This window comes from Streptomyces sp. NPDC038200 (assembly GCF_055600785.1).
The window spans coordinates 113,311-224,737 of the sequence record NZ_JBVJYH010000003.1; the positions used below are offsets into that span (position 1 = coordinate 113,311).

The 111,427-nt window shown below is 72.1% G+C and carries 103 protein-coding genes, 2 tRNA genes, 1 pseudogene and 1 riboswitch (1 of these 107 cut by a window edge); of the genes and pseudogenes, 39 read left to right on the top strand and 67 right to left on the bottom strand.

All coding sequences use genetic code 11. From position 1 onward, the window contains the following. Positions 1-626: the 3' portion of an SDR family oxidoreductase gene (locus tag ACZ7KF_RS07880; protein WP_471070171.1), read on the top strand. 151 nt of this gene lie to the left of the window's left edge; only the last 626 of its 777 coding nucleotides appear in the window; the start codon falls outside the window, past its left edge; it ends in the stop codon at positions 624-626. A 32-nt stretch (positions 627-658) separates the two neighbouring features. Further along, entirely contained in the window at positions 659-1,663 is a 1,005-nt protein-coding gene (locus tag ACZ7KF_RS07885; RefSeq protein ID WP_471070173.1) for a Gfo/Idh/MocA family protein, read from the top strand. 54 nt (positions 1,664-1,717) lie between these two features. Here ACZ7KF_RS07885 and ACZ7KF_RS07890 read toward each other — a convergent pair whose 3' ends face one another. The 5 genes from ACZ7KF_RS07890 to ACZ7KF_RS07910 all read right to left on the bottom strand — a co-directional run bounded on the left by ACZ7KF_RS07890 (position 1,718) and on the right by ACZ7KF_RS07910 (position 5,977). Then, entirely contained in the window at positions 1,718-1,912 is a 195-nt protein-coding gene (locus ACZ7KF_RS07890) for a hypothetical protein (protein WP_471070175.1), read from the bottom strand. A 143-nt stretch (positions 1,913-2,055) separates the two neighbouring features. Continuing rightward, a complete protein-coding gene (locus tag ACZ7KF_RS07895; RefSeq protein ID WP_471070177.1) occupies positions 2,056-2,964 on the bottom strand; it encodes a sugar phosphate isomerase/epimerase family protein in 909 nt (302 codons plus the stop codon). Between the two features lie 2 nt (positions 2,965-2,966). After that, the gene (locus tag ACZ7KF_RS07900) at positions 2,967-3,878 is read right to left on the bottom strand and encodes an ATP-binding cassette domain-containing protein (protein ID WP_471070179.1); all 912 of its coding nucleotides are present in this window, start codon (positions 3,876-3,878) and stop codon (positions 2,967-2,969) included. 3 nt (positions 3,879-3,881) lie between these two features. Next, positions 3,882-4,958 carry an ABC transporter permease gene (locus ACZ7KF_RS07905; RefSeq protein WP_471070180.1) on the bottom strand — a complete coding sequence of 359 codons (1,077 nt, stop codon included), beginning with the start codon at positions 4,956-4,958 and terminating at the stop codon, positions 3,882-3,884. After that, positions 4,958-5,977, bottom strand: a complete 1,020-nt coding sequence (locus ACZ7KF_RS07910) for a sugar ABC transporter substrate-binding protein (protein WP_471070182.1) — start codon at positions 5,975-5,977, stop codon at positions 4,958-4,960. The genes ACZ7KF_RS07905 and ACZ7KF_RS07910 overlap by 1 nt, the downstream gene beginning before the upstream one ends. Before the next feature lie 622 nt (positions 5,978-6,599). Here ACZ7KF_RS07910 and ACZ7KF_RS07915 point away from each other — a divergent pair. Genes ACZ7KF_RS07915 through ACZ7KF_RS07925 form a run of 3 tightly spaced genes read left to right on the top strand, consistent with a single transcriptional unit; the run spans position 6,600 to position 9,786 of the window. Further along, positions 6,600-7,913, top strand: a complete 1,314-nt coding sequence (locus ACZ7KF_RS07915; protein ID WP_471070184.1) for an ABC transporter substrate-binding protein — start codon at positions 6,600-6,602, stop codon at positions 7,911-7,913. Between the two features lie 8 nt (positions 7,914-7,921). Next, complete coding sequence (locus tag ACZ7KF_RS07920; protein WP_471070186.1) at positions 7,922-8,902, top strand: carbohydrate ABC transporter permease; 981 nt, start codon at positions 7,922-7,924, stop codon at positions 8,900-8,902. Beyond that, positions 8,899-9,786 carry a carbohydrate ABC transporter permease gene (locus ACZ7KF_RS07925; protein WP_471070187.1) on the top strand — a complete coding sequence of 296 codons (888 nt, stop codon included), beginning with the start codon at positions 8,899-8,901 and terminating at the stop codon, positions 9,784-9,786. Before ACZ7KF_RS07920 ends, ACZ7KF_RS07925 begins: the two co-directional genes overlap by 4 nt. 49 nt (positions 9,787-9,835) lie before the next feature. On the opposite strand, the gene ACZ7KF_RS07930 is transcribed toward ACZ7KF_RS07925, so the two are convergent. Next, positions 9,836-10,822 carry an aldo/keto reductase gene (locus ACZ7KF_RS07930; protein ID WP_471070189.1) on the bottom strand — a complete coding sequence of 329 codons (987 nt, stop codon included), beginning with the start codon at positions 10,820-10,822 and terminating at the stop codon, positions 9,836-9,838. A gap of 135 nt (positions 10,823-10,957) precedes the next feature. On the opposite strand from ACZ7KF_RS07930, the gene ACZ7KF_RS07935 reads away from it, so the two are divergent. Then, the gene (locus ACZ7KF_RS07935) at positions 10,958-12,325 is read left to right on the top strand and encodes a cellulase family glycosylhydrolase (RefSeq protein ID WP_471070191.1); all 1,368 of its coding nucleotides are present in this window, start codon (positions 10,958-10,960) and stop codon (positions 12,323-12,325) included. Positions 12,326-12,397: 72 nt separating this feature from the next. Here the strand turns inward: ACZ7KF_RS07935 and ACZ7KF_RS07940 are convergent, their stop codons facing one another. From ACZ7KF_RS07940 to ACZ7KF_RS07955, 4 genes are read right to left on the bottom strand one after another with little or no spacing between them, the layout of a single operon-like run. Next, positions 12,398-14,791: a beta-xylosidase/alpha-l-arabinosidase gene (locus ACZ7KF_RS07940; RefSeq protein WP_471070193.1), complete on the bottom strand. Its 2,394-nt coding sequence runs from the start codon at positions 14,789-14,791 to the stop codon at positions 12,398-12,400. Next, positions 14,788-15,606 carry a carbohydrate ABC transporter permease gene (locus tag ACZ7KF_RS07945; protein WP_471070195.1) on the bottom strand — a complete coding sequence of 273 codons (819 nt, stop codon included), beginning with the start codon at positions 15,604-15,606 and terminating at the stop codon, positions 14,788-14,790. Before ACZ7KF_RS07945 ends, ACZ7KF_RS07940 begins: the two co-directional genes overlap by 4 nt. Continuing rightward, positions 15,603-16,559: a carbohydrate ABC transporter permease gene (locus ACZ7KF_RS07950; protein WP_471070197.1), complete on the bottom strand. Its 957-nt coding sequence runs from the start codon at positions 16,557-16,559 to the stop codon at positions 15,603-15,605. Before ACZ7KF_RS07950 ends, ACZ7KF_RS07945 begins: the two co-directional genes overlap by 4 nt. Positions 16,560-16,566: 7 nt before the next feature. Beyond that, on the bottom strand, positions 16,567-17,871 hold the full coding sequence (locus ACZ7KF_RS07955) for an ABC transporter substrate-binding protein (protein WP_471070199.1): 1,305 nt from the start codon (positions 17,869-17,871) through the stop codon (positions 16,567-16,569). 134 nt (positions 17,872-18,005) lie between these two features. Here ACZ7KF_RS07955 and ACZ7KF_RS07960 point away from each other — a divergent pair, with 134 nt between their 5' ends. Next, positions 18,006-19,028 carry a LacI family DNA-binding transcriptional regulator gene (locus ACZ7KF_RS07960; RefSeq protein WP_471070201.1) on the top strand — a complete coding sequence of 341 codons (1,023 nt, stop codon included), beginning with the start codon at positions 18,006-18,008 and terminating at the stop codon, positions 19,026-19,028. An 18-nt stretch (positions 19,029-19,046) separates the two neighbouring features. Here ACZ7KF_RS07960 and ACZ7KF_RS07965 read toward each other — a convergent pair whose 3' ends face one another. Further along, positions 19,047-19,457, bottom strand: coding sequence for an ATP-binding protein (locus ACZ7KF_RS07965; protein ID WP_471070203.1), 411 nt, complete (start codon positions 19,455-19,457; stop codon positions 19,047-19,049). 486 nt (positions 19,458-19,943) lie between these two features. Here ACZ7KF_RS07965 and ACZ7KF_RS07970 point away from each other — a divergent pair, with 486 nt between their 5' ends. Both ACZ7KF_RS07970 and ACZ7KF_RS07975 read left to right on the top strand, forming a co-directional pair. Then, positions 19,944-20,639 (top strand): glycoside hydrolase family 11 protein, encoded by a 696-nt coding sequence (locus ACZ7KF_RS07970; RefSeq protein WP_471070204.1) that lies wholly within the window; start codon positions 19,944-19,946, stop codon positions 20,637-20,639. A 64-nt stretch (positions 20,640-20,703) separates the two neighbouring features. After that, positions 20,704-21,384, top strand: a pseudogene (locus tag ACZ7KF_RS07975) (polysaccharide deacetylase family protein); the annotation flags it as partial. A 264-nt stretch (positions 21,385-21,648) separates the two neighbouring features. Here ACZ7KF_RS07975 and ACZ7KF_RS07980 read toward each other — a convergent pair. After that, positions 21,649-21,722 (bottom strand) — tRNA-Pro (locus tag ACZ7KF_RS07980). A 105-nt stretch (positions 21,723-21,827) separates the two neighbouring features. On the opposite strand from ACZ7KF_RS07980, the gene ACZ7KF_RS07985 reads away from it, so the two are divergent. The 3 genes from ACZ7KF_RS07985 to ACZ7KF_RS07995 all read left to right on the top strand — a co-directional run bounded on the left by ACZ7KF_RS07985 (position 21,828) and on the right by ACZ7KF_RS07995 (position 24,185). Continuing rightward, complete coding sequence (locus ACZ7KF_RS07985; protein WP_471070206.1) at positions 21,828-22,334, top strand: DUF309 domain-containing protein; 507 nt, start codon at positions 21,828-21,830, stop codon at positions 22,332-22,334. 107 nt (positions 22,335-22,441) lie between these two features. Further along, positions 22,442-23,215 (top strand): precorrin-6A synthase (deacetylating), encoded by a 774-nt coding sequence (gene cobF / locus ACZ7KF_RS07990; protein ID WP_471070208.1) that lies wholly within the window; start codon positions 22,442-22,444, stop codon positions 23,213-23,215. Positions 23,216-23,405: 190 nt separating this feature from the next. Continuing rightward, the gene (locus ACZ7KF_RS07995) at positions 23,406-24,185 is read left to right on the top strand and encodes an HAD-IIA family hydrolase (RefSeq protein ID WP_471070923.1); all 780 of its coding nucleotides are present in this window, start codon (positions 23,406-23,408) and stop codon (positions 24,183-24,185) included. On the opposite strand, the gene ACZ7KF_RS08000 is transcribed toward ACZ7KF_RS07995, so the two are convergent. From ACZ7KF_RS08000 to ACZ7KF_RS08010, 3 genes are all read right to left on the bottom strand, one after another. Further along, positions 24,174-24,947, bottom strand: coding sequence for a sulfite exporter TauE/SafE family protein (locus ACZ7KF_RS08000; RefSeq protein WP_471070210.1), 774 nt, complete (start codon positions 24,945-24,947; stop codon positions 24,174-24,176). The genes ACZ7KF_RS07995 and ACZ7KF_RS08000 overlap by 12 nt on opposite strands. A 61-nt stretch (positions 24,948-25,008) precedes the next feature. Next, positions 25,009-26,520 carry a long-chain-fatty-acid--CoA ligase gene (locus ACZ7KF_RS08005; RefSeq protein ID WP_471070212.1) on the bottom strand — a complete coding sequence of 504 codons (1,512 nt, stop codon included), beginning with the start codon at positions 26,518-26,520 and terminating at the stop codon, positions 25,009-25,011. 71 nt (positions 26,521-26,591) lie between these two features. Next, a complete protein-coding gene (locus tag ACZ7KF_RS08010) occupies positions 26,592-27,779 on the bottom strand; it encodes a thiolase family protein (protein ID WP_471070214.1) in 1,188 nt (395 codons plus the stop codon). Positions 27,780-27,926: 147 nt separating this feature from the next. Here ACZ7KF_RS08010 and ACZ7KF_RS08015 point away from each other — a divergent pair, with 147 nt between their 5' ends. From ACZ7KF_RS08015 to ACZ7KF_RS08035, 5 genes are all read left to right on the top strand, one after another. Next, on the top strand, positions 27,927-28,736 hold the full coding sequence (locus ACZ7KF_RS08015; RefSeq protein WP_471070216.1) for an alpha/beta hydrolase: 810 nt from the start codon (positions 27,927-27,929) through the stop codon (positions 28,734-28,736). 103 nt (positions 28,737-28,839) lie between these two features. Next, positions 28,840-29,328 (top strand): Dps family protein, encoded by a 489-nt coding sequence (locus ACZ7KF_RS08020; RefSeq protein WP_471070218.1) that lies wholly within the window; start codon positions 28,840-28,842, stop codon positions 29,326-29,328. A 25-nt stretch (positions 29,329-29,353) separates the two neighbouring features. Then, on the top strand, positions 29,354-29,698 hold the full coding sequence (locus ACZ7KF_RS08025) for a DUF3140 domain-containing protein (RefSeq protein WP_471070219.1): 345 nt from the start codon (positions 29,354-29,356) through the stop codon (positions 29,696-29,698). 31 nt (positions 29,699-29,729) lie between these two features. Then, positions 29,730-30,377 carry an endonuclease gene (locus ACZ7KF_RS08030; protein ID WP_471070221.1) on the top strand — a complete coding sequence of 216 codons (648 nt, stop codon included), beginning with the start codon at positions 29,730-29,732 and terminating at the stop codon, positions 30,375-30,377. Between the two features lie 66 nt (positions 30,378-30,443). Then, a complete protein-coding gene (locus ACZ7KF_RS08035; RefSeq protein WP_471070223.1) occupies positions 30,444-31,259 on the top strand; it encodes an SAM-dependent methyltransferase in 816 nt (271 codons plus the stop codon). A 60-nt stretch (positions 31,260-31,319) separates the two neighbouring features. Here the strand turns inward: ACZ7KF_RS08035 and ACZ7KF_RS08040 are convergent, their stop codons facing one another. Beyond that, positions 31,320-32,189, bottom strand: a complete 870-nt coding sequence (locus tag ACZ7KF_RS08040; protein ID WP_471070225.1) for a Cof-type HAD-IIB family hydrolase — start codon at positions 32,187-32,189, stop codon at positions 31,320-31,322. 208 nt (positions 32,190-32,397) lie between these two features. Here ACZ7KF_RS08040 and ACZ7KF_RS08045 point away from each other — a divergent pair, with 208 nt between their 5' ends. The 6 genes from ACZ7KF_RS08045 (at position 32,398) to ACZ7KF_RS08070 (ending at position 39,111) form a co-directional block, all read left to right on the top strand. Next, positions 32,398-33,207, top strand: a complete 810-nt coding sequence (locus tag ACZ7KF_RS08045) for an SAM-dependent methyltransferase (RefSeq protein WP_471070227.1) — start codon at positions 32,398-32,400, stop codon at positions 33,205-33,207. Between the two features lie 52 nt (positions 33,208-33,259). Next, positions 33,260-34,663 (top strand): type I glutamate--ammonia ligase, encoded by a 1,404-nt coding sequence (locus tag ACZ7KF_RS08050; RefSeq protein WP_471070229.1) that lies wholly within the window; start codon positions 33,260-33,262, stop codon positions 34,661-34,663. A gap of 2 nt (positions 34,664-34,665) precedes the next feature. After that, entirely contained in the window at positions 34,666-35,841 is a 1,176-nt protein-coding gene (locus ACZ7KF_RS08055) for an amidohydrolase family protein (RefSeq protein WP_471070231.1), read from the top strand. 16 nt (positions 35,842-35,857) lie between these two features. Continuing rightward, positions 35,858-36,385, top strand: a complete 528-nt coding sequence (locus ACZ7KF_RS08060) for an NUDIX hydrolase family protein (RefSeq protein WP_471070926.1) — start codon at positions 35,858-35,860, stop codon at positions 36,383-36,385. Positions 36,386-36,573: 188 nt separating this feature from the next. Continuing rightward, positions 36,574-37,959 (top strand): PP2C family protein-serine/threonine phosphatase, encoded by a 1,386-nt coding sequence (locus ACZ7KF_RS08065; protein WP_471070233.1) that lies wholly within the window; start codon positions 36,574-36,576, stop codon positions 37,957-37,959. Positions 37,960-38,091: 132 nt separating this feature from the next. After that, on the top strand, positions 38,092-39,111 hold the full coding sequence (locus tag ACZ7KF_RS08070; protein ID WP_471070235.1) for an MASE1 domain-containing protein: 1,020 nt from the start codon (positions 38,092-38,094) through the stop codon (positions 39,109-39,111). A 28-nt stretch (positions 39,112-39,139) separates the two neighbouring features. Here the strand turns inward: ACZ7KF_RS08070 and ACZ7KF_RS08075 are convergent. After that, positions 39,140-39,216, bottom strand: a tRNA-Pro gene (locus ACZ7KF_RS08075). A 126-nt stretch (positions 39,217-39,342) separates the two neighbouring features. Between ACZ7KF_RS08075 and ACZ7KF_RS08080 the strand changes: the two genes are divergently transcribed. Both ACZ7KF_RS08080 and ACZ7KF_RS08085 read left to right on the top strand, forming a co-directional pair. Beyond that, positions 39,343-40,056, top strand: a complete 714-nt coding sequence (locus ACZ7KF_RS08080; protein ID WP_471070237.1) for a transketolase — start codon at positions 39,343-39,345, stop codon at positions 40,054-40,056. A gap of 32 nt (positions 40,057-40,088) precedes the next feature. Continuing rightward, entirely contained in the window at positions 40,089-41,009 is a 921-nt protein-coding gene (locus tag ACZ7KF_RS08085; RefSeq protein WP_471070239.1) for a transketolase family protein, read from the top strand. Here ACZ7KF_RS08085 and ACZ7KF_RS08090 read toward each other — a convergent pair. The 16 genes from ACZ7KF_RS08090 to ACZ7KF_RS08165 form a co-directional block, all read right to left on the bottom strand. Then, positions 40,975-42,306 carry an MFS transporter gene (locus ACZ7KF_RS08090; protein ID WP_471070241.1) on the bottom strand — a complete coding sequence of 444 codons (1,332 nt, stop codon included), beginning with the start codon at positions 42,304-42,306 and terminating at the stop codon, positions 40,975-40,977. The genes ACZ7KF_RS08085 and ACZ7KF_RS08090 overlap by 35 nt on opposite strands. A 184-nt stretch (positions 42,307-42,490) precedes the next feature. Further along, positions 42,491-42,850 carry an MmcQ/YjbR family DNA-binding protein gene (locus ACZ7KF_RS08095; RefSeq protein ID WP_471070243.1) on the bottom strand — a complete coding sequence of 120 codons (360 nt, stop codon included), beginning with the start codon at positions 42,848-42,850 and terminating at the stop codon, positions 42,491-42,493. Between the two features lie 30 nt (positions 42,851-42,880). Beyond that, complete coding sequence (locus tag ACZ7KF_RS08100; RefSeq protein WP_471070245.1) at positions 42,881-43,435, bottom strand: GNAT family N-acetyltransferase; 555 nt, start codon at positions 43,433-43,435, stop codon at positions 42,881-42,883. Next, positions 43,432-43,998 carry a helix-turn-helix domain-containing protein gene (locus tag ACZ7KF_RS08105; RefSeq protein ID WP_471070246.1) on the bottom strand — a complete coding sequence of 189 codons (567 nt, stop codon included), beginning with the start codon at positions 43,996-43,998 and terminating at the stop codon, positions 43,432-43,434. Before ACZ7KF_RS08105 ends, ACZ7KF_RS08100 begins: the two co-directional genes overlap by 4 nt. A gap of 46 nt (positions 43,999-44,044) precedes the next feature. Beyond that, positions 44,045-44,947 (bottom strand): LysR family transcriptional regulator, encoded by a 903-nt coding sequence (locus ACZ7KF_RS08110; protein ID WP_471070248.1) that lies wholly within the window; start codon positions 44,945-44,947, stop codon positions 44,045-44,047. Between the two features lie 31 nt (positions 44,948-44,978). Continuing rightward, positions 44,979-46,172 carry a glycine C-acetyltransferase gene (locus ACZ7KF_RS08115; protein ID WP_471070250.1) on the bottom strand — a complete coding sequence of 398 codons (1,194 nt, stop codon included), beginning with the start codon at positions 46,170-46,172 and terminating at the stop codon, positions 44,979-44,981. 36 nt (positions 46,173-46,208) lie between these two features. Continuing rightward, positions 46,209-47,237 carry an L-threonine 3-dehydrogenase gene (gene tdh / locus ACZ7KF_RS08120; RefSeq protein ID WP_471070252.1) on the bottom strand — a complete coding sequence of 343 codons (1,029 nt, stop codon included), beginning with the start codon at positions 47,235-47,237 and terminating at the stop codon, positions 46,209-46,211. Between the two features lie 241 nt (positions 47,238-47,478). Next, positions 47,479-48,054: a GAF domain-containing protein gene (locus ACZ7KF_RS08125; protein ID WP_471070254.1), complete on the bottom strand. Its 576-nt coding sequence runs from the start codon at positions 48,052-48,054 to the stop codon at positions 47,479-47,481. A 61-nt stretch (positions 48,055-48,115) separates the two neighbouring features. Further along, on the bottom strand, positions 48,116-48,715 hold the full coding sequence (locus tag ACZ7KF_RS08130) for a GTP-binding protein (RefSeq protein WP_471070255.1): 600 nt from the start codon (positions 48,713-48,715) through the stop codon (positions 48,116-48,118). Next, positions 48,693-49,064 (bottom strand): DUF742 domain-containing protein, encoded by a 372-nt coding sequence (locus ACZ7KF_RS08135; protein WP_471070257.1) that lies wholly within the window; start codon positions 49,062-49,064, stop codon positions 48,693-48,695. The genes ACZ7KF_RS08130 and ACZ7KF_RS08135 overlap by 23 nt, the downstream gene beginning before the upstream one ends. A 2-nt stretch (positions 49,065-49,066) precedes the next feature. Continuing rightward, complete coding sequence (locus tag ACZ7KF_RS08140; RefSeq protein WP_471070259.1) at positions 49,067-49,501, bottom strand: roadblock/LC7 domain-containing protein; 435 nt, start codon at positions 49,499-49,501, stop codon at positions 49,067-49,069. A gap of 76 nt (positions 49,502-49,577) precedes the next feature. Then, complete coding sequence (locus tag ACZ7KF_RS08145) at positions 49,578-51,998, bottom strand: sensor histidine kinase (RefSeq protein WP_471070261.1); 2,421 nt, start codon at positions 51,996-51,998, stop codon at positions 49,578-49,580. A 521-nt stretch (positions 51,999-52,519) separates the two neighbouring features. Further along, on the bottom strand, positions 52,520-53,593 hold the full coding sequence (locus tag ACZ7KF_RS08150) for a M14 family metallopeptidase (RefSeq protein WP_471070263.1): 1,074 nt from the start codon (positions 53,591-53,593) through the stop codon (positions 52,520-52,522). 18 nt (positions 53,594-53,611) lie between these two features. Beyond that, positions 53,612-53,920 carry a hypothetical protein gene (locus ACZ7KF_RS08155; protein ID WP_471070264.1) on the bottom strand — a complete coding sequence of 103 codons (309 nt, stop codon included), beginning with the start codon at positions 53,918-53,920 and terminating at the stop codon, positions 53,612-53,614. A gap of 150 nt (positions 53,921-54,070) precedes the next feature. Further along, positions 54,071-54,814, bottom strand: coding sequence for a TetR/AcrR family transcriptional regulator (locus tag ACZ7KF_RS08160; RefSeq protein WP_471070266.1), 744 nt, complete (start codon positions 54,812-54,814; stop codon positions 54,071-54,073). A 105-nt stretch (positions 54,815-54,919) separates the two neighbouring features. Next, the gene (locus ACZ7KF_RS08165) at positions 54,920-56,110 is read right to left on the bottom strand and encodes an MBL fold metallo-hydrolase (RefSeq protein WP_471070268.1); all 1,191 of its coding nucleotides are present in this window, start codon (positions 56,108-56,110) and stop codon (positions 54,920-54,922) included. 180 nt (positions 56,111-56,290) lie between these two features. Between ACZ7KF_RS08165 and ACZ7KF_RS08170 the strand changes: the two genes are divergently transcribed. Next, positions 56,291-57,469, top strand: coding sequence for a glutamate dehydrogenase (locus ACZ7KF_RS08170; RefSeq protein WP_471070270.1), 1,179 nt, complete (start codon positions 56,291-56,293; stop codon positions 57,467-57,469). A 47-nt stretch (positions 57,470-57,516) separates the two neighbouring features. Continuing rightward, positions 57,517-58,137, top strand: a complete 621-nt coding sequence (locus ACZ7KF_RS08175; protein WP_471070272.1) for a TetR/AcrR family transcriptional regulator — start codon at positions 57,517-57,519, stop codon at positions 58,135-58,137. A gap of 143 nt (positions 58,138-58,280) precedes the next feature. On the opposite strand, the gene ACZ7KF_RS08180 is transcribed toward ACZ7KF_RS08175, so the two are convergent. The 3 genes from ACZ7KF_RS08180 to ACZ7KF_RS08190 all read right to left on the bottom strand — a co-directional run bounded on the left by ACZ7KF_RS08180 (position 58,281) and on the right by ACZ7KF_RS08190 (position 62,786). After that, positions 58,281-59,066, bottom strand: a complete 786-nt coding sequence (locus tag ACZ7KF_RS08180; protein WP_471070929.1) for an SGNH/GDSL hydrolase family protein — start codon at positions 59,064-59,066, stop codon at positions 58,281-58,283. Between the two features lie 243 nt (positions 59,067-59,309). Then, complete coding sequence (locus ACZ7KF_RS08185; protein ID WP_471070274.1) at positions 59,310-60,242, bottom strand: M23 family metallopeptidase; 933 nt, start codon at positions 60,240-60,242, stop codon at positions 59,310-59,312. A gap of 5 nt (positions 60,243-60,247) precedes the next feature. Further along, positions 60,248-60,399, bottom strand: a riboswitch (cyclic di-AMP (ydaO/yuaA leader). A 314-nt stretch (positions 60,400-60,713) separates the two neighbouring features. Next, complete coding sequence (locus tag ACZ7KF_RS08190) at positions 60,714-62,786, bottom strand: alpha-galactosidase (RefSeq protein WP_471070932.1); 2,073 nt, start codon at positions 62,784-62,786, stop codon at positions 60,714-60,716. 170 nt (positions 62,787-62,956) lie between these two features. On the opposite strand from ACZ7KF_RS08190, the gene ACZ7KF_RS08195 reads away from it, so the two are divergent. After that, positions 62,957-63,754, top strand: coding sequence for a tyrosine-protein phosphatase (locus tag ACZ7KF_RS08195; protein WP_471070276.1), 798 nt, complete (start codon positions 62,957-62,959; stop codon positions 63,752-63,754). Positions 63,755-63,865: 111 nt separating this feature from the next. Here ACZ7KF_RS08195 and ACZ7KF_RS08200 read toward each other — a convergent pair whose 3' ends face one another. Genes ACZ7KF_RS08200 through ACZ7KF_RS08210 form a run of 3 tightly spaced genes read right to left on the bottom strand, consistent with a single transcriptional unit; the run spans position 63,866 to position 65,439 of the window. Further along, entirely contained in the window at positions 63,866-64,666 is an 801-nt protein-coding gene (locus tag ACZ7KF_RS08200) for a hypothetical protein (RefSeq protein ID WP_471070278.1), read from the bottom strand. Between the two features lie 30 nt (positions 64,667-64,696). Beyond that, entirely contained in the window at positions 64,697-64,819 is a 123-nt protein-coding gene (locus ACZ7KF_RS08205; protein ID WP_225827797.1) for a DUF6126 family protein, read from the bottom strand. After that, positions 64,816-65,439, bottom strand: coding sequence for a helix-turn-helix domain-containing protein (locus tag ACZ7KF_RS08210; protein WP_471070280.1), 624 nt, complete (start codon positions 65,437-65,439; stop codon positions 64,816-64,818). The genes ACZ7KF_RS08205 and ACZ7KF_RS08210 overlap by 4 nt, the downstream gene beginning before the upstream one ends. Before the next feature lie 149 nt (positions 65,440-65,588). Between ACZ7KF_RS08210 and ACZ7KF_RS08215 the strand changes: the two genes are divergently transcribed. Beyond that, entirely contained in the window at positions 65,589-65,879 is a 291-nt protein-coding gene (locus tag ACZ7KF_RS08215; protein ID WP_471070282.1) for a hypothetical protein, read from the top strand. A 23-nt stretch (positions 65,880-65,902) separates the two neighbouring features. Here the strand turns inward: ACZ7KF_RS08215 and ACZ7KF_RS08220 are convergent, their stop codons facing one another. The 18 genes from ACZ7KF_RS08220 to ACZ7KF_RS08305 all read right to left on the bottom strand — a co-directional run bounded on the left by ACZ7KF_RS08220 (position 65,903) and on the right by ACZ7KF_RS08305 (position 86,149). Continuing rightward, positions 65,903-67,288: an aspartate aminotransferase family protein gene (locus ACZ7KF_RS08220; protein ID WP_471070284.1), complete on the bottom strand. Its 1,386-nt coding sequence runs from the start codon at positions 67,286-67,288 to the stop codon at positions 65,903-65,905. Beyond that, the gene (dxs, locus tag ACZ7KF_RS08225; RefSeq protein WP_471070286.1) at positions 67,285-69,183 is read right to left on the bottom strand and encodes a 1-deoxy-D-xylulose-5-phosphate synthase; all 1,899 of its coding nucleotides are present in this window, start codon (positions 69,181-69,183) and stop codon (positions 67,285-67,287) included. The genes ACZ7KF_RS08220 and dxs overlap by 4 nt, the downstream gene beginning before the upstream one ends. A 31-nt stretch (positions 69,184-69,214) precedes the next feature. Then, entirely contained in the window at positions 69,215-70,348 is a 1,134-nt protein-coding gene (gene ispG, locus ACZ7KF_RS08230; RefSeq protein WP_471070287.1) for a flavodoxin-dependent (E)-4-hydroxy-3-methylbut-2-enyl-diphosphate synthase, read from the bottom strand. 4 nt (positions 70,349-70,352) lie between these two features. After that, positions 70,353-71,375 carry an adenosyl-hopene transferase HpnH gene (gene hpnH / locus ACZ7KF_RS08235; RefSeq protein ID WP_471070289.1) on the bottom strand — a complete coding sequence of 341 codons (1,023 nt, stop codon included), beginning with the start codon at positions 71,373-71,375 and terminating at the stop codon, positions 70,353-70,355. Positions 71,376-71,380: 5 nt separating this feature from the next. Next, positions 71,381-72,022 (bottom strand): phosphorylase family protein, encoded by a 642-nt coding sequence (locus tag ACZ7KF_RS08240; RefSeq protein ID WP_471070291.1) that lies wholly within the window; start codon positions 72,020-72,022, stop codon positions 71,381-71,383. 1 nt (position 72,023) lies between these two features. Continuing rightward, the gene (gene shc / locus ACZ7KF_RS08245; RefSeq protein ID WP_471070293.1) at positions 72,024-74,054 is read right to left on the bottom strand and encodes a squalene--hopene cyclase; all 2,031 of its coding nucleotides are present in this window, start codon (positions 74,052-74,054) and stop codon (positions 72,024-72,026) included. 110 nt (positions 74,055-74,164) lie between these two features. After that, complete coding sequence (locus ACZ7KF_RS08250; protein WP_471070935.1) at positions 74,165-75,229, bottom strand: polyprenyl synthetase family protein; 1,065 nt, start codon at positions 75,227-75,229, stop codon at positions 74,165-74,167. Between the two features lie 68 nt (positions 75,230-75,297). Beyond that, positions 75,298-76,725 carry a hydroxysqualene dehydroxylase HpnE gene (gene hpnE / locus ACZ7KF_RS08255; RefSeq protein WP_471070294.1) on the bottom strand — a complete coding sequence of 476 codons (1,428 nt, stop codon included), beginning with the start codon at positions 76,723-76,725 and terminating at the stop codon, positions 75,298-75,300. Continuing rightward, entirely contained in the window at positions 76,722-76,850 is a 129-nt protein-coding gene (locus ACZ7KF_RS08260) for a DUF6380 family protein (RefSeq protein WP_471070296.1), read from the bottom strand. The genes hpnE and ACZ7KF_RS08260 overlap by 4 nt, the downstream gene beginning before the upstream one ends. Then, positions 76,850-77,812 carry a presqualene diphosphate synthase HpnD gene (gene hpnD, locus ACZ7KF_RS08265; protein WP_471070298.1) on the bottom strand — a complete coding sequence of 321 codons (963 nt, stop codon included), beginning with the start codon at positions 77,810-77,812 and terminating at the stop codon, positions 76,850-76,852. The genes ACZ7KF_RS08260 and hpnD overlap by 1 nt, the downstream gene beginning before the upstream one ends. After that, positions 77,809-78,705 (bottom strand): squalene synthase HpnC, encoded by an 897-nt coding sequence (gene hpnC, locus ACZ7KF_RS08270; RefSeq protein WP_471070300.1) that lies wholly within the window; start codon positions 78,703-78,705, stop codon positions 77,809-77,811. Before hpnC ends, hpnD begins: the two co-directional genes overlap by 4 nt. Positions 78,706-79,065: 360 nt before the next feature. Then, a complete protein-coding gene (locus tag ACZ7KF_RS08275) occupies positions 79,066-79,845 on the bottom strand; it encodes an ABC transporter ATP-binding protein (protein ID WP_471070302.1) in 780 nt (259 codons plus the stop codon). Further along, positions 79,838-80,767 (bottom strand): ABC transporter permease, encoded by a 930-nt coding sequence (locus tag ACZ7KF_RS08280; RefSeq protein ID WP_471070304.1) that lies wholly within the window; start codon positions 80,765-80,767, stop codon positions 79,838-79,840. The genes ACZ7KF_RS08275 and ACZ7KF_RS08280 overlap by 8 nt, the downstream gene beginning before the upstream one ends. Positions 80,768-80,871: 104 nt before the next feature. Further along, positions 80,872-81,744, bottom strand: a complete 873-nt coding sequence (locus ACZ7KF_RS08285) for a glycosyltransferase family 2 protein (RefSeq protein WP_471070306.1) — start codon at positions 81,742-81,744, stop codon at positions 80,872-80,874. An 8-nt stretch (positions 81,745-81,752) separates the two neighbouring features. Next, a complete protein-coding gene (locus ACZ7KF_RS08290) occupies positions 81,753-82,532 on the bottom strand; it encodes a CDP-alcohol phosphatidyltransferase family protein (protein WP_471070308.1) in 780 nt (259 codons plus the stop codon). Next, the gene (locus tag ACZ7KF_RS08295; protein WP_471070310.1) at positions 82,510-83,571 is read right to left on the bottom strand and encodes an iron-containing alcohol dehydrogenase family protein; all 1,062 of its coding nucleotides are present in this window, start codon (positions 83,569-83,571) and stop codon (positions 82,510-82,512) included. Before ACZ7KF_RS08295 ends, ACZ7KF_RS08290 begins: the two co-directional genes overlap by 23 nt. After that, a complete protein-coding gene (locus tag ACZ7KF_RS08300; RefSeq protein WP_471070311.1) occupies positions 83,559-84,311 on the bottom strand; it encodes a phosphocholine cytidylyltransferase family protein in 753 nt (250 codons plus the stop codon). The genes ACZ7KF_RS08295 and ACZ7KF_RS08300 overlap by 13 nt, the downstream gene beginning before the upstream one ends. Continuing rightward, complete coding sequence (locus tag ACZ7KF_RS08305) at positions 84,308-86,149, bottom strand: DUF5941 domain-containing protein (RefSeq protein WP_471070313.1); 1,842 nt, start codon at positions 86,147-86,149, stop codon at positions 84,308-84,310. Before ACZ7KF_RS08305 ends, ACZ7KF_RS08300 begins: the two co-directional genes overlap by 4 nt. A gap of 265 nt (positions 86,150-86,414) precedes the next feature. On the opposite strand from ACZ7KF_RS08305, the gene galE reads away from it, so the two are divergent. The 3 genes from galE to idi all read left to right on the top strand — a co-directional run bounded on the left by galE (position 86,415) and on the right by idi (position 89,353). After that, positions 86,415-87,386, top strand: coding sequence for a UDP-glucose 4-epimerase GalE (gene galE / locus ACZ7KF_RS08310; protein WP_471070314.1), 972 nt, complete (start codon positions 86,415-86,417; stop codon positions 87,384-87,386). A gap of 255 nt (positions 87,387-87,641) precedes the next feature. Further along, positions 87,642-88,583: a cation diffusion facilitator family transporter gene (locus ACZ7KF_RS08315; protein ID WP_471070316.1), complete on the top strand. Its 942-nt coding sequence runs from the start codon at positions 87,642-87,644 to the stop codon at positions 88,581-88,583. Between the two features lie 176 nt (positions 88,584-88,759). Continuing rightward, entirely contained in the window at positions 88,760-89,353 is a 594-nt protein-coding gene (gene idi / locus ACZ7KF_RS08320) for an isopentenyl-diphosphate Delta-isomerase (protein WP_471070318.1), read from the top strand. A 15-nt stretch (positions 89,354-89,368) separates the two neighbouring features. On the opposite strand, the gene ACZ7KF_RS08325 is transcribed toward idi, so the two are convergent. After that, positions 89,369-89,863, bottom strand: coding sequence for an ATP-binding protein (locus ACZ7KF_RS08325; RefSeq protein WP_471070938.1), 495 nt, complete (start codon positions 89,861-89,863; stop codon positions 89,369-89,371). Positions 89,864-90,186: 323 nt separating this feature from the next. On the opposite strand from ACZ7KF_RS08325, the gene ACZ7KF_RS08330 reads away from it, so the two are divergent. Beyond that, positions 90,187-90,942 (top strand): enoyl-CoA hydratase/isomerase family protein, encoded by a 756-nt coding sequence (locus ACZ7KF_RS08330; RefSeq protein WP_471070319.1) that lies wholly within the window; start codon positions 90,187-90,189, stop codon positions 90,940-90,942. An 11-nt stretch (positions 90,943-90,953) separates the two neighbouring features. Here ACZ7KF_RS08330 and ACZ7KF_RS08335 read toward each other — a convergent pair whose 3' ends face one another. Both ACZ7KF_RS08335 and ACZ7KF_RS08340 read right to left on the bottom strand, forming a co-directional pair. Next, complete coding sequence (locus ACZ7KF_RS08335; RefSeq protein WP_471070320.1) at positions 90,954-91,589, bottom strand: DJ-1/PfpI family protein; 636 nt, start codon at positions 91,587-91,589, stop codon at positions 90,954-90,956. Between the two features lie 166 nt (positions 91,590-91,755). Then, positions 91,756-92,715 carry a GlxA family transcriptional regulator gene (locus ACZ7KF_RS08340; protein ID WP_471070322.1) on the bottom strand — a complete coding sequence of 320 codons (960 nt, stop codon included), beginning with the start codon at positions 92,713-92,715 and terminating at the stop codon, positions 91,756-91,758. A 145-nt stretch (positions 92,716-92,860) separates the two neighbouring features. Between ACZ7KF_RS08340 and ACZ7KF_RS08345 the strand changes: the two genes are divergently transcribed. The 3 genes from ACZ7KF_RS08345 (at position 92,861) to ACZ7KF_RS08355 (ending at position 96,191) form a co-directional block, all read left to right on the top strand. Then, positions 92,861-92,992, top strand: coding sequence for an LPFR motif small protein (locus tag ACZ7KF_RS08345; protein ID WP_471070324.1), 132 nt, complete (start codon positions 92,861-92,863; stop codon positions 92,990-92,992). Positions 92,993-93,094: 102 nt separating this feature from the next. Further along, positions 93,095-95,485, top strand: coding sequence for a Tex family protein (locus tag ACZ7KF_RS08350; protein ID WP_471070325.1), 2,391 nt, complete (start codon positions 93,095-93,097; stop codon positions 95,483-95,485). Positions 95,486-95,615: 130 nt separating this feature from the next. Next, on the top strand, positions 95,616-96,191 hold the full coding sequence (locus ACZ7KF_RS08355) for a DinB family protein (RefSeq protein WP_471070327.1): 576 nt from the start codon (positions 95,616-95,618) through the stop codon (positions 96,189-96,191). A 3-nt stretch (positions 96,192-96,194) separates the two neighbouring features. Here ACZ7KF_RS08355 and ACZ7KF_RS08360 read toward each other — a convergent pair whose 3' ends face one another. Beyond that, on the bottom strand, positions 96,195-97,835 hold the full coding sequence (locus tag ACZ7KF_RS08360) for an ABC-F family ATP-binding cassette domain-containing protein (RefSeq protein ID WP_471070328.1): 1,641 nt from the start codon (positions 97,833-97,835) through the stop codon (positions 96,195-96,197). Between the two features lie 146 nt (positions 97,836-97,981). Between ACZ7KF_RS08360 and ACZ7KF_RS08365 the strand changes: the two genes are divergently transcribed. Next, positions 97,982-98,896, top strand: a complete 915-nt coding sequence (locus ACZ7KF_RS08365) for an FAD-dependent oxidoreductase (RefSeq protein WP_471070941.1) — start codon at positions 97,982-97,984, stop codon at positions 98,894-98,896. A 194-nt stretch (positions 98,897-99,090) separates the two neighbouring features. On the opposite strand, the gene ACZ7KF_RS08370 is transcribed toward ACZ7KF_RS08365, so the two are convergent. Next, a complete protein-coding gene (locus tag ACZ7KF_RS08370) occupies positions 99,091-101,052 on the bottom strand; it encodes a Xaa-Pro dipeptidyl-peptidase (RefSeq protein ID WP_471070330.1) in 1,962 nt (653 codons plus the stop codon). A gap of 178 nt (positions 101,053-101,230) precedes the next feature. Here ACZ7KF_RS08370 and ACZ7KF_RS08375 point away from each other — a divergent pair, with 178 nt between their 5' ends. Next, positions 101,231-102,718, top strand: coding sequence for a M1 family metallopeptidase (locus ACZ7KF_RS08375; protein ID WP_471070331.1), 1,488 nt, complete (start codon positions 101,231-101,233; stop codon positions 102,716-102,718). A 165-nt stretch (positions 102,719-102,883) separates the two neighbouring features. On the opposite strand, the gene ACZ7KF_RS08380 is transcribed toward ACZ7KF_RS08375, so the two are convergent. Further along, positions 102,884-103,813 carry a PfkB family carbohydrate kinase gene (locus ACZ7KF_RS08380; protein ID WP_471070333.1) on the bottom strand — a complete coding sequence of 310 codons (930 nt, stop codon included), beginning with the start codon at positions 103,811-103,813 and terminating at the stop codon, positions 102,884-102,886. A gap of 255 nt (positions 103,814-104,068) precedes the next feature. Continuing rightward, positions 104,069-105,544 carry an amino acid permease gene (locus tag ACZ7KF_RS08385; protein WP_471070335.1) on the bottom strand — a complete coding sequence of 492 codons (1,476 nt, stop codon included), beginning with the start codon at positions 105,542-105,544 and terminating at the stop codon, positions 104,069-104,071. 233 nt (positions 105,545-105,777) lie between these two features. Between ACZ7KF_RS08385 and ACZ7KF_RS08390 the strand changes: the two genes are divergently transcribed. Further along, entirely contained in the window at positions 105,778-106,479 is a 702-nt protein-coding gene (locus tag ACZ7KF_RS08390; protein WP_471070337.1) for a MerR family transcriptional regulator, read from the top strand. On the opposite strand, the gene ACZ7KF_RS08395 is transcribed toward ACZ7KF_RS08390, so the two are convergent. Genes ACZ7KF_RS08395 through ACZ7KF_RS08405 form a run of 3 tightly spaced genes read right to left on the bottom strand, consistent with a single transcriptional unit; the run spans position 106,474 to position 111,131 of the window. Then, positions 106,474-108,666, bottom strand: coding sequence for a 3-hydroxyacyl-CoA dehydrogenase NAD-binding domain-containing protein (locus ACZ7KF_RS08395; protein ID WP_471070339.1), 2,193 nt, complete (start codon positions 108,664-108,666; stop codon positions 106,474-106,476). The two genes, ACZ7KF_RS08390 and ACZ7KF_RS08395, sit on opposite strands and share 6 nt — an antisense overlap. Positions 108,667-108,707: 41 nt before the next feature. Then, complete coding sequence (locus tag ACZ7KF_RS08400; protein ID WP_471070341.1) at positions 108,708-109,922, bottom strand: acetyl-CoA C-acetyltransferase; 1,215 nt, start codon at positions 109,920-109,922, stop codon at positions 108,708-108,710. Positions 109,923-109,964: 42 nt separating this feature from the next. Beyond that, on the bottom strand, positions 109,965-111,131 hold the full coding sequence (locus ACZ7KF_RS08405) for a CaiB/BaiF CoA transferase family protein (protein WP_471070342.1): 1,167 nt from the start codon (positions 111,129-111,131) through the stop codon (positions 109,965-109,967). Positions 111,132-111,427: the final 296 nt, after the last annotated feature.

Below are 111,427 nucleotides of genomic sequence, written 5' to 3' on the forward strand. Positions count from 1 at the left end.
CGGCCGCCGGGGGCCGGGCGCGGTACGTGCGCGCCGACCTGGCGGACGCCGAGCAGGCCAAGGCGTCGGTGGCCGCGGTGGTGGACGCCTACGGCCGGATCGACTGCCTGGTGAACTCGGCCGGGCTGACCTCGCGGGGGACGCTTCTGGACACCACGCCGGAGCTGTTCGACGCGCACATCGCGGTCAACCTCAAGGGGCCGTTCTTCGCGATGCAGGCGGCGGTCGCCGACATGACGGCCCGCGAGGCGCCCGGCACGATCGTCAACGTCATCACCTCGTCGGCGCACGGCGGGCAGCCGTTCCTCGCGCCGTACGTCGCCGCCAAGGCGGGCCTGGCGGGTCTCACCCGGAACGCGGCGCACGCCCACCGCTGGGACCGGATCCGGATCAACGGCCTGAACATCGGCTGGACGGCCACGGAGGGCGAGGACGCCGTCCAGCGCGCCTTCCACGGCGCCGGCGACGACTGGCAGGAGCGGGCCGCGGCCCGGCTGCCGATGGGCAGGCTCGGCCGGCCGGACGAAATCGCCGACTTCGTGGTCCTCCTGCTGTCCGACCGGTCCGGCGTGGTCACCGGCTCGGTGATCGACTGGGACCAGAACGTGCTCGGCGGCCTCGACTAGAACTTCGCACCTGACCCTGGGAGCAGCACTCCATGCGTATCGGAATCCTCGGCCTCGGCCGCATCGGCGCCTTCCACGCCGAGACCCTCTCCGGCCTGGACGCCGTCGAGTCGCTCGTCGTCGCCGATCCGTTCGCGGACGCGGCCAAGGCCGCCGCCGAGCGGTTCGGCGCCGAGGTCGCGGACTCGCCGGAGGCGCTGCTGGCCGCCGGTGTGGACGGCATCGTGGTGGCCGCCGCCACCGACGCCCATCCCGCCCTGATCCTGGCCGGTGTCGAGGCCGGCGTCCCGGTCTTCTGCGAGAAGCCCGTCGCCCGGACGACGAGCGAGGGCGTCGCGGTCCTCAAGGCCGTCCGGGACAGCGGCGTGCCGATCCAGATCGGCTACAACCGGCGCTTCGACGCGGGCTTCGCCGCCGCTCGGGCCGCCGTTCAGGCCGGTGAACTGGGCAAACTGCACACGGTCCGGTCCACCACCCTGGACCCGGCGCCGCCCCCGGCCGCGTACGTCGCCGCGTCCGGCGGCATCTTCCGCGACTGCTCCGTGCACGACTTCGACATCATCCGCTGGGTGACGGGCCGTGAGGTCGGCGAAGTGTACGCGGTGGGCGGCAACCGGGGCGCCGCCTACATCGCGGAGGCGGGCGACGCGGACACCACCGGCGCGCTCCTGACCCTGGACGACGGCACGATCGCCGTGGTGTCGAACTCCCGGCACAACGGTCGTGGTTACGACGTGCGCATGGAACTGCACGGCTTCGCCGACTCCATCGCCGTCGGTCTGGAGGACAGGCTCCCGCTGCGCTCGGTGGAGCCCGGCGCGACCTTCCCCTGCGGCGTCCCGCACGACTTCTTCATGGACCGCTTCACCGCCGCCTACCGCGCCGAGCTGACCGCGTTCACCGAGGTCGTGTCCGGCGCCCGGCCCTCCCCCTGCACCGTCGGGGACGCCCTGGAGGCGGGGTGGATCGCGGAGGCCTGCACCCTGTCGCTGCGCGAGCACCGGCCGGTGACGCTCGCTGAGGTGCGGGAGGGCTGAGCGCACGCGGCGGCGCCGGGCCACGGGCCCGGCGCCGTACGTCCTCCCGGATCTTCAGCCGCAGTACCGGATCAGCCACTCGTCCGGGTTGTACGTGTCCCGTGCCGGATCCGGCGTGGTCGCCGGCTTGGTCTCCACCGTGTCCTCCGGGCGTATCCGCTCGGGCAGGGAGCCGAAGCGGTCGCGGCGCAGGACCGCGGCGTCGGCCGGGTCCTCGGACGTCGTGCGTGGTTCCGTGCGGTGTGTCATCTCGTCCTCCCGTCTGCGCGGGCATCCCCCGACATCGAGCACAACGCCCGCGTGCCCCCGGTTGGTTCCCGGCCACCGCGCGGCCGAATCCGTCGGGGTACCGCAGGAACCGGGCCGCGGTCACCGGACCGCGGCCCGTCCCGTCAGGCCCCGCAGGAGCGCAGGAAGCGCCGGGTGCGCACCGCGATCGGCAGCGGCTTGTCCGGCTCGCACGGGTACATGTCCTGCTCCACGACGGCGAACAGGTCCACGCCCAGCCGCTGCGCGGCCTCCAGGACGGGTCCCAGTTCCGGGATGCCCGAGGGAGGTTCGCACATGACCCCGCGCTGCACGGCCGGCCCGAACGGCACCCCGCCCGCGACCACGTCGGCCAGGATGTCCGGGTCGACCTGCTTGAGGTGCAGGTAGCCGATGCGCTCGCCGTAGGTCTCGATCAGCTTGACGCTGTCGCCGCCGCAGTAGGCGTAGTGCCCGGTGTCCAGGCACAGGTTGACCAGGCCGGCGTCGGTCGAGTCCAGGAAGCGCTCGACGTGCTCCTCGGTGTCGATGTGGGTGTCGGCGTGCGGGTGCACGACGATGTCCAGGCCGTAGGTCTCCTTGACCTCGTGGCCGAGGCGTTCCATGCCCTGCGTCAGGTGCGCCCACTGCTCGGCGGTCAGCTCCGGCGGCTCCAGGATCTCGGCGGTCTTGTCGTCCCGCCAGAAGGAGGGGATCACCACGAGGTGCCGGGCGCCCATCGCCCGGGTGAGCGCGGCGACCCGGCCGACGTGCGCCCAGGTCTCCTCCCAGACGGCCGGGCCGCGGTGCAGCCCGGTGAAGACCGTGCCCGCCGAGACCTTGAGGTTCCGTCTGGCCACCTCCTCGGTCAGCCGCGCGGGGTCGGTGGGCAGGTAGCCGTACGGGCCCAGCTCGATCCAGTCGTAGCCGGCCTCGGCGACCTCGTCGAGGAAGCGTTCCCAGGGCACCTGGCGGGGGTCGTCGGGGAACCAGACACCCCAGGAGTCGGGGGCCGAGCCGACCCGGATGCGGTCGAGCGGGGAGGGGTGCGCCATGGTCAGGAGTCTCCTTCCGGGGAGGGCGCCACGGGGGCGGTGAGGTCGTCCTCTTCGGGCAGTCCCTCGACGTCGACGCCGCGGACCTGGGCCAGTTCGTGCTTGAGCGCGGCGAGTTCGGCGCCGCCGGCCATGTGGTTGGTCAGCTCTTCCAGGCCGACCTCGCTGCGTTCGGCGGACAGTTCGAGGGTGCCGAGGCGCAGGACGCTGAAGTGATCGCCGACCATGTAGGCGTGGTGGGGGTTGTGGGTGATGAAGATGACGCCGAGGCCGCGGTCCCGGGCGGCGGCGATGTACTTGAGCACCACGCCGGACTGCTTGACGCCGAGGGCGGCGGTCGGCTCGTCCAGGATGAGGACGCGGGCGCCGAAGTAGACGGCGCGGGCGATGGCCACGCTCTGCCGCTGGCCGCCGGAGAGAGTGCCGATGGGCTGTTCCAGGTCGTCCAGGACGATACCCATGTGGCGCAGTTCCTCGTCGGCCGTCCGCTTCATCCGGTGGATGTCCAGGCGGCGGACCGGCCAGGGGCCCTTGGTCATCTCCGAGCCGAGGAAGAAGTTCCGCCACACGGGCATGAGGGGGACGGTGGCCAGGTCCTGGTAGACGGTGGCGATGCCCTTGTGCAGCGCCTCGCGCGGGGTGGTGAAGCGCACCGGGTGCCCGTCGACGAGGAACTCGCCCTCGGTGTGCTGGTGCAGACCGGAGATGATCTTGATGAGGGTGGACTTGCCGGCGCCGTTGTCGCCGAGCACGCAGGTGACCCGGCCGGCGTGGACCCGCAGGTCGACGCCGTGCAGGGCGCGGACGTTGCCGTAGGACTTGCCGGCGCCGCGCAGTTCGACCAGAGGTCCGTCCTGGTCGGGTGTGCCGTCCTGGAGGACGGCGCCGTGGGTTCCGGTTCCGTTGTCAGTCATGGGTCACCTCCGGGTCGCCGTGCGCTGGACCCACAGATTGATCAGGACGGCGCCGAGGAGCATCACGCCGAGGAAGGCCTTGAACCAGTCGGGGTTCCAGCCGGCGTAGACGATGCCCTGCTGGACCATGCCGAACATGAACGCGCCGAAGACCGGGCCGATCGCCGAGCCGTAGCCGCCGGTGAGCAGGCAGCCGCCGATGACGGCCGCGGCGATGTAGATCAGCTCCTGGCCCACGCCCTCGCCGGACTGCACGGTGTTGAACGAGAACAGGTTGTGCATGCCGACGAACCAGGCGCCGAACCCCACCAGCATGAACAGGGTGATCTTGGTGAAGTTCACCGGGACGCCGACCGCCCGGGCGCTGTCCTTGTCGCCGCCCACGGCGAAGATCCAGTTGCCGTACTTGGTGCGCAGCAGCACCCAGGTGGCCAGGGCGGCGAAGACCAGCCACCACACCACGGTGATCTTGACCTGGACCCCGCCGATGCCGAAGGAGGAGGCGAAGATCTTCTCGGCCTGGTCGAAGCCGTCCATGTCGCTGATGTCGTCGGTGGCGACGTTGCCGGTGACCAGCTTGGTCACGGCGAGGTTGACGCCCTGGAGGATCAGGAAGGTGCCGAGGGTGACCAGGAAGCTGGGCAGCCCGGTCCTGACCACCATCCAGCCGTTGAAGGCGCCGATCGCGAGGGACACGACCAGGGCGACGATCACTCCGCTCCACACGTTCAGCGTGAGCTGGTAGCTGAGCATGCTCGCGGTGAGCGCCGAGGAGATCACGGCGACGCCGGAGGAGAGGTCGAACTCGCCGCCGATCATCAGCAGGGCCACGGGAAGGGCCATGATGCCGATGGTGGAGGACTGGTAGAGGATGTTGGCCATCGAGCTGCCGTCGCGCACCGGCGGCGCCGCGATCAGGAAGAAGACCAGGACGGCGACGGCGCCGAGGAAGACGCCCACCTCGGGCCGGGCCAGCAGTCTCAGGGCGAGCGGACGGCGGGCGGTGCGGCCGTCGGTCTGCTTCGGGCCGGGTGCCGGGGAGCCGCCCACCGCCGGTTCGGCCTGCCGTGCCATGCCCATCACCGGGTGCCCTTCGCGGCGAACGCGGCGACCTTGTCGACGTTGGCCTTGTCGACGAAGGCCGGGCCGGTCAGCACCGGCTGCTCGCCGCCGCCGCTGAAGTTGCCGTTGTACTTGTAGAGCCACAGCGAGTCGACCGCCAGATAGCCCTGGAGGTAGGGCTGCTGGTCGACGGCGAACTCGATGGTGCCGTTCTGCACCGCCTTGACCAGTTCTTTGTTGAGGTCGAAGGTGGCCACCTTCGCCTTGCTGCCGGCGTCGCCCACCGACCGGACCGCGGTCAGGGCGTAGGGGGCGCCGAGGGTCACGACCGTGTCGACGGACTTGTCCTGCTTCAGCTTCGCCGTGATCGTGGACCGCACGGACGGCATGTCGGTGCCGTTCACGTACAGGGTCTCGGCGGTGCCCTTGAACGTCTTCCGCACGCCGTCGCAGCGCTGGGTGAGGCCCACGTTGCCCTGTTCCTGGATCACACAGACGATCTTCTTCGCGCCGGTGGTGTTCAGCTTGTTCCCGAACGCCTCCCCCGCCACGCTCTCGTCCTGTCCGAAGAACTCCAGCAGGCCGAGCTGCTTCCAGTCGCTCAGCCCCGAGTTGAGTCCGACCACGGGGATGCCGGCCTGCTCCGCCTTGGCGATCACGCCCTTCATCGCGTCGGGCTTGGCCAGGGTGAGCGCGACGCCGTCCACCTTCTGGTCGATGGCGTTCTGCACGAGGTTGGCCTGGTTGCCCGCGTTCGGGTCGGCGGAGTAGACGAGCTTGATGTTGTCCTTGGCCGCCGCGGCCTCGGCCCCCTTGCGGACGGTGTCCCAGAAGGTGTCTCCGGGTGCCTGGTGGGTGACCAGCGCGACGGTCATGCGGGGTGTGTTCGCCTTGCCCGCGGAGGCGTTCGCCGCTTCCTCCTCGGCCCTCTTGCCGCCGTGACTGCTGGAGCACCCGGCCAGGGTGAGGGCTGCCGCGGCGGCCACGGCCACGGCGGTGACCGGTCTGCGGGAGCGGGGACGAGAAGAGCGGTCCATCTTTCCTGCACCTCACTGTGCGTGCGACGGGGCAAGGGACGCTGATGCGTTGGGACGGGATACAAGTCTCTGACGAGCCCGCTGTCAATACTTTGTTAAGACATCATTTCACGAGCAGGTCCGAATGTAATGACAAATCACGGACACCCTCACCTCCCCGGACCCGCTCCCGAGAGGTCTGAGCCCAGTACACCGCACCCCGCGACCGACGGCACCGGGTGATCGCACGCCCGACCGCCGCGCGACACCCCTGCCCACTGGGCACCCCGGTACGCCTTCGCGTTCCAGCCGCTGGTCAGCACCTGAAACGGAAGCATCCCTTTCATCTGAGCCGGAACCGTCCGGTTCACCCGGGGCGTATCCACCGCTTTCACACAGCCCCTCGGCCGCGCGCGCCGCGGGGGGCAGCGGCGTCCGCACACCCTCAACGGCGCAGGTGGCGATGACGATTACGTTTCGGGCAAGAGACACCCGAGTCCGACCGGAGCTATTGACGCATGCGCGGAACGGGGGCTGTTATTACGCCCACGATGTTCGGTCGAGTTGGTTTCTGAGCGGTTTCGAGGACCTTTCGGTGATCAACTCATCCCCTTGGCCGAACCCTGTTTCTTCAGGAGCAGCCATGCGCCTCTCCCCCTCCGGTCTTTCCCTCCCCGGTCCCAGCCGACGTTCCCTGCTGCGCGGAGCCGGCGGTACCGCCCTGCTCGCCGGCGCCGGCATACCCCTGCTGTCCGCCTGCGGGGGCAGCGGTTCCGGCTCCGACCCGAAGACCGTCACCGTCGGCTCCAACGCCTCGGACGCGGTGCCGAAGGCGGCGTTCGAAAGCGTCTACGCGGCCTTCAAGAAGCGGTCCGGCATCACCGTGGATCTGAACACGAAGGACCACAACACCTTCCAGGAGCAGATCAACTCCTATCTCCAGGGCACTCCGGACGACGTGTTCAACTGGTTCGCCGGTTACCGCATGCAGTTCTTCGCGGCGAAGAAGCTGGCCACGCCGATCGACGACGTGTGGGCGAAGATCGGGGACAACTTCCCCGAGGCGATGAAGAAGCTGAGCAAGGGCGAGGACGGCAAGTACTACTTCCTGCCGCTGACGACGTATCCCTGGGCGATCTTCTACCGCAGAAGCGTCTTCCGGCAGCACGGTTACAAGATCCCCGCCACCTGGGACGACTTCGTCGCCCTGCTGAAGCAGATGAAGAAGGACGGCCTGGTCCCGCTCGCCTTCGGCGACAAGGACGCCTGGCCGGCGATGGGCACCTTCGACCAGATCAACTTCCGTCTGAACGGATACGACTTCCACGTCGAACTGATGGCGGGCAAGGCGTCCTGGACCGACGCGAAGGTGAAGGACGTCTTCGACCACTGGGCCGAGATCCTCCCCTACCACCAGGACGGCTTCATGGGCCGCACCTGGCAGGACGCCGCGCAGACCCTGGTCTCCAAGAAGGCCGGCATGTACCTCCTGGGCTCCTTCGTGGCCCAGCAGTTCACGAACAAGGCCGACCTGGACGACCTCGACTTCTTCCCCTTCCCGGAGATCAACTCCGCCTACGGCCAGGACACGGTCGAGGCGCCGACCGACGGCTTCATGGTGAGCAAGTCCCCGAAGAACCACGCGGGTGTCGTGAAGCTGCTGGAGTACCTGGGCAGCCCGGCCGCCGAGGAGCTGTACCTCAAGACCGACCCGAGCGTGGTGGCCGCCTCCAGCAAGGCCGGCACCTCCGCGTACTCCGCCCTGCAGAAGAAGGCGTTCGAGATGATCGGCGGCGCCAAGAGCCTCACCCAGTTCATGGACCGCGACAGCCGTCCCGACTTCACCTCCACGGTGATGCAGCCCGGCCTGCAGAAGTTCCTCCAGAACCCCAAGGGCGTGGACGGCCTGCTGTCATCGGTCGAACGCCAGAAGAAGACCATCTTCGCGTCCTCGTGAGCGGCCCGATGACCACCGACACGACGACGAAGGCCCCGGAGGCGGCAGCCGTGCCGCCGCCGGGGGCCGCACCCGAGAAGAAGCGGCTCACGCACGGCCACCGACGCCTGCTGACCCGCCGTGACCGGTTCACGCTCGCCGTGATGGCGGGCGTGCCCACCGTCCTGCACGTGCTCCTGGTGTGGGTCACCGCCATCGCCTCGATCCTGCTCGCCTTCACCACCTGGGACGGCATCGGGTTCGACTCGATCAAGTGGGTCGGCCTGGACAACTTCCGACAACTCTTCGCCGACAACCCGCAGTTCTGGCCGGCCGTCCAGCACAACGTCATCTGGTTCGTGGTGCTGATCCTGGTCCCGACGCCGTTCGGCCTGTTCCTCGCCGTGCAGCTGGACAAGCGGATCCGTTTCACCCGGGTCTACCAGACCGCGTTCTTCCTGCCCGTCGTCATCTCGATGGCGTGCATCGGCTTCGTCTGGCAACTGGTCTACAACCCCGACACGGGCCTGATCAACAGCGTCATCGGCGCCAACGAGCCGGGCCACTACATCGACTGGATCGGCGACCCCGACCTCAATCTGTGGGCCGTGCTGATCGCCGCGTCCTGGCGGCACGCCGGCTACATGATGATCCTGTACCTGGCCGGCCTGAAGAGTGTCGACCCGTCGCTGCGGGAGGCGTCCGCGCTCGACGGGGCGAACGAGTGGCAGACGTTCCGGCACGTCATCTTCCCGACCCTGCGCCCGACCAACACGGTCGTCCTCGTCGTCACCATCATCGAGGCGCTGCGCGCCTTCGACCTGGTCTTCGTCTTCAACAAGGGCGCCCAGGGGACCGAGCTGCTGTCGATCCTGGTCACCAACAACATCATCGGCGAGTCCAGCCGCATCGGCTACGGCTCCGCCATCGCCGTCGTCCTGCTGGTGATCTCCCTCGCGGTGATCATCCCGTATCTCATCGCCACCTTCCGGAAGGAGCGGCGCGCATGAGCACCGTGAGCGCGGCGGGAAAGCGGCGTGCCCCGGTCCGGCCGGCCCGGATCCTGCTGCACGTCTTCCTCGCGGGCACCGCCCTGGCCTGGCTGGCGCCCCTGCTCTGGGCGGTCTTCTCCGCCCTGCGCCCGTACAGCGAGACCAGCGCGAAGGGTTATGTGTCCTGGCCGGACACGCTGAACTTCGACAACTTCACGAACGCGTTCCAGCAGTCGGACATGACGCACTACTTCGGCAACACGCTGGTGATCGCGATCCCGGCCGTGCTGCTGACGCTGTTCCTGTCCTCCTGCGTCGCCTTCTACGTCAGCCGGTTCGACTTCCGTCTCAACCTCGCGCTGTTGCTGGTCTTCACGGCGGGCAACCTGCTGCCGCAGCAGGTCATCATCACCCCGCTGTACCGGCTGTACCTGCTCACGGACCTGCCGGGCATCACCGCGAGCGGCAAGCTGTACGACTCCGCGCTGGGCCTGGTCCTCATCCACGTGGCGTTCCAGTCCGGCTTCTGCGCGTTCGTGCTGAGCAACTACATGCGTTCGCTGCCGCACGAGCTGACCGAGGCCGCCCTCGTCGACGGCGCCTCGGTGTGGCGGCTGTACTGGCAGATCACGCTGCCGCTGTGCAAGCCGGCGATGGCGGCCCTGGCGACCCTGTTGTCCATCTGGATCTACAACGACTTCTTCTGGGCGCTGGTGCTGATCTCCACCGGCGAGAACATGCCGATCACCTCGGCGTTGAACAACCTCTCCGGCCAGTACTTCACGGATCCCAACCTGGTCGCCGCGGGCTCCCTGCTGACCGCGATCCCGACGCTGGTCGTCTACTTCGCGCTCCAGCGCCAGTTCGTCAGCGGCCTGACCCTGGGCTCCAGCAAGGGCTGACACACCCGCAGCCGCGATCGCTGCGGCTGCGGCTGCGGGAGCCGCGCGGTCAGTGAGCGGCGTCCAGCCGGGCCCGCTGTTCCCCGGTGAGTTCCAGGTCGACGGCTGCGAGGTTCTCGTCGAGCTGGGCCACCGAGGAGGCGCCGGCGAGCGGTATCACGGGCAGCTCGCCGCCCAGTTGCCAGGCCAGTACCACCTGGTTGACGGTCGCCCCGGTCTCCCGGGCCACCTCGCGCAGCACGGCGAGGCGGGCCGGGGAGCCGGGGTGGTCGTAGTCCGGCGGCAGCGGCTTGTCGGCGCGGGTGTAGGCGCCGGCCAGCAGCGGTGAGTAGGCGACCAGGGTGAGGCCCGGCTCCGCCCGCAGGTAGCTGCGCAGCTGGGCGTCGGCGCCGCCGAGGCTGCCGTCCGGGAACAGCTCGCTGGGCACGTCCGTGCGGGGCCGCAGATAGCTGTGCTGGTACTGGAGGACCTCGTAGCCGGGCAGGCCCGCGGCTGCCGCGAGGGCGCGGGCCCGTTCCACCCGCCACACGGCGTGGTTGCTGACGCCGAGCAGGCCCACGGTGCCCTCGGCGACGAGCGCGGCGAAGGCCTCGACGGTCTCCGCCGGCGGGACGGCGGGGTCCTCGATGTGCGCGTAGAGCAGGTCCAGCCGGTCCACACCGAGCCGGTCCCGGCTGCGCTCGGCCGCCTCGCGCACGACCTTCGCGGACAGTCCCTCGGCGTTGTCGACGTATCCCGTGCCGGGTGCGAGGGGCCGGGCGCCCAGCTTGGTCGCGATGACGACCTCGTCACCGATGCCCCGGCTGCGCCGCCACCGCCCCAGCAGTTCCTCGCTCTGGCCGCCCTGGCTCCCGTCCTCCCAGAAGGCGTAGTTGTCGGAGGTGTCGACGAAGTTCCCGCCGGCCTCGACGTAGCGGTCGAGGACGGCGAAGGAGGTCTTCTCGTCGGTGCGCGACCCGAACAGCATCGCGCCGAGCGCGAGCACGCTCACCTCCCGGCGGGTGGCCGGGTCGCTGCCGATCGTGCGGTACTTCATGCTGGTTCCTCCCGTGCCTGGCTGGTGAACGCGAGTGTTCAGCGTGAAGTGCACTCCAAGTCAAGGGACTTGAAGAGTCGAGCGGCTGCTGGTGGGATGCCCGGCACCACGAACACCGTCGGTCCGGAGGTTCCTGTGCTGCGAGCGATCCTGACGGCAGGGGCGGTCGTCGCCGCGCTGCTCGTCCCCGCCACCGCCCACGCCGAGGGGACGGGGCCGGGCATACCCCGGCTCACCGACCGGCACGGGCGGGTGCTCACCCTGCACGGCTGGAACATCGAGGACAAGGCCCACCGCGGCGAGGAGGCCCTGTCCGGCATCACCGAGCGCCATCTGCGCGACCTGCGGGCCCAGGGCTTCGACGTCGCGCGGCTGCTGGTCTTCTGGGACGACCTGGAGCCCAGGCCCGGCCACTACAGCCGGCGCTACCTGCGCCGGATCGAGCGCGTCCTGGACTGGGCCGCGCGCTACGACGTCAGGGTCGTCATCGACGCCCACCAGGACGTCTTCGGGCCGGCCTTCGGTCACCGCGGGATACCCGAGTGGGCGACCAGGACCGACGGGCTGCCGTTCACCCCGCATCCGGACGACTGGTTCGCCGAGTACTTCGAGCCCGCCGTGCAGCGCGCCTTCACCCACCTCTACGAGGACGCGGACCTCCGCCGCGCCCAGGCCCGGATGTGGCGGACCCTCGCCGCCCGCTTCGCCCGTCATCCGGCCGTCCTCGGCTACGACCTGATCAACGAGCCGATGGGCGAGTCGCGCCCCGGCGAGGAGCCGGCGACGGCCGCCCGCCGGATCGAACGGGAGCAGCTCACCCCGATGTACGACCGGCTGGCCGACGCCGTCCGTGCGGCCGACCGGGACTCCTGGCTGTTCGTCGAGCCGACCCCGATCGTGGGCGAGGGCGTGCCGACCGGACTCGGCCGCGTCGACGATCCCCGGGTGGTGTACGCGCCGCACTTCTACAACGCCGCCATGGAGGCGGGCGCCGACTACGACCCGGGGGCGGGCTGGATCGAGGCGTACGAGCGGGCCGTCACCGAGTACCCGGAGCGCTACGGGGTCCCGGTGGTGGTCGGCGAGTGGGGGCCGCGGAACAGCGCCCTGCCGCACATGAACCGCTTCTACCGGGACGCGATGGCCTCTCTCGGCCGTTACGCCTCCGGCTGGGCGGGCTATGTGTGGTGCTACGGCGGCGGGTACTGCGCGGTCGACGGCACCGGCGCCTTCCGCGCCAACAAGGAGCTGACCGTCGAGCCGTACGCGGAGGCCGTGGCGGGTACGGTCCGCTCCGCCGGCCACGACTCCGGGGCGGGCGTGTACCGGCTGGTCTACCGCGCGGCGTCGCACGGCTCCCGGGTGACCGAACTGTCCCTGCCGCCGGGCAGCTGGCGGGTGGCGGCCGACGGCGGGGCGACCGTCGTACGGGACACGGCGGGCCGCGCCCGGGTCCTCGCGGCGCCGGGCAGCCTGGTGACCGTCACCGTGCGGCGCGGCTGACCGCGGTGGCGCCGGACGAGCGCTGTGGTCCGTCCCCCGTCGGCGGGGGGACGGACCACAGCGCCCCGGGGGTCAGGCCGCGGGGCTCGTCGGCCGCGCCGGCTCCTGCTCGAAGCGCGCGTGGAACCGACGGTTGTGGTCCACCGGGCGTTCGGGGCCGGTGAGTGTCACCGTCGCGGTCAGCCGGGCGTCGGCGCTGGACGCCGCCAGACGCAGGTGCAGCTCGCCCGGTTCGACCACCCGTCGTCCGTCACGGCCGGTGAAGGAGGCCAGATCGGCCGGCACGGTGACCCGCAGCCTGCGGGCCTCGCCCGGGGCGAGCGGGACCCGGGCGTAGCCGACGAGACGCTGCACCGGCTGCACGACGGAGGCGACCGGGTCGTGCAGGTAGAGCTGGACGACCTCGGTGCCGGCCCGCTCCCCCGTGTTGCGGACGGTGAGGGCGAGAGAGAACTCGCCGCCGGTGTCCGCCTCCGGCCGGTCGACCGTCAGGTCGCCCCATGCGAAGGAGGTGTAGGACAGGCCGTGCCCGAACGCGAAGGCCGGCGTGGGATCGATGCTGGACACGTCACCGGCCTGGGCGAGCCGGGCGCCGAGGTAGGTGGCGGGCTGGCCGTCGGCGTCGCGGGGCACGCTGACGGGCAGCCGTCCGGACGGGTCGGTCCGGCCGCTCAGCACGCCGGCGATGGCGGTGGTGCCCTCCTCCCCGGGGAAGAAGGACTGCACGATCGCTGCGGCCTCGTCCGCCGCCCGGCCGAGGGCGTAGGGCCGCCCGGCCAGCAGAACCGTCACCACCGGTGTCCCGGTGTCGAGCAGCGCGTCGAGCAGCCGTTGCTGGGCACCGGGCAGGGCCAGGGACCGCGCGTCGCAGCCCTCGCCGCTGGTCCCCCGGCCGAAGAGGCCCGCGCGGTCGCCGAGGGCCGCGACGACGACGTCGGCCCGGCGGGCGGTGTCGACGGCTTCGGCGATGCCGACGATGTCACCGTCGTCGACACCGGTGCCCTGGACGACGGTGACCTCCGCGTCGGGGAACTCCTTCCGGAGCGCGTCCTCCAGTGTGGGCAGGTCGATGCCGGGCGGTGTGTGGGGGTGGTGCACACCGACGTGCTGGGGGAAGGAGTAGCAGCCCAGTACGGCTGTGGGAACCGCCGCGTTGGGGCCGATCAGGGCGATGCGGCGCGGCCGGCCGAGGGGCAGGGTGCCGTCGTTGGCCAGCAGGACGACCGCTTCCTGCGCCACCGTGCGGGCCAGTTCCCGGTTCTCGGCGGTGTCCAGGTGCACGGTTCCGCGCAGGGCGTCGGGATCGTCCAGGTCGGCTCCCGCCAGTACGGCCGGGACCGGGGTCCAGTCCGCGTCGAGCAGGCCGAGCCGGGCCTTCTGCACCAGCACCCGGCGCAGTGCTCGGTCGACGAGCGCCTCCGGTACCCGGCCCGCGGCGACGGCTTCGGCGAGGGGCGCGCCGAACGTCTTCACGGTGGGCAGTTCCACGTCGACACCCGCGCGCAGGGCCGTGGCCGCGGCCTGCGCCCAGTCACCGGCGACTCCGTGCAGCGTCTTCAGGAAGGCGATGCCGAAGTAGTCGGCGACGACCGTGCCCTCGAAGCCCCAGGTGTCCCGCAGCAGCCCGGTGAGCAGGTCCTCGTCGGCCGCCGAGGGCATCCCGTCGGTGTCGGTGTAGGCGTGCATGACGGAGTCGGCTCCGCCCTCGCGTACGGCCATTTCGAAGGGGGGCAGGAGAACGTCCGCCCGTTCGCGCGGGCCCATGCCGACGGGTGCGAGGTTGCGGCCGGCGCGGGAGGCGGAGTAGCCGGCGAAGTGCTTCAGGGTGGCGACGACGCCGGCGGACTGCAGGCCCTGGACGTAGGCGGTGCCGATGCTGCCGACGAGGTAGGGGTCCTCGCCGATGGTCTCCTCGACGCGGCCCCAGCGTGCGTCGCGCACCACGTCCAGTACGGGCGCGAGGCCCTGGTGGACGCCGACGGATCGCAGGTCGCGGCCGATGGCGGCGGCCATCCGGCGGATCAGGCCGGGGTCGAACGTGGCGCCCCAGGACAGCGGGACGGGGTAGGCGGTGGCACCCCAGGCGGCGAATCCGGCCAGGCATTCCTCATGGGCCAGTGCGGCGATGCCGAAGCGGTTCGCGGCGGCGATCCGGGTCTGGGTGCGCAGCAGGGAGAGCGCGCCGAGCGCCGGGTCGACGGGCGCCGTGCCGAACGGGCGGGTCAGCTGCCCCAGGCCGGAGGGGAGCAGGGCGTCGAGGTCGACGGCCTCCTCCATGTCGTGCTGGTGCGGGGCGACCTCGCCGCCCTCGTCGGACGCTCCGACCCACACGCCGTACAGCTGGGCGGACTTCTCCTCCAGCGTCATCGCGTCGATCAGGGCGGACACGCGGGCGCCGATGTCCTGGGTCGGGTCGTTCCAGAGGGGGATCTCGGGGGTGGTCTCTACGGCCACGTTGGCGGTCACTTTCCTCCCATGCCCATCAGCCCCTGGACCAGGGCCCGGCGGGCGAACAGGTAGACGAGCAGGACGGGCACGATGGACAGCGTCACGGCTCCCAGCAGGCCGGGGATGTCGACGCCGTGTTCGGTCTGGAAGTTGTACAGACCCAGGGTGATGACCTTGGTGGAGTCGGACTGGGTCAGCACGAGCGGGAACAGGAAGCCGTTCCATGCCTGGAGCGCGGAGAACACCACGATCGTGGACAGGCCGCCACGCGAGAGCGGGACGACGAGCTGGAAGAACATGCGTCTCGGGCTCGCTCCGTCCATCGTCATGGCCTCGAACAGCTCCGGGGAGATGTCGCGCATGGCGCCACTGAGGATGAGCGCGGACATCGGCAGGCAGAACGCGGCGGTGGGCAGGATGACACCGAGGAGGTTGTCGTACAGGCCGGCCTCGCTGATCAGGTAGAACATCGGCACGATGACGGCCTGGGCGGGGATGGCGAGGCCCAGCAGGAACAGCCGGAAGATCTGCGAGGTGACGCGGCTGCGGCTGCGCACGATCGCGTAGGCCAGGGGGGGTACGAGCAGCAGCACCACACCGACGACGCAGACGGTGACGATGATGGTGTTGAGGAAGTACCGGCCGAAGCCCGAGTCGAACGCCCCGGTGTAGTTGTCGAGGGTGAAGTCGCCGGGGAAGGAGACCGGGCCGCTCTGCGCGTAGTCCTGCCGGGTGCGCAGGGTGGCGGCGAGCATCACGTACAGCGGCAGGCCCACCAGGACCAGCCAGACGATCGAGCCGGCCCCGGCCAGGTAGTTGGGGCGGCGCCTCATGACACCCCTTCCATGTCGCTGCGCATCTTGTCGTAGCCGGAGACGCGGACGACGATCAGCGAGACGACCGTGGCCGCGACGACCAGGCACAGGGCGATGGCGGATCCGGCGCCGAAGTCGAAGCCCTTGAAGGCTTTCTGGTACATGTAGTAGGCGCTGATCGTGGTGTCGGTGCCCGGTCCGCCCTGGGTGAGGATGAGCACGGTCTCGAAGGTGGTGAGCCCGCCGACGATCATCAGGATCATCGAGGTGACGACCGAGTTGCGCAGCTGCGGCAGCGTGATGTGGAAGAACTGGCGGTAGCGTCCCGCACCGTCGATCGCGGCCGCCTGGTACAGCACCGGCGGGACGGCCCGGGCGGCGCCCTGGTAGATGAGGGTGTGGAACGGGGTGAACTGCCAGGTGCTGACGAAGGCGAGCACCCCGAGGGCCGTGGCCTGTTCACCGAACAGGTTGCCGTCCCCGAACAGCCAGGTCATCCGTGCGGGGATGCCGAAGTTCGGATCGAGCAGCGCTCGCCAGAGCACCGACACCGCGGTGGCGGAGAGCAGCAGCGGGACGAAGTAGATCGCCGAGAGGACGGCGCGGTTGCGCTGGTGTCCGGCGGCCCAGACGCCGAGGACGATGCTGAGCGGGGTCTGGATCACCACGCCCAGGGCGGTGAGCAGCAGGGTGAGCCAGATGCTCTTGATCATCACCGGGTCGTCGAGGATGCGCTTCCAGTTGTCCGTCCCGACGAACCGGGGCGATCCCAGGCCGTTCCAGCTCATGAAGGAGAGCACCGCCACCATGATCAGCGGTGCGATGGCGAAGACGGCGAAGAACACGGTGGCGGGCAGCGCCCAGAGGAAGCCGGGGCGCGTGCCGTGGGCGGCGTAGGAGTTGTCCGGCCGCCTCCGGGCCTTCCCGGTGGCCGCGGCGGCGGGCGGAGCGCTCGTGAGCTGTGTGGTCATGAGCCGTTCATTCGGTCGGGAGGGCCTGCATGGCCCTGACGAAGCCGTCCGTGTCGAGCTGTCCGTTGAAGAACTGCTGGACGGCCTGGTGGATCGGCGTGATGGCGGACGGCGGGTAGGCCTGGTCCCAGGACAGCTGGAAGGACTTGGCCTTGGCGACGAGGTCGTACTGGAAGCGGGAGTACGCCGGACTGGCCGACGTGCCCAGGAACTTCGAGGTGTTCGTGGTGGTGGGCAGGTTGCCGATGGCCAGCTGCGCCTTGACGAACTCGTCGGAGTACATCAGCTTCAGGAACTCGGCGACCGCTTCGGGGTGCTTGGTCTTCTTCAGCACCGAGTAGAAGTTGTTGGTGTTGCCGACGACGTCCGACGGGTCGCCCTTGCCGCCGGGGACGGTCGGGAAGGTGCTGTAAGCCAGGCCGTCGGCGGCGAAGTCCTTGGCGTCCTGCTGCTGTTGGGCGTAGTACCAGGAGCCCATCAGCTCGAAGCCGGCCTTGCCCTGGGCCACCAGCGCGGGCGAGGCGCCGTTGGTGTACTTCACCGAGTCGTAGTTCTTGCCGAAGGCACCGGTGTCGACCAGTTCCTCGAGCATGCCGAGTGCCTTCTTGCTGTCCGCGCTCGCCCAGGCGTCCTTGTCGCCCTCCAGGGCCTTGCGGAACAGTTCCGGGCCGGCGACGCGGTCGTAGACGTACTCGAACCACATCAGCGTCGGCCACTGGTCGCCGCCGCCGAGCGCGATGGGGGTGACGCCCTCGGACTTGAGCTTCTTGACGGCGTCGAGGAGTTGGTCCCAGGTCTCGGGCTGCTGCGTGCCCGCCTCGTCGAGCACCTTCTTGTTGCTGAACAGCAGCACCGGCTGCGTGCCGCGCATGGGAACGCCGTAGGGCTTTCCGTCGACGACCGCGCTGTCGTAGACGCTGGGCAGGAATTTGTCGTCGAGGTTCGGGTCCTTCTTGACGAAGTCGTCCAGCGGCATCAGCAGCCCGGCCTTGACGAACGGCTGGATGCTGCCGCCACCCCAGTTGAAGAAGATGTCCGGCGCCTGTGGTGTGTTGATGATCGTCTGCAGCTTCTGCTGGTAGTCGGCGCCCGGGATGGTGTCGAGGACGGCTTTGGTCTTCGACGTCTTGTTGAAGGTGTCGATGATCCGCTTCTCCACCTTGTTGCTGGCGTCCCCGTAGACCAGCACGTGGATCCTGCCGTCGTCCGAGGAACCCCCGCCGCTTCCGTTCCCGCATGCGGCGAGACTCGCCGCCAGGGCGAGTGTCGCTCCGCAAGCGAGCACGCGGGGCATCCGTGTACGCATGGTCATCCGCCTTCCGAAAGTTTCGGATCTAGCGCCGAAAGTCCTGCGGCTGGACAGTAGGAGGCTGAGGAAGAGGGGGTCAACGGCCGTGCACCGACGCGGCCAAACCGTTATCCAGCGCCGTGGCCTATGCTGCGGCCATGCGCGAAGAAGCCCAGCTCGGCCGCAGAGTGACCTTGGCAGCCGTGGCCAGAGAGGCCGGCGTGTCCCTTCCGACAGTTTCGAAAGTTCTCAACGGTCGTTCGGATGTGTCCCCGGCGACCCGGGCCAAGGTCGAGCGCCTTCTGGAGATCCACGGCTACCGCCGGCGGGCCCCGGGGCCGCCACGGGCTCCGCTCCTCGAGATCGTCTTCCACGAGCTGGAGAGCGTCTGGGCGATGGAGCTGATCCGCGGCGTGGAGAACGTCGCCAAGAAGAACGACGCGACCGTCGCGCTCACCGAGAGCGGCACACGGCAGGCCCCGGGACCGGAGTGGATCGGGGGCGTGCTGCGCCGGCGCCCCCTCGGCGTACTGCTGGTCTTCTCCACGGTGCCGGAGGACGTGAAGAGGCGACTGCGGTCCCGGGCCATCCCGTTCGTCATCGTGGACCCGGCCGGCGATCCCGACCCCGACGTCCCGTCCGTCGGTTCGGCCAACTGGGCCGGAGGAATGGCCGCCACCCGCCACCTCACCGACCAGGGGCACGAGCGCGTCGCCATCATCACCGGTCCCGAGGACCTGATGTGCTCACTGGCGCGTCTGGACGGATACCGATCGGCGATGGCGATGGCGGGTCATGAACCGGACCCGGAACTGGTGCGTTTCGGCGACTTCCACGTCCAGGGCGGCTTCGAGCACGCCATGGACCTGCTGCGGCGGCCGGACCGGCCGACGGCCGTCTTCGCCGGGAGCGACCTGCAGGCGCTGGGCGTCCTGGAGGCGGCACGGGTACTGGGCCTGAGCGTGCCGGGGCAGCTGTCGGTGGTGGGGTACGACGACGTGCCGCCGGCCCGCTGGTCCAGCCCGCCGCTGACCACCGTGCAACAGCCGCTCCAGCGCATGGCCGAGGAGGCCGCCCGGATGCTGCTGCGGCCCACGGACCCCAGGAAGGGCGCGCTGCGCATCGAACTGGCCACGCACCTGGTGGTACGGCAGAGCACCGCGCCACCCGCGGCCGGCTGAAGTCCGTCCCGCGCCGGGTCAGACCTCCGCTCGGGCGGGCGGCCGGAAGCAGGCGAGGACGGTCTTGCCGTGCGGGCAGGAGCGGGCCTCCCAGCTGTCGGCCAGGGCGTCCATCAGCAGCATGCCGCGCCCGCCCGGCTGCAGGGCGCCGGGGTTCCGGGGTTCGGGCAGCACCGGGGACGTGTCGTGCACCGCGATGTGCAGGCACTCGTTGTCCCAGGACATCACCAACTGCGCGGTGCTGTGGGCGTGGACGTGCGCGTTGGTGACCAGTTCGGACACCACCAGCAGCACGTCGTCCGCCGTGTCGGTGGCGGACCAGCCCAGCTCGTGCAGATGGGCCCGCGCCCAGTCGCGCGCCGTCTTGACCTGACTGTCGAGCGGCAGCGAGCGCGCCCAGCCCACCGCGCGAAGCGAACGTTCGTCCACGATCTTCCCTGTCTGTGCCGACCGGACCGATTCCTCCATCCGGCTACCCGGACACGGCCCCGCTACGGCTGCGAGTTGGATCCGGGGCGCGGGCACACCCGGCGCGCCGGGCGGCAGGCGTCGAACCGGCGGCGGTATTCCCGGCCTCGTCGAGCCTTTCGAAAGTTTCTCCTCGTACGACAAGTGTCGCGTCACGCCGGACGGTCGCCATAGCGCCGTCAATCGTCGAGACGCGCGTCATTCCAGCCAATTCCGGGAAGCCATTCGAAAGTTTCGGATATACCACCCGGTCATAGCTATCAAGTTTCGATGAAGTTTCGGAAACAGACGCATTGACCGCCCTTTCGGCGCGGCCACATACTCTCCAGCAATCGAGCCCTCCCCCCGCGGGGACGACCCCTCCGTGGTGCATGACACGGACATGCCAAGGCGTCGCCGTGCCCGCCCGGGGTTCATCCGCTCACCGGCCCTCACCCAGGAGAAAGCATGGAACCGCACAACGCCCTGTCCCGCCCGATGAGCCGCAGGGGATTCCTCAACCGCGCCGGCGCCCTGGCGCTGGCCACGTCGGCATCCGGGCTGCTGCTGCCCGGTACCGCCCACGCCGCCACGACCATCACCACCAACCAGACCGGCACCGACAACGGCTTCTTCTACTCCTTCTGGACCGACGCGCCGGGAACGGTCTCCATGACCTTGAACTCGGGCGGCAACTACAGCACTTCGTGGCGCAACACCGGGAACTTCGTCGCCGGCAAGGGCTGGAGCAACGGCGGACGCAGGACCGTGACCTACTCGGGCAGCTTCAGCCCGTCCGGCAACGCCTACCTGGCCCTGTACGGGTGGACCTCGAATCCTCTGGTGGAGTACTACATCGTCGACAACTGGGGCACCTACCGGCCCACCGGCACCTACAAGGGCACGGTCACCAGCGACGGCGGCACGTACGACATCTACCAGACGACCCGGTACAACGCCCCGTCCGTGGAAGGCACCAGGACCTTCAACCAGTACTGGAGCGTGCGGCAGTCGAGGCGGACCGGCGGCACCCTCACCACCGGCAACCACTTCGACGCCTGGGCCCGCGCCGGCATGCCCCTCGGCAGCTTCAGCTACTACATGATCCTCGCCACCGAGGGCTACCAGAGCAGCGGCAGCTCCACCGTCACGGTCAACGGGTGACCGTCCCGCCCCGTGCGCTCATCCCCCCACCGCGGTCACGCCCCACCAAGGAGGACCCACCCGCATGCGCGCCGCACACCACCCCCTGCTGACCGGACTGGCCGTCGCCGCGACCGCCGTGGCCGGCACCCTCACCGCCGCGGCCGGCGCCGCTCCGGCACACGCCGCCGCCTGTTCCGGGTACGTCGGGCTCACCTTCGACGACGGCCCGTCGGCCGACCACACCCCCGCCCTGCTCAACGCCCTGCAGCAGAACGGCCTGCGGGCCACGATGTTCAACGAGGGCCAGTTCGCGGCCGCCTACCCGGCCCAGGTCCGGGCCGAGGTGAACGCCGGGATGTGGATCGGCAACCACAGTTACACCCACCCCCATCCGACCCAGCTGAGCCAGGCGCAGATCGACTCCGAGATCGCCCGCACCCAGCAGGCGATCGCCGCGGCCGGCGGCGGCACGCCGCAGCTGTTCCGCCCGCCGTACGGCGAGACGAACGCCACCGTCCAGGCGGTGGAGGCCAAGTACGGGCTGCGGCAGATCATCTGGGACGTCGACTCGCAGGACTGGAACGGCGCGAGCACCGACGCGATCGTGCAGGCCGTGTCCCGGCTCGCCAACGGCCAGATCATCCTCATGCACGAATGGCCGGCCAACACCCTGACGGCCGTCCCGCGCATCGCCGGGACGCTGGCGAGCAAGGGTCTGTGCGCGGGCCGGATCTCCCCGCAGACCGGCCGCGCCGTGGCCCCCTGACCACGGGTGCCCGCTGACGCGCATCGGCACCACCGGCCTCCGGCCGCCCCGCGAGAACGGGTCGGGGGCGGTTCCGGATCCGTCCGGAACCGCCCCCGGCCGCCGTGTCCGCGCAAGCCTGCTCGGGCCTGCACCGCCCGCCCGTGGCCGGTCCGGTCCCCGCGGGGTCCCCCGTACGGCCCCGGGAACAGGGACGCCGGGAACGACGAAGAGGCCCTGCCGGATCACTCCGACACGGCCTCCGACCTGCGTTTCGGCAAGTCGGGACGACAGGATTTGAACCTGCGACCCCTTGACCCCCAGTCAAGTGCGCTACCAAGCTGCGCCACGTCCCGTTGCGCTCACTCGCGGTGTCCCGCGTGATCGTGCGAACAGAACTTTACCCCACGTCCGGGGGTGAGCCGAAGAAGGCCCGGTCGGGGCGGTGGACAATCGGCGGTATGACGAACGCGGGCGCATCGGATGCGAGGGACCGGGACACGGACGGGCGGGCCCGGAACGCGCGGCCCCGGGACGGGCTGGGGCGTCCGCTGCCGTACGGCGCCGAGGGCGTCGCCCGGCAGCCGGAGGGGGTCCTGCGGGCGCCGCGGGAGACGGTCGCCGAGGCGCAGGAGCTGCTGGCGGCGGGACGGCCGTTCCACGCGCACGAGGTGTTCGAGGACGCCTGGAAGTCGGGCCCTGAGGACGAGCGCGCGCTGTGGCGGGGGCTGGCCCAGCTGGCGGTGGGGCTCACTCATGCGGCCCGGGGGAACGCGGTCGGCGGCGCGCGGCTGCTGCGGCGGGGCGCGGGCGCGGTCGAGGGGTGGGAGACGGCACGGGGCGAGGACCGGCCCTACGGGCTGGATCTGCCCGGGCTCGCGCGGTGGGCGCGGGAGCTGGCGGGGCGGGTGGAGCGCGGTGCGGCGCCGGTGGACGCACGGGCCGAGGCGCCCCGGCTGGGCCCCTGACGGGAGCGCGCCGCGCGGCGCGTGGGACGCGGCGCGACCGGGGGCCGCGCCGCGGGGCGGGCGGAGGTGGTGGGCGCGCTGCCGGTGGCATGCGGCAGACTCGGGACGTGCGAAAGATTCATGTCATCGGCATCGGCGCGGGCGACCCCGACCAGCTGACCCTGCAGGCGGTCAAGGCGCTGCGGAGCACGGACGTGTTCTTCCTGCTCGAAAAGGGCGAGGTGAAGAACGACCTCACCGGGCTCCGCCGGGACATGCTGGACGCACATCTGCCGGCGGGGTCCTACCGGGTCGTCGAGGCCCGGGACCCGGAGCGGGACCGGAAGGCGGGCGGGACGGCCTACTCACCGGCCGTCGGGGACTGGCGCAGCGCCCGCGCCGGGATCTACGAGCGGCTGATCACCGAGGAGCTGGGCGAGGACGGCACCGGCGCCTTCCTGGTGTGGGGGGACCCCGCGCTGTACGACAGCACGCTGGGGATCCTGGAGGAGGTGCTGGAACGGGGCGCGGTGGAGTTCACGTACGACGTGGTGCCCGGCGTCAGCAGCGTCTCGGCGCTGGTGGCCCGGCACCGCACGGGGCTGAACCGGGTCGCCCGCCCCGTGCAGATCACCACGGGGCGGCGGCTGGCCGAGGGATTCCCCGAGGGGGTCGACGACGTGGTCGTGATGCTCGACGCCCACCAGTCCTTCCGGCGGTACACCGGGGAGGACATGGACATCTACTGGGGTGCCTACATAGGCACGCCGGACGAGATCCTCGTCTCCGGTCCGATCGCCGAGGCCGCCCCGCGCATCGAGCGGCTGCGAGCCGAGGCACGGGAGCGCAAGGGCTGGATCATGGACACGTATCTGCTGCGCAGAAACCCGGGTGAGCGGTAGGGGACGGTGGCGGGCGGGCCGCCGCGCGGGCCCTTCCGACCCGCCCGTGCGACCGCGCGCACGCCCCGCTCCCCCACCCGGGTGACCGTGGCCCCCCGAGGACCCGGTGCCGCAGGAGCACAAGGGTGAGCCTGCGAGGTCGCGGGGGCCGGCCGGCCGCTCGGGTCGCTACGGTCGGGCCATGGAATCCATGGCGTCCGTGCGTGCCGTCCTGATCGACGTCGACGGCGTCCTCACCGTGTCCTGGAAGCCGCTGCCCGGTGCGGTGGCGGCGCTGCACGCCGTGCGCGCGGCCGGGCTCGGCGTGGCGCTGGTGACCAACACGACGTCCCGGACCCGCGCGTCGATCGCCGAGACGCTGTCGGAGGCCGGTTTCGAGGTGGGCGCGCAGGACGTGCTGACCGCGCCCGTCGTCACCGCCGCGTATCTCGCCGAGCACTTCCCGGGCGCCCGCTGCCTGCTGCTGGGCAGCGGGGACATCGGCGCGGATCTGGGCGACGTCGCCCTGGTCGAGGAGGGTGCCGACGTGGTCGTGCTGGGCGGTGCCGGGCCCGGCCTGGACTATCCGGCGCTCAACCGGGCCTTCGGCGAACTCCGGCGGGGCGCACGGCTGGTCGCCATGCACCGCAACCTGTACTGGCGGACCGACGCCGGACTGCAACTGGACTCGGGTGCCTTCCTGCTCGGGCTGGAGGAGGCGGCCGGGGTGCGGGCGGAGGTCACGGGCAAGCCGTCCCGGGCGTTCTTCGAGACGGCGCTGGCCCGGCTGGGGGTGGGGGCGGAGCAGGCGCTGATGGTCGGCGACGACATCGAGTCGGACGTGCTCGCCGCCCAGCGGGCCGGGCTCACGGGCGTGCTGGTGAGGACGGGCAAGTACCAGGCGGAGACGCACGCGCACGCCACGGGCGCGCCGGACCACGTCGTGGACTCGTTCGCGGACGTACCGGAGCTGCTGGGGCTAGGGCAGTAGCAGTTGTACGCCGCCCACGACGGTCGCCCCGATGACGAGTTGTTCGAAGAGTCGCTGGTTGATCTTGTGCACGGCCCACTTCCCGAACAGCGCACCGGGCACGACGAACACCGCGAGCGCGGCGTCGAGGAGCAGGGAGTCTCCGTCGATCAGGCCGAGGCCCGCGCTGAACGGCACCTTGGAGACGTTCACGATGAGGAAGAAGAAGGCGGAGGTGCCCAGGAAGCCGAGCTTGCGGAAACCGGCGGAGAGCAGGTACAGCGACATCACCGGCCCGCCCGCGTTGGCGACCATCGTCGTGAACCCGCCGAGCACGCCGTACGAGCGGGCCTTCATCCGGCCCGCCCGGGTCGTGACCGCGTCCGGTGCCCGAGGGGTCTCGGCCGCCCGCCGGCGCCACACCGTCACGCCGGCCATCAGCAGCAGGATCGCGCCGATCGAGGTCCGTACGATCGCGTCGTCGGCCCACACCAGGAACAGCGTGCCGGCCACGACGCCCGCCGCCACCGCCGGGAACAGCCGCCACAGCGTGGGCCAGTGCGCGTGCCGCCGGTAGGTGAGGACGGCGAGCACGTCGCCGGTGATCAGCAGGGGCAGCAGCACCCCGGTGGAGGCGCGGGCGGGCAGGACGGCCGCGAAGACCGCCAGGCTGACCGTGTTGGCCCCGCTGACCGCGGTCTTGGAGAAGCCGACGAGCAGGGCCGCGAAGGCGAGCGCGGAGAACTCCCAGCCGGATATGTGCCAGAGCGTCATCGTGTTCATGTGGAGACCGATGCTATGCACACACATCCGTCGGCGTCAGGCCCGGCTCGCCGGTCGGTCCCTACCGGCCCGCGAGCCGGGCCCGCAGCTCCCGCTTGAGCACCTTCATGCTCGGCCCCAGCGGCAGCGCGTCCACGAACTCCACGCGTCGCGGGTACTTGTGCCTGCCCAGGTGCTCCTTGGACCACTCGGTGAGCGCGGCGGCGTCCGGTGCGGCGCCCTCGGCCGGGACGACGACGGCGCAGACCTCCTCGCCGTGCAGTTCGTCGGGCAGGCCGACGACGGCGACCTGGGCGACCGCCGGATGGCGCGTCAGGACCTCCTCGACCTCCCGCGGGTAGACGTTGTAGCCGCCGCGGATGATGACGTCCTTCTTGCGGTCGACGATCCGCAGGAAGCCCTCGTCGTCCTTGGTGCCCAGGTCGCCGGTGCGGAACCAGCCGTCCACCAGGGCCTCGGCGGTGGCCTCGGGGCGGCCGAGGTAGCCGGAGAAGACGTTGTGGCCGCGGATGACGACCTCGCCCAGCTCGCCGGCCGGCAGCAGCTCGATCCGGCCCTCCACCTCGGCCCGGGCGATCTCCACGTCGATGCCCCACAGCGGGTGGCCGACGGTGCCGGCCTTCGTGCCGAAGACGGGCTGGTTGACGGTGGCGGTCGGCGAGGTCTCCGACAGCCCGTACCCCTCGTGGATCCGCGCGCCGAACGCGGCCTCGAACCGCTCCAGTACGGCGACCGGGAGCGAGGCCCCGCCGGAGACGCACACCCGCAGCTCGGGGAGCCGGCCGGCGTCGGCCGCCGCGGCGGCGAGGGCGACGAACATGGTGGGCACGCCGTGGAAGGTGTTCACGTTCTCCCGCACCATCAGCTCGATGGCGCGGGCCGCGTCGAAGCGGGGCAGCAGCACGAGCGTGGCGCCGGCCCGCCAGGTGGAGTTGAGCGAGACCGTCTGGCCGAAGGCGTGGAACAGCGGCAGCGCGCCGAGGGCGATGTCGTCGGCCCGGATGTCGTTGGCGTCGAAGGCGTTGACGGTCGCGTTCATCACCAGGTTGAAGTGGCTGAGGACGGCGCCCTTGGGGACACCGGTCGTACCGCTGGTGTAGAAGATCACCGCGGGGTCGTCGGCGGCCCGGGTGACGTACGAGCGCAGCGGCTCGGCGTCCGCCGCGAGCTTGTCGAACTCCTCGCCCAGGGTGACGACGGGGACGCCCAGGGCGTCGGCGGCGGCGCGTCCGGTCCCGGCCTGCGCCGGGTGGACGAGCAGCAGGGTCGCCCCGCTGTCCTTCAGCACGTGCTCGACCTCGCCGGCCGACAGCAGCAGGTGCACGGGGACGACGACACCGCCCGCCGCCGCGATGGCGTAGTAGGCCACCGGGAACTCGGTGGTGTTGGGGGCCATCAGGGCGACCCGGTCGCCGGGCCGTACGCCGAGGCCGGTGAGCGCGCCCGCCCGGGCCAGCGCCCGCTGCCACGCCTCCGCGAAGGTGAGCCGCAGGTCGCCTTCGACGAGGGCGGTCCTGCCGGGACGGCGCCGGGCGTTCTCGGCGAGGATGGTGGCGACGGACAGGGTTGCCATGGGGTGCTGCTCCGTTCCTTGCTGCGGCTCGTGCTACCTGATCCCCCTGCGGGGAACCCCCGTTGAAGACCTCAGTGCCTCTCGACCAGCACCGCCGTGCCCTGGCCCACGCCCACGCACATCGTGGCGAGCCCGCGTTCCGCGCCGGTGCGCCGCATCCGGTGCAGCAGCGTGGTGAGGATGCGGGCGCCGGAGCAGCCGAGGGGGTGGCCGAGGGCGATGGCACCGCCGGTGGGGTTCACCAGGTCCGGGTCGATGCCCAGTTGGTCGACGCAGGCGAGTGCCTGCGCGGCGAACGCCTCGTTGAACTCGGCCTCCTGGAGGTCGCCGGTCTGCCAGCCGGCCCGGGCCAGGACCTTGCGGGTGGCGGGGACCGGGCCGAGGCCCATCACGTCGGGGTGGACTCCGGCGGAGGCGCCCGCGACGTACCGGCCGAGGGACTCCAGGCCCAGTTCGTTCAGGGCCTCCTCGCTGACCAGCAGCAGCCCCGCGGCCCCGTCGTTCATGGGCGAGGCGTTGCCCGCGGTGACGGTGCCGTCGGCGCGGAAGACCGGCTTGAGCCGGGACAGCTTCTCCAGGGAGGTGTCCTCGCGGACGCACTCGTCCTGCTCGACCACGACGCCGTCCGGGCGCTCGACAGGCAGGAGTTCGTCGTCGAAGTGGCCGTTCTTGCGGGCCGCGGCGGCGAGTCGGTGGCTGCGCAGCGCGAACTCGTCCTGGCGGGCGCGCGAGATGCCGTGGCGTACGGCGACCTCCTCGGCGGTCTCCCCCATGGAGAGCAGGCCGTGCAGCTCCTTCATCGCGGGGTTGACCAGCCGCCAGCCGAGCCGGGTGTCGTGGGTCTCGATGCGCTGCGGGAGGGCCTCGTCGGGGCGGGGCAGTACGAAGGGGGCGCGGCTCATCGACTCGGAGCCGCCCGCGATCACGATGTCGGCCTCGCCCGCGGCGATGGTCCGGGCGGCGGCGGTGACCGCTTCGAGTCCGGAGGCGCACAGCCGGTTGACGGTGGCACCGGGTACGGAGTCGGGCAGTCCGGCGAGGAGGGCGGCCATGCGGGCGACGTTGCGGTTGTCCTCGCCCGCCTGGTTGGCGGCGCCCCAGTAGACGTCGTCGATCCGGGCGGGGTCGAGCGCGGGCACGTCGGCCACCAGGTGACGGATCACGGTGGCGGCCAGATCGTCGGGGCGGACGGAGGAGAGGGCCCCGCGCAGCTTGCCGATGGGGGTGCGGCGGGCGGTCGCGAAATGGACGGGACGCACGGCGGGACTCCTGACCTACGACGCTGTGGATCAGCACGGACCTGACGCAGCACCCTTTAATTAGCACTGCTAGTTTTAGACTATAGACCGCCGGCCGCCCCCCTGGGAAGATCCTCCGGGACCTTCACCGAGGCAGTTGGAGGAGATATGCCCCACGTCCGCGAACACGTCCTCGCCGGCACGCACGGAGCCCTCGCCGTCCGCGAGTGGCCGCATCCGGCCCCTCGCCTGCTGGCACTCGTGGTGCACGGGTACGGCGAGCACGCCGGCCGGTACGACGGGGTCGCGGCCGCGCTCACCGGGGCGGGCGCCGCCGTGTACGGGCCCGATCACGCGGGCCACGGCCGGTCGGCCGGCGAACGGGTACTGATCGAGGACTTCGAGGACCTGGTCACGGATGTGCACGCGGTGGCGGACCTGGCCCGGTCCGCGCATCCGGGCCTGCCGCTGGTCCTGGTCGGTCACTCCATGGGCGGACTGATCGTGGCCCGCTACGCCCAGCGGTACGGCGACGAGCCGAGCGCGCTGATCCTGTCCGGCCCGGTGATCGGCGCCTGGGAGCTGCCGGGCCGGCTGCTGGCCCTGGACGAGATCCCGGACACCCCGCTGAGCCCGTCCGCGCTCTCCCGGGACCCGGCCGTCGGTGCCGCGTACGCCGCCGATCCGCTGGTCTGGCACGGCCCCATGAAGCGCCCGACCCTGGAGGCGTTCGCCCGGACCCTGGACACCGTGGCGCGGGGCGGTGACGTCGGCCGGCTGCCGCTGCTGTGGCTGCACGGCGACGAGGACCGGGTGGTGCCGCTGCCCGGGAGCCGGATCGGGGTGGAGCGGCTGAGCGGCGGCCGGCTCACGGAGCGGATCTTCCCGGGGGCGCGGCACGAGGTGTTCCACGAGACGGACAAGGCGGAGGCGTTCGCGGAGGTGATCCGCTTCCTGGACCGGGTGCTGCCCGGCTGATCAGCCGGTTTGCGCCCCCGGCCACGGGGGCACCCGCCCCTGCGGACAAGACCGCGTACAGCGGACAGGACCGCGTACAGCTGACGAAAGGGGCCTACGCACCATGGCCGTGGTCAAGAGCACGCTGCCCGAGGAGGCGCTCCGCGTCACGGGGACCGCCCTGCAGGAGACCCTGGTCGACCTGCTCGGGCTGTCGCTGATCGGCAAGCAGGCACACTGGAACGTCGTCGGGCCGCGGTTCCGGTCGATCCACCTCCAGCTGGACGAGGTGGTCGAGTCGGCGCGTGGCCACGCGGACACGGTGGCCGAGCGCGCCGCCGCCCTGGGCGTGACGCCGGACGGCCGGCCGGAGACCATCGCGGCGACCTTCGCGCTGCCCGGCACCAAGGACGGCTGGCTGCGTGACACCGAGGTGGTGGAACTGATGGTGGCGGCCCTGGAGGCGGCCGTCGTACGGCTGCGCGAGCGCATCGAGGCGACCGAGAAGGCCGACCCCGTCACCCAGGACCTCCTGATCACCGTCACGGCCGACCTGGAGAAGCAGCGCTGGATGTTCCAGGCCGAGAACCACCCGCGCGACGACGCCCGCTGACGCACCCCGCACGAGAGGAAGACCCATGGCCGACTCCCTGGAACTCGACGCGCTGTGGCAGGACTTCCACCGCGTGGTGAACATGACCTCCGCGGAACTCGCGGCCTGGCTGAAGGTCCGCGACGCCGGCGAGGAGACGGAGCCGCTGCCGGAGGAGGCGGGCACGCCCATCGGACAGCACGTCCTCGCGATCCTGCAGAAGCGCCGTACCGACCTCACCGACGACGACGTCCGGGTCATGTACCAGGTCGTCGACACGGTCGGTGACCTGGTCGACCTGGAGAACGAACCCGAGCCGGAGAACACGGCGGAGGACACCCGCCGCCGGCACCGGCTGATGACGCTGGGCCACGACCCGCTCAGGCCGTAGCCCACGGGAACCGCGGCGAACGGCGCAGACCATGAACCGTGACGAACGGGTCGTACGGGAGCTGGTGTCCGCGTACGGCCGGACGTACGCCGAGGAGGCGGGCATCCGCCTCAAGGACACCCCGCAGCCGCTGTACCGCCTGCTGGTGCTGTCGCTGCTGCTCAGTGCCAGGATCCGGGCGTCGGTCGCGGTGGCCGCCGCCCGGGCCCTGCACGAGGACCATCTGGACAGCCCCCGCCGGATGGCGGACGCCGGCTGGCAGCAGCGGGTGGACGCGCTCGGGCGGGGCGGCTACCGCCGGTACGACGAGCGGACCGCCACCCAGCTCGGCGACGGGGCCGAGCTGCTGACCGAGCGCTGGGGCGGTGACCTGCGCCGACTGCACCGGGAGGCGCACGGCGACATCGGCGGACTCGGGCAGCTGCTCCAGGAGGAGCCGGGCATCGGGCCGGCCGGCGCCGGCATCTTCCTGCGCGAGGCACAGCGGGTGTGGCCGGACATCGCCCCCTACCTGGACGGCAAGGCGCTGTCCGGGGCCGGGCGGCTGGGCCTGCCGAAGGACCCCGAGAAGCTGACCCGCCTGGCCGGGGACACCCAACCCGCCGTGCTGGCCGCCGCGTTGGTACGGGCGGCGCTGGACGGACAGGTGGCCGAGGACTGTCTGCGCCGCGCCGCCTGACCGTGTCAGACTGCTCCCCGCACGTCCCGGAGCGACCACCGGGACCGACGGACGGAGGAGCAGCACGTGACGGGGACCGGGCCGGACATCCAGGACATCGACACCACCCGGCCGCATCCGGCCCGGGTGTACGACTGGTTCCTCGGCGGCAAGGACAACTACCCGGTCGACGAGCAACTGGGCCGGCAGATCGCGGCGATCGACGGGGGCGCACCGAAGGCCGCCCGCGCCAACCGCGCGTTCATGCGCCGGACCACGCGGGTGCTGGCCGCCGAGGCGGGCATCCGCCAGTTCCTGGACGTCGGCACCGGCATACCGACCGAGCCGAACCTGCACCAGATCGCCCAGTCCGTGGCGCCGGACGCCCGCGTGGTCTACGTCGACAACGACCCCATCGTGCTGGCCCACGCGAGCGCGCTGCTGACCGGCACCCGGGAGGGCGTGACGGAGTACGTGCAGGCCGACGCCCGCGCCCCGCGGACCATCCTCGAACAGGCCGCCCAGGTCCTGGACTTCGGCCGCCCGGTCGCCCTCTCCCTGATCGCCCTGCTCCACTTCGTCGCCGACGAGGACGGCGCCCACGACCTGGTCGGCACGCTGGTCGACGCGCTGGCACCGGGCAGTGCCCTGGTGCTGTCGACCATGACCGCCGACTTCGAACCGGAGAACGTGCACCGGGGCATCGCCATGTACGCGGCGGGCGGGGTGACGCTGGTGGCGCGTTCGCACGCCGCGGTGGGCACGTTCTTCGAGGGACTCGACCTGCTGGAGCCGGGGATCGTGTCGGTGGCGGACTGGCGCCCCGAGGAGCCGTCCACCGACGGACCGATCTCGCTGTACGGCGCGGTGGGCGTCAAGCCGGCGAGCCGCGCCCGGGTGTAGGGCCCTGGCTCCGCCCGCTCCTCCCCCGGCGGCGCTGCCGGGGGAGCCCGGGGAGCGTGCCTAGGCCGATGGCAGCGGTATGCCGAGGACCTCGGCGACGGTCCGCAGCACGCCGTTGTCGTTGTTGGACGGGGCGAGATGGCGGGCCCGGCCGACGACCTCCGGGTGGGCGTTGGACATGGCGAAGGACCACTCGGCCGCGTCCAGCATCTCCAGGTCGTTGAGGTAGTCGCCGAACACCATGGTCTGTGCGGGCGTGACGCCCAGCTCGCGCTGGAGCCCGCGCAGGGCGGCCCCCTTGTTCGCGGTGCGGTTCATGACGTCGACCCAGTGCTCGCCGGAGACCACGACCTGGTGCGTGGCGGCGAACGGCGCGAGGGCCGGGGCGGTGGTGTGCTCGGCGGGGCCGAAGTCGAACAGCGCCACCTTGATCACCTCGTCCTCGACGGCGGTGACGTCCTCGACGACCCGGTGCTCGACGTAGTACTTGCGCACCTCCGCCAGGAACGCCTCGTCGGTCCGCTCGACGTACGCCGACCGCTTGCCGCAGAGCACGGCGCCCACGTCGACGCCGTCCGCGACCAGCCGCCGTACGGTGCGGGCGAGGTCCGCGGCGACGGACCGCTCCAGCGGGTCGGAACTCAGCTCCACGCCGTCGCGGACCACGTAGGTGCCGTTCTCCGCGATGAACACCATGCCCTCGGCGACCTCGGCGAACTGCCGGGCCAGGGTCGCGTACTGGCGGCCGCTCGCCGGGCTGAACAGCACACCGCGGCGGCGGAGTTCGGTGAGCATCGGCCACAGGCCGTCGGGTATCCGCTTGGCGTCGTCCAGCAGGGTGCCGTCCATGTCGGTGACGATGAGCCGGATGTCGGCGGAGCCGGCGGCCGGGGACGGGGGGTCGACGAGGGGCGCGGGCGTGGCGGGCATGTCCTTCTTCCGGTCGGCGACGGGAACCCGGGGCTGGGCGAGCGGGAACCCGGGGGCACACGGGCGGCCCCGGCGGTCCAGTGTTCCCCATGCGGCGCGGCGCCCCGGAGGGTGCACGGCCCGTCACGGTGCGCGTTTCCCGGGACAGGGCGATCAAGGGACGGCACAATGACGGCGGAGCACCGCACGGGAGAAGGGCGGCGACGACGTGAGCGAGGGCGATTCCCCGGCGACCGGCACGGCGAGGCTGAACACCTCCGTCGCGCACAACGCGCGGGTCTGGAACTACTGGACCGGCGGCAAGGACTACTACGAGGTCGACCAGCGCGTCGGCGAGCACGTCGCCGCGATGTTCCCGGTGATCCGGGCCGTGGCCCGCGCGGACCGCGACTTCCTCGGGCGGGCGGTGCGGTTCCTCGCCGCCGAGCGCGGGACCCGCCAGTTCCTCGACATCGGCACCGGACTGCCCACGGCCGACAACACCCACGAGATGGCGCAGCGCATCGCGCCCGAGTCGCGGATCGTGTACGTCGACAACGACCCCATCGTGCTCGTGCACGCCCGCTCGCTGCTCACCAGCTCCCCCGAGGGCGTCACCGACTACATCGACGCCGACGTGCGCGAGCCGGACACCGTCGTCCGCCGCGCCGCCGAGACCCTCGACCTGGACCGGCCGGTCGCGGTGATGATGCTGGGCATCCTCAACTTCGTGCCGGACACCGACGAGGCCCGGGACATCGTGCGGCGGATCATGGCGTCGGTCCCCTCCGGCAGCCATCTGGTGCTCACCCACCCGACGTACGACGCCGAGGCGGGCGGCGAGGGCAACAGGGCCGCGATGGAGTTCTGGAACGCCAACGCCACCCCGCCCATCACGGCCCGCAGCCGCGCCGAGATCGCCTCGTTCCTCGACGGTCTGGACCCGGTCGGGCCGGGTCTGGTGCCGTGCTCGCAGTGGCGCGCCGGGCCGGACGCCGCCGTGGTACCGCAGTACGGCGCGGTGGCCGTGAAACCCTGACCCCGCCCCGTCCCCCGGCCCCCGCCGGGGCCGAGCCCGCCGAGGAGGCCGCATGACCACCCTTGCCGACCCCGTGCCCGGCGGACGCCCCGGCGATCTGCGGCGGGTCGCCTCCGTCACCGCGGGCCTGGCCGCGCGGGGCGTGCACGGGATCGTCCTCGCCTACGTCGACACGGCGGGCGTCACGCGGGTCAAGACGATCCCGACGGCACGGCTGGAGGCGGCCGTGGCGTGGGGTGTCGGCATGTCGCCGGTGTTCGACACCTTCCTCGCCGACGACTCCCTCGTCACCACCGACGTCCTGGGCTCCCCCGACGGCGACCTCCGGCTCTACCCGGACCTCGACCGTCTCGTCCCGCTGGCCGGGCAGCCCGGCTGGGCGTGGGCGCCCGTGGACCGGATCACGCAGGAGGGCGAGCGTCACCCCGGCTGCGCCCGGACCTTCCTGCGCCGGATCGTCGCCGGCGCCGCCGACCGCCACGGCCTCGTCCTCAAGGCGGCCGTCGAGATCGAGTGGGCGGTCGGGCTCGGCTCGGCGCCCGCCGGGGAGTTCGTCCCGGCGGTCTCCGGGCCCGCGTACGGCGCGGTCCGGCAGATCGAGCTGAGCGACTGCACCGCCGAGCTGCTGGCCGCGCTCGCCGCCCAGGGCGTGGACGTGGACCAGGTCCATCCCGAGTACGCGGCCGGACAGTTCGAGGTCTCGGTGGGCGCGCTGGACCCGGTGGCGGCGGCCGACCGCAGCCTGCTGGTGCGGCAGACGATCCGGGCGGTGGCCCAGCGGCACGGGCTGCGGGTCTCCTTCGCGCCCGCCTATCTGCCCGAGGGCGTCGGCAACGGCGGCCATCTGCATCTGTCCTGCTGGCGCGACGGCCGGAACCTGCACTCCGGCGGCGAGGGCCGGTACGGCATGACGGCCGAGGCGGAGTCGTTCGCCGCCGGGATCCTCGCCCATCTGCCCGGACTGACGGCCGTCACGGCCCCGAGCCCGGCCAGCTATCTGCGGCTCCAGCCCTCCCAGTGGGCCGGCGTCTTCACCGCCTGGGGCCGGGAGACCCGCGAGGCCGCCCTGCGGATGATCACGGGTACGGCGGGCCGCCACGAGCAGGACGCCAACATGGAGGTCAAACCGGTCGACCTGGCCGCCAACCCGTATCTGGCCCTGGGCTGCGTGATCGCCGCCGGACTCGACGGCATCACCACGGCCCGCACCCTGCCCGGGGAGATCACCGGCGACCCGGCCCGGTACGGCCCCGACGAGGCGGCGGCCCTGGGCGTACGCCGGCTGCCCAGGTCGCTGCCGCAGGCCGTCGAGGAGTTCCGCGCGGACCCGGTGCTGCGGGACGCGCTGGGTCCGGTCCTCGCCGACGCGGTGGCCGCCGTACGGCTGGGCGAGGCGGCGGCCGTCGACGGACTCACCCCCGTCCAGGTGGCGGCGGCCTACCGCTGGGCGTACTGAGCGTGACCGCCCCGGGACCGGTCCACGAGACCCTCGCCGCGCTGCCGCTGGTGGACCACCACTGCCACGGCGCGGTGACGGCCGACCTGAGCGCCGAGGAGTTCGAGTCCCTGCTCACCGAGGGCGCGGCCTGGCCCGGCGTCTCGCCCTTCGACAGCCCGGCCGGCGTGGCCGTCCGCCGGCACTGCGCCCCCCTGCTGGACCTCCCCCGGCACGCCCCGCCCGCCGATTACGTCGCCCGGCGTGCGGAGTTGGGCTGGCAGGAGGTCAACCGCCGCTTCCTGACGGCGGCGGGAGCCGAGGTGTTCTGCGTGGACACCGGTCACACCCCGCACTCGCTCACCACCCCCGCCGAGCTGGGCACGGCAGCCGGCGCCACCGCCTGCGAGGTCGTACGGCTGGAGCGGATCGCCGAGGCGGTGGCGGCGCGGGGCGTGGCGGCGGCCGAGTACGCGGCCGTCTTCCGCGCCGCCGCCGAGGAGGCCGTACGACGGCCGGGCGTGGTGGGGGTGAAGTCGGTCGCGGCCTACCGCACGGGCTTCGCCCTGGACCCGGAGCGCCCCACGGACGCCGAGGTGACGCGGGCCGCCGGGCGCTGGTGGGCGCGGGGCGGGCGGCTCACCGATCCGGTCCTGGTCCGGCACCTGCTGTGGACCGCCGTCGAACTGGGGCTGCCGCTGCAACTGCACACCGGCTTCGGCGACGCGGACCTCCGGCTGCACCGCGCCGACCCCGCCCTGCTCACCGACTGGCTGCACCGGACCGCCGGTACGATCCCGGTCCTGCTGCTGCACTGCTGGCCGTACCACCGCCAAGCCGCCTATCTGGCCGCGGTGTTCGAGCAGGTGCACCTCGACGTCGGTCTCGCCCTGCACCACACCGGGCCGGCCCGCTGCCGGGCCGTGCTGGAGGAAGCCCTGGAGATCACCCCGTTCCGCAAACTGCTGTACAGCTCGGACGCCTACGGTGTGGCCGAGTTCCACCACCTGGGCGCCCTGTGTTTCCGGCGGGGACTCGCCGATCTCCTGCAGGACCGCGTGGACGCCGACGAGTTGAGCCTGGCCGACGCCCTGCGGATCGCGGCCTGGACGGGCCGCGACAACGCCCGCCGACTGTACGGGCCGCCCGTATCCGAACCGGCCCGTGATTCCTGCGGGCGCCCCACCCGGAAAGTATGATCAAGCAATGTCTGACATGACCGAAACCACGCCCGGCTGGCTGACCACGGACGAGCTGGAAATGGCCAGGGCCCGGATGCCGATCCTGTATGTCGAAGCCGTGCCCGTGCGCGTGGACGACAGCGGTGAGGTCACCAGCATCGGGCTGCTGCTGCGCATCGGCCCGGACGGCACGGTCAGCAGGACCCTGGTCTCCGGCCGGGTCCTGCACCACGAGCGGGTCCGCGACGCGCTGCTGCGCCATCTGGAGAAGGATCTCGGCCCGGTCGCGCTGCCCCGGGTGCCCGCCTCCCTCCAGCCCTTCACCGTGGCGGAGTACTTCCCGACGGCGGGTATCACGCCCTACCACGATCCCCGCCAGCACGCGGTGTCCCTGGCCTACATCGTTCCGGTGACCGGCGACTGCCGGCCCCGCCAGGACGCGCTGGACCTCGTCTGGTTCAGCCCGCAGGAGGCCGCCTCCCCGGCCGTGCAGAGCGAGATGCCGGGCGGGCACGGGGTTCTGCTGAAGCAGGCCCTGGCCCATGTCGGCGTGACCTCCTGATCCCTGGGGCCCGGCCGACACCGATGCGACAATCGAAGACGACACAGTGGACGAGCGTTGTGTCGGGAGGCCGGAATGTGTCGCTCGATCGAGGGGCCGGGGCTTCCCGAGCGGATCCGCCGTGATCCGCGGGCGGCCCGGTCCCGGCCCCCGGGCGGTGCGACGCTCGCGGTCACGGGGAAGCACTGATGGCCGGGGAGCGGGAGGGCAGGCCACCGCGGCAGCCCCTCCCCGACCTGCATCTGCGGCTCCGTTCCGAGCTGGGCCGCATCGACGATCAGCTGCGCGCCCTGCTGTCGTCCATGGACCGGCTCCAGGGCCTGCTGGACGCGGTGGTCGCCATCAGCAGGGAGGTGGAACTGCCCGCGGTGCTCCGCCGCATCGTGACCACCGCCATGGACCTGGTCGGTGCCCGCTACGGAGCCCTCGGGGTGCTCGACGAGTCGGGTGAGCGTCTGGAGCAGTTCATCTCGGCCGGTCTGTCCGAGCAGGAGCGCCATGATCTGGCCAGGGCGGGCCTGCCGCGTGGTCTGGGCGTCCTCGGCCATCTGATCCGCTACCCCGAACCGCTGCGGGTCGACGACATCCCGGCCCATCCGTCCTCCGCCGGGTTCCCGCCCGGCCACCCGCGCCTGCGCACCCTGCTCGGCGTCGCCATCAGCGTGCGCGGCGACATCTACGGCGACCTGTACCTCTCCGAGCGCCTCGACGGACGGCCCTTCGACGTGCACGACGAGAACATCGTCGTCGCCCTGGCCAGCGCCGCCGGCATCGCGATCGAGAACGTCCGCCTGTTCGAGCGGGTGCGGGTCGGGGCCGAACAGTTCCAGCGGCTGCTGCTGCCCACCCTGCCCGACCTGCGGCCCTTCACCGCCGCCGCCATCTACCGGCCCGCGACCCAGCCCAGCCAGCTCGGCGGGGACTGGTACGACGCCGTCCGGCTGCCCGACAACGTGGTCGCGGTCGTCATCGGTGACGTGGTCGGCCACGATCTGCGGGCCGCGGCCGCGATGGCCGCCACCCGCAACATGCTGCGGGCCCTGCTGCTCGACCGGACCAGTCCGCCCGGCGCGGTCCTCACGCAGCTCGACCGGGTGCTGGAAGCCGTCACCGATCATCCCGTCACGACCACCACGCTGGCCCGCATCGAGCCGGACCCCGTGGGCTGGCGGCTCCACTGGAGCACGGCGGGCCATGTCCCGCCCCTGGTGATCACGCGGGAGCGCCGGACCGCGTACCTGCTCGCCGAGCCCGGGCTGCCGCTCGGCGTGGACACCGAGCAGCCCCGCCCCGACCACTCCCGCTTCCTGCCTCCGGACGCCACCGTGGTCTTCTTCACCGACGGACTGATCGAGCATCCCGGCCGCTCCATCGACCAGAGCCTGAACCAGCTCGCCGAGCTGGCCGCGGCACACGCCTCGCTGCCCCTGCCGGACTTCGTCCGGGTCCTGGCCGACCGGCACCCCAGCGACGGGCACGACGACATGGCCATCCTCGCCCTGCGCACCCCGCCCGTCGGACCTCCTGCCCAGCAGGACCGGGACCCGGACCGGGACCCGGACCGGGACCGGTGACGGACCGGCCGGGCGGGCTCCCGGCATCCCGGCTCGTCGGGCCGGCTCGGCATCCCGGCTCGGGTGCCGTGGAGGATCCGCCGGATCGGGCGGATGATGGGCTCGGGGCGATGTCGAGACGGAGGTCGCCCGATGGCTGACGCCCGGCACGCTCGGCTGCGGCGCGGCGGCTTGGCCGCCCTGCAGATCTGTGTCGTCGCGGCCCTGTACTTCGGTTCGGCCAAGGCGGGGCTGCTGCAACAGCTGGTGCGCGGCCAGGTGACCCCCCTGTGGCCGCCGAGCGGGATCGCGCTGGCGAGCCTGCTGCTGTGCGGATCGCGGATCTGGCCCGGTGTCGCCCTCGGCGCCTTCCTCGCCAATGTCTCGCTCGGGCCGTCGCCGGCGGCCGTGCTCGCGATCACGGCGGGGAACACCCTGGCGCCGGTCTGCTCCTACGTGCTGCTGCGCCGTGCGGGGTTCCGTACGCAACTGGACCGTCTGCGGGACGCCCTCGCCCTGATCTTCCTCGGCGCCTTCGTCGGAATGCTGGTCAGCGCGACGACGGGCACCACGACCCTGCTCCTCGCCGGAGTGCTCAACGCCCACGGCTTCTGGCCGACGTGGTCGGTCTGGTGGACCGGCGACGCGATGGGCGTGCTGGTGGTCACGCCGGTCCTGCTCCTCCTCCGGTCGGCGCGCCGGCCGAAGCACGCTCCGCTGTCCCGGTGGGCGGAGGCGCTGCTGCTCGTGGCGGCCACCGTCTGCGTCGGCCTTGTCGACACCAGCGACAAGCCGTTGCTGTTCCTGGGCTTTCCGCTGCTGATCTGGGCGGCCTTCCGCTTCCAACTGGCCGGGGCCGCGCCGTGCGCGCTGGCCGTGTCCACCTTCGCGATCGTCTGCGCCGCTCGCCGGACGGGGCCGTTCGCGGGGCACGACCTGATCACCAGCATGATCGCGCTCCAGGCGTTCAACGGCTCCGCCGCGTTGACCGCGCTGCTGCTCGGGGCGGTCATCAGCGAGCGGAACCAGACAGAGCGGGAGATCGCCCGAGCGTGCAGCCAGCTCGCCGGGATGGTCGCCAGGATCCCCACGGGCGACCAGCATCCGTTGCTTCCCGGCCAGGAGAGCGAGCAGGACGAGCGGACACGACAAAGGCCGTCTCCCCAGAGTTGAGAAGACGGCCTCCGACCGGCTGTGAAGCTGGTCGGGACGACAGGATTTGAACCTGCGACCCCTTGACCCCCAGTCAAGTGCGCTACCAAGCTGCGCCACGTCCCGGTGCGGTGTGACCTGGGCTTTCGCCCGGCCGAACGCGCAGGGAAACAATACCGCACTCGGATCGGTGGTCGCGCGCCCCTTTTCCTTGTTGACCTCAATCTTGGTTGAGGTTGCACGATCGTCGGCATGACGATCACAGCGGACCTGAGCCGTACGCACGGCTACGGCTACGACGACCTGCCCCGGCTGATGGGGCTGATGACCGGCGACGAGAAGCACGGCCCGGCGGCCACCTCCACCCTCGACGTGCTGTGGGTGCTCTACGACCGGGTGCTCCGGGTCGCTCCCGAGCGGCGGGACGACCCGGCCCGCGACCGTTTTCTGCTGAGCAAGGGGCACGGCCCGATGGCGTACTACGCGGTGCTGGCCGCGAAGGGGTTCGTGCCCGTCGACTGGCTGCCGGACTTCGGGTCGTACGACTCGCCGCTCGGCCATCACCCGGACCGCGTGCTGGTGCCGGGGGCCGAGATCGGCAGCGGGTCGCTGGGGCACGGGCTGCCGATCGCCGTGGGCACCGCGCTGGGCCTGCGGGCGCAGGGCAGGCCCGACCCGGCGGTCTGGGTGCTGATCGGGGACGCCGAGCTGGACGAGGGCAGCAACCACGAGGCGATCGCCTTCGCCGGGCCCGCGGGGCTGGACCGGCTGCACACCGTCGTGATCGACAACTCCTCCGCCAGCCACGCGCGGCCCGGCGGCATCGCCGCCCGGTTCGAGGCGGCGGGCTGGTCCGCGGTGACCGCCGACGGGCGCGATCACGAGGCGCTGCACGCCGCGTTCACCGCGCCGCATCCGGGCCGGCCGCACGTGGTCGTGGCCCGTGTCGAGCCGAAGAACGCCTGACCCCTCCCCGCTCTCCGAAAGGGCACACCCTCATGGACACCATGCGTGACCGCTTCGCCCCCGTCGTCTCCCGGCTGCTGGACGAGGACCCGCGGGTCGCCGTCGTCCTCGCCGAGATCGGTGTCGACGGCTTCCGGGAGGCCATGCGCCGGCATCCCGACCGGGTGATCAACGTGGGCATCCGCGAGCAGCTGCTGGTCGGGGCGGCGGCGGGGCTGTCGCTCACCGGTCTGCGGCCCGTCGTGCACACCTTCGCCAGCTTCCTCGTGGAGCGGCCGTTCGAGCAGGTGAAGCTGGATCTGGGGCACCAGGACACGGGCGCGGTGCTGGTGAGCGCCGCCGCCTCCTTCGACTGGCCGGCCGGCGGCTTCACCCACATGGCCCCGGGCGACGTGGCCCTGCTGGACACCCTGGACGGCTGGACCGTGCATGTGCCCGGGCATCCGGACGAGGCCGAGACACTGCTGCACCACGCCATCGCCGCGGGCGACGACAAGGTGTACGTGCGGCTGTCCGCACAGGCCAACCGGCAGGGCCGGCTGATCGACGGGCGGCACTTCGTCACGGCCCGCGAGGGCCGCTGCGGGGTGGTCGTCGCCGTCGGCCCGGTACTGGACGCCGTCCTCGCCGCCACGGAGGGTCTGGACGTCACCGTGCTGTACGCGACGACCGTACGGCCGTTCGACGCGGCCGGGCTGCGCCGGGCGACGGAGGCCGCGGGTACGGACGTCGTGCTGGTCGAGCCGTACCTGGCCGGAACGTCGACGGCCGCGGTGAGCGAGGCGCTGTCGGACGTGCCGCACCGGGTGCTCGGCCTCGGCGTCGGCCGCCGCGAACTGCGCCGCTACGGCACGATCGAGGAGCACGTGGCCGCCCACGGGCTGGACGCGGCGACGCTGCGGGAGCGCATCGGCCGCTTCACGGGCGTCGGCCGGATTCCGGCGGGCCGGTGAACCCGGGGGTTCGCTGCGCGGGTGCGGTCGCGTCGGCCCGGACCAGGTCGCGTATCGCCGGTATCGCGAGCAGGAGGGCCGCCACGGCCAGGCTCACGGCGCCGGCGGCCAGCAGGACGTGGTCGGCGCCCAGCGCCCCGGCGGCCGGGCCCGCGAGGGCCTGCCCGACCGGCATCATGGCGAGCGAGCCGGCCACGTCGTAGGCGTGGATGCGGTTGAGGACGTCGGCCGGGACCTGTGTCTGCACGGTGGTCGCCCACATCACCCCCCAGAACGACATGCCGGCCCCGGCGAGCGCGGCACCGGCCGCCATGGCCGGGACGCCGAGGCCCGCCCCGACGGCCGCCGGGAAGCCGAAGAAGGCGAACAGGGAGATCGCGCCCGCGCGGAGCATGCGGCGGGGGCGCAGCCGGAGGGCGAGCAGGCCGCCGACCACCGTGCCCGCGCCGAGGGCGGAGTTGAGCAGGCCGTAGGCGCCCGGTCCGTGGTGCCGGACGACCTCGGTCGCCACCAGGGGTACGGTCGGGCCCCATACGGCGATCATGTAGAGGCACCAGACGGCGATCACGCCCCACAGCCAGGCACGGGAGCGGAACTCCCGCCAGCCGTCGACGAGGTCGGCGCGGAAGGCGCGCAGGCCGGAGCCGCCGGTGCGGGCGGCCACGGGGAGCGGGCGCAGCCGGAGCAGCAGCAGGCACAGGGCGCTGAGCGCATAGGTGGCGGCGTGCGCGGCGAAGACCCCGCCGGGCGAGGCGAGGCCCACCAGGACACCGGCGACGGCCGGACCGGCGAGCTGCGCGGCGGACTCGGCGATCCGGATCGCGCCGTTCGCGCCCTGGATGTCGGTGGCCAGGCGGGGCACGGTGCTGGCGACGCCCGGCTGGAAGACCGCGCCGGCCACGCCGTTGGCGAAGCCGATGGCGCAGATCTGCCACAGCACCACGTGCCCGGTGAAGAACAGGCCCGCGGCGAGGGACTGGGTGCCGAGCCGGACGAGGTCGGCGCCGATCATCAGCCTGCGGGTGCTGAACCGGTCGGCGACGACCCCGCCGAAGACGACCAGTCCGGCGAACGCGGCGGCCGTGGAGGCCATGGCGAGGCCGACCGCGCCCGCGCCGTACCCGTGCTCCAGCAGGCCGGCCGCCAGCGCCACGGGCAGCATGGTGTCGCCGAGCCGGGCGACGGCGCGTGCCACGAAGAACAGCGCGAAGTCCCGCGACCACACGGCGGGGCCGTCGGCCTCGGCTCGCCGCACCCCCTGGCCGGCGGTGTCGCGCCGCGCCCCCGTTCCGGTCATCCCGAGTGCTCCCCTCCCTGCCGTCCAGCTGTCGCCCGCGGCCGTGTCCCCGCGATCCGGCCGTCGCCCGGCGCACCGCTGCCCTCGAGCGGCGCCGTCCCGGCCCCCCTGTCCGGCCCCCGTCGCCCTTGTCGCCTCCGCCGCGCGGGATGATGCCACTCCCCGGCCGCGTCCACCGGGAATTTCACTCCCCGGGCGGCAGCCCCAACTCGGGGTGGCCGTCGAGGAGTCGGGGCGGGGCGGCCTGACGCCAGGAGTCGGCCAGGATGTCCCGCAGCTCGCTGTCGTCCTCCAGGGCGGCGAGTCTCGCCCGCACCCAGGCGAACTGGGCCTCGTGGTCGGCGATCCAGAACTTCTCCGGCTCGGCCAGCACCAGTTCGTCGCGCTCCTCCTTGGGGCAGCGCACGGCGATGGAGGTCTCGTCCTCGGGCAGGGTCGCGAACATCTTCCCGGCCACGCGGAACGTGGGCATGTTCCAGGCGACCTTCTCCGCGGTGTCCGGCAGGGACAGGGCGATTCGGCGTACGTCTTCGGCATCCGGCATGCACCGCACCGTAGCCCCTGCCACTGACAGTCACCCGGCCGCGGCGTCCGGCCGCCGGCCGTGGGGGGTCGGGAGCCGCTTGTAGTAGAGGGTCGTGGGACACAACTCGCCCGTGGGGCGGGCCGCGTAGTCGGGGATCGTGCCGGCCGCGGTCCAGCCGGCCGAGAGGTACAGGTGCTCGGCGGGACTGCCGGTCTCGGTGTCGAGGTGGAGCAGGGTGCGGCCGTCGGCCGCCGCGGCCTTCTCGGCGGTGACGAGGAGCCGGCGGCCGAGGCCCTGTCCCCGTGCGCGGCGGTGCACCATCAGCTTGACCAGCTCGGCCCGGTGCCGGCTGTTCGGCTTGCCGGGGAAGACCAGACCGACCGTGCCGGTCACCCGGTCCGCGGGGTCCACGGCCGCCCACACGGCGAGGAGTCCCGCCGCCGCCTCCGCCGCCCGCTCCCGCCACCAGGCGACCGCGTCCGCGTGGCCGAGCGGCGCGAGGAAGCCGACGGAGGCTCCCGAGGCCACGGTGTCGGTCAGCAGCGCCGCCAGGTCCTCGGCGCGCTCGTGCACCCTCGCGCCGCACCAGCGCTCCACGTTCACGGCCGCACCACCGCCAGCACGTAGCGCGCCCCGCCGGGCCCGGGGCAGCGGAAGCGGGTCGCGCCGGACACCCGCATCCGCAGGCAGTCGCCCGCGTCGAGCCGGTGGGACTGCTCCCCCACGGTCACCTCCAGCGCTCCCTCCAGCAGCCACAGGTGCTGTTCCAGGCCGGGCAGGGGCGGGCGGTCGTAGGCGAGGTCCGCGCCCGGGGTGAGCCGGCCCTCGACCAGTTCACCGCGCAGCCCGGTGTGCGGCGGGGACACGGACCGGCGGACGAAGCCGGCTTCGCGGTCCTGCCACACCTGCTGGTCGGCGGCGCGGACCAGTGGCGCCGGTGCCGCCTCGACCTCGCTGAGCAGCTGCGACATGGTGCGGCCGTAGACGTGGCAGAGCCGGTTGAGGAGGCCGGCGGTGGGGCTGGTCTCGGCGCGTTCGGCACGGGACAGGGTGGACCGGCTGACTCCGCTGCGCTCCGCCAGCTCGCCCAGCGACCAGCCGTGCTGGGCGCGCAGCTCGGCCAGCCGGGCGCCGATGAGGTGATCGACGGCATCCTCGTTTCTCATATCCGGGACGCTATCCCGGATATGAGACATCCGGGTTACGGAAGCCTCACGCCTGTGCCGCCTCGCCGAGTGCCGTGAGCACCGGGCGGATCAGCGGGTGCCCCTCGGCGCCCCGGCGGACGGCGGCGAAGACCCGGCGGGTGGGGGCGACGCCGTCGACCGGGCGGACGATCACGCCCGCGAGGTCCATGCCGCGCAGCGCGGAGCGCGGCACGAGGGCCACGCCCGCGTCGGCCGAGGCGAGGGCGACGACGGCGCGGAAGTCGTCGGATGAGTGTTCGAGGCGGGGCTGGAAGCCGGCGCTCTCGCAGGCGAGGACCACCACGTCGTGGCAGGGATTGCCGGGATAGGGGCCGATCCACGCGTCCTTGGCCAGCTCGGCGAGCGGGACCTCGGGGGCGTCCGCAAGGCGGTGTCCCAGCGGTACGACCGCGTCGAACGGCTCGGCGTAGAGCGGGACGTGGGTCAGGCGGGGGTCGTCGGCGGGCGGGGCGCCGCGGTACTCGACGGCGACCGCGACGTCGACCTGCCGGTCCAGGACCATGGGCAGGCTGGCGTCGCCCTCCGCGTCCTGGACACGGATCCTTATGCCCGGCGCGGCGGCGGCGAGGCGGGCCACCGCCGGGGCCACGACCTGGGCGATGCCGGTCGCGAAGGCCGCCACGGTGACCGTGCCCGCCTCGCCCGAGCCGTAGGCGGCCAATTCGGCCTCGGCGCGCTCCAGCTGGGCGAGGACCGCGTTGGTGTGGCCGAGCAGGATCTCACCGGCCGGGGTGAGCCGTACCCCCTTGGCGCTGCGGTCGACCAGCCGGTGGCCGGTCTCCTGTTCCAGGGCCGTCAGCTGCTGGGAGACGGCCGAGGGGGTCAGATAGAGGGCGGCGGCTGCCGCGGTCACCGTGCGGTGGTCGGCCACCGCACGGAGGATGTGGAGCCGCCGTGCCTCGATCATGTCCTCCATTATCCCAGGGCGTCCGCCCTGGTCAGGCCTCCAGCTCGGCGCGTGCCGCGACGAAGGCGTCGACCGCGCGGTCGACGTCCTGCGTGGAGTGCGCGGCGGACAGCTGGACACGGATACGGGCCTGGCCCTGGGGGACGACCGGGTAGGAGAAGCCGATCACGTAGACCCCGCGCTCCAGCAGCAGTTCGGCCATGCGGGCCGCCTTCGCCGCGTCTCCGATCATGACGGGGGCGATGGCGTGGTCGCCGGGGAGGACGTCGAAGCCCTCCGCCGTCATCCGGCGACGGAACAGCGCGGTGTTCTCGGCGAGCCGCACACGCAGGTCGTCGGCGGACTCCAGCAGGTCGAGGACCTTGAGGGAGGCGGCGGCGATCACCGGGGCGAGGGTGTTGGAGAACAGGTACGGGCGCGAGCGCTGGCGCAGCAGGGCGACGATCTCGGCGCGGGCGGCGACGTAGCCGCCGGAGGCACCGCCGAGGGCCTTGCCGAGGGTGCCGGTGATGATGTCGACGCGGTCCATGACGCCGTGCAGCTCGGGGGTGCCGCGGCCGGTCGGACCGACGAAGCCGACGGCGTGCGAGTCGTCGACCATGACCATCGCGTCGTAGCGGTCGGCGAGGTCGCAGATCTCGTCCAGCGGCGCGACATAGCCGTCCATGGAGAAGACGCCGTCGGTGACGATCAGCCGGCGCCGGGCGTCGGACGCCTCCTTGAGCTTGGTCTCCAGGTCCGCGAGGTCGCGGTTGGCGTAGCGGAAGCGGCGGGCCTTGGACAGGCGGACGCCGTCGATGATGGAGGCGTGGTTGAGGGCGTCGGAGATCACCGCGTCCTCCTCGCCCAGCAGGGTCTCGAAGACACCGCCGTTGGCGTCGAAGCAGGAGGAGTACAGGATCGTGTCCTCCTGGCCGAGGAACGCCGACAGCCGCGCCTCCAGCTCCTTGTGGACCTCCTGGGTGCCGCAGATGAAGCGCACGGAGGCCATGCCGTAGCCCCAGCGGTCGAGCGCCTCGTGGGCGGCGGCGATCACCTCGGGGTGGTCGGCGAGGCCGAGGTAGTTGTTGGCGCAGAAGTTGAGGACCTCGCCGGGACGGCCGCCGGCGGTGACGTTCACGGTCGCGGACTGCGGGGTGCCGATGACCCGCTCGGGCTTGTGCAGGCCGGCGGCGCGGATCTCGTCGAGGGTGGCGCGCAGGTCGTCGCGGACGGTGTCGAACATGGGGCTCTCCTGAAGGTGCTGGCGGGGGGAGGGGGGTTACGCGGTCCAGTCGAGGATGATCTTGCCGCCCTTGCCGCTCGCGGCGTCGGCGAAGGCCGCCTCGAAGTCGCGGTAGTCGTACCGGCCGGTGATCACGGGGGCCAGGTCCAGGCCGCCCTCCAGCAGCACCGACATCGCGTACCAGGTCTCGAACATCTCGCGGCCGTAGATGCCCTTGATGGTGATCATCGAGGTGACGATCCGGGCCCAGTCGACCGGGAACTCCTGGGCGGGCAGGCCGAGCATCGCGATCCGGCCGCCGTGCGTCATGTTGGCGATCATGTCCCGCATGGCCTCGGCGCGGCCGGACATCTCCAGGCCGATGTCGAAGCCCTCGCGCAGCCCCAGCTCGCGCTGCCCGTCGGCGATGCTGGACTCGGCGACGTTCAGGGCGAGGCTCACCCCTATCTTGCGGGCCAGCTCCAGGCGCTCCTCGCTGACGTCGGTGACGACGACGTGGCGGGCGCCCGCGTGCCGGGCCACGGCGGCGGCCATCAGGCCGATCGGGCCGGCACCGGTGATCAGGACGTCCTCGCCGACGAGCGGGAAGGAGAGCGCGGTGTGCACGGCGTTGCCGAACGGGTCGAAGATCGCGGCGACGTCGAGGTCGACGGGGACCCGGTGCACCCAGACGTTGGACGCGGGCAGGGCGACGTACTCGGCGAACGCGCCGTCCCGGCCGACGCCGAGACCCACGGTCGCCCGGCACAGGTGGCGGCGGCCGGCCAGGCAGTTGCGGCACTTGCCGCACACCAGGTGGCCCTCACCGCTGACCCGGTCGCCGATGCGGATGTCCGCCACGTCCCGCCCGACCTCGACGACCTGCCCGACGAACTCGTGGCCGATCACGAGCGGTGTGCGGATCGTCTGCTGGGCCCAGCCGTCCCACGCACGGATGTGCAGGTCGGTGCCGCAGATACCGGTCCGCATGACCTTGATCAGTACGTCACCGGGGCCGATCACGGGCTCCGGGACGTCCGTGAGCCGGAGTCCCGGCTCCGCCTTCTCCTTGACCAGCGCCTTCAACGCTACGGCTCCTGTGGATGAGGCCCGGCCCTTGGGCATGCCGAAGGAGCCCGCACCGGGTCAGAGGGGTGGAATCACCCTGCAATCTGCCGTACGCGCGGGCCTCGGTCCATCGAGCTTTTCTTAACCGGCGCCACAGCTTTCCTTCACGCCGCCCGCCGGATCCCTCGCCCCGCCCCCGTCCAGGCCCGTCACCAGGGCTCTCGCGGTGCCGGACACCACGCCTCGCCGACGCCTCGCGTCAGAGCGGCAAGCCGTCCTCCATACTCCGTTCGAGGCGTACGACCAGCTCGGCGGCGAGCGCCTTGATGGTCTCCAGGCCCGGCCTGCCCCAGGCGCGGGGCGCTGTGTCGGCGGCACACACGGTGCCGAGCGCCATACCGGAGCTGTCGATGAGCGGAGCCCCGAGGTAGGAGCGGATGCCGTACTCGTCGACGACCGGATTGCCCGCGAACCGCGGATAGTCGCGGACGTCCTCCAGGACCAGTGCCTTACGGCGGACCACCACGTGGGGGCAGAACCCGTGCTCGCGCGGCAGTGTCCGGCCGATCTCGGCCCTGGTGCCGTCGTCCCGCACGACCGGTGCGGTGGCGGGGGCGCACAGGCCCGCGAAGAACTGGTGGTCCTCGCCGATGAAGTTGACCATGGCGTAGAGCGCGCCGGTGAGCTGGGCGAGGTGGCCGGCGAAGGCGTCGAGCGCGGGGGCGGGCCGGTCCGCCAGACCCAGCCGGCGCAGCCGGTTGACGCGGGCGGGGGCCTCCTTGTCCTCGGGGGTGAGCAGCAGACCCCGGACCGGCCGGGGCGGCTCGTATCTCATGGCCGGGCTCCGTCACTGTGGGCGTACCTCATATAGGGGCTCCGTGGGCGGTAGGGCGGGATCACATGTGGGCGCCATGGCTGGGCATGGTCGCCGGGGCGTGGGCGAGGAGATGGCGCACCAGGGTGAGCAGGGTCTGGACGCCGGAGCTGGAGATCCGGGCGTCGCAGCGCACCACCGGGACCTCCGGGTCGAGGTCGATGGCGGCCCGCACCTCGTCGGGGCCGTAGCGGTAGGCGCCGTCGAACTCGTTGACGGCGATGACGAAGGCGAGCCCGCGTTCCTCGAAGAAGTCCACGGCGGCGAAGCAGTCCTGGAGACGACGGGTGTCGGCGAGGATCACCGCACCGAGCGCGCCCTCGGACAGCTCGTCCCACATGAACCAGAACCGCTCCTGCCCCGGTGTGCCGAACAGGTACAGCACGTGCTCCGGATCGAGGGTGATCCGGCCGAAGTCCATGGCGACCGTGGTCTCCATCTTGTTCTCGACGCCTTCGAGACTGTCCGTGCCGACACTGACCGTGGTGAGCAGCTCCTCCGTGCTGAGCGGCGCGATCTCGCTGACCGCGCCCACGAAGGTCGTCTTGCCGACGCCGAACCCGCCCGCGACCAGGATCTTGAGCGCGGTGGGGAACGGGTCAGAGCTGTCGTCGTAGTCCATCGAGCACTGCCTCCAGCAGAGACCGGTCAGTGGGTGTGTGGTGGTGGACGGGCGGCTTGGTGGTCAGCGCACCGCAGTCGACCAGGTCCGAGAGCAGCACCTTGGTGACCACTGCGGGCAGTTTCAGCTGGGCGGCCACTTCGGCGACCGAGACGGGCGCGCGGCACAGGTCGAGTGCCTGCGCGTGCTCGGGGCCGAGGTAGCCGAGCGGGGTGACGCCGGTGGCCATCACCTGCGACATCAGGTCGAGGGCGATGCTCGGCTTGGTGCGGCCGTTGCTCACCGTGAACGGGCGCACCAGCCGCCCCGCCGCGTCGTCCAGCCAGGGCCCGTCGCCGGCTGCGGCCACGCTCAAGGCCTCGTCGCCGTGGGTTCGACGGCATGCTGCCGGGGTGCGGTCACCAGGTACGGCCGGACGCTCTTGACCAGCATCGCCATCTCGTAGCCGAGGACGGCGGCGTCGGCCTCGCGGCCGGCCAGCACGGCGAGACAGGTGCCGGAGCCGGCCGTGGTGACGAAGAGCAGGGTCGCGTCGAGTTCGACGACGACCTGGCGCACCTCCCCGCCGTCGCCGAACCGGACGCCCGCGCTGCGGCCGAGGGAGTACAGACCGGAGGCCAGGGCCGCCATGTGGTCGGCGCTGTCGGCGTCCAGGCCGTGCACGGACTTCACCAGTCCGTCGCAGGACAGGAGCACCGCGCTGGAGGTGTGCGGTACACGCTGCACGAGGCCACTCAGCAGCCAGTCGAGGTCGGATGCGTGGACGGTCGGCGCATCGCTCGCCATGGTGGATCGACTCCTTGGGGTACGAAGATCTGCGGGAGCGCAGGGGGTGGGGGTACGACGTCGGGTGCGGCGGTGGTCATCCGGCCGGGGCGCTCCCCTCGGCCCGGCCGGTGCCGCGGATGCCCTCGGATGCGGGCGCGTGGGCGTGCGCCTGGGGTATGGGGGCCGGGGCCATGTGGTGTCCGGCGGTGTGGTCCGGGGCCACGTGGTCGAGGGCCATGTGGCCCGGGACCGTGTGGTCGGGGACCGTGTCGGTCGGGACCATGTGGTCCGCGACTGTGTGCGCGGCATCTGTGTGGGGCGAGCCCAGGTGCTCGTACGACGTTCTCCCGTACGCCGTCGCCCCGGCCTCCGAGGCCCCGAAAGCCGGTGTGCCGGAGGCCGGCGTGCCGCGATCCGGTGCGCCGGGGGCCGGTGCTCCGGAGGGCGGTGCTCCGGAGGGCGACGTTCCGGCGGCTGGTGATCCGAGGGCCGGTGCGCCGGGGGCCGGTGCTCCGGGGGCCGGAATCTCGTACTCCGACTCCAGGCTCTGCTGGGCCTCGGCGAGTCCGATTCCGCGCTGGAAGGCGGCCATCAGACCGGGGTCGTGGCCGGCGACGGTGTCGGTCTCCTGCCGGGGCGCCGGGCCACCGCGCAGTTGCGGAACGATGTGTTCCTGAGCGCGTCGGCGGGGCAGTTGGGGCTTGTCCATGGTGCCGCGGACCGTGCCGACGCGCGGGGTGGGCGGAAAGCCCGCGTGGGCCTCCAGCACCGGCCGGTCCTCGGCGCTGATCCCGGGCACGGCCTCGGCGGGGGTGGGCCGTGCCTCATGGGCGCCGCGCACGGGAAGCGGGGCGGGAGCGGCGCCGTGCCGTCCGCGCGTGCCGTGCTCGGTCCCGCGCCGCCCGGATCCGCGCTGGGCGTGTCGTCGTCGCCCGGTGGCCGGAGCCTCCCCGGCGCCCGCTCCGGCCTCGGCCCCGCTCCCGGCACCGACACCAGGTCCGCCGCCGGCCCCGGCGCCGTTGCCGGGTCCGCCCCCGGTCCCGGCACTGTTCCCAGCCCCGGCACCGTTCCCGCCGCCGGACGTGGGGCCGTTCCCGGTCCCGGTCTCGCCCGCGGGCCCGCCCTGTGCGGGAATCACGGCCCCCGGTCGGCCCCCGGGTTCGTGCGCGGTCGGCACAGGCGGGCGTACCTGCTGCGATGCCCCGGTGTCCGCCGGATGCCGAGGCTGCGGCTGTTCCTGAGACCGCGGCTGCGGCTGCGGCTGCGGCTGGGGTGCGGCAGCCCCGGTGGCCTCCCCGGGCAAGACCGGGGCGTTCCCCAACAGCGCCTGCGGGACGACGAGGACGGCCTGGGCTCCGCCGTAGATGTTGCTCTGCAGCCGCACATGGATGCCGTGTCTGCGGGCCAGCTGGGAGACGACGTAGAGCCCGATGCGGCCGTCGGCCAGCAGGCTGGCGACGTTGACCTGGTCGGGGTCGGCGAGCAGGGCGTTCATCCGGTTCTGCTCGGCGACGGGCATGCCGAGTCCACGGTCCTCGACCTCCACGGCGAGCCCGGAGGTGACGAGGTTGGCACGCAGCAGCACCTGGGTGTGGGGGGCGGAGAACACGGTCGCGTTCTCGATGAGTTCGGCGAGCAGGTGGATGACGTCGGCGACGGCGTGTCCGCGCAGATCGCCGTCGATGGGCGGCACCAGCTTGACCCGCGAGTACTGCTCGACCTCGGCGATGGCCGAGCGCAGCACCTCGGTCATGCTGACCGGGTTGCTCCACTGCCGGCGAGAGACCGCGCCGCCCAGCACGGCGAGGTTCTCGGCGTGCCGCCGGATACGGGTGGCCAGGTGGTCCACGTGGAACAGGCCCTTGAGCAGGTCGGGGTCCTCGATCTCGTTCTCCAGGTCGTCGAGGATCGAGATCTCCCGGTGCACGAGGGACTGAAGCCGACGCGCCAGATTGACGAACACCTCCAGCTTCTGTTCGCTGCCCGTCTGACTGGAGAGCTGGGCGGCCCGCACGACGGCGGTGACGGCGCCGTCGTGCGCGCGGGCCAGATCGGCGGCGAGCAGCTCGAATTCGTCGGGGTCCGCGGGGGGCCGGCGGCGTGGGCTCCGCTGCGGCGGGGCCTCGCCCTGCCGCAGCGCGTCGACCAGGGTGTGCAGGTCGGCCTCGCCGCGCGCGGCGGTCCGGCGGAGCGCGTCGACGCGGTCGGCGACCAGGCGGGCGGCGCGGTCGGCGGCCACGGCGGCGATCAGGATGCCGGCGACGGTCACCGTGACCGCTCCGGCGAGCACGGCCCACAGGACGGGGCCGGTGCGTACGCCGGTGGAGCGGATGCTGAACAGCACCGCGGCGGTGGCGCTGAGCGCGACCGCGAGGGGCGGCAGCACGGCGAGCCGCATGAGCTGGGGCCGTATGTGCCTTTCGGGCAGTGCGGGAGCGGGTCGGGCGACCGGACGCCCGTGCCGGCCGCCCTCGCGGCGGTCGGCGCGGGCGTCCGGTGCTCGGAGCTGAGACATCTGCGTCCTCGTACTGGTCCGTCGGGCCTGTGTCCTCGTGTGGTGCGCGCGCTGCGGGCATGGGTCGATGCGGGCATGCGCGATCACGCCGTCGGCCGGCGGGACCCGTGAACCCGGTCGCACGCCGACGGACACTCACGGTAGTTGCCTGGGCATCATGTGCGAGGGGCAGTTGCCGAAGTCCCCCGAGGAGCGTCCCGCTCTGGTATGAGGCGTCGTACGAAAGTCCGATGACCACCGCTCGACAGTCGATCGAAGCGCAACAGGAGCGATCGTCGCTGGTCACGACCGGTCAGAAACGGACCGAGCCGCCGGTCGACCCGCGCCGGCCCCTCGGACCGACCGACCGCGAGCCCCGCTGCCGCACGCACCCCGGCCCGCCATCGACGCGCCCTACGGCGCAGATGTACGACGTACACCCGTCCCGAACCCGTCCGGGCCCAGGCCATAGCGGGCACGCTCCGTGACGATGGGCTGGTGGTGAGCGGGGCAGCGGGACCCGTGCGGTTCTCCGTCCGCCGTCAGGCGAGTGCCGCGAGGCAGAACCGGACGAGCCCGGCGTCGACGTCCCGGACGATGCGCTTCATCTCGGTCCACGGCGGGTGGAAGCCGCCGGCCTCGTCGCCCCATTCGACGGTGAAGCCGAGGATCTTGCCCTTCCGCTCGTCGACGATGTGCCGGGAGTACGCGTAGTCGTCGCTGGTACCGCTGGTGGGGTACAGCTGATAGCCGGACATCGGACGGTAGGTGCGGCCGCGTACCCCGTGCACCGCCGTGCAGAACTGTTCGGCGAGCACGACCGAGTCGTCGGCGTCGGACTTCGCGAGGAATTCCCCGTAGACGTCCGCCCCGAGGCCGCGCAGGTGGTCGAAGGCGGGGTTGAGGAAGTTCTGGAGCCGGTCGTCGGACTGGTTCTCGTCGTCGCCCCAGACGGTCAGCATGTCCTCGGAGAAGCTGTGCACGTCGACGAACCAGCGGGTGCGCGGCCAGGTGTCGAACAGCCAGCGGACGTTGCGGGTCTCGGGCTCGGAGAAGGGCGCGGGCCCCTGGTACACGATGTCTGCGGGATCCGTCGAGACACGCGGCGCCGCCAACGGGTGGAAGGCGGTGGCGAAGTCGAACAGGAAGTCGTAGTTGCGGTTGATGTCGACACCGATGCGCCCGGGGTCGCCGCCGGACTGCGCCGGGTTGCGGTTCTTGCGCCACAGCGGCTCGACGGTCTGGCTGTACCGCCGGCCGTCAGGGTTGACCAGCGGGAAGACGACGAGGTCCAGTTCGAGCAGGATCCTGCGGACGTCGTCGGCGGTGAAGGTGGTTCCGCCGTAGCGGAGACCGGTGCCGGCGTCGTGCGCCTCCAGCAGGTCGGCGGCGAGGTGGATCAGTATCTCGCAGCTGCCCCATTCACGGGCGTGGACGCCGCCGATCAGCACGGTGCAGTCGTTGGAGCCGGGCGGGACGGCCCCGATCCGCAGGGCGTGGCAGGCGCGGCCCTCGGCCGAGGGCTCGGGCAGGTCGATCAGCTCGCTCGTGCCCGGGAAGGCGGTGGCCAGGCTGGTCACGGCGGACTCGACCTCGGTGATGTTCAGGTACGACATGGCGTCCTCTCCGGGGTCCTAGATCTTGTCGGCGAGTCCGTGGGGCACCGCGTCGGCGGGGGCGAACCGGTCGCCGGCGCCGACCTCGGCCTGCCGGGCCCGGCCCTCGGCCGCGGCGTCCTCGATCGTGGTGACGGACACGCCGTCGCGTTCGAGCGCCTCGACCTGGTCGGGGGAGACGTAGGCCACGATGGAGCAGGTTCCGTCGTCGGCGCGGCGGGCGAGCCCGCCGACGTCGGGATGGGCGTCGCGCAGCAGCGCGCGCAGGGTTGCGACATCCCGAGCGGTGACACGCACGCGCAGGACGGGCTGATAGGTGCTGGGCATGACGGCTTCTTCCGGCGCCGTCGGGGGCACCTCGGGCCGTCCCGGCGGCGCGAGTCTGCGCGGGGAGAAACAGGGAGTTTCTGGCCGATCGACCGCTCTGGGCGATGTATGACTGTGCACACCTTTATGAGCGATGTGTACGTCGTACTCTCAGGGTGCTCCGCGACCGTAGAACGCGTCAAGAGGCGCCTCGGGCAGACGGCTGAGCAGGCTGTCCAGGCCGTCGGCGAGTTCGCGTTCGTCGTCGTACTCGGTGAAGTGCGGGACCAGGGCCCGCAGCCGTGGGTAGTCGGCGGCGGACAGCCGGTGCAGGCCGAGGCGCAGCATGGGGTCGGGCTCCTCGGGGTTGTCGACGACCTGGCGCTTGTCGACGAGCAGGCAGCCGAGGGTCCAGGACACGAAGGTGCGGTGGATCATCAGCGCGGTGGTGTCGTCGAATCCGGCGCGGGCCAGCACGGCGAACATGTGCTCCGTGAGCTGGAGCCAGGGCTCGGGCCGCCGGGCCACGGGCACGGCGAGCGGGCGGGCGGCCACCACGGCCAGCACCTCGGGATGGGCGTGCACGGCACCGGCGAAGGCCCGCGCGATGCGGCGCAGTTCGGTCCGCCAGGGCGGTTCGGCGGACGCGGCGGACGCGTCCGCGCGAGCCGGTTCGACCGAGGTCCTCAGCCGTTCGTTGACCTCGGCGAAGAAGGCCTCCACCAGGCCGTCGAGCAGCCCTTCCTTGCCGTCGGTGTACCGGTAGAGGGCCATCGGCTCCACGCCCAGGTCGGCCGCGAGGCGGCGCATGGTCAGGGCCGCCAGCCCCTCCCGGTCCACGAGGGTCACGGCCGCGGCGAGCACCGCGGGGCGACTGAGACGCCGTCGCCGATCCGGTTTGCCGGGCTCTGCCATGACCGCACTCCGCCTACACCGTACATTTCCTTCACAATCGTACGTTTTATCCGCGGAAACGGGGCGGCTCGACTCCGGTCCGCACGCGGAACGAGTCCGCCGGACTCAGCCCTTGCGGCCGTGGCCGCCGGTACCGCGGGCGGGCGGTTCCGCGACGAAGGCCCCGACCGAGCGCCAGGTCCGCCGCACGTCCCCCGACACACCGCGCCACCAGGCCCCGGCCGGCAGCTTGCCGGCGGGTTCGAAGGGCTCGCCCGGCTGCGGCAGGGCCACGGCCTGCCCGGCCTCCTCGGCGGCCTCCTTGGTCCACTCCCCCGGTTCGGCCCAGGGGTGCGGGGCGAGGTTGAAGGTGCCCCAGTGGATCGGCAGCAGGACGCCGTGCGGCGCTCCGCCCTGGAGGTCGAGGTGGGCGCGCAGTCCTTCCTCGGGGGTCATGTGGATGTCCGGCCAGAACTCGCTGTACGCCCCGATCTGGATCATCGTGGCGTCGAAGGGGCCGTGCGCGGCGCCGATGTCCTGGAAGCCGTCGAAGTAGCCGGTGTCACCGCTGTGGTAGATCCGGTGCTCCTCGCCGGCGACGACCCAGGACGCCCACAGGGTGTGCTGGGTGTTGCGCAGGCCCCGGCCGCAGAAGTGACGGGCGGGGGTGGCGGTGAGGGTGAGCCCGCCGACCCGGGTGGACTCGTGCCAGTCCAGCTCGCGCAGCCGGTCCGGGGAGACGCCCCAGTGTTCGAGGTGGGCGCCGACGCCGAGCGGCACGGCGAACAGGGTGTCGGTGCCGGCCAGCGCCTTGATGGTGGGCAGGTCCAGGTGGTCGTAGTGGTCGTGCGAGATGACGACGACGTCGACCGGTCCGAGCGCGGCCAGCGGCAGCGGCACGGGGTGCAGCCGCTTGGGTCCGGCGAAGGGGAACGGGGAGCAGCGCTCGCCCCAGACGGGGTCGAACAGGACCCGGTGGCCGTCGATCTCGGCGAGCACGCTGGAGTGGCCCATCCAGGTCAGCCGCAGCCCGGTGGCGGGCGGCTCGGCCAGGTCGGCGAAGGTCGTGGGGTGCACCGGGACGGTGCCCTCGGGAGCGCGCAGCGGCCGGGTGTCCTTGTCGAGGAACACCTTGGCGAGATCGAGGGTGGAGCCGGAGGGGCGGGTGCGCGCGGGGCCGCCCGGGTTCTGGAAGACACCGTCCTTGAAGTGCGGCGAGCGGCGGATGCGTGCCAGGCGCTCACCACCCGGGTCCGCTCCGAAGGCTGCGGGCCGCAGCACGCGGAGCCCGGAGCTCGCAGAACGCAAACCGGTCACGGTACCTCCCGGTGAAGTGGGTGAGGCCCTCCATTATGGTCGGCTCCTCCGACAGTCCGGTCACGGCGGGGGCACCGCGCCGCCGTCGAAGATCCGTCCAGTGCGTTGACAGCGTCCTGACCGGCTCCGGATACTGACCCATCGTTCAGTAGCACCCGTCGTCGCTCCTCCGGAGACCTCATGACCGCCCCGCTGATGTCGCTCGTCTGGACCGACCACGTCACCGGCCGCCAGGGCTTCCTGGTCGTGGACCGGCTGGTGCGCGGCGTGGCCAGCGGGGGGCTGCGGATGCGGCCCGGCTGCACACTGGCGGAGGTGGCGGGGCTCGCTCGGGGCATGACGATGAAGGAGGCCCTGCACTACAACCCCCAGGGCCGCTACATCCCGCTCGGCGGCGCGAAGGGCGGCATCGACTGCGATCCGCGGGACCCGCGGGCGTACGGGCTCCTCGTCCGCTACCTGCGCGCCATGCGCCCGTACATCGAGAGTCTCTGGGCCACCGGCGAGGATCTGGGCCTCAGCCAGGACCTGGTGGACCGCGCGGCGGCCGAGGCGGGTCTGGTCTCCTCCGTCCAGGCGGTGTACCCGCTGCTGGACGACGAGTCGGCGGCCCGGAAGCGGCTCGCGGACGCCTTCGCGGTGGAGGTGGACGGAATCGGCCTGGACGAGCTGGCCGGCGGCTGCGGGGTCGCCGAGTCGGTGCTGGCGGCCCTGGACCGGGCGGCGGTGCCGTACGCGGGCACCCGGGTCGCCGTGCAGGGGCTCGGCACCATGGGCGGGGCCAGCGCACGTTTCCTCGCGCGCGCGGGCCTGACGGTGGTGGCCGTCGCCGACCTCAAGGGGACCATCGCCAACCCGGCCGGGCTCGACGTCGAGGCGCTGCTGGCGGCGCGGGACGGCTACGGCACCGTGGACCGCGGCGCGCTGCGCCCGGACGACCGCGAACTGCCCGGGGACGGCTGGCTGTCCGCGGAGGCGGAGGTGCTGGTGCCGGCCGCCGTGTCGTACGCGGTCGACGGCACGAACCAGGAGCGGATCCGGGCGCGCTGGATCGTGGAGGCCGCCAACATGCCCGTCGTACCCGAGGCGGAGGCGTTGCTGACGGCGCGCGGGGTGACGGTGCTGCCGGACGTGGTGGTCAATTCCGGGACGAACGCGTGGTGGTGGTGGACCCTCTTCGGCGACATCGGCGCGGACGCCGACGAGGCGTTCGCGTACCTGCGGCGCTCCATGCGCGCCCTGGTCGCTCTGATGCTCGACCGTGCGGAGGCCGACGGGACGACCCCGCGCGCGGCGGCGCACGCCCTGGTGACCGACCGGCTGCCGGTGATCGCGGAACGCTTCGGCTGGTACCGCTGACGGGCCGACGGCTTCGGCGGTGCGGGGTCTGCGGCTAGGGTGACCGCGTGGCTAGAGTGCGGTTGAGCGTGGCGGAGCGCCGGGAGGAGCTGCTGCGGGCAGCCATAGAGCAGATCGAGGCGCGGGGCGTGGCGGCGGTCAGGATCGCCGACGTGGCCGCGGCCCTCGGGGTGAGCAACGCGCTGGTGCTGTACCACTTCTCCACGAAGGAGAAGCTGGTGGCCGCCGCCTTCACGTACGCGGCCCGGGACGACCTCGCGCACCTGCGCAAGCTGCTGGGCCGGCGGACCACCGCGTTGCGGCGGCTCCGGTCCGCGGTGCGCTGGTACGCGCCGACCGGGCAGGCCAAGGGCTGGCGGCTGTGGATCGAGGGCTGGGCCGTGGCCCTGCGCGAGCCGGCCCTGCGGGAGGTCACCCGCGATCTGGACAAGCAGTGGAAGGCGGCGATCACGGAGGTCATCGCCGAGGGCGTGTCGGCCGGGGAGTTCGCGTGCGCGGACCCGACCGGCGCGGCGCTGCGGCTGACCGCGCTGATGGACGGCCTCGCGGTGCAGCTGACCTCGTACCCGGGCGGGGTGGCGCGGTCCCGGGCGCAGGAATGGGTGGACGACGCCCTCGCCCGGGAACTCGGCCTGGACCGGAAGGCGTTGACCGAACGAGAGCGGTGAGCACGCCCCGCCCGCCCCTGACCACGACCACATGCCCATGCGGGCGGCGTCCGGACACGCCCCCGTGCCCGGACCGCCACACGCACACCCCGCTCCCCGGGCCGCCCTGTGCGGGTCCGGGGTCCGGGGTGCGGCGGGCCGTGTCAGGCCACCGAGGCGATGCGCATCTTGATGTCGTTCGGGGAGAGCGTGCCCTTCGCCGTCACATGGTCGCCGGAGGATTCGCCGCGCAGTCGGCGCCCGATCCAGGGGACGAGGAATTCGCGCGCCCACTGGACGTCGTCGCGGCGGACCTCCAGGGTGCCCCGGGGCGGCAGCGGCGGCCACGGCTGCTCCGGGTCGGCGGGGACGTCCAGACCGAGGGCCTGACCGGCGCGCAGGGCTACGCGCGTGTGCCCCTCGGGCGAGAGGTGCAGCCGGTCGCTGTCCCAGGCCCTGCGGTCCTGCACGGACTTCAGGGACCACAGGTCGAGCACGGGGCATCCGTACCGGTCCGCGATGGCACGGACGTGCCCGTTGTAGGTGGCGATCTTGCCGCGCAGATGCTTGAGCACGGGGACGCCACGGGTGTCGAAGCCGGTCGTCACGAGCACGGTGCCGACGGCCTCGGTCAGCCGGGTCAGGGCGCTTTCGAAGCGCTCGGCCACCTCGTCCGGGTCGGTGCCCGGGCGGATGATGTCGTTGCCGCCCGCACAGAAGGAGACGAGGTCGGGAGCCAGGTCGACGGCCCGCGGGAGCTGGTCGGCCACGATCTGGTCCAGCAGCTTCCCGCGCACCGCGAGGTTGGTGTACTCGAAGTCGCCCTCGGGGCACCGGTCGGCGAGCAGCACCGCGAACCGGTCGGCCCAGCCCACGAACGCCCCGTCGGGTCCTGGATCGCCGACGCCCTCGGTGAAGCTGTCCCCCACCGCCACGTACGACCCGATCACTGATCTGTTGTCATTCTTCGAATCGTCTGCCACGTCGGACCATGATTCACCTTCGGATGTGACCTACGCGACCGTAAGCGGGGGTTGACGAACGGTGAGATGAGACACTCTTAAAGAATTTGCCAATGCAGGAATACGGTCACTCTCCAGGCTGTTGCACGCGGACACACCGAAGGCCGGACCCCGGGACGGGGTCCGGCCTTCGGCAGCGCGTCAGGCGGGGGGGTGCCGCCGGGCCGGGCGTCAGCCGACCGCGACGCCGTGGGAGCGGAGGTAGGCGACCGGGTCCAGGTCCGAGCCGTAATCCGGCGTGGTGCGGATCTCGAAGTGCAGGTGCGGGCCGGTCACATTGCCGGTGGCGCCCGACAGGCCGATCTGCCGGCCCGCGGTCACGCTCTGGCCGGCCGAGACGGACAGCTGCGACAGGTGGGCGTACTGGGCGTAGTAGCCGTCGTTCAGCTTGATGACGACCTGGTTGCCGTACGCGCCGCCCCAGCCGGCGGAGACGACCGTGCCCGCGGCGACGGCCTTCAGGGGGGTGCCGGCCGGCACGACGAAGTCGACGCCGGTGTGGTGGCCGCTGGACCACATGCTGCCGGCCACGTGGTAGCCGGTGCCGAGGGTGGCACCGGTCACCGGGAGGGTGTAACCGGCGGTGGCGGTCTGCGCGTTGCCGGACCCGGACGGCCGGGAGGCCGGGGCGGACCCGGCGGCCCGCGAGGGCTGGGCGGCGGCCGGCCGGGGGGACGCCGTGGCCGCGGGGGCGTGCCGGGGGGCGGGGGTCTCGGCGCGGGTCGGCGCGGCCTGCCCGCCGAGGGTGAGCTTCAGGCCCGGGTGGATGAGCGACGGGTCGGCACCGACGGTCCGCCGGTTGTCCTCGTAGAGCCGCTGCCAGCCGCCGCCGACGTGCTGCTCGTCGGCGATCTTCGAGAGGCAGTCGCCGCTGCGCACGGTGTAGGTGCGAGCGCCGGCGTCCGCACGCGCGGCGCTCTTCTCGACCGTCTCCGGAAGGGAGCGCACGGCCTTTCCGGGTACGGACTGCGCGGGGGTGGCGGCGTGCGCTCCGGTGGCCCCGAGGAGCGGGAGGGCGAGGGCGGCGCCACCGGTGCCGGCGACTGCCATGGAGCGGGAAAAACGCGGGGTCTTGGGGCGTCGGTGCTTACCCTTGGCGGGCATGGCGCAATTCCTCTCCGGCGCCTGCGAGGTCAGCTGTCGGGTTCGGGCTGGAGTTGCCCGGCCGTGCGCGGCACGGCTGCACCCCCTTGCCTGTCGCGGAGACCGGACAGGCAGTCGTACCTGGTGGGTCCCCCGCTCCTGCCGGCGCGGGTCACGTGTGTGGGGACTCCGGGCGGCGGCAGGATTCGGCGTTCCGTCCGGAATGGTGGCGAACGTAAGCGAGCAGGACGCACGGAAACAAGCAGCGGGTTCCCGTGATGCGCGTTTCGGGTGATCGAATACGGGAACACACGGTCACCTAGCGTGCCTTCAAGGCCCACCATCCCCTCGATTCGCCTGCTCCGCACCGGTATTACGTGGACATGACGTGCGACGCACCGTCACGGATATGACGCTCCTCACCAGCCCGCCCACCAAGGCCCCGCATTCCGTGGCGAGTCGCAACGAAGTTGACCAAACTGGACAGAATACCTAGAGACGGCGTAGGCGAAGAACCGTCGCGTCCAGGTCACCCTTGAGCCGCGTGCGCAGCCCGTGGTGCAGCAGCACCGCGCCTCGATGCACTTCGCCCGTTTCGTGGCATGCGTACGACGCTGTCGGGTCGAGTCCGCGCAGCCGCACCGCCGGTACCGGCTCGCCGTGGCTCTGCGCCTGGAGCCAGGCCAGGACGACCGTCTCCTCTCCCCGGACGTACTGGACGGCGCTCAGACCACCTTCCGGGGGCCGCAGCCGGTACAGCTCGCCGTGCTGCACGACCGGCCGGATCTCCTTGTACAGCTCCACCCACCGCCGGGCCTCGGCCAGCTCCTCGGCAGTCCACTCCGTCAGGTCGCCGCCGACTCCCAGCACGCCCGCCATGGCGCTGACGAACCGGAAGCGCAGCGAGCTGACCCGGCCGTTGAGCTGGGTGTTGGGGCTGTCGGTGACCCAGGCGGCCATCACCCGGGCGGGGTGGATCTGGGTGAAGCCGTGCTGGATGGCCAGCCGGTCGAGCGGATCGGTGTTGTCGGAGGTCCACACCTGGTCGGTGCGGCTGAGCACGCCGAGGTCGATCCGCCCGCCGCCGCCCGAGCAGGATTCGAAGGCCACCCGGGGGTGGGCGGCCCGCAGCCGGTCCAGCAGGGCGTAGAGGGCGCGGACGTGGTCCACCCACAGGCGCTGCGGGTACGGCTCCCCCGGCCAGCCCGCGTCGGTGAAGCAGCGGTTGAAGTCCCATTTGACGTAGTCGACGGGGGCGCCGGAGAGCAGGGCGTCGAGCCGCTCCCACAGGTACTCCTGGACGTCCTCGCGGGCGAGGTTGAGCACCAGCTGGTTGCGCAGCTCCGTACGCCTCCGCCCCGGCTGGTACTGCACCCAGTCGGGGTGGGCGCGGTACAGGTCGCTGTCCGGGTTGACCATCTCGGGCTCGACCCAGATGCCGAACTGCATGCCCAGGCCGTGCACCCGGTCGGCGAGGGGCTTCAGGCCGTGCGGGAAGCGGTCGGGGTTGGGCGTCCAGTCGCCGAGGCCGGCACGGTCGCTGGTGCGGGCGCCGAACCAGCCGTCGTCCACCACGAACAGCTCGACCCCGATCTCGGCGGCCCGGCGGGCCAGGGCGGCCTGCTGCTCCTCGGAGATGTCGAAGTTCGTCGCCTCCCAGGAGTTGAAGAGCACCGGCCGGTCGCGCTCGGCGTCCGGGACGACATGGGCGCGCTGGTAGGCGTGCCAGGTGCGGCTCGCGCCGCCGAAGCCGCCGTCGCTCCACAGGCCCGCGAAGACGGGGGTGGTGTACGACTCCCCCGGGGCGAGGAGCAGCAGGCCCGAGTCGTCGTAGCCGGCGCCGCCCGTGATCTGCACGCGCGCGTCCGGGAGCTGCGCGACCGCGATACGCCAGGAGCCGGACCAGCCGAGCGCGCAGCCGTAGACCTCGCCGTGCTCCTCGGTGGCATCCGTGTCGAGCGCGACCCAGGGCAGGTGCTGGTGGCCGGTGTGACCGCGGCGGCTGCCGATGATCTTCTCGCCGTAGGTGAGAGGGGCGGTGGTGAGCCGGGACTCCGCGGCCCAGCGGCCGTGCAGCTGGGACAGCCGCCAGCCCTCGCGGTCGGGCAGGGTCCAGGTGGCCGCGTCGGCCCGCAGCAGCTCCACCCGCGTGTCGCCGCCGTTGTCGACGGTCACCCGGCGCTCGACGACGTCGCCGCGCATCCGGTAGTGCAGCGTGATCCCCACGCCGTCGTCGTCGAAGCGCAGCCGCAGCTCGTCGTCCTCCGTCCGGTACGACACGAAGCGCCACTCGGTGCCGCGCCGCTGGTCGGTGCGGACGGACAGGGCGGGGCGGACGAAGCGCGGTCCGCCCTCGACGGGGTACTCCTCGCGGCCGTCGAGCGGGGACTCGAAGGGCCAGTAGCCGGGCAGCGGCCCGGCCGCGAGCGCCTCGGCGTCGGCGAGCGCGATCCGCGGTCCCCAGTGCAGATGGAGCAGCTCGTCCGCGGCGGTGAGATGGAGGGCATAACTGCTGCCGGGGCCCGACAGGAGCCAGGTACGACCGTCTTCGGCGATGTCCACCATCGAGACCTCACAGGTGCCAACAGATCCGCTCAAGTGCCAACATCATCAAGGGCCGCGGACCTGCTGACAATGCCTGTGGACAACTCATTGCCCGAGGAAATCGATGCCGTAAGGTCGACGGAGCGCCCGTCGACGAGCCGCGCCGGCGGGACCGACCGGGAGGAGCCCCCGTGACGCAGCAGGTCCCGTCGACCGAGCCGGAGCTGGCCGGTGTCCGCAATTTCCGTGACGTGGGCGGACTGCCCACAGTGGACGGGCGGCGGGTGCGCCACGGAGTGCTGTTCCGCAGCGGTCATCTCGCGCACGCGACCGAGCAGGACGCGGCCTTCCTCTCCTCCCTGGGCCTGCACACGATCTTCGACTTCCGCAACGTGTCCGACCAGAGGCTGGAGGGCCCCGACGTCGAGCTGCCCGGCGTGCGGAACGTGAACCTGCCGCTGAGCGACCCGGCGGACGGCGCCGAGTTCTGGCGGCTGGTCCGCGACGGCGACCTCGACCAGTTGCGCGCGATCCTCGACGACGGCAAGGGGGCGGCCCGGATGATCGCCTCCTACCGGACGATCGTCAAGGAGCGCACCGCCGAGCACTCCCGCGTGCTGCACGCGCTCGCCGACGACAGCGTCCCGGCGCTCATGCACTGCGCGGCGGGCAAGGACCGGGCGGGAATCTCGATAGCCGTCACCCTCCTCGCCGTGGGCGTCGAGCGCGAGGCGATCGTCGCCGACTATCTGGAGTCCAAGGCCAAGCACCGCCGCTACCGGATCCGGCGCAGCGGCAGCGCGGAGACCGCGTACACCCCCGAGGTGATGGAGCTGCTCGACCCGCTCTTCGACGCGCGCGCGGAGTACCTGGAGGCCGCCTTCTCGAGCATCGAGGAGACCTGGGGCGGCGTCGAGACCTACCTGGCCCAGGGCCTCGGCCTCTCCCCCGAGTCCCGCGAGCGGCTGCGCGAACGGCTGCTGGACTGACCCCGCGAGCCGCCGGAGCCCATCGCCGTGCGGGGCCGCCCGCGGCCTTCGGGGCCGTCCCGGCCGGCCGCGGCGCACGGCGGAGCCGACCGGCACCGGTAACCGGGCGGGTCAGTGGGCCCAGGGCAGGCGGACCGCCTCGATCTCCGGGTCCCGGAGCAGGGCCTCGACGAGCGGGGCGGGGCCGGCCACCTTGGTGGCCCACAGGTCGTAGTCGGTGCCCAGGAGCCAGGAGCGGTCCTCCGCCCACAGGTTGGACGGGCTGAACTCGACCTCGGGATTGTCGTAGAGGATCTTCGCGTCGCCGAGCCGGCCGGTCCGCACATGGGTGTTCTCGAGGTCGAAGTCGAGGAGCATCAGCGGGTTGTAGTAGGCCAGGCAAGGGGTGTCCGGGCCCGCCGGACTGTGCTCGGCGAGGAGGTCCACCAGCCGGTTCCAGGTCTCGCGGTCCAGGCTGCCCTCGGTCGGCGGCGCGATCCGCAGCGGCCAGCTGCCGCCCTTCTTCACCGAGGGGAAGCACCGGAAGCAGGGCAGGAGTCCCTCGGGGACCACCGCGTCGCCGGTCCGTTCGGCGAGTTCCGCCCAGCGCAGCCGCCGCCAGCCGGGCCCGGGGTGTTCGGCCCGCCCCAGGCCGCCTCCCGTGGTGACCCCCGCCTCGGTGAGGTCGAGGTTCCCGACGACGTGCCGTTCGGCGGTGCCGTCCGCCACCCCGGCCCGGTGGTACTCGTCGTACGTGACCTCGGCGGCGACCCGCTCGTGCTCGTACATGGCGTTGAGCACCCAGACCGCGTCCGGCAGCGGCGGGGGCATGAACCCGGTGGTGCCGTCTCCGGCCAGTTCACGCAGCCAGTCGGCCGTGGAGGGCGCGGCGAGGGGCCAGCGGGCGGCGATCAGGTCGGACTTCTCGGGCATCCGCGCATGATGTCACGGCGCCCGGCCGGGTCAGCCCTTGGCGCCCACCGCGAACAGCAGGTAGAGGAACGCGGCCAGGACGTGCCCGAGCGCGATGTAGATGATCAGCCGGATCCACAGGGAACGGGGGAACTTGTCTTCGAAGTTGCTCATGGCAGCTCTCCGGTCAGCGGGCCCAGGCACATCGTGGCCGTGGGACTCTGCAGCAGGGTGTGGACGAACAGCAGCTCCACGCCGTCCTGGTCCTCGGCGGCGAGGCGGTGCGGGGTGAGCGAGTCGAAGTGCGCGCTGTCGCCGGGAGCGAGCAGGTGCACGGCGTCGCCCAGCCGCAGTCTGAGGCGCCCCTTGAGGACGTAGAGCCACTCCTCGCCGGGGTGCACGCGCACGATGTCGCCCTGCGAGCCGTACGGCGCCCGCACGCGCAGCGCCTGCATGCCCCGGCCGGACGCCCCGGCCTGGAAGTACGTCCACCCGCCCGCCCGGGTCGGCTCCATGTCGGCGGACCGCACGATGGCATCCCGTTCGGGCACCGCCTCGCCCAGCAGCTCGGAGACGGTCGTACCGTAGACACGGGCGAGCGCGAGCAGCATCGGCAGCGACGGCTGGCGGTGCCCGGTCTCCAGGCGGGAGAGGTGGGCCGGCGAGAGGCCGGCGGCACGGGCCGCGGCCTCCAGCGTGAGGCCGGCGCGCCGGCGCAGGGCGCGCAGCTGCGGCGCGACGGCCGGCAGGCCCTCGTCCGGAGCCGTGGGCGGCTCGGCGTCTGAGGCGTTCATGCCTCCATTGAGCCCCACTTTTGCCTCAGCGGCAATTTTCTTGCCTCTCAGGCAAAACCCCGACACCTCCCGCACGGAAGCCCGGGGCCGCCGCTCCCCTGCTACGATCGGACCCGACGTTTGAACACGTTCAAAAATAGGGGGATCTCATGCCTGCCGCACTGACACCCGGCCGAGCCGACGACACACCCGCCGTCGCCCTCGGTCCCACCGCACTCGTCCTGGGCATCGTGGCCGCGGCGGGCGTGTGGCCGACGCTCACGCTCGGCCTGCTGCCCGTGATGCTCATCGCCGGAGGGCTCGCCGTCACCTTCGGGCTGATGGGCGTCCACCACGCCCGCCGTGGCGTGGGCCGGCTGTGGACCGCCGTGACGGGAGCCGTCCTGGGCACGATCGGGCTGACCTACCCCTTCGTCCTGGTCCTCGCCTTCTCCCTCTGAGCCTGCTCCTTCAGGGCCCGCGTTCAGCGGTTGGCCACCGCCTGCTTGATCAGGGTCTTGCCGAAGTCCCACATCAGGCCGCCGCCGCTGTGCGCGTCGTCCATCACCGCGGTGAAGGCGTCCACGAACCGGTCCACATCGGCCTCGTCCAGGACCAGCGGCGGGATGAGCTTGATCACTTCCAGGTGGTCGCCGGAGACCTGGGTGAGGATCCGGTGCTTCTGCAGCAGCGGTACGACGACCATCTGGGCGAACAGGCCCTTGCGCGCCGCCTGGAGCATGGTCCAACGGCTGCGCAGCTTCAGTGAGGACGGCTTGCCGAACTCGATGCCGATCATCAGGCCCCGGCCGCGGACGTCGGCGAGCAGCTCGTACTTGTCGATCAGCGCGGTGAGCCGGGACTTCAGCAGCTCGCCCGTCCTGCGCACGCCGGCGACGATCTGCTCGTTCTCCATGACCGACAGCACGGCGAGGCCGCACGCCATCGCCTGGGCGTTGGACCCGAAGCTCGCCGAGTGCACCAGGACGCGGTCCATGGACGAGTAGACCTTCTTGAAGATCCACTCCTTGCCGAGGGTGGCGCCGACGGGCACATAGCCGCCGGAGAGGGCCTTGGCCACGCACACCAGGTCCGGTTCGACACCGTCCTCGTGCTGGTAGGCGTAGAAGTCGCCGGTGCGGCCGAGGCCGGTCTGCACCTCGTCGGCGATGAGCAGCGCCTTGTGCCGGTGCAGCAGCTCCTGCGCGGCACGTAGATGACCGGGCGGGGCCTCGTGCACGCCCTTGCCCTGGATCGGCTCCACGATCAGCGCGGCCACGTCGCCCTTCTTCAGCTCCCGGGCCAGGGCGTCCAGATCGCCGAGGGGCACGGCGGTGTCGGGCAGCAGCGGGGCGAAACCGTCACGGAATCCGCTCTCCCCGTTGACCGAGAGGGAGCCCGTGGTCAGACCGTGGAAGGCGTGGTCGCAGTAGAGGACACGCGGCCTGCCGGTGGCGTACCGGGCGAATTTCAGGGCCGTCTCGACCGCTTCGGTACCGCTGTTGCCGAAGAACACCCGGTCCAGGTGCGGGCTCTGCGCGAGGAGCCGTTCGGCGAGCAGGCCCGGCAGCGGCTGGCAGTCGAAGCGGGTGAGATCGGCGAGGTCCAGGTCCAGGACGTCGTGCAGCGCCTTGCGGACCACGGGGTGATGACGGCCGAGCCCCATCACCCCGAACCCCGCGAGCATGTCCAGATAGTCGTTGCCGGCCGCGTCGAAGAAGTGCGCCCCCTCGGCGCGCTCGTAGACCTTGTCGAAGCCGATGGTGTGCAGCATGCGCGGGAGCTGCGGGTTCAGGTGCTTCGCGTGCAGCTCGTAGCGTTCGGCTCCGCGCTCGGCGAGCAGGGCGCCGAGGTCGAACTCGGTGGTCATTCACTCTCCTTGGCTGTGCCGCCGGCATCCTGGACGGCCAGGCTCGCGCTGATCCGCCCGGCGATCTCCACGGGCGTGAGGCCGATGTCGGCCAGCACCTCGCCGCGCTTGGCGTGCGCGAGGAACTGCTCCGGAATGCCGAACCGCCGTACCGGCACGTCCACGTCGGCGTCGCCGAGGGCCAGCGCCACGGCCGAACCCACACCCGCCGCCCGGCTGTTGTCCTCGACCACGGCCACCAGCCGGTGCCGGACCGCGAGTCCGGGCAGCGCGGGGTCGACGGGCTTGACCCAGCGCGGGTCCACCACCGTGCAGCCGATACCGCGGGCCTCCAGCAGCTCGGCTGCCTGGAGGCACACCGCTGCCATCACCCCGACGGCCACCAGCAGCACCTCGGGGCGTTCGGCGCGGTGCAGGACGTCGATGCCGCCGACGCGGTCGACCGCCGGGATCCGCGGGCCGACGGTCTCCTTCGGGAACCGGACCAGAGTGGGCGCGTCGTCCACGGCGACGGCCTCGCGCAGCTGGGCACGCAGCTGGTCGGCGTCGCGCGGGGCGGCGATCCTGAGGCCGGGGACGACCTGGAGGACGGACATGTCCCACATGCCGTTGTGGGAGGCACCGTCGGTACCGGTGACGCCGGCCCGGTCCAGGACGAAGGTGACCCCGCAGCGGTGCAGGGCGACATCCATCAGCAGCTGGTCGAAGGCCCGGTTGAGGAAGGTGGCGTAGACGGCGACGACCGGGTGCAGGCCGCCGGTGGCGAGCCCGGCCGCGGAGACGGCCGCGTGCTGCTCGGCGATGCCCACGTCCCACACCCGGTCCGGGAAGCGCTCGGCGAACGCGCCCAGGCCCACCGGGTGCAGCATGGCCGCCGTGATCGCCACGACGTCCGCGCGCTCCTCCCCGATCCGCACGATCTCCTCGCCGAACACCGAGGTCCACGAAGGCCCGCCGGAGGGGGCGAGCGGCTCGCAGGTGAGCGGGTCCATCACTCCGACGGTGTGGAAGTGGTCCTCCTCGTGGGCGAGGGCGGGCTCGTAGCCGCGGCCCTTCTCGGTGAGGCAGTGGACCAGAACGGGACCGTGGAAGCGCTTCGCGCGGCGCAGCGCCGACTCGACGGCACCGATGTCGTGGCCGTCGATCGGACCGAGGTACTTCAGTCCCAGGTCCTCGAACATGCCCTGCGGGGCGAAAGCGTCCTTGAAGCCCTTCTTCGCGCCGTGCAGGGACTCGTAGAGCGTGCTGCCGACGACCGGGGTGCGCTGCAGCACCTCCTTTCCCCAGGCCAGCACCCTCTCGTAGCCGTCGGTGGTGCGCAGGGTGGACAGATGGTTGGCGAGGCCGCCGATGGTGGGGGCGTACGACCGTTCGTTGTCGTTGACGACGATGATCAGCGGCCGGTCCCTGGCCGCCGCGATGTTGTTCAGCGCCTCCCAGGCCATGCCGCCGGTCAGCGCGCCGTCGCCGATGACCGCGACCACATGGCCCTTCTCCCCCTGCACCTGGTGGGCCTTGGCCAGGCCGTCGGCCCAGCCGAGCGCGGTGGAGGCGTGGCTGTTCTCGATGACGTCGTGCTCGGACTCCTCGCGCGAGGGGTAGCCGGACAGGCCGCCCTTGCCGCGCAGCTTGGAGAAGTCCTGGCGGCCGGTCAGCAGCTTGTGCACGTAGCTCTGGTGGCCGGTGTCCCACAGGATGCGGTCGGCCGGGGACTCGAACACCCGGTGGAGGGCGACAGAGAGTTCCACCACCCCCAGGTTGGGTCCGAGGTGACCGCCGGTGCGGGACACCGCGTGCACCAGGAACTCGCGTATCTCTTCGGACAGCTCACCGAGTTCCGCCTCGGACAGCGCCTTCAGGTCGCGTGGTCCCCGGATGTTCTCCAGAATGGTCACGCTCGGGCCCCCTCTCGGTCCGTGCCTTGCCTCAACTCACGTGGTCTGCGGGGCTCGTCCGCTCGGCGAGCTTCATGGCCTCCTCGATGAGCGTCTCCACGATCTTCGACTCGGGAACGGTCTTGACGACCTCGCCCTTGACGAAGATCTGCCCCTTGCCGTTGCCCGAGGCAACCCCGAGGTCGGCCTCGCGGGCCTCCCCCGGACCGTTGACCACACAGCCCATCACCGCTACCCGCAGCGGCACTTCCATGCCGTCCAGGCCCGCGGTGACCTCCTCGGCGAGCTTGTAGACGTCCACCTGGGCCCGGCCGCAGGACGGACAGGAGACGATCTCCAGCCGTCGCTGCCGCAGCCCCAGGGACTCCAGGATCTGGATGCCGACCTTGACCTCCTCCGCCGGCGGCGCGCTCAGCGACACGCGGATGGTGTCCCCGACGCCGCGCGACAGCAACGCCCCGAAGGCCACCGCCGACTTGATCGTGCCCTGGAACGCCGGGCCCGCCTCCGTCACACCGAGGTGCAGCGGGTAGTCGCACTCCTCGGCGAGCTGCCGGTAGGCCTCGATCATCACGACCGGGTCGTTGTGCTTGACGGAGATCTTGATGTCGCGGAAGTCGTGCTCCTCGAAGAGGGACGCCTCCCACAGCGCCGACTCGACCAGGGCCTCGGGAGTGGCCTTGCCGTACTTCCGGAGCAGCCGCCGGTCCAGGGAACCGGCGTTGACACCGATCCGGATCGGCGTGCCGTGGTCCTTGGCGGCGCGCGCGATCTCCTTCACCTGGTCGTCGAACTTCTTGATGTTTCCCGGATTCACCCGGACCGCCGCACAGCCGGCCTCGATGGCCGCGAACACGTACTTCGGCTGGAAGTGGATGTCCGCGATCACCGGGATCTGCGACTTGCGGGCGATGGTCGCCAGCGCGTCCGCGTCGTCCTGCGTGGGGCAGGCGACGCGGACGATCTGGCAGCCGGACGCGGTCAGCTCGGCGATCTGCTGCAGGGTGGCGCCGATGTCCGACGTGCGGGTCGTCGTCATCGACTGCACCGACACCGGGGCTCCGCCCCCGACCGCCACCGGCCCGACGTGGATCTGCCGCGACGCGCGGCGCGGCGCGACCGGACGGGCCGGTACCTCGGGAACGCCCAAGGGGACGGCGGTCATGCCGTCACTCCCGGTTCCCGGAGACGGTCTCGCGCATCGCCCGCAGCGACTCCTTCAGGGAGCCCATGGTGGCGAGCACGGCGGTCGGCTCGTAGCCGCAGTGCGCCATGCAGTTGTCGCAGCGCGGGTCCTTGCCGCGGCCGTACTTGTCCCAGTCGGTCTCCTCGACGAGTTCGCGGTACGTCGGCACGTACCCGTCGCTCATCAGGTAGCAGGGACGCTGCCAGCCGAAGAGCGAGTAGTTCGGGATCGCCCACGCGGTGCACGGGAAGTCGACCTTGCCCTCCAGGAAGTCCAGGAAGAGCGGGGAGTGGTTGAGCCGCCACTTCTTGCGGTTGCCGCCCGCGAAGGCCTTCTTGAACAGTTCGCGGGTCTGCTCGACGCCGAGGAAGTGCTCCTGGTCGGGTGCCTTCTCGTAGGCGTAGGCGGGCGAGATCATCATCTCGTCCACCTTCAGGTCGTCGTTGAGGAAGTTGAGCACCTCGATGATGGTCTGCGGGGTGTCGGTGTTGAAGAAGGTGGAGTTGGTGGTCACCCGGAAGCCGCGCCGCTTGGCCTCCTTGATGGCCTCCACCGCCTCGTCGAACACCCCTTCCTTGGCGACGGACTCGTCGTGCCGCTCCCGCAGTCCGTCGATGTGCACGGCGAACGCGAAGTAGGGCGAGGGCGTGAACTTGTCGATCTTCTTGCGCAGCAGCATCGCGTTGGTGCACAGGAACACGTACTTGCGCTTCGCCACCAACTGACGCACGATCTCGTCGATCTGGGGGTGCATCAGGGGCTCTCCGCCGGCGATGGACACCATCGGCGCACCGGATTCCAGCACCGCGCCCACGGCCTGGGCCACCGGCATGCGCTGCTTGAGCACACCGGCCGGGTGCTGGATCTTGCCGCAGCCCTCGCACTTCAGATTGCAGGCGAACAGCGGTTCCAGCTCGACGATGAGCGGAAACTTGTCCCGCCTGCGGAGCTTCTGTTCGGCCAGGTATGTAGCGACCTTGATGGACTGACGCAACGGCATGGCCATCTGGCTCACCTCCGAGGGAGCAGCAAAGAACGGTGCCATTCGAAAAATGCAGGAAGGATGGAGCGAAGAACACGGAAAGCTGATATTCCACCGCGCACTGTTCCGATCCGGACGAGTTCGTGTTCCGGAGCGTCCACGACCACCCGGACGGCCGCGACGGGACGCTCACCCGTGCGGACGGCGGCCAGCAGCGTGGCCGCCGACTCCATGTCCACCGCGATCGCACCGGTGGCACGCAGTTCGGACCGCTCGGGTCCCCGGACGACGTGGTCGGAGCCGGTGAGCGGGCCGATGTGGACGGTGCGTCCGGGCAGCAGGCGCGCGAGTTCCTTGACGAGCAGTTCGGTGCCCACGCACGGGACGGTCCCGCGCGGGTCCCGGGTCTCCTCGGCGACGACCAGATCGCCGGGGTGCATACCGGGAGCGAGCCCGGCGCAGAAGCCGGTGGCCAGCACGGCCGTGTCGGCCTGTGCCGGGCCGGCGAGGCGCCGGGTGACGAAGCGTTCCGCCGCACGGGGACCCATGCCCGTACGGACGAAGGTCACCGGCCCGCCGGCACCGCTGCGGTCGCCGGTGCGCAGGGCGAGGTGCTCGATGCCGAGCGCGCAGGCGATCAGCAGCGGAGCCGGGGCGGGCTGGTCGTTCAAGTCAGCTCCCCTCGGCCGGCGAGCTGGTCTTGTCGGCCCGGGCGAGCAGGTTCCGCTCGAAGGGGTCGCCGTGCAGGTACCGGCCGAGCGCGGTGAGCGGGAACACCTGCCGGTAGAGGTGGTAGTTGATGGAGAAGTCCCAGGGGAAGCCGGTGCCGGTGAAGTACGGCTCGTCCCAGGTGCCGTCCTCCCGCTGGGTGTCGGCCAGCCACTGGACGCCGCGCTCGACGGCCTTGGAGTCCTTCTCCCCCGCGGCGAGCAGCGCCATCAGCGCCCATGCGGTCTGCGAGGCCGTGGAGGCGCCCCGGCCGCTCCACTCCTTGACGTGCCGGTAGGAACGCAGGTCCTCGCCCCAGCCGCCGTCGTCGTTCTGGACGCTCTCCAGCCAGGTCACGGCCCGCCGGATCGCGGGGTGCGAGCCCGGCAGCCCGGCCGCGGTGAGCGCGGGGACGACCGACCCGGTGCCGTAGAGGTAGTTGACGCCCCAGCGGCCGAACCACGAGCCGTTCGGCTCCTGTTCGGCGAGCAGCCAGTCGATGCCACGGCGGGTGCGCGGGTCGTGCGCCAGGCCCTCGGCGGCGAGCATCTCCACGACGTGCGCGGTGACGTCCGCGGACGGCGGGTCGATGACCTCGCCGAAGTCGCAGAAGGGCAGCCGGTTCGGGAACGGGCTGGTGTTGTCGACGTCGAAGGCGCCCCAGGCACCGTTCTTCGACTGCATGCCGAGGTTCCAGCGGACGCCCCGCCCGATCGCGTGGTCCACGCGCTCGGGGTCGTGGTGCCGGACCCGGCGCAGCGCGAGAGCCACCTCCGCGGTGTCGTCGATGTCGGGGTAGTTGTCGTTGTGGAACTCGAACGCCCAGCCACCCGGGGGAAGTTGCGGCCGGCGTACCGCCCAGTCGCCGGGCCGGACGATCTCCTCGCCGAGCATCCAGTCGGCGGCCTTGACCAGTTGGGGGTGGTCGACGGGCAGACCGGCGTCCACCAGGGCGATGGTGGCCAGGCAAGTGTCCCACACCGGGGACTGGCAGGCCTCGATCATCCGGGCGCCGTCCTCGCGCCAGACGGCGAAACGGTCCAGCGAGGCGAGGCCCTCGCGCAGCACCGGGTGCTCCAGGTCGTAGCCGAGCAGGTGCAGGGCGATGACCGAGTACACGGCCGGGGGCTGGATGCCGCCCCAGCAGCCGTCGTTCTCCTGCCGCTCGATGATCCAGCGGGCCGCGGAGTTCATCGCGGCCTTGCGGAGTCTGCGCACGGCGACCTTGCGGTAGCCGCGGACCACCTTGTCGAGCCGCTGGAAGAGCCCGTCCCAGCTCGCCACCGGGGCGAGCGGCTGTGGCGGGTGGGGGTTCGCCGGGTCGGTGTGCAGTTCGTCCAGCGCGAAGGGCGCCGGGCGCACCGGGCGCTTCGCCGAGACGATGGTGAGCGGCACGATGGTCTGCCGGGCCCAGCACCCGAAGTTGTAGATGTTGAGCGGGAACCAGGTCGGGAAGTAGATCAGCTCCGGCGGGAGTTCGGGCAGGTCCTCCCACTTCCACCAGCCGAACAGGGCGAGCCAGATCCGGGTGAAGACCCGGGCGGCGGCGATGCCGCCGCGCTCGCGGATCCAGGCGGACGCCTTCGCCATGTGCGGGGCGTCGGGCGCGTCGCCGGCCAGGCGCAGGGCGACGTACGCCTCGATGGTGGTGGACAGTTCACCGGGCCCGCCGTAGAAGGTGGCCCAGGTGCCGTCCGGGCGCTGCTCGCCGCGGATGAACTTCGCGGCGGCCTGTGTGGTGTGCTCGTCCAGGACGCCCAGGAACTGACGGAGCAGCAGGTCCTCGGCGTCCATGGTGACGTTGGTCTCCAGGTCGCCCTTCCACCAGCCCTCGGTGTCCTGCGTGGCGAGCAGGAAGTCGATGGCGCGCTGTGCGGCGCGCGTGGCGGATTCCCCTACCCCGGCCGTCTCGGGGGTGGTGAGCGTGGTGTCGCTGGCCGCGGCAGCGCGGGACGGCAAGGTCGCCCCGGTGCTTCCGTCGGTCGTCGCTGTCATGGCTTCCCCTTCGTGCAGTCGTGCGAGTCGTGCTGCTGTGGGTCCGCCGTCGGCCGGTGCCCGTGCTGCACCGGCCGGCGACTACGCGCGGCTTGTCCGGCCGATAGTGATCATCTCTTTCGTACGACGACGAAGTCGGCGAGCGCCGTGAAGGAGTCCCGCACCCGGTCGGGCATGTCGACGGCGTCGAGGGCTTCGATGGCGATGACATGCTGACGGCGTGCTTCCTCGGCCGTCCACTGCCGGCCGCCGGCCTCCTCGATGAGGGCGGCGCGGGCCGCGAACTCCTCCTCGGAGAAGTTCTCGAAGTCACTGCTCTTGGCGTCGGCGGCGAGGATCTCGCCGAGCCGCTCGGAGGCGGAGCCGCCGGCCGCGAGCGCGGCCACCACCGGCAGGGACTTCTTGCGCTGGCGCAGGTCGCTCCAGGTCTGCTTGCCGGTGGCCTCCGGGTCGCCCCAGATGCCCAGCAGGTCGTCCACGGCCTGGAAGGCGAGGCCGAGGTGGTAGCCGTACCGTTCCAGCGCGTCGGCGGTGGCGTCGTCCGCGCCGCCGAGGACCGCGCCGATGGAGGAGGCGCAGGCGAGCAGGGCGCCGGTCTTGTTGCCCTCCATCTCCAGGCACTCCTCGACGCTGACGCGGTCGCGGTGCTCGTAGGAGATGTCCTGGGCCTGACCGTCGATCAGGGCGCGGGTGGCGGTGGTCAGCCGGCGGGTGGCGCGGCCGGCGTCGACCGTGCCGAGTTCCAGCAGGACCTCGTTGGCGAGGGCGAACAGCGCGTCGCCGACCAGGATGGCCTGGGCGGGGCCGTGCACCTTCCAGACGGTGTCACGGTGCCGGCGCTGCTCGTCGCCGTCCATCAGGTCGTCGTGCAGCAGCGAGAAGTTGTGCACGAGTTCGACGGCGACGGCGCCCGGGATGCCCTCCTCGGGCGCGGCGCCGGTGACCTCGGCCGAGAGCACCGCGAGCGCGGGGCGGACGGCCTTGCCTCCGTCGCCGTCGGCGGGGTTGCCGGCGGCGTCGATCCAGCCGAAGTGGTAGGCGGCGACGGTGTCCATGGGCGGCGCCAGGCGGTCGACCGCCGCGCGCAGCACCGGTGTGGCCAGGGTCCGGCCGCGCTCCAGCAGCGCGGTCACGTCCACCGCTGGCCTCCGAGCGGGCGTCGCGGCCGGGGGCACAGTGGGCACAGTCTCTCCTCTTGTCGCGGTACCGGGGGTGCGGGGGCCTGCCGCCTGCCGATCGGGCATCAGGCCGCCTCCTCGAACTCGAAGAGGTGGCGGGGGCGGGGCCGGCCCAGGGCGCCGAGCGCGGCGTCGGCCGCGCTCACTCCACTGCGGACCGCACTCTCCATGGTCGCGGGCCACCCGGTGGCGGTCCACGCTCCGGCCAGGTACAGGCCGGGGGCCTTGGTGCGGGCGCCGGGCCGCAGCCGCCCGACGCCGGGGGTGGGGGCGAACGTCGCCGTGCGCTCCCGGGTCACGAAGAAGTCCAGCACCTCGGCCGCGCGCGCACCCGGGATCAGCCTTTCCAGCTCGGGCAGATAGCGCTCGCGCAGGTCGGAGACGGGACGGTCGATCTCGTCCTGCGCGGCCGACTGGGAGAGCGCGAGGTACTGCCCGGCCGCCAGCCCGGAGGCGTGGGTGCGGTCGAACACCCACTGCACCGGGGTGCCGAGGGCCGCGAAGAAGGGCCGCGCGAGCACCTTGCGGTCGTAGACGACATGGACGTTGAGGATCGGCGCGGTGCCGATCTCCAGCAGCCGCTCGGGGGCGTCGAGGGCGCCGGGCGGCAGCAGGTCGCGGGCCTCCCGCTGGGGTACGGCGAGGACGACGGCGTCCGCGGAAAGCGTCTCGCCGGGAACCTGAACGCTCCAGGCCCCGTTCTCGTTGTGGAGGATGGAGGTGACGCGTGTACGGACCTCGGTACGGACGCCCGCGGAGTCGAGCGCCTTGCGGGCCAGCCGGTCGTGCAGTTCGCCCAGCGGGACGTGGGCCCAGCCGATGTCGGCCGCGCCCGGGTCGGACAGCAGACCGGTCTTGAACACCATCGCGGCGAGCCCCAGCGAGGCGTCGCCCGCGACCGCGTTGAGGGTGGCGACCCCGACCAGGTCCCACAGGGCCTCGACGGCACGCGCCGACTGGCCGTGCGCGGCCAGCCAGCTGCCGAAGTCCTGGGTGTCCAGGGCCGGATCGGCGAGGTCGAGCCCCTTCAGCGCGAACGCGGCGCGCCCGACGGCCGCGCGCTCGGCGAGCGAGAGGTGCGGATAGGCGGCCAGGCTGCGTCCCAGGTGGAGCGGGACGGGCAGCGGGTCGCGCCGCAGTCTGCCGAGCCGTCTGCCCTCGGGCTTGGCGACGTCGACGACGGGCACGTCCAGACGGTCCTGCAGCGGTGCCAGTGCCGCGCCCTCGATCCGGTCGAGGAACCAGCGGTAGGCGGTACAGCAGCGCAGGTACACGTGCTGGCCGTTGTCGACGGTCAGTTCGCCGCGCTGGAAGGAGAAGGCGAGGCCGCCCAGTCTGGGCCTGCCTTCGAGCAGGGTGACCCGCACACCCGCGTCGGCGAGAGCCAGCGCCGCGGTGATCCCGGCGAGGCCGCCGCCGACCACGACCGCGCTGCGGCCCGGCGTCCGGGGGGTGCCGGCCGCTGCCTGCGCGGGGGGTGAGCCGTCGCTCATCGTGCGTCCTTCCGTGCGTGCCGAGCGTGCTGATTGAACGGTGCACGCCCGCCCGTCGCAGTCAGGGACGCCACGCCGCAGCGCAGGGTTGCCTGCCCGGTGCCCTCTGGTTCCGTGCGGTCCATCAGGCGCGCCTCCTGACGGAGCGCCGGGAGACATGGCGGGTCACATGCCGGGTGTCGAGCCCGGACAGGCCGCGCACGGCGACATAGGCCTTCTCGTGTCCGGGGAGGGAGACGCGGCCGCGCAGCACGGCCTCCGGGTCGCGCTCGATGCGGTCCAGCAGCCGGCGGTAGATGCCGGCCATCGCGGCCACACAGGCGCCGCTGCGCCGGTCGAGCATGGGCAGCAGCCGGTAGCCCTCGGCGAACAGGGCCCGGGCGCGCCGCACTTCGAAGTGGACGAGGCCGGCGAAGTCGGATCCCTCGGGCGGGGTCGGTCCGTGGAACCCGGCCGAGCAGCCGAACTTGGCGAGGTCGTCGGCGGGCAGGTAGGTGCGACCGCCCATGGCGTCCTCGCGGACGTCGCGGAGGATGTTGGTGAGCTGCAGGGCGAGGCCCAGCGTGTCGGCGTACTCGGCGGCGCGCTCGGCGCCGCGTGCGGCCGGTTCGGTGCCGAACACGCCGAGCGAGAGGCGGCCGATGGCGCCGGCGACACACCGGCAGTACACCTTGAGGTCGTCCCAGGTCTCGTAGGTCTCGCCGCGCAGGTCCATCTGGACGCCGTCGATCAGCTCGTCCAGGCCGCCGAGCGGGATCGGGAAGGCCCGCGCGGCATGGGTGAGGGCGACGGCCACCGGGTCGGTGTCGTCCTCCTCGACCTCGCCCTCGCGGACCCGGGCGAGCAGCGCCCGGGTGTCCTCGAGGCGCACCAGCTTGGTCTCACCGGGAAGGTCGCCGTCGCCGATGTCGTCCACGCGCCGGGAGAACGCGTACAGCGCCGACATGGCGCGGCGCTTGGCCGTCGGCAGCAGCCGGATGCCGTAGGCGAAGTTCCGGGCCTGCTGCCCGGTCACGGCCTCGCAGTAGCTGTAGGCGGCGAGTACCGGCGCGGACACGTGCGACGGAGAATCCACGGTCCCGATCACCTCTCTCCTCGCAGGATCACGCCCGCCTCACGCAGCAGCTGGACCTTGCCGGGTCGGGGCGGGCCGGGAAGTACGTCGTATTCGGCGGCGGCGATCGCCCGGATCGCCGCCCTTCCCCCCGCCACGAACCCCGCGAGCAGCAGCTTCAGCCTGCCGTGGACGCTACCCACCAGGGGGGCGCCTTCATTCAGCAGATCGCGGGCGCGTTGCGCTTCGTATGCAACCAGGGCGCGCACCGATGCGCCCGCGGTTTGTGCGGCGAGGTCCGTTTCCTGGACGTGAAAACGCTTCATGTCCTCGGCCGGGAGGTAGATCCGGTCGCGGCCGAGGTCCTCGGCGACGTCCTGGAGGTGCTCCACGATCTGCAGGGCCGTGCAGATCGCGTCGGACAGCCGGATCCGCTCGGGGGTCGAGGTTCCGGTGACGCCGAGGACGAGGCGGCCCACGGGGTTGGCCGACAGTTCGCAGTAGGCGAGGAGGTCGTCGTAGGTCTCGTACCGGGCGACGAGCTGGTCCTGGCGGTTGGCGGCGATGAGTCCGAGGAAGGGTTCGGGGGTGAGGGAGCGGCGGCGGACGGTGGGCTGGAGCCGGCGCAGCAGCGGGTGGCGCGGGGTGCCGTCGAAGACGCGGCGCAGGTCGGCCTCGAAGGCGTCGAGGAGGACCAGCCGGTCCGCGGCGTCGGCGGGCGACACGCCGAGCGCCCGGGCGTCGGCTCCGCCCGGGGCGAGGTCGCCGTCGCCGATGTCGTCCACGAGGCGGGCGAAGCCGTAGACGGCCATGAGGTCGTCGCGCCAGTCGCGGGGAAGGAAGAAGGGGGCCACGGGGAAGTTCTCGGCGGCGGCCTTGTCCAGGGTGGCGCGTTCCAGGTGGGGCGCCGCGTCGGTGCGCGTCATCGGGCGCTGCCCGCGGCGGGGACGGCACATGCTGCGCTGAGCAGGGGAGTTTCCGTAGCCATTGCCGTCACATCTCCCGTTCTACACTGCCGACCCAATACACACTATTTCGGACACGCCGCCCCGCAATGCGCGGGGGCGCCCCCACGGAGGGTGTCGCGCATTATCGCCCCACTTGCCGGTTTCCGGCACCGGTACAGCTTACGTTGTACAACGCGACACGGACCGTCGGGGTGTCCTGCACATCACAACAACACACCGATTGGCTCCAAGATTCCTTACACCAGGCGGAGTTGACGTTTCCTTTGCAGACGCAGGGCCCCGCCGGACGGATTCCGGCGGGGCCCTGGCCGAAACGGGTCACTTGCCCGTGAACTTCTCGTACTCCTTCAGGACCTCGTCGGTGGGTCCGTCCATACGGAGTTCACCGCGCTCCAGCCACAGCACGCGGTTACAGGTGTCGCGGATGGATTTGTTGTTGTGACTGACGAGAAAGACCGTTCCCGCCTCTTTGCGCAGTTCCCGGATCCGTTCCTCGGAGCGCTTCTGGAACTTGCGGTCACCGGTGGCCAGCGCCTCGTCGATCATGAGCACGTCGTGGTCCTTGGCGGCGGCGATGGAGAAGCGGAGCCGGGCCGCCATGCCCGAGGAGTACGTACGCATCGGCAGGGTGATGAAGTCGCCCTTCTCGTTGATGCCCGAGAAGTCGACGATGTCCTGGTAGCGCTCCCTGATCTGCTCCCGGGACATCCCCATGGCGAGGCCGCCCAGGATGACGTTCCGCTCGCCCGTGAGGTCGTTCATCAGGGCGGCGTTCACGCCCAGCAGGGACGGCTGGCCGTCGGTGTAGACCTTGCCCTTCTCCGCGGGCAGCAGGCCGGCGATGGCGCGCAGCAGGGTGGACTTGCCGGAGCCGTTCGACCCGATCAGGCCGATGGCCTCGCCGCGGTAGGCGATGAAGGACACCCCGCGCACGGCGTGCACCTTGCGCACGCCCCGCTCCTCGCCGCGCTTGAGTATGCGGCTCAGGGCCGCCGTCGCGCTGCCCTTGCCGGTCTTGGCACCGTTGACCCGGTAGACGATGTGCAGCTCGTCCGCGATGACCGTCGGGCGCCGGTCCTGGATGTTCTCCTCAGCCACGGCCGTACCGCTCCTCCGCCTTCCAGAAGTACACGAAGCCACCCACGAACGCGGCCACGGCCCAGAACAGGGCGATGGCCCAGACGTGCGGCGGCAGGTTCGAGGCACCGTAGCCGTCGATCAGGGCGAAGCGCATCAGGTCCATGTAGACGGCGGCCGGGTTGACCTGGAGCAGCCGGACGATCCACTCGGAACGCCCCTCCAGCATCTTGTTGATCGAGAACATGACGCCGGACGTGTACATCCAGGTGCGCAGGATGAACGGCATGAGCTGCGCGAGGTCCGGCGTCTTGGCGCCCAGGCGGGCCACGATCAGCGCGAGCCCGGTGTTGAACAGGAACTGCAGCACCAGCACCGGCACGATCAGCAGCCAGGACAGGCTCGGGTAGCTGCCGAAGCCGATCGCCACGATGAACAGCACGATCATCGAGAACAGCAGCTGCTGGAGCTGCTGGAGCGAGAAGGAGACCGGCAGGGACGCGCGCGGGAAGTGCAGGGCGCGCACCAGTCCGAGGTTGCCGGAGATGGCACGCACACCCGACATGATCGAGCTCTGCGTGAAGGTGAACACGAACACGCCGGTGACCAGGAACGGGATGTACACGTCCTGGGACATGCCGCGGCTGGCGTGCAGGATCAGGCCGAAGATGAAGAAGTACACGGCCGCGTTCAGCAACGGCGTGGCCACCTGCCACAGCTGGCCGAGCTTGGCCTGGCTGTACTGGGCGGTCAGCTTCGCCTGGGAGAAGGCCAGGATGAAGTGGCGGCGCCCCCACAGCTGACGGACGTACTCCACGAGCGAGGGCCGGGCACCGCTCACGGAGAGCCCGTACTTGTCGGCGAGCCGGGCCGCCGTCAGTCCCTCGTCGGGCGACGGAGCCGCGGTCACCGCGACCGTGCCGTCGTGCGTGGTCTCACTCACAGCTGGAAACTTTCGTCTTCGGGTACGTCTGCCGCGCGCCGCCTCGACGGCGAACGCGTGTTCATGTGCGGTTCGACAGTAGCGACCTCTCGGGGTCGAGCTTGTCAGATCACCGGGGGGCGACCCAGTCGGGTGAGCCGCCACACCGTACGCCAGCGCATCGGCCGGCGGGGACCGCACGGTGTGGTCCAGCCTTCCCGGAAACCTCCGAACCAGGCCCGCAGGGCCGGCCGCGAGGGGCGGCGGAGCAGGGTGAGCAGCAGCCAGACGCCGAGGTAGACCGGGACCAGGAGGGCCGGGAGGTTGCGGCGGGCGAGCCAGACGCGGTTGCGGGCGACCATGCGGTGGTAGACCGCGTGCCGGGAGGGTGCGGTCGTCGGGTGGTACAGCACCATGTCGGACCGGTAGTCGATCATCCAGCCCGCGTCGAGGGCCCGCCATGCCAGGTCGGTTTCCTCGTGCGCGTAGAAGAACGCGTCCGGGAGCCCGCCGACCTCCGCGAAGACGCGGGTGCGGACGGCGTTGGCGCCGCCGAGGAAGGTGGTGACCCGGGAGGAGCGCATCGGGTCGGAGGCGCGCAACCGGGGCACGTGCCGGCGCTGGGTCTCGCCGGTGTCGGGGTCGGCGATGCGGAAGCTGATGATGCCCAGCTCGCGGTCCGCGGCGAACGCCTCGCGGCACAGTTCCGCGGTGTCGTGGCGGGCGAGCAGACCGTCGTCGTCAAGGAAGAGCAATATGTCGACATCACGGCCGCCGGGGCCGAACGCCTCTATGCCGACGTTGCGCCCGCCCGGGATCCCCAGGTTCTCGGGCAGCTCTATCGTGCGCACGCCGTCCGGCACGTCCGGGACGGGCGAGCCGTTGCCGACGACGACCACCTCGACCGGGTCGCCGTCCTGCTTGGCGACCGAGTCGAGCAGGGCACGCAGTTCGTCGGGCCGGTTGCCCATGGTGATGATGACGGCGCCGACGCGCATGGCCGCGCTCACTTCAGCCTGCTCGACGCGAGGATCGACACCAGGTGCAGCAGGGTCTGCAACAGCGCGATGCCGGCGAGGACGGCCGTGCCGAGGCGGGTGAAGAACAGGTCGCCGCGGGCCTGGTCGACGATCGCGAGGACCAGGATGAGCAGCGACGCCTCGATACCCAGGATCAGCCGGTGGAACTTCAGCGCCGCGGCGGCCCGCCGGGCCAGCGCCATGCCGGAGGAGCGCAGCTCGGCCGCGGCCTCCTGCACCGGCGGCTTGCCGGTCTGGTGCCGGGCGACACCGACCAGGTCGGTCTCGGCCTTGATGAGGATGGCGCCGAGCGCGGCGAGGGTGCCGAGGAACGCCCACAGCCAGTCGATACGGCCGCTGCCCCACAGGTCCGCGGCGCGCAGGCCGAGGCCGACCAGGACGGCCGCGTCGGTGAGGTAGGCGCCGACCCGGTCCAGGTAGACGCCGTTCAGCGAGTACTGCTTCTTCCAGCGGGCGATCTCGCCGTCGACGCAGTCCAGCAGCAGGTACAGCTGGGTGGCGACCACGCCGAGCACCGCGCCCGTGATCCCCGGCACCAGCAGGGCCGGGGCCGCGAGCACGCCGCAGACGGTCATCAGGTACGTGAGCTGGTTGGGCGTGACCCTGGTGTTCACCAGGTAGCGGTCGACGCGCAGGGACACCTCACGCATGTAGAGGCGTCCCCCCCAGTGCTCACCGCTGCGCCGGTCCTTCACCCCCGCGGGGTGGACGACCGGACGGAGTTCAGCTACCGATGGCCTTGACATAGTCGGCGTAGATGTCCTTGATCTGGTTCGTCTTGAGGTCGAGGTGTTCGAGGATCGTGTACCGGCCGGGCCGGGTCTCCGGAGCGAACTCCACCGCGCGGACGAACTCGTCCACCGTGAAGCCGATCTCCTCCGGCAGCACCGGAAGCCCGTGGCGGCGCAGGACCTCCGCCATGTACGCCGACTCCTCGTGGGCGCCGCGCAGGTACATCGCGAAGGCGGCGCCGAGGCCGCACTGCTCGCCGTGGGCGGCGGCGCGCTTGGGGTAGAGCAGGTCGAAGGCGTGGTTGATCTCGTGGCAGGCGCCGGAGGACGGGCGGGAGTCGCCCGACACGGACATGGCGATACCGGTGAGGACCAGCGCCTCGGCCAGCACCTGGAGGAAGCCGTCGTCGCCGACTCCGCCCGGGTGCCGGAGCACCGCCTCCCCGGCCTGCCGGGCCATGGCGGCGGCCAGGCCGTCGATCTTCTCGCCGTTGACCCGGTTGGCCAGCTCCCAGTCCGCGACCGCGGAGATGTTGGAGATGGCGTCGCCGATGCCGGAGCGCACGAACCGGACGGGTGCCTCGCGGATCACGCCCAGGTCGATGACCACCGCGATCGGGTTCGGCACGCCGTAGGAGCCGCGGCCCGCGTCGTTGTCCAGGGTCGCGACCGGCGAGCACAGGCCGTCGTGCGCCAGGTTGGTGGCGACCGCGACCAGCGGCAGGCCGACCCGGGCCGCCGCGAACTTGGCGCAGTCGATGATCTTGCCACCGCCGAGACCGACGACCGCGTCGTAGTGGCCGGCCTTTATGTCGCTCGCCAGCCGGACCGCGTCGTCGATGGTCCCGCCGCCGACCTCGTACCAGGTGGCGCCGGGCAGCGTGGGCGCGATCCGCTCGCGCAGCCGGGCGCCGGAGCCGCCGCTGACGGCGATGGCGAGCCGGCCCGACTGCGAGATGCGCTCGTCGGCGAGCACGCACGCCAGGTCGTCCAGGGCACCCGGGCGGATGTCCACGACGACCGGCGAGGGGATCAGCCGGGTCAGTACTGGCACGCGATCTCCCGTCCGCGGGCGAGATCGTCGTGGTTGTCGATCTCGACCCACTTGACGTCGCCGATCGGCGCCACGTCGATCCGGAAGCCCCGGTCGACCAGCTCCTGGTAGCCGTGCTCGTAGAACTGCTGCGGGTCGGTCTCCCAGACCGTCTTCAGCGCGTCGGCCAGCTCGGCCGCGGCGTCGCCCTCGATCAGGGTGACGCCGATGTACTCGCCGGTGGCCTCGGCCGGGTCCATCAGCTTGGTGATCTTCGTCATGCCCTTGTCGGGGTCGACGACGACCTTCATCTCCTCGTCGGCCAGGCTCTTCACCGTGTCCAGGGCGAGGATGATCTTCTTGCCCTCACCGCGGGCCGCGAGCAGGGTCTGCTCGACGGAGACCGGGTGGACGGTGTCGCCGTTGGCGAGGATCACACCGTCCTTGAGAGCGTCACGGCCGCACCACAGGGAGTAGGCGTTGTTCCACTCCTCGGCCTTGTCGTTGTCGATGAGGGTGAGCGTGAGGCCGTACTTCCGCTCCAGGGCCGCCTTGCGCTCGTACACGGCCTCCTTGCGGTAGCCGACGATGATCGCGACCTCGGTCAGCCCGATCTCGGCGAAGTTGCCGAGGGTGAGGTCGAGCACCGTGATCGAGTCCTCTATGCCCGCGGGCCCCACCGGCACCAGCGCCTTGGGCAGGGTGTCGGTGTAGGGGCGCAGACGCCGTCCGGCGCCGGCCGCCAGCACGAGGCCGATCATGCGGGTTCTCCTTCGTCGTGTACGGCGGGCGCCCCAGCGGACACCCAGAAGCGGATGCTCTCGACGAGCACCACCAGGGCGACGGCCACGGCGAGGACCGTGAGCGCGACCTTGAACTGCGAAGCGGTGAGCACCGCGGCCAGGACGGTGACGAGCAGCGTCCGCCCCTCCTGCCCCCCGATGGCGCGCACCAGCCAGGCCGGGGGTGCTCCGGCGTTGCCGCGGATGCGGTACACCGTGTCGTAGTGATGGTAGGCGACGGCGGCCACCAGGCCGAAAGCAGCGGGGAGGGCACCGTTCACTCCCGCTTTACCGGCCAGGGCGAGCACCGTGCCGTACTCGGCGGCCCGGAAGAACGGCGGGACCAGCCAGTCGAGAGCGCCCTTGAGGGGGCGTGCCACGGCTAGGGCCGAGGTGAGGACGTACACGAGGGCGCCGACGACCGGGAGCACGCCGCCGAAGTCCGTGAGGGCCGAGCAGGCGACGACCGCGGCGCCGCCGAGCAGGGCCACGGCCGGCACGGCGAGTCCGGGCACGCCCCTCTTGACGACGCGCTTGACGGCCTCGGTGAGCGGACCCGGGTCGGCGAGGTCGGCGAGGGCCTGCGCGGCCCGGTCGGTGCGCCGGGCCTTGCGGGTCACCGAGCGCAGCACCCGGCCCGCCGTGGTGTAGGTGGCCGCGAAGGCGCAGCCGGCGAGCAGGACGTAGAAGGTGATCCGCGGGGTGGTGGCCGCGGTGAGGATCGCGATCATCGCCCAGCGCTCGCCGATCGGCAGCACGATCATGCGGCGCACCCAGACGGTCCAGCCGACGCTGTCGAGCTTGTCGGAGAGGGCGGCGGTGGGGCTGGTGTTCGCGGTGGCGTCGTGGTTGGCCTCGTTGAAGGAGAAGTCGACCACGTGCCGGCAGGTCTGCAGGATCATCGCGCCGAGGGCGAGGGCCCACACGTCGTCGCCGCCGCGGGCCGCGCCGAGGGCGAGACCGGCGTAGTAGGCGTACTCCTTGGCCCGGTCGAAGGTGGCGTCGAGCCAGGCGCCGAGCGTGGAGTACTTCAGGGCGTAGCGGGCGAGCTGGCCGTCGGTGCAGTCCAGGACGAAGGAGGCGATCAGCAGCACGCCGGCCGCGACGAAGCCGCCGCGGGTGCCGGTCGCCGCGCAGCCCGCCGCGATGAGCGCGGTGAGCAGGGAGGCGGTGGTGACCTGGTTCGGGGTCAGGCCGCGGCGGGCGCACCAGCGGGCGATGTAGCGCGAGTAGGGGCTGATGAAGAAGGTGGTGAAGAAGCCGTCCCGGGACTTCACGGCGGACTTCAGGCGTACGGCCTCGTCGTCCACGGCGGCGACGGCCTGCCGGGCCTCGTTGCGGGCCTGCGGGTCGGCCGGCACCGTGGCGACCAGGCTGCCCAGCTCGGGCCGGTGCACCGGGCCGCCGTCGGCGTCGAGGGCGGTGCCGACGCGGTCGGCGAGGCTGTCCGCGGCGAGCGCGGGGGCGCCGCCCGGTCCGGACGGGGCCACCGCCTCGGCGGTCGCGCCACCGCCCGCCGAGGTCTCCCGGGCCACGGCCCGGGTGAGCTGCTGCCGGGCGGCGGGCTGGGCGGTGACGGCGCCGGGGACGGCGGCGAGCGGGAAGCGGGGGTCGGTCAGGCCGAGGCGCAGCGCGTGCGGGTGGCCGACGAAGCGGGCGTCGACCAGGGCCACGCGCCGGTCGGCCGGCACGGCCGCCAGCAGGGACTCCGCCTCGGCGGCGTCGGCGGCCACGCGCACGTCGAAGCCGAGGGACCGCAGATCGTTCTCCAGTGACGATCCGGGGACCGGCTGACCGGTGACGATGGCCGTCGACAACCGAACTCACTCCCTGGGTGCCGGCGCGCGGGCGCCGGTCTTCTGCGTGATGGGGCGCCCCTGCCTGCGGCACCCGGGCGGCATGTCGGCAGAGGCTATCCGATGGGCCGCAGTCCGTGTTCACCGGCCGTTCACGGTCCGGCCCACGGGGCCTGACCCGGCCTTTGCCGCGATCATCATCAGGGATCCGGGGCCCGGCCCACAAACCCGTGGGGCAGACCCGGGCAACCGGGACACCGGGCGGCTCGGCATAAGGTGGGCGACCATGACGTGGCTGATCACCGGCGGAGCCGGATACATCGGGGCGCATGTGGCACGGGCCATGGCGGGCGCCGGGGAGAGCGTCGTGGCGCTGGACGACCTGTCCGCCGCCGTGCCCGCGCGGCTCCCCGCGGAGGTGCCGCTGGTCCGGGGCTCGACGCTGGACGGGCCGCTGCTGAAGCGGGTCTTCGCGGAGTACGGCGTGACCGGCGTCGTCCATCTCGCGGCGCGCAAGCAGGTCGCGGAGTCGGTGGCCCAGCCCACCCGCTACTACCGGGAGAACGTGGGCGGTCTGGCCACCCTGCTGGACGCGGTCGCGGAGGCGGGCATCGGCCGGCTGCTGTTCTCGTCCTCGGCGGCCGTGTACGGCAACCCGGACGTGGACCTGATCACCGAGGACACCCCGTGCGCACCGGTGAACCCGTACGGCGAGACCAAGCTGGCCGGGGAGTGGCTGGTGCGGGCGGCCGGGCGCGCCCACGGAATCTCCACGGTGTGTCTGCGCTATTTCAATGTGGCGGGCGCGGCGGCGCCGGAGCTGGCGGACACGGGCGTGTTCAACATCGTGCCGATGGTCTTCGACCGGCTCACCCGTGACGAGGCCCCGCGGATCTTCGGCGACGACTACCCGACGCCGGACGGCACCTGTGTCCGGGACTACATCCATGTCGCCGATCTCGCGGAAGCCCACCTGGCGGCGGCGCGGCGGCTCGCCGGCGGGGACCTCACCGGGGACCTGACGCTGAACATCGGCCGCGGCGAGGGCGTCTCGGTGCGCGAGCTGGTCTCGGTCATCGGAGAGGTCACCGGGGACCGCCGGGCGCCGCTGGTGGAGGCGCGCCGCCCGGGGGACGCGCCGCGCGCGGTGGCCTCGGCCGAGCGGGCCGCCGAGACGCTGGGCTGGCGCGCCCGGCGCGGGGTGCGGGAGATGGTCGAGTCGGCGTGGACGGGCTGGCGGCTGCACCACGGCGGCTGAGCCGGGCCCGCCCGAGCCGGTACGACCGGGCCGGGCGACCGGGCCGGGCGGCGGGCCAGTGCCGACGAGCCGGGCGGCCTGGCCAGCGCTGTCGAGCCAGTGCCGACGAGCCGGCGACGGAGCCGGCAGCTCCCTGACCTGCGGAACGTTTCCGCAGGTCAGGGCACATGACAACGGTGTTCAGTGCCGCGTTGCGAGATACCCCCCACCCGTAGTTGACTGGCCTCCGGGCAGGCACACCGGAAGGCGGTAGTCATGGGGGCAGGGCACGACCACGGGCACGCGCACTCCCACGCGCCCGCCCCGGGTACGGCCACGGCCGCGTATCGCGGGCGGCTGCGGATCGCGCTCGGCATCACGCTCATGATCATGGTGGTCGAGATCGTCGGCGGTCTGATCGCGGACTCCCTCGCGCTGATCGCGGACGCGGCACACATGGCGACCGACGCGGTGGGCCTCGGCATGGCCCTGCTCGCGATCCACGTCGCGAGCCGCCCCCCGAGCACCAACCGCACCTTCGGCTACGCCCGCGCCGAGATCCTCGCGGCCCTGGCGAACTGTCTGCTGCTGCTCGGGGTCGGCGGATACGTCCTGTACGAGGCGGTCCAGCGGTTCGTCGAGCCCGCGCAGACCCGAGGCGGCCTGATGGTCGTGTTCGGCCTGGTCGGCCTGGTGGCGAACTCCGTCTCGCTGCTCCTGCTGATGCGCGGGCAGAAGGAGAGCCTGAACGTGCGCGGCGCCTTCCTGGAGGTGGCCGCGGACGCGCTCGGCTCGGTGGCGGTGCTGATCTCGGCGACGGTGATCCTGACCACCGGCTGGCAGCCGGCGGACCCGATCGCCTCGCTGGTCATCGGCCTGATGATCGTGCCGCGCACGCTGAAGCTGCTGCGCGAGACGCTGGACGTGCTGCTGGAGGCGGCTCCCAAGGGCGTCGACATGGCGGAGGTCCGCGCACACATCCTGGCGCTGGACGGTGTGGAGGACGTACACGATCTGCACGCCTGGACGATCACCTCGGGCATGCCGGTGCTCTCGGCGCACGTGGTGGTCAGCTCCGAGGCGCTGAACGCCATCGGGCACGAGAAGATGCTGCACGAGCTGCAGGGCTGCCTGGGCCACCACTTCGACGTGGAGCACTGCACCTTCCAGTTGGAGCCGGGCGGGCACGCGGAGCACGAGGCACGGCTGTGCCACTGACGGTCCGCACTTCCGTTCGGCGCACCCCCGGGCGGTTCCCCGGAGCGGACCCCGGGCACGATGATCTACCGGGTCCGGCTCCCGGCGCCCCCACCGCGCGCCGACGTGCGGACGTGCCGGGAGTGCCGGATCCGTACGGCAGACTTGGGGTGCGAAGACCGAGGCGAAGGATGGGTATGCCGATCACACCTGCCACCGCGACACACAGCTCGTCGGAGGGCACTGCAGAGGCGATTTTGCTGGAACTGGTCGACGAAGAGGGTGTGACGATCGGTACGGCGGAGAAGCTCGCCGCCCATCAGCCGCCGGGACAGCTGCACCGGGCGTTCTCGGTGTTCCTCTTCGACGAGCAGGGCCGGCTGCTGCTCCAGCAGCGGGCGCTCGGCAAATACCACTCCCCCGGTGTCTGGTCCAACACCTGCTGCGGCCACCCGTACCCGGACGAGTCCCCCTTCGCCGCGGCCTCCCGGCGCACCTACGAGGAGCTGGGCGTGTCGCCCTCGCTGCTCGCGGAGGCCGGCACGGTCCGTTACAACCACCCGGACCCCGCCTCGGGTCTGGTGGAGCAGGAATTCAACCACCTGTTCGTCGGCATGGTGCAGGCGTCGCTCGTGCCGGACCCCGAGGAGGTCGCCTCGACCGCCTTCGTGACGGCGGCCGAGCTGGCCGAGCGGCACGCCCGGGACCCGTTCTCGGCCTGGTTCATGACCGTGCTGGACGCGGCCCGCCCGGCGATCAGGGAGCTGACGGGCCCGTCCGCGGGCTGGTGAGAGCGCCGGACACCGCTACGCGAGCGTCGCGGGCTTGAGCGGCAGGGCGGCCCAGATCACCTTGCCGCCGCTCGCGGTGTGCTCCACGTCGACCACTCCGCCCGCCTCCCGGGCCACCTCGCGGACCAGGAGCAGCCCCCGGCCGCCGGTCTGTGCGTGGTCCGCCTCCAGCGCGGTCGGGCGGTAGGGGTGGTTGTCCTCCACGGACACCCGCACCCACTCGGCTCCGACGGCCACCTCCACGGCGAGCACCGGCGACAGCAGCGCCGCGTGCCGGACCGCGTTGGTGACCAGCTCGGAGACGATCAGCAGCAGCCCGTGCACCAGGTCGTCGGAGACCGGCACACCCTGGCGCAGCAGCAGGTCCCGCACCGCGTGCCGGGCCTGCGGGACCGAGGCGTCCACCGCGGCCGCGGTGAACCGCCAGACACCTTCGTAAGGCAGGGGATCCGGCGGCCGTTCGCCGCTTCCCGCTGGGCGCGGGCCGTCCCCACGCCCGTGGTTGTCCATCGTCCGGTCGCCACCCTCGCGCTCGATTGTCACCACACGTCGAGTGTTGGTAACGACGCGCTCCCGTCCGGATACCTGAACAGAAGTCAGCGTGTATCGAGCGGTTTCTGACCGACTGCGCATGACCTGGTCGCGGGAAGGACTGTTCCTGTCCCCCGGACGCCGGTTCGCGAACTAGTCGGGTTGTACGGCTCAGGGCCTCCGCCGCACGGGAGCGGACCGGCGAAACGGCCGTACGCCGCCGCTCCCTCCGCGGCCCCGCCGGGGCGGGGACATGCCGGACGTCACAGGCCGCCGGGGGTTCCGGCCGATACGATCACGGCATGGAGCCCCAGCTGTCGTACCAGGTCGCAGACTCCGTCGCCACCGTGGTCATCCGTCATCCGGCCCGGCGCAACGCCATGACGGCCGCGATGTGGCGGGCCCTGCCGCCCCTGCTGGACCGGTTCGCGCGCGACCCCGACGTCCGGGCACTGGTGCTGACCGGGGAGGGCGACACCTTCTGCGCGGGCGCGGACATCACCTCCCTGCAACAGGAGCCCGAGGGCCCGCAGAACCTCGCGCTGGCGGCCGAGGAGGCCCTGGTCGCGTTCCCCAAGCCGACCCTCGCCGCGATACGCGGGCACTGTGTGGGCGGTGGGGCCCAGCTCGCGGTGGCTTGCGATCTGCGGCTGGCGGAGGAGGGCGCGCGGTTCGGGGTGACGCCGGCGCGCCTCGGCCTCGTCTACCACGCCTCCTCGACCCGGCGGCTGGCCTCGCTCGTGGGGCCGTCCACCGCCAAGTACCTGCTCTTCACCGCCGAGTTGATCGACACCGAGCGCGCGCTGCGCACCGGTCTCGTGGACGAGGTGCTGCCCCCGGGAGGGCTGGAGGCACGCATCGCCGAGCTGACCGGGGTGCTCGTCTCCCGCTCACAGCTCACCCAGGCCGCGGCGAAGGAGTTCGCGAACGGCAGGGTGGACCGGGACGGCCACTGGGCCGAGCGGGCCCGCGGCAACGGCGACGCCGTGGAGGGCGTCGCCGCGTTCCTGGAACGCAGACAGCCCCGCTTCACCTGGAGCGTGTCCGCGTCGGGCTGAAGCGGCCGGCGCTATGTGAGGATGAAGCGGCTCGCGGTCCGGAACTCCGCGACGAGGTGCGCGGGCGCCTTCTCGGGCGACCCGGCGTCGTAGGGCGGCTGGGGGTCGTACTCGGTGAGCAGCTGGACGGCCTGGGCGTGTTCGTCGCCGGCGATGGCGCCGAGGAGCGTGAGGCCCATGTCGATGCCGGACGACACGCCCGCCGCCGTGACGTACTTGCCGTCCACGACCACCCGCTCCCCCGTCGGCTCGGCGTCGAAGCCGCGCAGGAGGTCCAGGGCGAGCCAGTGCGAGGTGGCGCGGCGGCCCCGCAGCAGCCCCGCGGCGGCCAGCAGCAGCGAGCCCGTGCACACCGAGGTGGTCCAGGTGCTGGTGGCGTCGGCCGCGCGCAGCCAGTCCAGCAGGACGGTGTTCTCCATCTGCTGGAGCTGTCCGGGCCCGCCCGGCACGACCACGATGTCCGGGGACGGGACGTCGGCGAGGGTCCGGTCGGCGACGAGCGCCAGGTCCCCGGTGTCGGTACGGAGGGGACCGGTCCGCTCGGCGACGAAGACGGTCTCGGAGTCCGGGAGCCGGCCGAGCGTCTCGTAGGGGCCGACGGCGTCGAGGGCGGTGAAGCGGTCGTAGAGGACGACGGCGATCTGCATGGCGGTGCCCTTCTCTCTGCTGTCCCTGTCGGGGTCAGCTGTCTCTGTCGGGATGGGGAGGTCCCTGTCGGGGTCGGGGGGCTCTGGCGGGGGGGCTCTGGCGGGGGGCGGCTGTCCCGGTCGGGGGCGGTGAAGTCTCCTCCCGCGCCCGCCCTGTGACGCCGGGTCAGCTCACCGGTGCCGGGCGGAAGCGGCGGCGGTACTCGGCAGGGGCGGTGCCGAGGGTGCGCAGGAAGGCGCGGCGCATCGCCTCGGGCGTGCCGTAGCCGCTCGCGCGGGCGACCTGCTCGACGCCGTCGGTGGTGTCCTCCAGCAGACGGCGCGCGTGTTCGAGCCGGACCCGGTCGACGTACCGGCCGGGCGTCATGCCCGTCTCGGCCTGGAAGGCGCGGGCGAAGTGGCGCGGGGAGAGGGCCGCGCGGGCGGCCAGCGCCTCGACGCCGAGGTCGCCGTCCGGGTGCTCGGTGATCCACTGCTGGACGTCCCGGAGGGGTTCGCGCCGGGCCGTCTGGGCGGCCAGCTGGGCGCTGAACTGCGCCTGGCTGCCGGGTCTGCGCAGGAACACCACGAGGTGGCGGGCCACGGTCAGCGCCGCCTCCCGGCCCAGGTCCTCCTCCACCAGGGCGAGGGTGAGGTCGATGCCCGCGGTGACCCCGGCCGAGGTGGCCACGTGCCCGTCCCGGACGAAGATCGGGTCGGGGTCGACCCGGACGGCAGGATGGTCCCGCGCGAGCTTCTCGCAGTACGCCCAGTGTGTCGTGACCCGCCGGCCGTCCAGGAGCCCGGCCCGGGCCAGCGGGACGGCGCCGGTGCACACCGAGACCAGGCGCGGGGCCCGCGGGCCGTGCGCACGCAGCCACTCCACCAACCGCGGGTCCGGGTCGCGGGTGCCCTGTCCGCCGGGGACCAGCAGGGTGTGCGGGTCCCCGGCCCGCGCCAGGGGTCCGTCCGGTACGAGGGTGAGCCCGCTGGACGTGCGCACGGGGCCGCCGTCCACGGAGGCCGTGCGGATCCGGTACGAGCCCGGGGTGTGCAGCTCCGCACCGGCGAAGACCTCCATCGGGCCGGTGACATCGAGGCTCTGGACGCCGTCGAAGACGGTGAGAAGAACGGTTCGCTGCGCCATGCTCCCGATTCTTCGCGGGCGCACGGATGGCCGCAACGACGCTCTTCCCACCTTTTCGGCCATGCGGAGGTTCCGGGACGGCGCGGGGAGGTACCCGGTCCCTGCCCGGTCACCGCGACCGGGCCGGAAACGAGAGGAGAGTTCCGTGTTGCGTGCCATCGCTGACGTACTGCGGCAGATCGGCGGGGCCCTCGCCACCGTGGTCACCCTGCCGTTCCGGGCCGTCGCCCGGTTGTTCGGCGGAGCGTCGTCCTCCGCGCGCGGGAGCCGGGCCTGACATCGGTCCCGGCGGCCCGACGCGCGCCGCCCTGATGCCCGGTTGTCGGCGTCACCTGCCACAATTGCCGCGCAACCTCAGTGAAGAAGGCGGTACGGCATCGTGACGACACCCGGGTCCATCGAAGGCAGGATCGCCGAGGAGCTCGGCGTACGGGAGCGGCAGGTGAAGGCCGCGGTGGAACTGCTCGACGGCGGTTCGACCGTGCCCTTCATCGCGCGCTACCGCAAGGAAGCGACCGAGATGCTCGACGACGCGCAGCTGCGCACGCTCGAGGAACGGCTGCGCTACCTGCGGGAGCTGGAGGAGCGGCGGACCGCGATCCTGGAGTCGGTGCGGGAGCAGGGCAAGCTCACCGAGGAGCTGGAGGCGCGGATCCGCGGCGCCGAGACCAAGGCGCGACTGGAGGACGTCTACCTCCCGTACAAGCCCAAGCGGCGCACCAAGGCGCAGATCGCGCGCGAGGCGGGCCTGGAGCCGCTCGCGGAGGGGCTGCTGGGCGACCCGACGGTCGAACCGGCGGCAGCCGCCGCCGCGTTCGTGGACGCCGACAAGGGCGTGGCCGACGCGCAGGCCGCCCTGGAGGGCGCGCGGGCGATCCTCACCGAGCGGTTCTCGGAGGACGCCGACCTGATCGGCGAGCTGCGCGAGCGCATGTGGGTGCGCGGGCGGCTCGCCGCGAAGGTGCGGGAGGGCAAGGAGGAGGCGGGCGCCAAGTTCGCCGACTACTTCGACTTCGCCGAGCCCTTCACCGAGCTGCCCTCGCACCGGATCCTGGCCATGCTGCGCGGCGAGAAGGAAGAGGTCCTGGACCTCGTCCTGGAGCCGGAGGAGGCCACGGAGGGGCCCTCGTCGTACGAGGGGATCATCGCCTCGCGGTTCGGGATCGCCGACCGGGGCCGCCCGGCCGACAAGTGGCTCACGGACACGGTCCGCTGGGCCTGGCGCACCCGCGTGCTGGTGCACCTCGGCATCGACCTGCGCCTGAGGCTGCGGACGGCCGCCGAGGACGAGGCGGTGAACGTCTTCGCGGCGAACCTGCGCGACCTGCTGCTGGCCGCTCCGGCCGGCACCCGCGCGACGCTCGGCCTGGACCCCGGTTTCCGTACGGGTGTGAAGGTCGCCGTGGTCGACGCCACCGGCAAGGTCGTCGCCACCGACGTGATCTACCCGCACGTCCCGGCCAACAAGTGGGACGAGGCGCTCGCGAAGCTGGCCGGGCTGGCGAAGCGGCACGCGGTCGAGCTGGTCGCGATCGGCAACGGCACGGCGTCCCGCGAGACGGACAAGCTCGCCGGTGAGCTGATCTCCCGGCACCCCGAGCTGAAGCTGACCAAGGTGATGGTGTCCGAGGCGGGCGCCTCCGTCTACTCCGCGTCGCAGTACGCCTCACGGGAACTGCCGGACATGGACGTGTCGCTGCGCGGCGCGGTGTCCATCGCCCGCCGGCTCCAGGACCCGCTGGCCGAGCTGGTGAAGATCGACCCCAAGTCGATCGGCGTCGGCCAGTACCAGCACGACCTGTCCGAGGTGAAGTTGTCCCGCTCGCTGGACGCGGTCGTCGAGGACTGTGTGAACGGCGTCGGCGTGGACGTCAACACGGCGTCCGTGCCGCTGCTGTCGCGGGTGTCCGGCATCTCCTCGGGTCTCGCGGAGAACATCGTGTCGCACCGGGACGAGAACGGGCCCTTCCGGTCCCGCTCCGAGCTGAAGAAGGTGGCGCGGCTCGGCCCGAAGGCGTACGAGCAGTGCGCGGGCTTCCTGCGGATCCGCGGCGGCGACGACCCGCTGGACTCCTCCAGCGTGCACCCCGAGGCCTATCCGGTGGTGCGTCGCATGGTGAAGACCACCGGCCAGGAGGTGGCGTCCCTCGTCGGCAACACGGGCGTGCTGCGCTCGCTGCGGCCGGCGGACTTCGTGGACGACACCTTCGGTCTGCCGACCGTCTCCGACATCCTCAAGGAGCTGGAGAAGCCGGGCCGCGACCCGCGTCCCGCCTTCAAGACGGCCACCTTCAAGGAGGGCGTGGAGAAGATCTCCGACCTGTCCGCCGGGATGGTCCTGGAGGGCGTGGTCACCAACGTGGCCGCCTTCGGCGCCTTCGTGGACATCGGCGTCCACCAGGACGGTCTGGTGCACGTGTCGGCGATGTCGAAGTCGTTCGTCAAGGACCCGCGCGATGTCGCCAAGCCCGGTGACATCGTCAAGGTGAAGGTCCTGGACGTGGACATCCCGCGCAAGCGGATCGCGCTGACCCTGCGGCTGGACGACGAGGCCGCTCCGCAGGCGGAGCAGGGTGGCGGACGGCAGCAGCGCGGCGGCGGCGCCCGTCCGCCCCAGCAGCGGCAGGGCGGCGGCCAGCGGCAGGGCGGCAACCAGCGGCAGGGCCGCGGCGGCGGTGACCGCGGTGGCCGGCAGGCCCCGGCACCGGCCAACAGCGCGATGGCGGACGCGCTGCGGCGCGCGGGCCTGCTGGACCCGAAGAAGCGCTGACGCGCGGGCCTGCTGGACCCGAAGAAGCGCTGACCTGCTGGGCCGGGCCCACCGCGGTGGCGGCGGGCCCGGCCCCGGCCGGCGGGAAAGCCGTGGACGGGACCGGTCGCGTGGGGGGAGTCTTGGCCGCATGGCCTCGACCGATCCCAAGACAGACCTCCAGGAGTACCTTCAGGACGCCCGTGACGTCCTGCTGTGGAAGCTGGAGGACCTCCCGGAGTACGACGTCCGCCGCCCCCTGACACCGACGGGCACCAATCTGCTGGGCCTGGTGAAGCATCTGACGGGCGCCGAGGCCCTGTACTTCGGCGCGACCTTCGGGCGGCCCTTCGCCGGCACGCCCCTGTGGATCACCGGGGACGCCGAGCCGGACGCGGATCTGTGGGCACGGGCCGACGAGTCCCGCGAGGACATCGTCGGCCGGTACCGGGACGCCTGGGCGCACGCCGACGACACCATCGGCGCGCTGCCGCTGGACGCGGTCGGCCGGATACCGGGCGGCCCGGCGAGCGGGATCACACTGCACCGGGTCCTGACCCACATGATCGCCGAGACCCAGCGGCACGCCGGACACGCCGACATCGTGCGGGAGCTGATCGACGGGGTCACGGGGCAGCGGCCGGAGGGGCTCAACGTGGCACCCTTCGACCCCGCGCACGTGGAACGGGTCGAACGCGCGGCGAAGGAGGCCGCGGAGCGCGGGTGACGGTCAGCGTTCCGTGACCTTGCCCGCGGCGACCTCCAGGCGACGGGTCACCCGGACCGCGTCCAGCATGCGCCGGTCGTGGGTGACCAGCAGCAGGGTGCCCTCGTAGGAGTCGAGGGCCGACTCCAGCTGTTCGATGGCGGGCAGGTCGAGGTGGTTCGTCGGCTCGTCGAGGACGAGCAGGTTGACGCCCCGGCCCTGGAGCAGGGCGAGCGCGGCGCGGGTGCGTTCGCCCGGGGAGAGGGTCGCGGCCGGGCGCAGGACGTGCTCCGACTTCAGACCGAACTTGGCGAGCAGGGTGCGCACCTCCACCGGTTCGGTGTCGGGCACGTCCGCGCAGAAGGCGTGGAGCAGGTTCTCGGGACCGTGGAACAGCTTGCGGGCCTGGTCCACCTCGCCGACCAGCACGCCGGAGCCGAGGGCCGCGTGGCCGGAGTCGAGGGGGATACGGCCCAGCAGCGCGCCGAGCAGGGTGGACTTGCCGGCGCCGTTGGCCCCCGTGACCGCGATCCGGTCCGCCCAGTCGATCTGGAGCGACACCGGGCCGAAGGCGAAGTCGCCGCGCCGGACCTCGGCGTCCCGCAGCGTCGCCACGACCGCGCCCGAGCGCGGGGCGGACGCGATCTCCATGCGCAGCTCCCACTCCTTGCGCGGCTCCTCGACCACCTCCAGGCGCTCGATCATGCGCTGGGTCTGGCGGGCCTTGGCGGCCTGCTTCTCACTGGCCTCGCTGCGGAACTTGCGGCCGATCTTGTCGTTGTCGTTGCCCGCCTTCCGCCGGGCGTTCTTCACGCCCTTGTCCATCCAGGCCCGCTGCAACTGCGCGCGGTCCTGGAGGGCGGACCTCTTGTCGGCGAACTCCTCGTAGTCGTCGCGGGCGTGCCGGCGGGCCACCTCGCGCTCCTCCAGGTACGACTCGTAGCCGCCGCCGTAGAGGTTGATCTGCCGCTGGGCGAGGTCGAGTTCCAGGACCTTGGTGACCGTACGGGTGAGGAACTCACGGTCGTGACTGACGACGACGGTGCCCGCGCGCAGGCCGGTGACGAACCGCTCCAGCCGCTCCAGGCCATCCAGGTCCAGGTCGTTGGTGGGCTCGTCGAGGAGGAAGACGTCGTAGCGGGAGAGCAGCAGGGAGGCGAGACCGGCGCGGGCCGCCTGGCCGCCGGAGAGGGCGGTCATCGGCTGGTCGAGGTCCACGGCCAGGCCGAGAGAGTCGGCGACCTCCTCCGCGCGCTCCTCCAGGTCCGCGCCGCCGAGGTTCAGCCAGCGCTCCAGAGCGGTCGCGTACGCGTCGTCGGCGCCGGGCGCGCCGTCGACCAGCGCCTGGGTGGCCTCGTCCATGACCCGCTGGGCCTCGGCGACACCCGTCCGGCGGGCCAGGAACTCCCGGACCGACTCCCCCGGCCGGCGTTCCGGCTCCTGCGGCAGATGGCCGACGGTCGCGGCCGGCGGGGAGAGCCGGAGCTCGCCCTGCTCGGGCGAGACGAGCCCGGCGAGCATCCGCAGCAGGGTCGACTTGCCCGCGCCGTTGGCACCGACCAGCCCGATCACATCGCCGGGTGCGACGACCAGGTCGAGCCCGGAGAACAGGGAGCGGTCGCCGTGCCCGGCGGCGAGGTTCTTGGCAACGAGGGTGGCAGTCATCAGGACGCCGATCCTAATGGCGGCACGGGCGCGGCTCCGCCACGTCCGCCGCCGGCCCGGGGCGCCGGGCGCGCCACCGCCCCGGCCTGACGGAACCGGCCGCGCGGGCCTATCGTCCTGGCGTGGACAGTGAGCCGAGTGACGAAGTGATCGTGGTCGGAGGCGGGATCGCCGGGCTGACGACGGCCGTGCTGCTGGCCGAGTCCGGACGGCGGGTGCGGGTGTGGGCGCGGGAGCCGGCCGAGCACACCACCTCGGCGGTCGCCGGCGGCCTGTGGTGGCCGTACCGCATCGAACCGGAACCGCTGGCCGGCGCGTGGGCGCTGGAGTCCCTCGAGGTGTACGAGGAGCTGGCGGCCCGGCCGGAGGAGACGGGGGTCCGCCTGGTCGAGGGGGTCCACCACGGGACCCGGCTGGCGGCGCTGGGGGCGTGGGCGGGCCGTGTGCCGGGGCTGCGGGCGGTGGCCGACGGGCTGGCGGCGCGGCTGCCGGTGATCGACATGCCGGTGCATCTGGCGTGGCTGCGGCGGCGGCTGCTGCGGGCGGCGGGGACGGTGGAGGTGCGTGAGGTGACGGACCTGGCCGCCGTGCCCGCCGCCGTGGTGGTCAACTGCACCGGCCTCGGGGCACGTTCGCTGGTGCCGGATCCGGCGGTGCGGCCCGTGCGCGGTCAGCTGGTCGTGGTGGCGAACCCGGGCGTCACCGGCTGGTTCACCTCCGTCGACCACTCCTCGGCCGCCTCCACCTATGTCATTCCGCAGCCGGACCGGCTGCTCCTGGGCGGCACGGCCGAGGAGGACGACTGGTCCCTGGAGCCGGACCCGGCCACCGCCGCGGCGATCGTCGCCCGGTGCGCCGCGGTCCGGCCGGAGATCGCCGGCGCGCGGGTACTCGGGCACCGGGTGGGCCTGCGGCCGGCCCGTGAGGCGGTACGGCTGGAGCGACAGCCCCTGACCGACGGGCGGACACTGGTGCACAACTACGGACACGGCGGGGCCGGCATCACCGTGGCCTGGGGATGCGCACGCGAGGCAGCCGGACTGGCGTCCCCACCCACCTGAGCCACCACACACGCCCCACAGGGACACGAGAACCCGCGCGACCAGCCCACGACCACCCGCAGCCGAACCACCGCGCCCCGCAGGGGCGCGGGGAACCGCGCGGCCGGCCCACCACCACCCGCGGCCGGGTGTCTCACCCGGTCGTCCCGGACCGCCGCCGCGCCCCGGGACGACTCCTCCGATCGTCCCGGGTGTCAGCTCGCCGGGATGTGCCGGGCGGCGCGCGGTGCGCGGAGGCCCTCCAGGACCTTCGGCGCGGCGGCCGTGGCCGGACCGGACGTGGCCTGCCCGGACGTGGCCCGGGCGAACGCCGTCGCCCCGCCCACCAGCGGCACCTCCGCCGCCGTACGGGACAGGTCCACGGTCAGCGTGGGACGGGTGGACGGCGGGTCGATGAGGTCCTTGTCCGTGCCGGCGACGACCAGTGCCAGCCGGTGCCCGGCGGGGACGACGTGATCGGTGGCCGCGAGGTCGAGGGTCATCGTGTACGCCCGGCCCGGCGTCAGCGGGACGCCCTCGGTCGCCGAGGCGTAGTGGCCGAGGTCGGCCCAGCCGCGGCTGACCACGGTGTAGTCGACGGCGGCCGTCTTGGCCCGGGTCTCCTTGAAGCAGGCGCTGTCCCCGGCCGTGCTCTCGCCCCAGCAGGTGCGGTCGGTGAGGGTGGTGATGCCCTCGGCACGGTCGGCGTAGTCGCGGATGGTGTCCGGGCCGACGTCGACCAGAACGGCGGACAGGTGGGCGGAGGCGGTGGTCGGGGTCGCCGTCACGGTCACCCGGGCGGAGCCGGCCAGGCGGAGGTCGCGGGTGAGAGGCGCGGTGAGGAATCCCGTCTTCTCGGGCGTGGCCGTGGTGAGGTGCGCGGCCCAGTCGGTCTCGCTCAGCCGCGGGTCGTCGGTGAAGGTCTCGGCACCGGAGGCCCGGCGCAGGCCCAGGGTGCCGACACCGGCCCGGCTGCCGGCGGCCGGACGCAGGACGGCGGTGCGGGTGCCGCGCGGGGGCCACGCGGCGGAGGTCACCCACTGGTCGGGGTGGCGTTCCACGTCGGCCGTCGGCTCGCGGTCGATGCCGTTGTCGTAGCCGAGCAGCTCGTGGTCGAACCAGCGGTGCAGGGTGTCCACCCAGGCACCGCGCCGGTAGTCGAACGGGTCGACGTGTCCGGTCTGGGACAGCCAGATCTTCCGCTCGACGCCGTGCCGGGCGAGGGCGTCCCACCACTGGCCGAAGTTCTTGGCGCGGACGTTGAGGTCCTGCATGCCGTGCACCACGAACACGCTGGCGCGTACCTCGGCCGCGTCCTTGACGTAGTCCCGCTCGGTCCACAGCGGGGTCCAGTCGCCGCTGGGCGGGCTGCCGTCGGCCAGCCTGCGCTGGACGGACGCGCAGCGGGACTGCGTGTCGTCGCTCTCGACGTAGCCGGCCAGTTCGTCGGGGCCACCGTCGTAGAGCGGGGCGCCCTGGGCGAAGTAGTAGTCGTACCAGGAGGAGATGGCGCTGATCGGGACGATCGTCTTCAGGCCCTTGACGCCCGTGGCGGCGACGCCGTTGGCGATGGTGCCGTCCCAGCTCTTGCCGATCATGCCCGTTCTGCCGTTGGTCCAGGTGGCCCGGGCTCTCGTCGTGCCGGTCCGGGACGTGTACGCCGTGGCACGGCCGTTCAGCCAGTCGACGACGGCTTTCGCGGACTGGACGTCGGATCGGCCGCCGACGTCCACGCACCCGTCGGAGCGGTTGGTCCCGGCGAGGTCGACGCCGACGAAGGCGTAGCCGCGGGGCACGAAGTAGTTGTCGTAGAACAGCGGCATCTGGACGACACGGCCCTGTGCGTCGTACGTCTTGAGCTGGCTCTCGTTGCCGCGTCCGCAGCAGGAATAGTATGGACTGGCGTCCATGATGACGGGCACCTTGCGGCCCTGCCGGGCCGGTTCGGCGGGTCGCACGATGTCGGCGGCGACGCGGTCGCTCCTTCCGTCGCCGTCCTCGTCGAGCCCGGTGTCCACCCACACGGACTCACGGACGGCGTCGGCGTAGGAGTAGACGGGTTCGCTCTCCCGGGGTGCCGCCTGGGCGGCGGCAGGCACGAGGAACACGGCCGTCAGGGCGGCGACGGCCGCGGTGGCCAGTGATCTCCAGATCGTCATGCGCGTGCGTTTCGGCATGCGCGGACGGTACTCCGGGCAACTCTCGTGCAGAAGACGGCTTTCGGGTGCTCGTGACGGCTGAATGGCGATTGTGTGACAGGAGGTGCCATGGACAGGCCAGAGGCCGGAGGGACTGAATAGGCTCCGAACAGACTTCTGACGAACGGACTTGAAGTCCCGACGACTTGGAGCTGACGTGCACCGCAGAATCATCGCCCCGGGCACTCTGGCGGCGGCCTCCCTCCTGCTGGCGATCCCGGCATCGGCCGCGAGCCACTCCCCCGGCGCCCCGGGCATCGGCGATCCCTACTACCCGAACTACGGCAACGGCGGCTACGACGTCTCGCACTACGACCTGAGGCTCCAGTACCAGCCGAAGACGGACGAGTTGCAGGGCACGGCGACGATCCTGGCGAAGACCACCCAGGACCTGTCCAGCTTCGACCTGGACTTCCTGCTGGACGTGAGCGAGGTGCGGGTCAACGGCGCCAAGGCGTCCTTCGCGACGTCCGGCCAGCACGAACTGGTCGTCACCCCGAAGAACCCGCTGGCGAAGGGCACGTCGGTCACGGTGGTGGTCCGCTACAGCGGGGTGCCGTCGACGAAGAGCGCGTACGGCTTCTCCACCTGGCACCGCACGCCGGACGGCGCGGTGGCCGCCGACGAGCCCGAGGCGGCCTGGTGGTGGTTCCCGAGCAACGACCATCCGAGTGACAAGGCCACCTACGACGTGTCGGTGGCCGTGCCGGACGGCACCCAGGCCATCTCCAACGGCTCACTCCAGTCCACCAGTTCGAAGCTGGGCTGGACGCGCTACAACTGGCGGCAGAACAAGCCGCAGGCCACCTATCTGTCCACGCTCGCGCTCGGCAGGTTCGACATCACCACGGGCACCTCGGACGGCGGCGTGCCCGTCATCAACGCCTACAGCAAGGACCTCGGCGACAACGACGGGGCCGCGCGGGCCAGTGTGGAGCGCACCGGGGAGATCGTGGACTGGCTGAGCGGCTACTTCGGGCCGTATCCGTTCAGTTCGGCGGGCGGCTACGTGCCGAACACCACCACCGGGTACGCGCTGGAGACACAGAGCCGCGTCTACTACAGCCCGAAGCAGTTTGCGAACGGCTCCAACGCCTCCGTGGTCGTGCACGAGCTGGCCCATCAGTGGTACGGCGACGACGTGTCGCTGAAGCGCTGGAAGGACATCTGGATCAACGAGGGCTTCGCGCGGTACGCGCAGTGGCTGTGGTCCGAGCACGAGGGCGAGGGCACCACGCGGGAACTCGCCGACTACGTGTACGCCTCGCATCCCGCCGACGACGCGTTCTGGACGGTCGCGCCCGGCGACCCCGGCGCGGACAACCAGTTCGACGCGGCCGTCTACGACCGGGGCGCGCTGGCGATCCAGGAGCTGCGCGACGCCATCGGTGACGACGCGTTCTTCGCGATCCTGAAGGGCTGGCCGCAGCAGCACGCCTACGGCAACGCCTCGGTGGCCGACTTCCAGAAGTACGCCGAGCAGGTCTCGGGCAAGCCGCTGTCCGCGCTGTTCGACACCTGGCTGTTCCAGCCGGAGAAGCCGGCCGCGCCGTCGGTCCGCGCCCTGGCGAAGACGGGTACGGCGGTGGCGCAGCCGAAGTCGTGGAAGAAGATCGAGGCGACGAACGACGTGCACACGCACTGACGCCCCCGGGATCGGGCCGCGCCGCCCCGGTCGTGCCCCAGGGGCTCGGCCTCGCCGTCCGGGCGTGCCCGGGCGGCCGTCGGCGCCCGCCCGGTCGCCGGAGCCGTCGGCGCCCGCCCGGTCGCCGGAGCCGTCGGCGCCTGCCCGGTCGCCGGCAGCTGGCCGCTAGTGCCCGGCCGCCCGTTCGTGTGCGGCCGTCCGTTCGAGGAGCTGTTCCCGGCCTATCGCGTCCGCGCGGGAGGCCGGGACGGTGCAGGCGTAGGCGCCCGCCACCGCTCCGAACCGGGCGCAGCGCAGGGGCGGCTCGCCGGCGAGGCGGCCGTGCAGGAACGCGGCGGCGAAGGCGTCGCCCGCGCCGTTGGAGTCCACCACCGGTCCGGGCGGGGCCGCCGCCGGGATGCGGGTCAGCTCGCCGTCGGCCAGCAGATACGCGCCCTCGGCTCCGGCGGTGGCGACGACGGTCCCGGCCCGGCCGCGCTCGGCGATGCGCCGTATGGTCCGCTCCGGGTCGGCGAGGGCCGCGGCCGACAGGAACACGACGTCGGCCGCGTACGCGAACGGCTCGTGGTACGGGTTCTCGCCGTCCCAGTCGTGCAGGTCCGTGGAGAGCGGCACGCCCGTCTCGCGGAGGACCGGCAGGGCGTGAGCGCAGGGCTGGGTGATGGTCACGTGCACGTGCCGGCTCGCGGCGGCCAGCTCGCGCAGGGTCGACTCGGGGAAGCGGTCCTCGGGGTGGGCGCGGCTCGTGTCGTACAGCGACAGGCGGCGGCCGTCGGGGCCGACGAGGTTGACCGCCCGTTTGGTACCGGCCGGCTGGGGCAGCGCGGTGAGGGCGATGCCGTGCTCGTGGTGCAGGGCGCGGACGAGGTCGCCCTCGGGGTCGTCGCCGAGCAGGTCCAGATGGTGGGTGCGCAGGCCGAGCGAGGCCAGGCCCAGGGCGACGAAGTCACCGGTCTGCCCGGCACGGGTACGGATCCCCGTGTCGATCATGTAGCTGTCGGCGTACGGCAGGGGCAGCTCGGGGACCTGGATGATCGTGTCCACGCCGGCTCCGCCCAGCACCAGCACATCGGTCCGCTCCGTCGGAACGGTCATCCCCCGCGCCCTCCCCATGGTCGTACCCCGTGACCGTGACACCCCGCCGCGCCGGCCTTCCGGTGGCGAGCGGCCCGATGCGGGACGAGTCGCCGCCCGCCGGGCCACAGCCTATGCGGGGCATGTGCCGGGACGCGCCGGGTTCGATCACTTCGTCGGCGTCCTGGGCGGACGAAACGGTGGTGTCGTACCGGAGACAGGTGATCTCCGGTACGACGCCACCGTGGACGACGCCACCGACAGGGGCGCCGAGCGCTACTTCGTGGGCTGCGACAGCTCCGACAGCTCCTGGTCGGCGTTCATGGCGACCCGGCGGCGGACGCCGAACCAGCCGGCGACCAGCATGACCGCGATCAGCGGGATGAGGAGCAGGGTCTTGCGGCCGACGTCGGGGTCGTTCCACATCATGCCGAGACAGACCAGGAGGAAGACGATCGTGGCGATCTCGGTGACCGGGCTGAACTTCAGCTGGAAGTGCGGCCGCGCGAGCAGGCCCGCGCGGGCCCGGCGGACGAACAGCACGTGGCAGAGCATGATGATCACCCAGGTGCTGATGATGCCTAGGGAGGCGACGTTCAGCACGATCTCGAAGGCCTGGCTGGGCACCAGGTAGTTCAGGCCGACGCCGAGGACGCAGACCGCGCAGGTCAGCAGGATGCCGCCGTAGGGGACCTGGCTGCGGTTCATGCGGGCGGTGAACTTCGGCGCGGAACCGGCCATGGCCATCGAGCGCAGGATGCGGCCGGTGGAGTACAGGCCGGAGTTGAGCGAGGACATGGCGGCGGTCAGCACGACCAGGTTCATCACGTCACCGGCGGCCGGAACACCGATCTTGGACAGCACGGTGACGAACGGGCTCTGGTCGGCGGAGTACACCGAGCCGGGCAGCAGCAGGGCGAGCAGCACGACGGAGCCGACGTAGAACAGACCGACACGCCACATGATCGAGTTCACCGCGCGCGGGACGACCTTCTCCGGCTCGGCGGTCTCACCGGCGGCCACGCCGACCAGCTCCAGGGCGGCGTAGGCGAAGATCACGCCCTGCATGACCAGGACGACCGGCATCACGCCGTGCGGGAACACGCCGCCGTTGTCGGTGATGACGCTCAGACCGGGGGTGTGACCGCCGACCTTGTGCTGGGTGGCGAGCAGGAAAATGCTGATCAGCATGAAGCCGACGATGGTGGCGACCTTGATGATCGCGAACCAGAACTCCATCTCGCCGAAGATCTTCACCGAGATCAGGTTCACGGCGAGGACCACCGCGAGGGCGATCAGCGCCAGCACCCACTGCGGGACGGAGGTGAACATGCTCCAGTAGTGCGTGTAGAGCGCGATCGCGGTGATGTCGGCGATACCGGTGGTCGACCAGTTGAGGAAGTACATCCAGCCGGCGACGTAGGCGCCCTTCTCGCCGAGGAACTCTCGGGCGTAGGACACGAAGGACCCGGAGGACGGGCGGTACAGGACCAGCTCGCCCAGGGCGCGGACGACGAAGAAGGCGAAGACGCCGCAGACCAGGTAGGCCACGGCGAGCGCCGGGCCCGCGTTGTGGAGTCGTCCGCCGGCGCCCAGGAGGAGTCCGGTTCCGATGGCGCCGCCGATGGCGATCATGTTGACGTGGCGGGCCTTGAGGTCCTTGCTGTAACCGGCGTCGCCCGCGTCCGCGGGCGTCCGGGCCACCTGAGGGTGGGTGGTGGCCTGTGCCGAATCCACGGCTTCCTTGCTCACAGGTGGTTCCACTTCCTGGTACGCCCGGACCTCATGGGCCCGGGGTTCGTGCAGGTCCTGGCCCGCACCACCCTCGTGTCGCGGTACAGACCAAGAGAGCAGCTTTCCAGAGGAATCCGCCGACACGCGGTGGCCCATGTCACAGAGCGTTGCTTCTCACATGATCCACCCACAGGTCACGCGACGTTCACGGAAGGTTTCACACCCTTGGTGAGACAGCGATACTGCTCCACATGACCACCGATGCCGGGGACACGACACCCCTCACCATCGACGAGCTGGCCGCCCGCGCGGGCGTCACGGTGCGCACCGTCCGCTTCTACGGCAGCAAGGGGCTGCTGCCGCCGCCGGTGATCGGCCCGCGCCGGGTCGGACAGTACGGCCCCGACCACGTGGCGCGGCTGGCCCTCATCGAGGAGCTGCGGCAGCAGGGCATGACCCTGGCGGCGATCGAGCGGTACCTGAAGCAGCTCCCCGACGACCTCACCCCGCACGACCTGGCCATTCACCGGGCCGTCATCGCGTCCTGGGCACCGGACGCGGTCGACACGGTGTCCCGTCGGGAGCTGGAGCGGCGGGCGGGACGGCCGCTCGCCGCCGAGGACGTGGAGCGGCTGACGGCGATGGGCGTCGTCGGGGAGGCCGCCGACGACACCTTCCGGGTCGACTCCGGGCTGCTCCGGCTCGGGGTGCGGCTCCTCGACGTGCCGCTGTCGCACGAGGTGATCCTCGCGGCGCGCCAGGTGCTCGTCGAGCACTCGCGCGCCGCGGCCCACGAGCTGGCTCAGCTCTTCCGCGGCGCGGTCGCGGAGCGTGACGCCCGGGATGTGAAGTCCCTGTCGGCGCACATGCACCCCTTGGTGGTGCAGGCGCTGCTGACGACGTTCCAGCGATCGCTGCGGGAAGAGCTGAGCGAGTGGCTCACGGGGTCATGAACGGGCCGCGTCGCCGAACGGCTCCCCCTTCTCCCCCTTCTCCGCCTTCTCCACGAGCAGCGCGGGCGGGGTGAACCGCTCGCCGTACCGCTCGGCCAGCTCGCGCGCGCGGGCCACGAATCCGGGCAGGCCCCCCTCGTAGCCGTTGATGTACTGGAGCACACCGCCGGTCCAGCCCGGGAAGCCGATGCCGAGGATCGAGCCGATGTTGGCGTCGGCGACCGAGGTCAGCACGCCCTCTTCGAGGAGCCGCACGGTGTCGAGCGCCTCGGCGAAGAGCATCCGCTCCTGCATGTCACGGAAGGGGATGTCGTGGCCGGGCTTGGTGAAGTGCTCGCGCAGCCCCGGCCAGAGTCCGGCCCGCCTGCCGTCCTCGGCGTAGTCGTAGAAGCCGGCGCCGCCGCTGCGGCCGGGGCGGTCGAACTCGTCGACCATGCGGTCGATGACCGCCTCCGCCGGGTGGGACGTCCAGGTGCCGCCCGCCTCCTCCACGGCCCGCCTCGTCTCGTTGCGGATCTTGCGGGGCAGGGTGAGGGTCAGCTCGTCCATGAGGGACAGCACCTTGGCCGGGTAGCCGGCCTGGGCGGCGGCCTGCTCCACGGAGGCCGGCTCGACGCCCTCGCCGACCATGGCGACGCCCTCGTTGATGAAGTGGCCGATCACCCGGGAGGTGAAGAAGCCGCGGGAGTCGTTGACGACGATCGGCGTCTTGTTGATCTGCCGGACCAGGTCGAAGGCGCGCGCGAGGGCCTCGTCACCGGTGCGCTCGCCCTTGATGATCTCGACCAGCGGCATCTTGTCGACCGGCGAGAAGAAGTGCAGTCCGATGAAGTCGGCCTGGCGCTCCACGCCCTCGGCGAGGGTGGTGATCGGGAGCGTGGAGGTGTTGGAGCACAGCAGCGCGTCGGGGGCGAGGACCGACTCGATCTCCTGGAACACCTTGTGCTTGAGGGAGGTGTCCTCGAAGACGGCCTCGATGACCGCGTCACAGCCCGCGAGGTCGGCCACCTCGGCGGTGGGGGTGATCCGGGCGAGCAGCGCGTCCGCCTTCTCCTGGCTGGTGCGGCCCTTGGCGACGGCCTTGGCGCACAGCTTCTCCGAGTAGCCCTTGCCCTTGGCCGCCGCCTCCGGGGAGACGTCCTTCAGGACGACGTCGATACCCGCGCGGGCGCACGAGTAGGCGATGCCGGCGCCCATCATGCCGGCGCCGAGGACGGCGACCTTGCGGACCTGACGGGGCTCGATGCCCTGGGGGCGGTTGGCCCCCGAATTGACCGCCTGGAGATCGAAGAAGAACGCCTGGATCATGTTCTTCGAGGTCTGCCCGGCGGCCAGCTCCACGAAGTAGCGGGCCTCGATGACCTGGGCGGTCTCGAAGTCGACCTGGGAGCCCTCGACGGCGGCGGCGAGGATGTTGCGCGGGGCGGGGTACGGGGCGCCGCCGGTCTGCTTGCGCAGGTTCGCCGGGAAGGCGGGCAGGTTGGCGGCGAACTTCGGGTTGGCGGGGGTGCCGCCGGGGATCCGGTACCCGGGCTTGTCCCAGGGCTGCTGCGACTCGGGGTGGGCGTCGATGAAGGCCCGGGCCTTGGCGAGCAGTTCCTCGGGCGTGGCGGCGACCTCGTGGACGAGTCCGTTCTCCTGGGCGCGCCGCGCGTTGTACTGCGTGCCCTGGAGCAGCACCTTCAGCAGGGCGTCCGCGATGCCCAGCAGCCGGACGGTGCGGACGACGCCGCCTCCGCCGGGAAGCAGGCCGAGGGTGACCTCGGGGCAGCCGATCTTGGTGCCGGAGGTGTCGAGGGCGATCCGGTGGTGACAGGCGAGGGCCAGTTCGAAGCCGCCGCCGAGGGCCGCGCCGTTGATCGCCGCGACGACCGGCTTGCCGAGGGTCTCGATGCGGCGCAGGTCGCGCTTGACGGCGAGGCCGCCGTCGAACAGCTCCTGCGCGGTCTCCGGCGTGACCCGGATGAGGTCGCGCAGGTCACCGCCCGCGAAGAAGGTCTTCTTCGCCGAGGTGAGGATGATGCCGCGGAGGGAGTCCCGCTCGGCCTCCAGCCGGTCGGTGATCACGGCCAGGGAGTCGCGGAACGCCTGGTTCATGGTGTTCGCGGACTGGTGGGGGTCGTCCAGGACGAGGGTGACGACACCGGTGTCGTCCTGCTCCCAGCGGATGGTGGTGCTCTCGGTCATGACAGTCGTCTCCGTTGAAGTCGCTTGGTTCCGCAGGGAGGTCAGATGCGTTCGACGATCGTGGCGATGCCCATGCCGCCGCCGACGCACAGCGTGGCGAGGCCGTAGCGCTTGTCCTGGCGCTCCAGTTCGTCGACGAGCGAGCCGAGGATCATGGCGCCGGTGGCGCCGAGCGGGTGTCCGAGGGCGATGGCGCCGCCGTTGACGTTGACCTTGTCCAGGGACAGGCCCATGTCCTTCACGAAGCGGAGCACGACCGCGGCGAACGCCTCGTTGATCTCGACCAGGTCGATGTCGTCGATGGTGAGGCCGGCCTTCGCCAGGGCCTTGCGGGTGGCCGGAGCGGGGCCGGTGAGCATGATGGTGGGCTCGGAGCCGGAGACGGCCGCGGAGACGATCCGCGCGCGGGGGGTGAGTCCGTAGCGCTCGCCGACCTCCTTGGAGCCGATGGCGACGAGCGAGGCGCCGTCCACGATGCCGGAGGAGTTGCCCGCGTGGTGGACGTGGTCGATCTTCTCCACCCAGTGGTACTTCTGCAGCGCGACCGCGTCGAAGCCGCCCAGGTCGCCGATGTCCGCGAACGACGGCTTGAGCTTGGCGAGGGAGTCGGCGGTGGTGCCGGGGCGCGGGTGCTCGTCGTGGTCCAGGACGACCAGGCCGCTGCGGTCCTTCACCGGGACCACGGAACGGTCGAAGCGGCCCTCCTTCCAGGCGGTGGCGGCGCGCTCCTGGGACAGGGCCGCGTACTCGTCCACGTCGCGGCGGGAGAAGCCCTCGATGGTGGCGATCAGGTCGGCGCCGATGCCCTGCGGTACGAAGTTGACGGCGAGGTTGGTCATCGGGTCGTTGAACCAGGCGCCGCCGTCCGAGGCCATCGGGACCCGGGACATGGACTCGACGCCACCCGCGAGGACGAGGTCCTCCCAGCCGGAGCGGACCTTGGCGGCGGCCATGTTGACGGCCTCCAGGCCGGAGGCACAGAAGCGGTTCTCCTGGACGCCCGCGACCGTGTCCGGCAGTCCGGCGGCGACGGCGGCGATCCGGGCGATGTCGGAGCCCTGGTCGCCCACGGGGCCGACGACGCCGAGCACGATGTCGTCGATGGCGGCCGGGTCCAGGCCGGGGAAGCGGTCGCGGATCTCGTGGATGAGGCCGACGACCAGGTCGATGGGCTTCGTGCCGTGCAGGGCGCCGTTCGCCTTGCCGCGGCCGCGCGGGGTGCGGATCGCGTCGTACACGTACGCTTCGGTGCTCACTGGAGTGCCTTTCGGGAGGGTGGGCCGAGCGGGTGGGCGGGGTCAGCCGCCGTCGGTGACCAGGTCGTCGGGGTCGTCGGTCGGGGGTGCCGGGAGCCCCCAGTCCCGGGCGACCGCCGCCGTGTCCGCGCCGGGGCGGGCGGGGCCGGTGCGGACGGTGGTGGGGGTCGCGGAGAACCGGGGGGCGGGGGCGGGCTGGGTGATGCCGTCGTGGTCGGTGAAGGTGCCACGGGCGGCGAGGTGCGGGTGGTGCGGGGCCTCGCGCAAGCTCAGTACGGGCGCCACGCAGGCGTCGGAGTCCTCGAAGACGGCGGTCCACTCGGCCCGGGTGCGGGACTTGAAGGCGGCGGCGATCCGTTCGCGCAGCTCGCCCCAGCGGGTCCAGTCCATGCGGGCGGGTGCCAGGTCGTCCAGGCCGAGCAGGCGCAGGAACTCGGCGTAGAACTTGCCTTCCAGGGCACCGACCGCCATGTACCGGCCGTCGGCGGTCTCGTAGGTGCCGTAGTAGGGGCAGCCGCCGTCCAGGAGGTTGGCGGCGCGCCGGTCCTGCCAGCCGCCCGCGGACAGCATGGCGTGGATCATCGTGGACAGGTGGGCCGTGCCGTCCACGATGGCCGCGTCGACCACCTGGCCGGTGCCGGTCGCGCGGGCGTGGTGCAGGGCGGCGAGGACGCCGACGACCAGGTAGAGGGAGCCGCCCGCGTAGTCCCCGAGGAGGTTGGCGGGCACCGCCGGGGGCTCGTCGGGGCGGCCGATCATGCCGAGCGTGCCGGTGAGCGCGATGTAGGAGACGTCGTGGCCGGCGCGGTGGGCGAGGGGGCCGTCCTGGCCCCAGCCGGTCATGCGGCCGTAGACCAGGCGCGCGTTGCGGGCGTGGCAGTGCTCGGGGCCGATGCCGAGCCGCTCGGCGACGCCCGGGCGGTAGCCCTCGATGAGGATGTCGGCCCGTTCGGCGAGGTCCAGGACGCGCGCGGGGCCGTCCGGCGCCTTCAGGTCGACCACGATCGAGCGCTTGTTGCGGTTGGTGACGTCGTGGGCCGGGTCGAGGGCGAGGTCGACGCCGCCCGGCCGGTCCACCCGCACCACGTCGGCGCCCAGGTCGGCCAGCAGCATGGCGGCGAACGGGCCCGGCCCGATGCCGGCCAGCTCGACCACGCGCACACCGGAGAGCGGGCCGGAGCCCGGCGTCGGCGTCTTGGCCGTTGTCATGCGCAGCCCCCAAGCCTGTGTGACACAACTGATGTAACACCGGTGATGCTAAGAACGCGTTCCACCGGGCACAAGACCTCAACGAGCAAGCGCTTAGCCAAGTGCCCGCCCCACCGATCATCACCCGGGAGAGTGATGGGTCCGCACACCGCCCCGCCGCCCCCGCGGACGCCGGCGACAGCGGCGGGCACGGGTGCCGCGAGGTGCGGCCGACGCGGTCCGCCACGCGGCGCGGCGTCGCGGGGCGCTCGGCCGACGGTCGTCCGCCGAGGGACGGACCGCCTCGCCGGTCGGCT

Bases quoted from the DNA above. Each gene is read 5' to 3' on its own strand.
- ACZ7KF_RS07885 (WP_471070173.1), top strand. From the start codon at position 659: ATGCGTATCGGAATCCTCGGCCTCGGCCGCATCGGCGCCTTCCACGCC.
- ACZ7KF_RS07890 (WP_471070175.1), bottom strand. From the start codon at position 1,912: ATGACACACCGCACGGAACCACGCACGACGTCCGAGGACCCGGCCGAC.
- ACZ7KF_RS07895 (WP_471070177.1), bottom strand. From the start codon at position 2,964: ATGGCGCACCCCTCCCCGCTCGACCGCATCCGGGTCGGCTCGGCCCCC.
- ACZ7KF_RS07900 (WP_471070179.1), bottom strand. From the start codon at position 3,878: ATGACTGACAACGGAACCGGAACCCACGGCGCCGTCCTCCAGGACGGC.
- ACZ7KF_RS07905 (WP_471070180.1), bottom strand. From the start codon at position 4,958: ATGGGCATGGCACGGCAGGCCGAACCGGCGGTGGGCGGCTCCCCGGCA.
- ACZ7KF_RS07910 (WP_471070182.1), bottom strand. From the start codon at position 5,977: ATGGACCGCTCTTCTCGTCCCCGCTCCCGCAGACCGGTCACCGCCGTG.
- ACZ7KF_RS07915 (WP_471070184.1), top strand. From the start codon at position 6,600: ATGCGCCTCTCCCCCTCCGGTCTTTCCCTCCCCGGTCCCAGCCGACGT.
- ACZ7KF_RS07920 (WP_471070186.1), top strand. From the start codon at position 7,922: ATGACCACCGACACGACGACGAAGGCCCCGGAGGCGGCAGCCGTGCCG.
- ACZ7KF_RS07925 (WP_471070187.1), top strand. From the start codon at position 8,899: ATGAGCACCGTGAGCGCGGCGGGAAAGCGGCGTGCCCCGGTCCGGCCG.
- ACZ7KF_RS07930 (WP_471070189.1), bottom strand. From the start codon at position 10,822: ATGAAGTACCGCACGATCGGCAGCGACCCGGCCACCCGCCGGGAGGTG.
- ACZ7KF_RS07945 (WP_471070195.1), bottom strand. From the start codon at position 15,606: ATGAGGCGCCGCCCCAACTACCTGGCCGGGGCCGGCTCGATCGTCTGG.
- ACZ7KF_RS07950 (WP_471070197.1), bottom strand. From the start codon at position 16,559: ATGACCACACAGCTCACGAGCGCTCCGCCCGCCGCCGCGGCCACCGGG.
- ACZ7KF_RS07955 (WP_471070199.1), bottom strand. From the start codon at position 17,871: ATGACCATGCGTACACGGATGCCCCGCGTGCTCGCTTGCGGAGCGACA.
- ACZ7KF_RS07960 (WP_471070201.1), top strand. From the start codon at position 18,006: ATGCGCGAAGAAGCCCAGCTCGGCCGCAGAGTGACCTTGGCAGCCGTG.
- ACZ7KF_RS07970 (WP_471070204.1), top strand. From the start codon at position 19,944: ATGGAACCGCACAACGCCCTGTCCCGCCCGATGAGCCGCAGGGGATTC.
- ACZ7KF_RS07985 (WP_471070206.1), top strand. From the start codon at position 21,828: ATGACGAACGCGGGCGCATCGGATGCGAGGGACCGGGACACGGACGGG.
- ACZ7KF_RS07995 (WP_471070923.1), top strand. From the start codon at position 23,406: ATGGCGTCCGTGCGTGCCGTCCTGATCGACGTCGACGGCGTCCTCACC.
- ACZ7KF_RS08000 (WP_471070210.1), bottom strand. From the start codon at position 24,947: ATGAACACGATGACGCTCTGGCACATATCCGGCTGGGAGTTCTCCGCG.
- ACZ7KF_RS08005 (WP_471070212.1), bottom strand. From the start codon at position 26,520: ATGGCAACCCTGTCCGTCGCCACCATCCTCGCCGAGAACGCCCGGCGC.
- ACZ7KF_RS08015 (WP_471070216.1), top strand. From the start codon at position 27,927: ATGCCCCACGTCCGCGAACACGTCCTCGCCGGCACGCACGGAGCCCTC.
- ACZ7KF_RS08020 (WP_471070218.1), top strand. From the start codon at position 28,840: ATGGCCGTGGTCAAGAGCACGCTGCCCGAGGAGGCGCTCCGCGTCACG.
- ACZ7KF_RS08025 (WP_471070219.1), top strand. From the start codon at position 29,354: ATGGCCGACTCCCTGGAACTCGACGCGCTGTGGCAGGACTTCCACCGC.
- ACZ7KF_RS08030 (WP_471070221.1), top strand. From the start codon at position 29,730: ATGAACCGTGACGAACGGGTCGTACGGGAGCTGGTGTCCGCGTACGGC.
- ACZ7KF_RS08040 (WP_471070225.1), bottom strand. From the start codon at position 32,189: ATGCCCGCCACGCCCGCGCCCCTCGTCGACCCCCCGTCCCCGGCCGCC.
- ACZ7KF_RS08050 (WP_471070229.1), top strand. From the start codon at position 33,260: ATGACCACCCTTGCCGACCCCGTGCCCGGCGGACGCCCCGGCGATCTG.
- ACZ7KF_RS08060 (WP_471070926.1), top strand. From the start codon at position 35,858: ATGACCGAAACCACGCCCGGCTGGCTGACCACGGACGAGCTGGAAATG.
- ACZ7KF_RS08065 (WP_471070233.1), top strand. From the start codon at position 36,574: ATGGCCGGGGAGCGGGAGGGCAGGCCACCGCGGCAGCCCCTCCCCGAC.
- ACZ7KF_RS08070 (WP_471070235.1), top strand. From the start codon at position 38,092: ATGGCTGACGCCCGGCACGCTCGGCTGCGGCGCGGCGGCTTGGCCGCC.
- ACZ7KF_RS08080 (WP_471070237.1), top strand. From the start codon at position 39,343: ATGACGATCACAGCGGACCTGAGCCGTACGCACGGCTACGGCTACGAC.
- ACZ7KF_RS08085 (WP_471070239.1), top strand. From the start codon at position 40,089: ATGGACACCATGCGTGACCGCTTCGCCCCCGTCGTCTCCCGGCTGCTG.
- ACZ7KF_RS08090 (WP_471070241.1), bottom strand. From the start codon at position 42,306: ATGACCGGAACGGGGGCGCGGCGCGACACCGCCGGCCAGGGGGTGCGG.
- ACZ7KF_RS08095 (WP_471070243.1), bottom strand. From the start codon at position 42,850: ATGCCGGATGCCGAAGACGTACGCCGAATCGCCCTGTCCCTGCCGGAC.
- ACZ7KF_RS08105 (WP_471070246.1), bottom strand. From the start codon at position 43,998: ATGAGAAACGAGGATGCCGTCGATCACCTCATCGGCGCCCGGCTGGCC.
- ACZ7KF_RS08110 (WP_471070248.1), bottom strand. From the start codon at position 44,947: ATGATCGAGGCACGGCGGCTCCACATCCTCCGTGCGGTGGCCGACCAC.
- ACZ7KF_RS08115 (WP_471070250.1), bottom strand. From the start codon at position 46,172: ATGTTCGACACCGTCCGCGACGACCTGCGCGCCACCCTCGACGAGATC.
- ACZ7KF_RS08125 (WP_471070254.1), bottom strand. From the start codon at position 48,054: ATGAGATACGAGCCGCCCCGGCCGGTCCGGGGTCTGCTGCTCACCCCC.
- ACZ7KF_RS08130 (WP_471070255.1), bottom strand. From the start codon at position 48,715: ATGGACTACGACGACAGCTCTGACCCGTTCCCCACCGCGCTCAAGATC.
- ACZ7KF_RS08140 (WP_471070259.1), bottom strand. From the start codon at position 49,501: ATGGCGAGCGATGCGCCGACCGTCCACGCATCCGACCTCGACTGGCTG.
- ACZ7KF_RS08145 (WP_471070261.1), bottom strand. From the start codon at position 51,998: ATGTCTCAGCTCCGAGCACCGGACGCCCGCGCCGACCGCCGCGAGGGC.
- ACZ7KF_RS08150 (WP_471070263.1), bottom strand. From the start codon at position 53,593: ATGTCGTACCTGAACATCACCGAGGTCGAGTCCGCCGTGACCAGCCTG.
- ACZ7KF_RS08155 (WP_471070264.1), bottom strand. From the start codon at position 53,920: ATGCCCAGCACCTATCAGCCCGTCCTGCGCGTGCGTGTCACCGCTCGG.
- ACZ7KF_RS08160 (WP_471070266.1), bottom strand. From the start codon at position 54,814: ATGGCAGAGCCCGGCAAACCGGATCGGCGACGGCGTCTCAGTCGCCCC.
- ACZ7KF_RS08170 (WP_471070270.1), top strand. From the start codon at position 56,291: ATGACCGCCCCGCTGATGTCGCTCGTCTGGACCGACCACGTCACCGGC.
- ACZ7KF_RS08185 (WP_471070274.1), bottom strand. From the start codon at position 60,242: ATGCCCGCCAAGGGTAAGCACCGACGCCCCAAGACCCCGCGTTTTTCC.
- ACZ7KF_RS08190 (WP_471070932.1), bottom strand. From the start codon at position 62,786: ATGGTGGACATCGCCGAAGACGGTCGTACCTGGCTCCTGTCGGGCCCC.
- ACZ7KF_RS08200 (WP_471070278.1), bottom strand. From the start codon at position 64,666: ATGCCCGAGAAGTCCGACCTGATCGCCGCCCGCTGGCCCCTCGCCGCG.
- ACZ7KF_RS08205 (WP_225827797.1), bottom strand. From the start codon at position 64,819: ATGAGCAACTTCGAAGACAAGTTCCCCCGTTCCCTGTGGATCCGGCTG.
- ACZ7KF_RS08210 (WP_471070280.1), bottom strand. From the start codon at position 65,439: ATGAACGCCTCAGACGCCGAGCCGCCCACGGCTCCGGACGAGGGCCTG.
- ACZ7KF_RS08215 (WP_471070282.1), top strand. From the start codon at position 65,589: ATGCCTGCCGCACTGACACCCGGCCGAGCCGACGACACACCCGCCGTC.
- ACZ7KF_RS08220 (WP_471070284.1), bottom strand. From the start codon at position 67,288: ATGACCACCGAGTTCGACCTCGGCGCCCTGCTCGCCGAGCGCGGAGCC.
- ispG (WP_471070287.1), bottom strand. From the start codon at position 70,348: ATGACCGCCGTCCCCTTGGGCGTTCCCGAGGTACCGGCCCGTCCGGTC.
- hpnH (WP_471070289.1), bottom strand. From the start codon at position 71,375: ATGGCCATGCCGTTGCGTCAGTCCATCAAGGTCGCTACATACCTGGCC.
- shc (WP_471070293.1), bottom strand. From the start codon at position 74,054: ATGACAGCGACGACCGACGGAAGCACCGGGGCGACCTTGCCGTCCCGC.
- hpnE (WP_471070294.1), bottom strand. From the start codon at position 76,725: ATGAGCGACGGCTCACCCCCCGCGCAGGCAGCGGCCGGCACCCCCCGG.
- ACZ7KF_RS08260 (WP_471070296.1), bottom strand. From the start codon at position 76,850: ATGGACCGCACGGAACCAGAGGGCACCGGGCAGGCAACCCTGCGCTGC.
- hpnC (WP_471070300.1), bottom strand. From the start codon at position 78,705: ATGACGCGCACCGACGCGGCGCCCCACCTGGAACGCGCCACCCTGGAC.
- ACZ7KF_RS08285 (WP_471070306.1), bottom strand. From the start codon at position 81,744: ATGCGCGTCGGCGCCGTCATCATCACCATGGGCAACCGGCCCGACGAA.
- ACZ7KF_RS08290 (WP_471070308.1), bottom strand. From the start codon at position 82,532: ATGTCAAGGCCATCGGTAGCTGAACTCCGTCCGGTCGTCCACCCCGCG.
- ACZ7KF_RS08300 (WP_471070311.1), bottom strand. From the start codon at position 84,311: ATGATCGGCCTCGTGCTGGCGGCCGGCGCCGGACGGCGTCTGCGCCCC.
- galE (WP_471070314.1), top strand. From the start codon at position 86,415: ATGACGTGGCTGATCACCGGCGGAGCCGGATACATCGGGGCGCATGTG.
- ACZ7KF_RS08315 (WP_471070316.1), top strand. From the start codon at position 87,642: ATGGGGGCAGGGCACGACCACGGGCACGCGCACTCCCACGCGCCCGCC.
- idi (WP_471070318.1), top strand. From the start codon at position 88,760: ATGCCGATCACACCTGCCACCGCGACACACAGCTCGTCGGAGGGCACT.
- ACZ7KF_RS08325 (WP_471070938.1), bottom strand. From the start codon at position 89,863: ATGGACAACCACGGGCGTGGGGACGGCCCGCGCCCAGCGGGAAGCGGC.
- ACZ7KF_RS08330 (WP_471070319.1), top strand. From the start codon at position 90,187: ATGGAGCCCCAGCTGTCGTACCAGGTCGCAGACTCCGTCGCCACCGTG.
- ACZ7KF_RS08335 (WP_471070320.1), bottom strand. From the start codon at position 91,589: ATGCAGATCGCCGTCGTCCTCTACGACCGCTTCACCGCCCTCGACGCC.
- ACZ7KF_RS08340 (WP_471070322.1), bottom strand. From the start codon at position 92,715: ATGGCGCAGCGAACCGTTCTTCTCACCGTCTTCGACGGCGTCCAGAGC.
- ACZ7KF_RS08355 (WP_471070327.1), top strand. From the start codon at position 95,616: ATGGCCTCGACCGATCCCAAGACAGACCTCCAGGAGTACCTTCAGGAC.
- ACZ7KF_RS08360 (WP_471070328.1), bottom strand. From the start codon at position 97,835: ATGACTGCCACCCTCGTTGCCAAGAACCTCGCCGCCGGGCACGGCGAC.
- ACZ7KF_RS08370 (WP_471070330.1), bottom strand. From the start codon at position 101,052: ATGCCGAAACGCACGCGCATGACGATCTGGAGATCACTGGCCACCGCG.
- ACZ7KF_RS08380 (WP_471070333.1), bottom strand. From the start codon at position 103,813: ATGACCGTTCCGACGGAGCGGACCGATGTGCTGGTGCTGGGCGGAGCC.
- ACZ7KF_RS08390 (WP_471070337.1), top strand. From the start codon at position 105,778: ATGACCACCGATGCCGGGGACACGACACCCCTCACCATCGACGAGCTG.
- ACZ7KF_RS08395 (WP_471070339.1), bottom strand. From the start codon at position 108,666: ATGACCGAGAGCACCACCATCCGCTGGGAGCAGGACGACACCGGTGTC.
- ACZ7KF_RS08405 (WP_471070342.1), bottom strand. From the start codon at position 111,131: ATGACAACGGCCAAGACGCCGACGCCGGGCTCCGGCCCGCTCTCCGGT.